The sequence below is a fragment of the Microcoleus sp. K4-B3 genome, assembly GCF_036704615.1.
Taxonomy (GTDB): domain Bacteria; phylum Cyanobacteriota; class Cyanobacteriia; order Cyanobacteriales; family Microcoleaceae; genus Microcoleus.
This window is the reverse complement of sequence record NZ_JAUBSF010000001.1, coordinates 57,672-173,014: the sequence shown is the minus strand read 5'-3', so window position 1 is coordinate 173,014 and position 115,343 is coordinate 57,672. Positions and strand designations below refer to the sequence as shown.

Annotated in this window: 67 protein-coding genes, 1 tRNA gene and 1 pseudogene (1 of these 69 only partly in view); 32 read left to right on the top strand and 37 right to left on the bottom strand. The window is 46.5% G+C overall.

What is annotated here, in order from left to right; genetic code table 11:
• Positions 1-294: 294 nt before the first annotated feature.
• Positions 295-1,012: pseudogene (locus QUA78_RS00615) on the bottom strand (IS1 family transposase).
• A gap of 247 nt (positions 1,013-1,259) precedes the next feature.
• Between QUA78_RS00615 and QUA78_RS00610 the strand changes: the two are divergent.
• The gene (locus QUA78_RS00610; protein ID WP_333305161.1) at positions 1,260-1,490 is read left to right on the top strand and encodes a hypothetical protein; all 231 of its coding nucleotides are present in this window, start codon (positions 1,260-1,262) and stop codon (positions 1,488-1,490) included.
• A gap of 269 nt (positions 1,491-1,759) precedes the next feature.
• On the opposite strand, the gene QUA78_RS00605 is transcribed toward QUA78_RS00610, so the two are convergent.
• The 10 genes from QUA78_RS00605 to QUA78_RS00560 form a co-directional block, all read right to left on the bottom strand.
• Positions 1,760-3,151: an aspartate aminotransferase family protein gene (locus tag QUA78_RS00605; RefSeq protein ID WP_333305163.1), complete on the bottom strand. Its 1,392-nt coding sequence runs from the start codon at positions 3,149-3,151 to the stop codon at positions 1,760-1,762.
• 59 nt (positions 3,152-3,210) lie between these two features.
• Positions 3,211-7,551, bottom strand: a complete 4,341-nt coding sequence (locus tag QUA78_RS00600; RefSeq protein WP_333305165.1) for an amino acid adenylation domain-containing protein — start codon at positions 7,549-7,551, stop codon at positions 3,211-3,213.
• Between the two features lie 68 nt (positions 7,552-7,619).
• Entirely contained in the window at positions 7,620-13,379 is a 5,760-nt protein-coding gene (locus QUA78_RS00595) for an amino acid adenylation domain-containing protein (RefSeq protein WP_333398496.1), read from the bottom strand.
• Entirely contained in the window at positions 13,376-16,615 is a 3,240-nt protein-coding gene (locus tag QUA78_RS00590; RefSeq protein ID WP_333398495.1) for an amino acid adenylation domain-containing protein, read from the bottom strand. The genes QUA78_RS00595 and QUA78_RS00590 overlap by 4 nt, the downstream gene beginning before the upstream one ends.
• Positions 16,616-16,640: 25 nt before the next feature.
• On the bottom strand, positions 16,641-17,690 hold the full coding sequence (locus QUA78_RS00585) for a TauD/TfdA family dioxygenase (RefSeq protein WP_333398494.1): 1,050 nt from the start codon (positions 17,688-17,690) through the stop codon (positions 16,641-16,643).
• 173 nt (positions 17,691-17,863) lie between these two features.
• Positions 17,864-19,408: a condensation domain-containing protein gene (locus QUA78_RS00580; RefSeq protein ID WP_333299699.1), complete on the bottom strand. Its 1,545-nt coding sequence runs from the start codon at positions 19,406-19,408 to the stop codon at positions 17,864-17,866.
• Positions 19,395-21,083, bottom strand: a complete 1,689-nt coding sequence (panP, locus tag QUA78_RS00575) for a pyridoxal-dependent aspartate 1-decarboxylase PanP (protein ID WP_333299698.1) — start codon at positions 21,081-21,083, stop codon at positions 19,395-19,397. The genes QUA78_RS00580 and panP overlap by 14 nt, the downstream gene beginning before the upstream one ends.
• 204 nt (positions 21,084-21,287) lie before the next feature.
• Positions 21,288-24,560: an amino acid adenylation domain-containing protein gene (locus QUA78_RS00570; protein ID WP_333299697.1), complete on the bottom strand. Its 3,273-nt coding sequence runs from the start codon at positions 24,558-24,560 to the stop codon at positions 21,288-21,290.
• A gap of 1 nt (position 24,561) precedes the next feature.
• Complete coding sequence (locus tag QUA78_RS00565; RefSeq protein WP_445302322.1) at positions 24,562-29,250, bottom strand: amino acid adenylation domain-containing protein; 4,689 nt, start codon at positions 29,248-29,250, stop codon at positions 24,562-24,564.
• Positions 29,251-29,351: 101 nt separating this feature from the next.
• Positions 29,352-37,928, bottom strand: a complete 8,577-nt coding sequence (locus QUA78_RS00560; protein ID WP_333299695.1) for an amino acid adenylation domain-containing protein — start codon at positions 37,926-37,928, stop codon at positions 29,352-29,354.
• 917 nt (positions 37,929-38,845) lie between these two features.
• On the opposite strand from QUA78_RS00560, the gene QUA78_RS00555 reads away from it, so the two are divergent.
• The 3 genes from QUA78_RS00555 to QUA78_RS00545 all read left to right on the top strand — a co-directional run bounded on the left by QUA78_RS00555 (position 38,846) and on the right by QUA78_RS00545 (position 44,589).
• Positions 38,846-41,641 carry a TonB-dependent receptor domain-containing protein gene (locus QUA78_RS00555; RefSeq protein ID WP_333398493.1) on the top strand — a complete coding sequence of 932 codons (2,796 nt, stop codon included), beginning with the start codon at positions 38,846-38,848 and terminating at the stop codon, positions 41,639-41,641.
• Positions 41,642-41,910: 269 nt separating this feature from the next.
• Positions 41,911-43,095, top strand: a complete 1,185-nt coding sequence (locus QUA78_RS00550) for a PepSY-associated TM helix domain-containing protein (protein ID WP_333299693.1) — start codon at positions 41,911-41,913, stop codon at positions 43,093-43,095.
• 231 nt (positions 43,096-43,326) lie between these two features.
• Positions 43,327-44,589, top strand: coding sequence for an MFS transporter (locus QUA78_RS00545; RefSeq protein ID WP_333299692.1), 1,263 nt, complete (start codon positions 43,327-43,329; stop codon positions 44,587-44,589).
• Between the two features lie 183 nt (positions 44,590-44,772).
• Here the strand turns inward: QUA78_RS00545 and QUA78_RS00540 are convergent, their stop codons facing one another.
• The 3 genes from QUA78_RS00540 to QUA78_RS00530 all read right to left on the bottom strand — a co-directional run bounded on the left by QUA78_RS00540 (position 44,773) and on the right by QUA78_RS00530 (position 50,068).
• Complete coding sequence (locus QUA78_RS00540; RefSeq protein WP_333299691.1) at positions 44,773-46,812, bottom strand: acylase; 2,040 nt, start codon at positions 46,810-46,812, stop codon at positions 44,773-44,775.
• A gap of 505 nt (positions 46,813-47,317) precedes the next feature.
• Positions 47,318-48,391 carry a hypothetical protein gene (locus QUA78_RS00535; RefSeq protein WP_333398492.1) on the bottom strand — a complete coding sequence of 358 codons (1,074 nt, stop codon included), beginning with the start codon at positions 48,389-48,391 and terminating at the stop codon, positions 47,318-47,320.
• Positions 48,392-48,493: 102 nt separating this feature from the next.
• Positions 48,494-50,068 (bottom strand): TonB family protein, encoded by a 1,575-nt coding sequence (locus QUA78_RS00530; protein WP_333299689.1) that lies wholly within the window; start codon positions 50,066-50,068, stop codon positions 48,494-48,496.
• Positions 50,069-50,819: 751 nt separating this feature from the next.
• Here QUA78_RS00530 and QUA78_RS00525 point away from each other — a divergent pair.
• Both QUA78_RS00525 and QUA78_RS00520 read left to right on the top strand, forming a co-directional pair.
• The gene (locus tag QUA78_RS00525) at positions 50,820-51,479 is read left to right on the top strand and encodes a MotA/TolQ/ExbB proton channel family protein (protein WP_333299688.1); all 660 of its coding nucleotides are present in this window, start codon (positions 50,820-50,822) and stop codon (positions 51,477-51,479) included.
• A complete protein-coding gene (locus QUA78_RS00520) occupies positions 51,463-51,864 on the top strand; it encodes a biopolymer transporter ExbD (RefSeq protein WP_333299687.1) in 402 nt (133 codons plus the stop codon). The genes QUA78_RS00525 and QUA78_RS00520 overlap by 17 nt, the downstream gene beginning before the upstream one ends.
• Before the next feature lie 311 nt (positions 51,865-52,175).
• On the opposite strand, the gene QUA78_RS00515 is transcribed toward QUA78_RS00520, so the two are convergent.
• The 6 genes from QUA78_RS00515 to QUA78_RS00490 all read right to left on the bottom strand — a co-directional run bounded on the left by QUA78_RS00515 (position 52,176) and on the right by QUA78_RS00490 (position 54,938).
• Positions 52,176-52,403 (bottom strand): hypothetical protein, encoded by a 228-nt coding sequence (locus QUA78_RS00515; RefSeq protein WP_333299686.1) that lies wholly within the window; start codon positions 52,401-52,403, stop codon positions 52,176-52,178.
• 245 nt (positions 52,404-52,648) lie between these two features.
• Entirely contained in the window at positions 52,649-53,056 is a 408-nt protein-coding gene (locus tag QUA78_RS00510; protein WP_333299685.1) for a hypothetical protein, read from the bottom strand.
• A 139-nt stretch (positions 53,057-53,195) separates the two neighbouring features.
• A tRNA-Pro gene (locus tag QUA78_RS00505) sits at positions 53,196-53,269 on the bottom strand.
• 37 nt (positions 53,270-53,306) lie between these two features.
• Positions 53,307-53,675, bottom strand: a complete 369-nt coding sequence (locus QUA78_RS00500; protein ID WP_333299684.1) for a DUF1818 family protein — start codon at positions 53,673-53,675, stop codon at positions 53,307-53,309.
• Positions 53,676-53,816: 141 nt separating this feature from the next.
• Positions 53,817-54,461 (bottom strand): hypothetical protein, encoded by a 645-nt coding sequence (locus QUA78_RS00495; protein WP_333299683.1) that lies wholly within the window; start codon positions 54,459-54,461, stop codon positions 53,817-53,819.
• Positions 54,462-54,707: 246 nt separating this feature from the next.
• The gene (locus QUA78_RS00490; protein WP_172188796.1) at positions 54,708-54,938 is read right to left on the bottom strand and encodes a DNA-directed RNA polymerase subunit omega; all 231 of its coding nucleotides are present in this window, start codon (positions 54,936-54,938) and stop codon (positions 54,708-54,710) included.
• A gap of 80 nt (positions 54,939-55,018) precedes the next feature.
• Between QUA78_RS00490 and QUA78_RS00485 the strand changes: the two genes are divergently transcribed.
• The 3 genes from QUA78_RS00485 (at position 55,019) to QUA78_RS00475 (ending at position 59,085) form a co-directional block, all read left to right on the top strand.
• Positions 55,019-55,711, top strand: a complete 693-nt coding sequence (locus tag QUA78_RS00485) for a GDSL-type esterase/lipase family protein (RefSeq protein WP_333299682.1) — start codon at positions 55,019-55,021, stop codon at positions 55,709-55,711.
• A gap of 149 nt (positions 55,712-55,860) precedes the next feature.
• A complete protein-coding gene (locus QUA78_RS00480; protein ID WP_333299681.1) occupies positions 55,861-57,426 on the top strand; it encodes a GmrSD restriction endonuclease domain-containing protein in 1,566 nt (521 codons plus the stop codon).
• 405 nt (positions 57,427-57,831) lie between these two features.
• Positions 57,832-59,085: an S-layer homology domain-containing protein gene (locus QUA78_RS00475; RefSeq protein ID WP_333299680.1), complete on the top strand. Its 1,254-nt coding sequence runs from the start codon at positions 57,832-57,834 to the stop codon at positions 59,083-59,085.
• Between the two features lie 128 nt (positions 59,086-59,213).
• On the opposite strand, the gene QUA78_RS00470 is transcribed toward QUA78_RS00475, so the two are convergent.
• The 7 genes from QUA78_RS00470 to QUA78_RS00440 form a co-directional block, all read right to left on the bottom strand.
• Positions 59,214-59,723, bottom strand: a complete 510-nt coding sequence (locus QUA78_RS00470; RefSeq protein WP_333299679.1) for a pentapeptide repeat-containing protein — start codon at positions 59,721-59,723, stop codon at positions 59,214-59,216.
• A 141-nt stretch (positions 59,724-59,864) separates the two neighbouring features.
• The gene (locus tag QUA78_RS00465; protein ID WP_333299678.1) at positions 59,865-61,211 is read right to left on the bottom strand and encodes an LCP family protein; all 1,347 of its coding nucleotides are present in this window, start codon (positions 61,209-61,211) and stop codon (positions 59,865-59,867) included.
• Positions 61,212-61,225: 14 nt separating this feature from the next.
• Entirely contained in the window at positions 61,226-61,573 is a 348-nt protein-coding gene (locus tag QUA78_RS00460; protein ID WP_333299677.1) for a DUF6717 family protein, read from the bottom strand.
• Between the two features lie 526 nt (positions 61,574-62,099).
• Positions 62,100-63,275: an aminotransferase class V-fold PLP-dependent enzyme gene (locus tag QUA78_RS00455; protein WP_333299676.1), complete on the bottom strand. Its 1,176-nt coding sequence runs from the start codon at positions 63,273-63,275 to the stop codon at positions 62,100-62,102.
• 91 nt (positions 63,276-63,366) lie between these two features.
• Positions 63,367-63,972: a molybdenum cofactor guanylyltransferase gene (locus tag QUA78_RS00450; RefSeq protein WP_333299675.1), complete on the bottom strand. Its 606-nt coding sequence runs from the start codon at positions 63,970-63,972 to the stop codon at positions 63,367-63,369.
• An 84-nt stretch (positions 63,973-64,056) separates the two neighbouring features.
• Positions 64,057-65,121 carry an anthranilate phosphoribosyltransferase family protein gene (locus QUA78_RS00445; RefSeq protein ID WP_333299674.1) on the bottom strand — a complete coding sequence of 355 codons (1,065 nt, stop codon included), beginning with the start codon at positions 65,119-65,121 and terminating at the stop codon, positions 64,057-64,059.
• 114 nt (positions 65,122-65,235) lie between these two features.
• Positions 65,236-66,210, bottom strand: coding sequence for a LysR family transcriptional regulator (locus tag QUA78_RS00440; protein WP_333299673.1), 975 nt, complete (start codon positions 66,208-66,210; stop codon positions 65,236-65,238).
• A 591-nt stretch (positions 66,211-66,801) separates the two neighbouring features.
• Here QUA78_RS00440 and QUA78_RS00435 point away from each other — a divergent pair.
• On the top strand, positions 66,802-70,227 hold the full coding sequence (locus QUA78_RS00435; RefSeq protein WP_333299672.1) for a PAS domain S-box protein: 3,426 nt from the start codon (positions 66,802-66,804) through the stop codon (positions 70,225-70,227).
• Positions 70,228-70,247: 20 nt separating this feature from the next.
• Here the strand turns inward: QUA78_RS00435 and QUA78_RS00430 are convergent, their stop codons facing one another.
• Entirely contained in the window at positions 70,248-72,464 is a 2,217-nt protein-coding gene (locus QUA78_RS00430) for a polysaccharide biosynthesis tyrosine autokinase (RefSeq protein ID WP_333299671.1), read from the bottom strand.
• A 431-nt stretch (positions 72,465-72,895) separates the two neighbouring features.
• Here QUA78_RS00430 and QUA78_RS00425 point away from each other — a divergent pair, with 431 nt between their 5' ends.
• The 14 genes from QUA78_RS00425 to QUA78_RS00360 all read left to right on the top strand — a co-directional run bounded on the left by QUA78_RS00425 (position 72,896) and on the right by QUA78_RS00360 (position 90,622).
• On the top strand, positions 72,896-75,682 hold the full coding sequence (locus QUA78_RS00425; protein ID WP_333299670.1) for a polysaccharide biosynthesis protein: 2,787 nt from the start codon (positions 72,896-72,898) through the stop codon (positions 75,680-75,682).
• A gap of 150 nt (positions 75,683-75,832) precedes the next feature.
• Positions 75,833-77,212 (top strand): DUF4832 domain-containing protein, encoded by a 1,380-nt coding sequence (locus tag QUA78_RS00420; protein WP_333398491.1) that lies wholly within the window; start codon positions 75,833-75,835, stop codon positions 77,210-77,212.
• Positions 77,213-77,265: 53 nt separating this feature from the next.
• Positions 77,266-78,624 (top strand): lipid II flippase MurJ, encoded by a 1,359-nt coding sequence (gene murJ, locus QUA78_RS00415; RefSeq protein ID WP_333299668.1) that lies wholly within the window; start codon positions 77,266-77,268, stop codon positions 78,622-78,624.
• A 35-nt stretch (positions 78,625-78,659) separates the two neighbouring features.
• A complete protein-coding gene (locus tag QUA78_RS00410) occupies positions 78,660-79,811 on the top strand; it encodes a glycosyltransferase (protein ID WP_333299667.1) in 1,152 nt (383 codons plus the stop codon).
• A 57-nt stretch (positions 79,812-79,868) separates the two neighbouring features.
• The gene (locus tag QUA78_RS00405; RefSeq protein WP_333299666.1) at positions 79,869-81,242 is read left to right on the top strand and encodes an O-antigen polymerase; all 1,374 of its coding nucleotides are present in this window, start codon (positions 79,869-79,871) and stop codon (positions 81,240-81,242) included.
• Positions 81,232-82,407 carry a glycosyltransferase gene (locus tag QUA78_RS00400; RefSeq protein WP_333299665.1) on the top strand — a complete coding sequence of 392 codons (1,176 nt, stop codon included), beginning with the start codon at positions 81,232-81,234 and terminating at the stop codon, positions 82,405-82,407. The genes QUA78_RS00405 and QUA78_RS00400 overlap by 11 nt, the downstream gene beginning before the upstream one ends.
• 8 nt (positions 82,408-82,415) lie before the next feature.
• Positions 82,416-83,564, top strand: coding sequence for a glycosyltransferase (locus tag QUA78_RS00395; RefSeq protein WP_333299664.1), 1,149 nt, complete (start codon positions 82,416-82,418; stop codon positions 83,562-83,564).
• Positions 83,561-84,700 (top strand): DegT/DnrJ/EryC1/StrS family aminotransferase, encoded by a 1,140-nt coding sequence (locus tag QUA78_RS00390; RefSeq protein ID WP_333299663.1) that lies wholly within the window; start codon positions 83,561-83,563, stop codon positions 84,698-84,700. The genes QUA78_RS00395 and QUA78_RS00390 overlap by 4 nt, the downstream gene beginning before the upstream one ends.
• A 66-nt stretch (positions 84,701-84,766) precedes the next feature.
• Complete coding sequence (locus QUA78_RS00385; protein WP_333299662.1) at positions 84,767-85,966, top strand: ATP-grasp domain-containing protein; 1,200 nt, start codon at positions 84,767-84,769, stop codon at positions 85,964-85,966.
• A gap of 61 nt (positions 85,967-86,027) precedes the next feature.
• A complete protein-coding gene (locus QUA78_RS00380; protein ID WP_333299661.1) occupies positions 86,028-86,639 on the top strand; it encodes a sugar transferase in 612 nt (203 codons plus the stop codon).
• Positions 86,640-86,735: 96 nt separating this feature from the next.
• Positions 86,736-87,407 carry a sugar transferase gene (locus tag QUA78_RS00375; RefSeq protein ID WP_333299660.1) on the top strand — a complete coding sequence of 224 codons (672 nt, stop codon included), beginning with the start codon at positions 86,736-86,738 and terminating at the stop codon, positions 87,405-87,407.
• Positions 87,408-87,526: 119 nt separating this feature from the next.
• Positions 87,527-88,417 (top strand): phytanoyl-CoA dioxygenase family protein, encoded by an 891-nt coding sequence (locus QUA78_RS00370; RefSeq protein WP_333299659.1) that lies wholly within the window; start codon positions 87,527-87,529, stop codon positions 88,415-88,417.
• Positions 88,414-89,493 (top strand): FemAB family protein, encoded by a 1,080-nt coding sequence (locus QUA78_RS00365; RefSeq protein WP_333299658.1) that lies wholly within the window; start codon positions 88,414-88,416, stop codon positions 89,491-89,493. Before QUA78_RS00370 ends, QUA78_RS00365 begins: the two co-directional genes overlap by 4 nt.
• 1 nt (position 89,494) lies before the next feature.
• Positions 89,495-90,622 (top strand): aminotransferase class I/II-fold pyridoxal phosphate-dependent enzyme, encoded by a 1,128-nt coding sequence (locus QUA78_RS00360; protein WP_333299657.1) that lies wholly within the window; start codon positions 89,495-89,497, stop codon positions 90,620-90,622.
• Positions 90,623-90,770: 148 nt separating this feature from the next.
• Here the strand turns inward: QUA78_RS00360 and QUA78_RS00355 are convergent, their stop codons facing one another.
• Positions 90,771-92,060, bottom strand: a complete 1,290-nt coding sequence (locus QUA78_RS00355) for a HEAT repeat domain-containing protein (RefSeq protein WP_333299656.1) — start codon at positions 92,058-92,060, stop codon at positions 90,771-90,773.
• A gap of 219 nt (positions 92,061-92,279) precedes the next feature.
• Between QUA78_RS00355 and QUA78_RS00350 the strand changes: the two genes are divergently transcribed.
• Complete coding sequence (locus tag QUA78_RS00350) at positions 92,280-93,149, top strand: lipid kinase (RefSeq protein ID WP_333299655.1); 870 nt, start codon at positions 92,280-92,282, stop codon at positions 93,147-93,149.
• Between the two features lie 90 nt (positions 93,150-93,239).
• Here QUA78_RS00350 and QUA78_RS00345 read toward each other — a convergent pair whose 3' ends face one another.
• The 4 genes from QUA78_RS00345 to hemW all read right to left on the bottom strand — a co-directional run bounded on the left by QUA78_RS00345 (position 93,240) and on the right by hemW (position 97,303).
• Positions 93,240-94,805 carry an FAD-binding oxidoreductase gene (locus QUA78_RS00345; RefSeq protein ID WP_333299654.1) on the bottom strand — a complete coding sequence of 522 codons (1,566 nt, stop codon included), beginning with the start codon at positions 94,803-94,805 and terminating at the stop codon, positions 93,240-93,242.
• A gap of 267 nt (positions 94,806-95,072) precedes the next feature.
• Positions 95,073-95,345, bottom strand: a complete 273-nt coding sequence (locus tag QUA78_RS00340; RefSeq protein ID WP_333299653.1) for a DUF1830 domain-containing protein — start codon at positions 95,343-95,345, stop codon at positions 95,073-95,075.
• 102 nt (positions 95,346-95,447) lie between these two features.
• The gene (locus tag QUA78_RS00335; RefSeq protein ID WP_333299652.1) at positions 95,448-95,708 is read right to left on the bottom strand and encodes a hypothetical protein; all 261 of its coding nucleotides are present in this window, start codon (positions 95,706-95,708) and stop codon (positions 95,448-95,450) included.
• Positions 95,709-95,935: 227 nt separating this feature from the next.
• Positions 95,936-97,303 (bottom strand): radical SAM family heme chaperone HemW, encoded by a 1,368-nt coding sequence (gene hemW, locus QUA78_RS00330; RefSeq protein ID WP_333299651.1) that lies wholly within the window; start codon positions 97,301-97,303, stop codon positions 95,936-95,938.
• A gap of 375 nt (positions 97,304-97,678) precedes the next feature.
• Between hemW and QUA78_RS00325 the strand changes: the two genes are divergently transcribed.
• Entirely contained in the window at positions 97,679-98,758 is a 1,080-nt protein-coding gene (locus QUA78_RS00325; RefSeq protein WP_333299650.1) for a PIN/TRAM domain-containing protein, read from the top strand.
• A 293-nt stretch (positions 98,759-99,051) separates the two neighbouring features.
• Here the strand turns inward: QUA78_RS00325 and QUA78_RS00320 are convergent, their stop codons facing one another.
• Both QUA78_RS00320 and QUA78_RS00315 read right to left on the bottom strand, forming a co-directional pair.
• Entirely contained in the window at positions 99,052-99,624 is a 573-nt protein-coding gene (locus QUA78_RS00320) for a Uma2 family endonuclease (protein WP_333299649.1), read from the bottom strand.
• A gap of 90 nt (positions 99,625-99,714) precedes the next feature.
• Positions 99,715-101,925 carry a Tex family protein gene (locus tag QUA78_RS00315; RefSeq protein ID WP_333299648.1) on the bottom strand — a complete coding sequence of 737 codons (2,211 nt, stop codon included), beginning with the start codon at positions 101,923-101,925 and terminating at the stop codon, positions 99,715-99,717.
• A 162-nt stretch (positions 101,926-102,087) separates the two neighbouring features.
• On the opposite strand from QUA78_RS00315, the gene QUA78_RS00310 reads away from it, so the two are divergent.
• The gene (locus QUA78_RS00310) at positions 102,088-102,948 is read left to right on the top strand and encodes a Uma2 family endonuclease (protein ID WP_333299647.1); all 861 of its coding nucleotides are present in this window, start codon (positions 102,088-102,090) and stop codon (positions 102,946-102,948) included.
• Positions 102,949-103,003: 55 nt separating this feature from the next.
• Here QUA78_RS00310 and QUA78_RS00305 read toward each other — a convergent pair whose 3' ends face one another.
• Together QUA78_RS00305 and QUA78_RS00300 are read right to left on the bottom strand one after the other, a co-directional pair.
• Positions 103,004-103,981 (bottom strand): class II fructose-bisphosphate aldolase, encoded by a 978-nt coding sequence (locus tag QUA78_RS00305; protein ID WP_333299646.1) that lies wholly within the window; start codon positions 103,979-103,981, stop codon positions 103,004-103,006.
• 203 nt (positions 103,982-104,184) lie between these two features.
• Positions 104,185-104,922, bottom strand: a complete 738-nt coding sequence (locus QUA78_RS00300) for a phosphoadenylyl-sulfate reductase (protein ID WP_333299645.1) — start codon at positions 104,920-104,922, stop codon at positions 104,185-104,187.
• Between the two features lie 1,020 nt (positions 104,923-105,942).
• Between QUA78_RS00300 and QUA78_RS00295 the strand changes: the two genes are divergently transcribed.
• The 5 genes from QUA78_RS00295 to QUA78_RS00275 all read left to right on the top strand — a co-directional run.
• The gene (locus QUA78_RS00295) at positions 105,943-106,329 is read left to right on the top strand and encodes a hypothetical protein (protein ID WP_333299644.1); all 387 of its coding nucleotides are present in this window, start codon (positions 105,943-105,945) and stop codon (positions 106,327-106,329) included.
• A gap of 583 nt (positions 106,330-106,912) precedes the next feature.
• Positions 106,913-107,278, top strand: coding sequence for a response regulator (locus tag QUA78_RS00290; RefSeq protein ID WP_333299643.1), 366 nt, complete (start codon positions 106,913-106,915; stop codon positions 107,276-107,278).
• 258 nt (positions 107,279-107,536) lie between these two features.
• Complete coding sequence (locus tag QUA78_RS00285; RefSeq protein WP_333299642.1) at positions 107,537-108,034, top strand: chemotaxis protein CheW; 498 nt, start codon at positions 107,537-107,539, stop codon at positions 108,032-108,034.
• A 90-nt stretch (positions 108,035-108,124) separates the two neighbouring features.
• The gene (locus QUA78_RS00280) at positions 108,125-113,917 is read left to right on the top strand and encodes a PAS domain S-box protein (RefSeq protein ID WP_333299641.1); all 5,793 of its coding nucleotides are present in this window, start codon (positions 108,125-108,127) and stop codon (positions 113,915-113,917) included.
• 231 nt (positions 113,918-114,148) lie between these two features.
• Positions 114,149-115,343, top strand: the start of a protein-coding gene (locus QUA78_RS00275; protein ID WP_333299640.1) for a hybrid sensor histidine kinase/response regulator. It continues 1,679 nt past the right edge of the window; the window shows 1,195 of its 2,874 coding nt (coding positions 1-1,195); the start codon lies at positions 114,149-114,151; the stop codon falls past the right edge of the window.

Sequence of the window (115,343 nt, the reverse complement as noted above, 5' to 3'; positions counted from 1 at the left end):
GCTCTCTTGACCCAAACCAAACAGGCGTGGCCCAAATGTATCGATATTGGGAGCAATATCCGTCAAAAAAGTTTTAAAATCTGTGAATTTAGTAGGCTCAATAGATGGTATTACTTTCGAGGCTTTTCTTATCAGAAAACTCGTGCCTGTGCTGGGAAAGGCGCTTGTGTGTTAATTCACAACTATGGCATTCACTCATAGAGAAGAAATAGAAAAAGCCCTAAAAAAAGCTGGGGCATCTTTAATATTTGGCGTTGCTGGATTAAGGTATGATAAGCGCGCTCGCTCTTCATCTCACTCGATCGTAATGATTAATTGATAGGGAACGGGAACACTATTAAACTTAAGATAGTGAATTAGTAATCGAATTGAATGTTTAAGCATTTGTTTTGAAGCCCGAATAACAGAGAGTTTTTCTTTTTAAGCGGGCTATCCGGATGTCTGAGTCTGGTATTTTCTCCTTCTACTCGTGTCATGTAAGTTTTGCAAACAATGTGGTCTCCATCTGGAATAAACATTGGGTAAACCTTCCATCCATCAGTCACATAAAAATAGCATTTCCATTTGCTAACTACCTCATCCCATAAAGGTTTAAATGTCTGATCGCTATGATCCCCAACACCCATCCTAAAATACCTACTTGAAAGTGGTTTACTGCCGTCCACAACCAAATTTTATTTTTTTTGACTTAACAAATGTTTCTAGTTCATCTAATTCTCCTACTTCGGGTATTGTCATGCTGAGTGTAATAATCTGGCAGCAGTTCTCCTACTTGTTTAACCCCAGCCATAATTGTTGTATTATGTACGCCTGTAACTCTCTAAATCGCTCGAAATCCCATGCCATTAACATACATCGATAGGCATTGTTGTTTAACTTCTTTTACGTATCCTTTCTGATCTTCATAACAGTTTACAAATTGCCTACTACAGTTAACACAAAGATAATTATGTTTGCCTTTTTTGTGTCCATTCTTGTGAACATGAGTTGACTTACATTCAGGACATTCCATTGATTTTAATTCTCGGTTGATGTTTTTTTGTTACTCTCGCTCGTTCTCTATCATACCTTAATCCAGCAACGCCTGCGCCTGCTTTGAATCAATCATTGATCTTGCTGTTGCGATCGCAGACTTTTTCAGCAAGCCCTACGTGGCGACTTCTGGCTGTGCCGACTGACAGCGACCGGGCGATGAGTGGCAGCCCGGTAAAGGGCTGATACCTGAGGGCGAATATCAAATTCCCAGCGAGCCCTATTACTTGGAAACTCGCGGCGTAGAAGGGGACTTTTTCCACATTACCCACGACCCCGTAGTTTCCGATAAGGGCATCCGGGGTGAATTAGGACTGCACTTTGACGCTAATTATCCCGGCAGCGCTGGATGTGTGGTTTTAAAGAATCAGGAAAGATGGCGGCGGTTTTGCGATCGGCTCGCATCGATCGCCGATGGAGGCGTAAAGAGCTTGCCGCTCACGGTGAAGTATAGCTAGAAGTGTTTGCACCATATGTCTACACTGTTTACACGTCTGTAGACAGCGTAGACCAGTTACTTTTAATCCCTGATAGGGTTTTAGGTGGTTTGCGGTCTAGCGAGGTATGCAGCCGCTGACCGCTCAACCATTCATATATTATCAGACTTGGCGCTTGGTGTTATTTCTGGGGATTCGTTGTACAACCAAGCCAAAGGCTCGTAGTCTGAATAGTAAGTAGTGGATGCGACCATGTGCTTTGTAACTCTTTAATAATTTACTAGCTGGTTTTACTTGCTGGCGATTGAAACAACTTCTGCTTGGGGATGAGAAGAACTCGGGAAAAAGCCTCCTTCGCGCATTTCTTGAATGCTCTCTTTAACTGCCTGAATGATGCGATCGATGTCTTCATTAGTGTGAGCGGTGGAGAGAAAACAGCTACGACCTTCGGATATAAAAATACGCTTTTCGAGTAAGTGAAAAAGTAGCGGATCTATCTCAACCGAGGCAACAGCGCGAAATTGCGAGCCGAAATTTACAAGCCAGACAGAGACTTCATTTTCCTTGAAATAAGCATTCAGGGTTTCAACTAGCTGCGAAGTTCGCTGATTCAACTGCTGCTGAAGGGCTGGGCCTTGACTTTTAAGATAGCGCAGCACAGAACGCGCAGCGGCCAGAGCAAGTGGGTGCTTGCAAAAAGTGCCGGCAAAAATTGTTGTTTTTACGTGGGGGTAGGAATCATCGCCGTAGTTCCAGAAACCGCCGTCAATTTTATCCATATAAGCAGCTTTTCCAGCGATAATTCCAATGGGCATACCGCCCCCGACAATTTTACCGTAAATTGCAATATCTGCCTCAATGCCAAACCACGCCTGCGCCCCGCCTTGATGAATTCGGAAACCGGTGACCATTTCATCAAAAATCAGGGCAATTTCTGATTCTTTTGTTAATTGTCTGAGTTGGTGGAGAAATTCTTTAGGTTGCAAATCGAGACGGCGGCTTTGCACCGGCTCCACGAGAACCGCGGCTAATTCGTGCTGGTGAGCTTTGATAATTTCCAGGGAATGAGGGCTTCCGTAATCCAAAACTAAAACATCTTCAACAAAATTAGCAGGAATTCCTGGCGCTTTTGGAATGGTGCGTAAATCGCCATTTATCTTTTTTACAACTGCGAGAGTGGGGTCAAAATGACCGTGATAAGAACCCGAAAACAAAGCAATTTTATTGCGTTTAGTTGCCGCTCTAGCTAATCGTAGGGCTGCCATCACCGCTTCTGTGCCGGTATTAGAAAAAGCGACGCGCTCTATTCCCGTTAGTTCGCAGATTAATTCCGCAACTTCTCCGGCAAGGTCTGCTTGTGGGCCAATTTGTACGCCGCGATCGAGTTGCTCTAATAGGGCTTCTTTAATAAAGGGCGGATTATGACCGAAAAGATTGATGCCAAATCCCATCGTGATATCGATGTATTCGTTGCCATCAACATCCCACATTTTAGAGCCAAGCGATCGCTCGGCGACAATGGGATAAAACATCTCCTTGACGGGAAAGCGAAACCCATCTGAAGCCCGATTGTCAGCGAGAACCCGACGGTATTTTTGCGCGAAATTCTTAGAGGTCTTTGTGCGCTCGGTGTAGCGCTCTATCAGCGCTTTCATGTGTCTTTGCTGCAATTGTTCGTTCATTTTGAATTCTCCAGAGATTGAGCTAGGTAGGGGCGCAATGCTTTGCGCTCTTACAGGTTTTAATTGCGGCTACCTATCAAGCCAGAATCGGCGAGATAGGAAAAGTAAGTGCGAAACAGATTCGCATCCGCTTGCGGACAGGTGATGTCAGTGGTAGCAAGTCCATCTAGCGTATTTTGGCAATCGAAATGTAGCGTTCCTGATTGTGGCATTTCCGCTTCAGAAACTTTTTCGGAAAAAAGACCGACAAGCGGGTACAAAGCATGATCGGGAGAATTTCCAGCGCGATTCACAATTTCTGCTTGCCAAGTCTCATAAGAAACCCGCTCGATTGGATAGCCGATTGAGCGAATCCAGTCCACCAATTCACTTAGGTAGAAAGAATGAGGGTTGACTAAGTGAAAATTTTTCCCGATCGATTCTTTTTGCCTGGACAAGTGAACGATCGCTCGGCTCACATAGTCCACTGGCGCTACATTCATCATCCAATTTCCGTCTGGCACGCATCCTAATTGCACGCAACCGGCAAGCAATCGGTACAGTGAATCGCTGGAATTGCAAGCACCCGTTTGGCTGTGTCCTGAAATACGTCCGGGTCGGTAAATGCTGATAGGAATTTTGCGTTCGCGCCCGATTTCGATTAACTTTTCTGCTACCCATTTACTCTGCGGGTAAGCGCCTTTGAGAAATTCTCCCGGTGTTAGTTCGTCTTGCTCTCCCACAGCCTTCACCCCAGATTCCCCCGCTGAGGAGAAAACAGATATAGTAGAAACAAAATGCACGGGTTTGACTTTAATTTGACTCGCCAATCGCATAATTTCTTGAGTTCCCAGAACATTAGAAAGCTTGAGAACCGAATAGGGATAAGTGAACTTGACAAACGCGCCATTGTGATAAATGACATCAATTTGGCTTGCCATTTCTCGAAACTGCTCCTCTGAAAGCCCCAAAAGTGGCTGAGCTAAATCTCCTGCAATCGGGATAATTCGGTAGCTAAGATGCTCGTCCCAAATCGAATAATATTCGAGGCTACTTTGGATGCGCTTCTTGGCTGATTCAGCATCGTCCGAGCGTACCAAGCAATAAATTTCTGCTTGAGTTTGCAGCAGCAATTCGCTGAGTAAAAAGGCTCCCAGAAAGCCTGTTGCTCCTGTTAATAAGATGCGAGTGGGTTCAGCCATCGGCTCAAAAATTGCAGTTTCAGGGCGGATGGCTGGGTCTAGGATAGCTTCAGCATTAATATCGAAATTCGAGGGGCGATAGCCCGCTGTGTTGCCCTCTTGTTGCATTTGGATTTTTTCAGCTAAACCAGCTACAGTAGGAGCTTCAAACAAAACGCGCAAAGGCAATTCCACCTGAAAAGATTCTCGCACTTTGGCTAACAACTGAGTAATCAGTAATGAGTGTCCCCCCAAGTCAAAGAAATTGTCGTGAATTCCTACCTTTTTAAGGTTGAGAAGCTGGCTCCAAATTCCGGCAAGAATCTCCTCACCGGGAGTGCGAGGGCCTACAAACGTATCTGTAAAATTGGCTGCTATGGACGGTGCAGGAAGCGCTTGACGGTCTATTTTGCCATTGGGAGTCAGTGGCAGCGCTTTCAGAACCACAAAAGCAGAAGGTATCATGTATTCGGGCAGCTTTTCTTTGAGGAACGAACGCAGGCTTTCAATCAGTTGTGAGTCCTGAACGCTGAGTTTTGAGTCAGAAACTATATAGGCGACTAAACGCTGATTTCCCGGTTCATTTTCCTGAAGTAAAACGGCGGCCTCGCGTACAGAGGGATGATGAGACAGACCAGCCTCAATTTCCCCTAATTCAATGCGGAAACCTCGCAGCTTTACTTGGCGATCGACGCGACCGATAAATTCTATATTTCCGTCTGGCAAATAGCGAGCTAAGTCGCCAGTTTTGTAAAGTCGAGTTTCCGCTTCCTGAGTCAATGACTTGCTAATAAATTTTTCTGCGGTGAGTTCTGGTTGGTTTAGATAGCCGCGAGCCAATCCCGCCCCAGCAATATATAATTCACCGGCTACCCCTACAGGAACTGGCTGCAAGTGCGAATCGAGCAAATAAATCTGCGTGTTGGGTAGCGGGCGACCTAAAGGAACTGTCTGGGAAATGCGATCGCCTTGCATTTTTACCTGATAAGTCAGCACGCCTACAGTTGTTTCTGTCGGCCCGTAATGGTTGAATACCGAGCAGTCTGGATTGTATTTCTGAATTGTTTCAATTAAATTCCACATCAAAGGCTCACCGCCGAGAATTAATCGCTTTTTCGGTAAGATTTGGGTGGCGTTAGAAGCGCTCAACAAAGCTTTTAAGTGAGAGGGAACAATTTTCAGACAATCGATAGAATGTTGCTGAAAATAAGCGGCAATTGCTTGAGGATCTGTTGCGCGTTCTTGAGAGATGATGTGCAGGCATCCACCAGAACACAAAGCCGGAAAAATAACGGTGTTTCCCAAGTCGGCGGCGAAGGTAGAAACGGTGGCATAATTTGCACCTGATGGCAGGTTTAATTTTTCCTGAATTCCGTGCAGGTAATTGAGCAGTTGTCGGTGTTCGATCGCGACTCCTTTGGGGGTGCCGGTGGAACCGGAGGTATAGATAATGTAAGCTAAATTTTCACCAGAAGCAGAGACGAAAGTAGTAGGAGAAAAAGAGGGAATGTCTGTATCTAAGCAGACGATATATGCCTTAGTTTCAGGCAATTTTTTGATGAGATGCTGTTGCGTTAACAGCACTGGAGTCTGAGCATTTTGCAACATCAATGCTAGGCGCTCTTTGGGCATGGCTGGGTCGAGCGGTAGGTAGGCGCCACCTGCTTTGAGGATGCCTAGAATTCCAGCGATCGCCTCTAAAGAGCGATCGACGCAAATGCCGACAATCACCTCTGGTTTTATGCCTAATTGTTGCAAGTAATGGGCGATTTGGTTAGCGCGGGCGTTGAGTTCGCTGTAGGTAATTTGCTGATTTTCACAAACAGCAGCTATACGGTTGGGCGATCGCTCTGCTTGTTCTTCAAAGAGCTGGTGAACGCACTTATCGAGCTCGTAATCTGCTTTTGTGCTGTTAAATTCTACTAATAATTGATTTCGGGCGCGATCGCTCAGCATTTCGAGCTTGCCGATTGCGGTTTCTGGGTTGGTGGCTACACTTTGCACTAAGGCATAAAATTGCTCTGCCAAGCACCGGATACTGTTGTCTGCAAGGAAGATAGGATCGTAATGAAACTCAGCGGCGAGCGAGTCATTTTGGCGGTGGCAAGAGAGTTTAACTTTGAAGCGATCGCAGCACGCATACTGCTTGTAAATCGAAAAACATACGCCACTAGCCGAATGCTTTTCGAGCTGTTCCTCGAACTCGAAACCAAATGGAAAGCCGGAAGAGTTGCCTAGATATTCGTGGGAGAAATATTCTTGATATTTGTATGCCTCGCGTTCTTCCTGCTGAATTTGCTGCAAGGTTTCCGCGAAGGAAAAGTTTTCTGTTAGTTGGCTGCACAGGGGTAAAAATTTGGCAAACAGTCCAAACGCTGGCTCTAGTTCTTCGTATTTTCGACCGTCGAATGCCACGCCAACAGCGAGATCTGATTGACCAATCAGCCGCCAGAGCAAAATTTTCCAGCAAGCGAGCAAGAATGTAGAAAGTGAGGTGTTGTACTGGCGGGCGATCTCTTCCACTTTTCCCAGCAAAGCTAACTCTAATTTGACCTCAAAAGCTTGGGGAGTAAATTGAGCTTGCGCGTTAATTAATCTATTTTCAAACGGCAACCTTAAACTCGCTAGCGCTGAAAAATTATGCCCAGTCCAGTATTCTTTGCCCTCCGCCGCTTCCTCATCTTCGAGCAATTCATTTTGCCATTCGGAAAATTGAACGTATTGTACAACTTCATCGGAAAGTTCTTCGCCGCGAAGGCAGGCAGCATAGCACTGGCTGAGTTCTCGAACCAGATTTTTCAGTGTCCGGGTATCGGCGCACAGTGCCGGCAAACTGACCAGCAAAATATGCTTTTCAGATGAAAGTGTAATTAAAGACAAGCGCCAAACAGGATTGCGCTCGAAGTTAAACAAAGCGCTCTTTTCTTGCTGAAAAATCTCTTCAAGTTTTGCTTCTTGCTCCTGGGGAGTCACTTCACTTAAGTTAACCCAGTTCCACGAAACAGAGCTATGTTCGGAGATAACTTGTATAGGAATTTTTAGCCCTGCCTTTCGCTGAAAGCTTGTGCGGATAATTTCGTGGCGATCGCTGATTTTTTCTAAAGCTTTCTTTAGCCGATCGTTTTGAATAATTCCCTCGATAAAAATAGCGGATTGAATGCGATAAGCAGGGCTGTCTTGCTGCAACAGCCACAGATATTTTTGCTGGGGTGAAAGCCGAAATCCATTAATTGTTTGCATTGTTCCTATTCCTCAAAGCACTACTTTATTCTCGTTACCCGGTTCTGCCTGGAAGAGATGATAGGGAATTAAATTCCTGATTCAGGAATCATTTCGCCCATCGCTACAACAATTTTTCGCGAACCGATAAATGGATTGCGACTGTGAGCGGCAAGCATATTATCTAGCATTAAGATGTCTCCTGCTTGCCAGGGAAAACTAACAGCAGCTTGCGCGTACACTGCCTGAATTTCTTCCATTACCGAGTCTTCAATAGGAGTGCCGTCACCGTAATAGACATTGCGGGGGAGGTTCTCTTCTCCAAAAACAGAGAGCAAGGAAGCGCGGGTTGCCGCATCTAAGCAGGAAATGTGGTGCAAGGGAAGTTGATTGAAAAATACCATCTCTTTGGTTTTTGGGTGCTTGGCAATTGCGGGGCGAATTTTGCGAGTTCTCAAATTATTTCCTGCTTTCCACTCAAATTCCATCCCAGCTTGCCGGCAATATTCCTCAACTACGGATTTGTCTTCTGTTTGGAAAAAATCTTTCCAGCTTACATCCAGTCCGTCTGTGTAGTTACGGACGTACATAATTTGCTTTTGGGCGAATTTTTCTCGGAGTTTCGGGTCTAGCAACTGGTAAATTTTACGGCAGTCAACAATCGGCGTTTCTCCGCCTTGTTGCGCTGGCTGAACGCAGAAAAACCAGATTTTCATCGGCCAGCGGTGCAGGTGCGAACTCTCGCTGTGAAATAAGATAGCTTTATCTGCTGGGTAAGGAGTTGAACCGTAAACTTTTCCGCTAACTCCTTCGCGTGGCAAATCCCCGTACTCCCCAAATAATTCCGAACAAATTGAGAGAGCAAACTGCTCGAATGCGGCAACCACAGGGCCGATGAACCCTCGAAAAAGAATCCCTCCATGCTGTAGCAATTTTGCCTCTATAAATTCGCGGTTATTTTTCGCCCAGTCTGCGAGATCGACATCGGCTACTGCGGGTTTTGCCACTAAAGGAAAGAGTTCGTCGGGGTGCAGGTACTCGGTTTTGATCAATTCGCCTTGCGGCAATGCCACTGGCTTGGGCTTGACGCTTTTGAACTTACTAAAATTGCTTTTTTCACGCTTTAATTCTTGCATGGCTTGTTTCTGCTTCTGGGCTTCTGTGAGTATTTCTAAAGTGTTCAAACGACTGTCAGGCTGCGCCACAATGCTGCCGAGGAGGGTTTCAAAGCGATTTGACATTTGAGCGATCGTCTCCCTGTCAAATAGGTCGGAATTGTACTTCCAACTGCCGGCAATTCCTGTCTCTGTTTCCGACACAAATAGCGCCAAATCAAATTTAGCCGTACCGCTATCAATTGCAACGGGCATTAAAGTTAAACCCGCCATTTCTAAATTCGGCATAGGCGCATTTTGCATGACGAATAAAACTTGAAATAGCGGTGTCTGACTCAGGCTGCGATCGGGACGCAATTCCTCCACCAATTTGTCGAAGGGCAAATCTTGGTGAGCGTAAGCTTTTAATGTCACCTCGCGGACTCGATCGAGCAGTTGGCGAAATGTAGGATTGCCGCGCATATCGGTTCGCAAGACGAGGATATTGACAAAGAAACCAATTAAAGCTTCTGTCTCAACTTGTGTGCGGTTTGCCAGGTCAGTACCGACGACAATATCTTCTTGATTTGTATAGCGATAAAGCAGCGTTTGAAGTGCAGCCAACAATGTCATAAACAAGGTGACATTTTGTTGCCGACTGAGTGCGTTTAGCGCTTCTGAAACTTGCCAATCAAGCTGGAATTTTTGAATCTCAGCTCGATCGCTAGAAACAGCAGAGCGCGGTTGTTTTGCTGGCAATTGCAGCGGGGGCAAAATTTGACCCAACTGCTGCTTCCAGTCAGCGAGTTTTGCTTCGAGAACTTCGCCTTGCAGCCAGTTTATTTGCCAAACAGCATAGTCTGCGTACTGTACGGAAAGTTCGGGTAGGGGAGAAGGTTTGCCACTGCAGAAAGCTTCATAAAGCGCCGCCACTTCCCGCACGAGTACCCCCATCGACCAGCCATCAGCTACGATGTGGTGTACTGTCAGTAACAGCAGGTATTCTGTCTCGTCAAGATGTAACAATGTGACGCGCAGTAACGGCCATTTTGTTAGGTCAAAAGGCTGTCGCGCTTCTTCAGCGGCTAGTCGCATTGCCTCGGCTTCTCGTTCAGCTTGCGATAACTCTCTTAAGTTTACGATCGGCAATGTGAAATTAAAAGATGAAATAATAACCTGAGCGGGTCGTCCTTCCACCGAATTAAAAGTTGTCCGCAATGCTTCGTGTCGCTTGATAATCTCCTGAAAAGTTTGCTCTAGAACGGCTACATTGAGCGCCCCCTTCAAGCGCACGGCTGCTGGGATATTATAGGCAGGATTCCCCGGCTGCAATTGGTCGAGAAACCACAGTCGTTGTTGTGCAAAAGAAAGGGGCAATTCTCCCTGCCTTGACGCCCGCTTGATGGGGGGTGCTTTCAGTTTTTGCTCGGCGCGATATTGCAAGAGGCTTTCGGTGACAGTTGCGACGGTAGGCGATTCAAAAAGAGAGCGCAAGGGTACTTCAACTTGAAAAGCTTCTCGCAGGCGAGAAATCGCCTGAGTAGCCAGCAATGAATGACCTCCCAATTCAAAGAAGTTATCGTGAATTCCCACTCGCTCTAAACCGAGAACTTCCGCCCAAATTTCTGCTATTAATTGCTCGTCGGGAGTTCGAGGTTCGGCAAAATTGCTCTCGAATTCGGCTCGGTTGATTTCAGGTGCTCTTAGCGATCGCTGGTCGATTTTTCCATTGGGTGTTAAAGGCAGCGACTCCAATAAAACAAACGCTGAGGGCATCATGTACTGCGGCAATTTTTGTTTCAGGTAACAGCGCAAATCATTAATAAGTTCTGAGTCTTGAGTTTTGAGTGCTGAGTTAGAAACGATATAAGCGACCAAGCGCTTGTCGCCTGGATTGTCTTCTCGAACCAGCACGACGGTTTCCCGCAAGGCTGGGTGCTGACCGATCGCTGCTTCAATCTCGCCTAATTCGATGCGAAATCCGCGAATTTTAACTTGGTGGTCGCTGCGCCCCATAAATTCAATGTTTCCATCTGGAAGATAGCGAGCCAAGTCCCCGGTTTTATAGATGTGTTCTGAAAGGATGAAGGATGAAGAATTCTGGATTAATGAAAAAGCAGTTCTATTTTCGGCAAAGGGATGGGGAATAAATTTCTCTGCGTTTAGTTCGGGGCGCTTTAGATAGCCTCTGGATAAGCCCGCGCCGCCGATATAAAGTTCGCCCAAAACGCCTACAGGAACGGGCTGCAAATTGGCGTCTAAAATATAAAGCTGGGTGTTGGGAAGGGGGCGACCAATTGGAATGTAAGGGCGCTCGGATTCAATTAATTTTATGGGATGAATGGCTGTCCAGACAGTCGCTTCAGTCGGGCCGTAAAAGTTCCAAAGGGGTATGTTCCACTCAAGTAATTGAGCAGCGAGCTCTGTAGGAAAAGCTTCCCCGCCGCAAACAATTAAGCGGAGGCTCGATTGTTGAAAGTTAGTGGCAGCTTTTTTAGCGTCAATCAGTTGGCGGATTGCTGAAGGAGTTTGATTGAGAATGGTGACTCGCTCGGAGCACAGCAGTTGGTAAAATGCGGCTGGCGATCGCGTCACTTCCACGGGAACGACGATTAGTTTGCAACCGTGAAGAAGTGCTCCCCAAATTTCCCAGACGGAAAAGTCGAAAGCGTAAGAGTGAAAAACCGTCCAAACGTCGCGATCGCTAAAATTAAATAGAGGGTGAGTGGCTGCAAAAAGATGAACGACGCTGCGGTGGTTGACTTGAACGCCCTTGGGTTTTCCGGTCGAGCCTGATGTATAGATTACATAAGCGAGATTGTCAGGGGTTGCCTCACTCGATGGATTTTCTTCGCTTTCGGGCGCGATATTCTCCCAGTCGGAATCTAGGAAAATTTTATGCAATGCGCGGTCAATTTTCTCACCTAAATGCGACTGCGCGATCAGTATTTCAACCCCAGCGTCTTCTAGCATGAAGTTCAAGCGCTCGTTGGAATGCGCCGGATCGAGCGGAACGTAAGCGCCGCCAGCCTTGAGAATGCCGAGCAATCCCACTACCATTTCTAGGGAGCGATCGACAAAAATTCCGATCGGAATTTCCGGTTTAACCCCTAAGTTTTTTAGGTGATGTGCTAGCTGATTTGCTCGCCGATTCAGCTCTCGATAGGTTAGGTGCTCCCCGTCAAAAACGACAGCGATCGCATCCGGCGTCCGCTCTGTCTGCGCTTCAAATAAGCCGTGTACGCACTGATTCTTCGGAAGTTCCGATTGAGTATTGTTCCACTCGAACAGGAGTTGCTGCTGTTCAGGTTTCGTCAATATTGGCAAATTTGAAATGCGCTGTTCGGGATGAGCAGCAACGCTTTCTAGTAAGGTTAGAAAATGTCCGGCTATCCGTCGTGCAGTGCTAGCATCAAACAAATCTTGGCTATACTCAAGCGTTCCATTAATACCCTCTAATCCTTCCTCCAGGTCAAGCGCTAAATCAAATCTCGCCGTTTTCCGTTCTATTTCCAAACTGCTCAACGTCACTCCTGGCAATTTTATTTGCGGCGTCCGAACATTTCGCAGAGAAAACAACACCTGAAATAGCGGATTATGACTTAAATCTCGTTCGGGCTGTAGGATTTCTACCAGTTTCTCGAAGGGCAAATCCTGGTGGTTATACGCGCCGAGAGCTACTTCTCGCACGCGACCCAGTAACTCTTTAAAAGTCGGGTTGCTCGACAGATTGGTGCGGAAAACTAAGGTGTTAGCAAATAAGCCTATTACTTCCTCGATTTCGCGTCGGTTGCGGTTAGCAATGGGGGAACCGACTAAAATATCTTCTTGCCCGGTGTAGCGATAGAGCAACGTTTTAAACGCTGCCAGTAGGGTCATAAATAAAGTAGCTTTTTCCCGCTGGCTTAATTGGGTCATTTCCTCTGCGATTGCTTTGGGAATGGTGAATTTATGCACGGCACCTCGGAAGGTTTGTACTGCCGGTCGGGGGCGATCGGTTGGCAAATTTAGTACAGAGAGATTGCCTCCTAGCTGTTTTTTCCAGTAAGCAAGCTGCGTCTCTAAAACTTCTCCCTGCAACCACTGGCGCTGCCAACTTGCAAAGTCTGCGTACTGTACCGACAGTTCGGGAAGGGGAGAAGGTTTGCCAGTGCAAAAGGCTTGATAAAACGTGGCGAGTTCCTGGATGAATATTCCCATTGACCAGGCATCGGAAATGATGTGGTGCGTACTCAATAGCAGCACCCAGTTTGAATCGCTCAATTGCAGCAATTTGGCACGCAATAAGGGTGCTTGTGACAGGTCGAAAGCAAGCTTTGCTTCTGCGGCGATTAACCGTTCAACTTCGCGATCGCGTTCAGTTTCAGGAAGCGATCGCAAATCTCTTTCTAAAATTTTCAATTCCAGATTTGAAGCGATCGCCTGAACGGGTTGCCCGTTTATTGTCTGAAAAGCCGTTCGCAAAACTTCATGACGCTTGACAAGTTCGTTGAGACTGCGATCGAGGGATCTCGCGTCGAGTGTTCCCGTCAAACGCACGCCGGCGACGATGTGATAGGTAAAGTTGCCTGGAGTTAGTTGCTCAAAAAACCACAACCGCTGTTGAGCAAACGACAGAGGAAAAGTGTTAGACTCTCGACTTTGAGGCAGAATTTTATCTAGCGAAACGCTTTCTTTTTTCTGGTTGAGCCGCTGCAACAGCAACTCGCGCTTTTGGGGAGAAAGAGCCGCCATGCGTTCGATTAAATCACTCATTTGCTGACTCCTTGTTGGGCGAGAATTTCCTGAATTTGTGCTTCTGACAGTTGATCGAGGTCTGCTAAAACTTGAGCTAGCATTTCACTGTCTGTTTGTTCGGCTTGCTTTTGGGCGATCGCTACTGCAAAATCGGCGACTGTGGCCGACTCAAATAAACGGTGCAAAGGCAACTCGACCTGAAATGCTTGGCGCACCCTGGAAATTACTTGAGTTGCTAATAGGGAATGCCCTCCTAATTCAAAAAAGTTGTCGTAAATGCCGACTTTTTCAAGTTTGAGAACTTCAGCCCAGATAGCGGCTAAAACTTCCTCAATATTTGTGCGAGGCGCGACAAAGTTTTCTGTCAACTCCGGTCGCATTTCGTCAGGTGCGGGCAGTGCTCGTCGGTCTACTTTTCCGTTAGAAGTTAAAGGAAAACTTTTGAGTATCACAAAAGCAGAAGGCACCATGTACTCCGGCAATTTTGACGTTAAAAAATTGCGAATTTCCTTGTGGGTAGGTGCTTGTTTCTGCTCGGAAATCAAATAAGCCACGAGGCGCTTTTGTGCCATCTCGTCTTCTGGCGCCACAACTACAGCCTGCGCGATATCTGGATGTTGCCCCAGCACCGCCTCAATTTCTCCCAATTCAATGCGGAAACCGCGAATTTTTACTTGGCCGTCAATTCGCCCGATAAATTCGATGTTTCCGTCTGGCAAATAGCGAGCCAAGTCGCCGGTTTTGTACAGTCGCGTCTTTGCTTGCGTGTCAAATGGATTGGGAATAAATTTTTCTGCGGTTAATTCAGGGCGGTTAAGATATCCGCGCGCCAAATTATCACCGCCGATGTACAGTTCACCAGGTACGCCTATCGGCACCGGCTGCAAGTAAGAATCCAAGATATAAATCTGAGTGTTGGCAATCGGAAGACCGAGTGGAACTGTGTCAAAATCGCACCCAATTTTATCAAATTCGACTTGATAAGTCAGGACACCTACAGTTGTTTCTGTTGGTCCGTAGTGATTGAATACTGAGCAACTGGGAGCAAGATTGCGAAGTGTTTTAATTAAGCTCCAGTTGGTAGATTCACCTCCTAGAATAAGCCGTTTACCAGGCAAAATTGACTTGGGTTGAGAGGAATTTAAAAGGGCGGCTAGGTGAGAGGGAACTATTTTGAGGCAGTCGATGGGATTGCGACAGAAATATTCACCCAGTGCCTCTGGATCGGTGGCGCGTTGTTGGGAGATAATATGCAGGCAACCGCCGAAACAAAGGGCGGGGAAAATCGCTGTGTTTCCTAAGTCGGCGGCGAAGGTGGAAACGGTAGCAAAACTGGTATCGGCTGGTAGGTTTAATTTTTCCTGAATGCTGTGCAGGTAATTGAGCAGTTGCCGGTGTTCGATCGCGACTCCTTTGGGGATGCCAGTGGAACCGGAAGTATAAATGACGTAAGCTAAATTGTCAGAAGAGGCGCGAGGGGTGTAAGATGCAGAAACAGTGGGAATGTCTGTATCGATGCAAACAATATTTGCCTGAGTTTTCGGCAAGCTTTCGATGAGCCGCTGTTGTACGAGCAAAACCTTCACCTGAGCGTCTTCTAGCATTAGCGCTTTGCGCTCTATTGGGGTCGTTGGATCGATGGGTAAATAGGCACCACCGGCTTTGAGTACGCCCAGCATTCCTACGATTGTTTCTAAGGAGCGATCGAGGCAAATGCCAACAACGACCTCTGGTTCAACTCCCAAGTTTTGCAGGTGATGGGCGAGTTGATTGGCGCGATCGTTGAGTTCTCGGTAGGTGATTTGTTCACTTTCAAAGACGACGGCAATGTTGTCTGGGTTGCGTTCTGCTTGTTCTTCAAAAAGCTGATGAACGCATTTATTTTTCGGGTAATCTTTTTGAGTTTGGTTAAAGTCAATTAGAAGTTGCAGCCGATCGCGATCGCTGAGTATGTCTAGCTGACTGATAGCGACTTCTGGATTTTTGACTGTGCTTTCTAAGAGCGCCTGAAAGTGTTGTGACAAGCGCTTGATATCTGCCGCAGCAAATAAAGCGGAATCGTAGTGAAATTCAGCGCTTAGGGAATTGCACAGGCGGAGGCAGGAGAGCTTGAGTTTGAATGGCTCTAGGCAGGCATCTTGCCGAACAAGGGAAAATGAAACGCCTGAATTATCATAGTTCTTAGGCTCTCCTTGGAACTCAAAGCAGACGGGCCAAAAGCTGCTGCTTTTTTCGTTTTCTAAGATTTCTTCCCAGCTAAAATATTCTTGCCAGTTGTACATCTCGTTGAGATTAAGCTCAACTTGCTGCCTCACTTGTGAGAAATTTAAATCGTCTTGCACTGGGCATCGTAGGGGTAAGTATTTGCACAGCAGCCCCAGAGTGTGTTCTAATTCTTCATATTTTCTGCCGTCAATCGCTACGCCGATTATCGGGTTTTGCTCTCTGGTAAGCCGCCAAATGAGAATTTGCCAGCAAGTCAACAGGAAGACAGAAATATCGCTTTTGTGCTTTGGGGCGATCGCTTCCAAGCTGTTCAACAAATCACCCCGAATTTCCACCCTTTCTACTAGCGGCCCAAATTCCGCTTCTGAATTCTTCTTTTCCCAAGGAAGCGTTAATAAATCCAAAGATTCAAGGTTCAGCTTTCGCCAGTATTCTTGGCCGATTGCCGTTTCTTCTGATTCGAGTAGCTCATTTTGCCACTCAGCAATATCGGCATATTGCATTGGCTCATCGGCTGGTGCTTCTGGCCACGCAGAGGCTGAGTACGAAAGACTGAGTTGGCGGGTAAAATTTTTCAGGGTGACGCTATCTGCAATTAAGGCAGAGAAGTTCGCCAGCAATAGGTGCTTGTCTTGGGCGAGAGTGACTAAAGAGATGTGCCAAAGAGGGCCGCGCTCAAAATCAAAAGGAAGCAGACTTAGTTGCTGAAAAAGCGCTGCGATTTTAGCGTCTTGTTCTTCTGGAGACAAACCGCTCAGATTGTGTTCCGAGATAGGGACTTCACCAGTGCTGGCGATCGCTTGCAGGGGTAGTGTCATCCCAGGCAAGCAGTGAAAGCTAGTCCGCAGGATTTCGTGCCGATTCACGACATTTTGCAGCGCACTTTTAAGAATCTCTCGATCGAGGTTTCCGGTAATTAAAATTGCACCTCGAACGCGATAAGTCTGTTGGCTTTTATTTTGCTGTAACCCCCACAGATGCCGTTGCTGTGGAGAGAGTCTAAACCCTTCGATTGTTTCGTTTTGCATTTCTAAAGTTCCTTTAATAAGCAGCCTAAATATCTTGAGAGCTAAACGCTTCTGCCATACCGACAACAACCCGACGCGAACCAGAAAATGGCGTGCGTCCGTGCGCGGCTAGCATATTATCTAACAGCAAGACATCTCCTTCTTCCCAAGGGAAAACAATCGTTTCTTGCTGGTAGCAGCGACGAATTTCGTCTAATATAAAATCTTCAATGGGCGAGCCATCGCCGTAATAAGCATTGCGGGGTAAATCTTCCTGCTTAAAAGAAGTTAAAAGCTCTTTGCGAACGGCGGGTTCGAGATTGGAAATGTGGAAGAGGTGAGCTTGATTAAACCACACCATTTCCTGCGTTTTTGGGTGCCCAGCGACAGCTTGACATATTTGCCGAGTTCTCAAGCGATCGCCACTTTTCCATTCTAACTCAATTCCCGCTTTTTTGCAATACTCTTCTACCTGAATTTTACTATCAGTATTGAAGACATTTTGCCAGGGTAAATCTACGCCGCCCCCGTAATTCCGCACATACATAACCTTTTTTTGGGCAAACTTTTCTCTAATATTTGAATCCAGGCTTTCAAACACTTTGCGGCTGTTAGCGATCGGAGTTTCTCCTCCCTGTTCAGCTTTCTTGATGCAGAAAAAAGCGATTTTCAGCGGCCAATTTCGAGAATAAGCCATTTCATTGTGTAGTGGGATGAATTGCTCGGCAGGATACTCGGTGGAAGTGTAGATATTTCCGCTCACCAAACTACGCGGAGTCGAGCGAAAAGAATATTCCAACAAGTCGCCAGCAAGAGTTTGAATAAACTGCTCGAAACCATTCACCCCGCCGACTTCAAAGCCTCGAAAAAGTATTCCTCCGTGCTTCCATAACTGCGTTTCAATTGATGAGCGATTGTTCTGTGCCCAACCTGCGAGATTTAATTTTTCTACTGTTGGCTGAACAACTAGAGGTAGAAGGTTTTCGGGCTGGAGGTAGGCGGTTTTGACTAATTCCTCTGAGGACAGGCTGACGGATTTACGCCTAACCGATCCTAACTTTTGGGAATTGAGATTCTTTGTTTCTGTATTTGTCATAGTTTTTGGTTTGGTGAAAAATTTATCTCTTTTTCCCGAAAAAACCTGAGAGATTGATATCAAATCCGTTAGCATCGGAACTATTCATCTCTCTGTTCTCTTCCTCTGCGTTCTCTGCGTACTCTGCGGTTTAATCATTCCAATACAACCGGAATTGATATGAGCCATCATTTTCAACTTTTCATAACTTTGCGTTTAGCCATTTTTAATTTTTGAATTCCCGAAAGATGAATTTGTTTTTCCTGCTCGATTTGGTGCTGCCTTTCTGCTTCGGCAAGAATTTCTGCCAAGTCGTCGATCCTGATATCTGGCTGGATGACTACTTGGTTGAGGAGGGTTTGGAAACCTCTCACCATTCGGGCAACAGTCGCAGCCTCAAATAAGTCTGTTTTGTACTCAAATAAGCCTTGGATTCCTTCTGAAACCTCCCAGAGATTGAGGCTTAAGTCGTGTCTCGACATACCGACATCGAATTCCAGAATGCTCAAGGTCAAACCAGCTAACTCCAGGGGTGGCATGGGCGCATTCTGGAGTACAAACCACACTTGAAACAGCGGGTTATAGCTGAGATTTCGCTCCGGCTGCAATTCCTCCACGAGCTTTTCAAAAGGGACATCCGGGTGAGCGTAAGCTGCTAACGCTACCTCGCGTGTTCGACCGAGTAGTTCGCGGAAAGTTGGATTACCTGCGGTGTCAATTCGCAGCACTAAAGTATTGACAAAAAATCCAATCAGTTCCTCTAATTCAAGGCGGTTGCGATTGGCAATGGGAGAGCCAATAGCGAGGTTATCCTGCTTTATTTGGCAGGATAGCAAGGATTGAAATGCTGCCAACAACGTCATAAATAGGGTGACATCTTGTTGCTGGGCGAGCGTTTTCAGCCTTTCAGTTAACGGAGAGGAAATTACAAAAGATTGCTGCGACCCTCGGAAATTTTGCACGGGAGAGCGCTGCCTATCTGTTGACAGCACAGCTAAACCCCCTCCCAATTGCTGTTTCCAATAAGCGAGCTGTTTTTCTAATTTCTCTCCCTGAAAATGCTGCCTCTGCCAACTGGCGAAGTCGGCATACTGCACGGGAAGTTCAGGCAGCCCAGAGGGTTTGTCATTGGAAAAAGCTTCATAAAGTGCGGCTACTTCTCGCACCAATACCCCCATAGACCAACCATCAGAAATAATGTGGTGTATCGTCAGCAGCAATACATATTCTGCCGGACTAAGTTGCAGCAGAGTACCCCGCAGTAAGGGCGATCGCGTTAAGTCAAAGGGGCGTTGGGCTTCTTCAAGAGTACGCTGCTCTATTTCAGCTTGCTGCTCAGTTTCTGGTAAATGTCGCAAGTTTACCACCGACAAAGCGAAATCCAAGGAAGGAGAAATCAGTTGAACAGGTTGCCCGTCCACTTCTGCAAAAGCAGTCCGTAAAACTTCGTGACGCCGGACAATTTCATTGAGTGTTTGTTGCAGTGCTGACAAATTCAATTGCCCTTGCAAACGCACAGCAGCAGGAAGGTTGTAGCCAGGGTTTTCGGGAGACAATCGATCGAGAAACCACAGCCGTTGCTGGGCAAAAGAAAGGGGAGCAGAATTTTGCTGCGATCGCCTGGGAATACGCTGAGATTGCTCAGCCTGTACTGCCTCTTTGCCCAATGCTTTGAGGAGGAGCGCTCGCTTCTGGGGCGAGAGGTTTTTCAGTCGTTCTGAACGATTAGTAGACAGCATAATTCACTTCCTCGCAGTGGTCGCTGTTTGTGATAGTTAAGGAAAGCTTGGCTGCTATTTTTAGCTGGTCGTTTAAAACAACGTTGATATCTGCTTCAGTGGTGAGGGGGTTGGCAAGGACGACTCGAAAAGCAACAATGGGAATGGTTTTGCCATAACAGGTGTTTTGCACGGTTGTTCGCGATACGAAGGTGTCACCGGCTCGCCGCTGGGCCTCCTGAAGGCGCTCGTTAAATTGATTAATGAAGTGGTTGTCTGCTTCGGCTAGTTGTTTTTTGGCTGCTTTTTCCCTGAAGGTTTCTGGAATGTAGCGGTATAAAAGAATATTAATTTCTGGTTCTAGCAGCAATTCAAATGCTGGATTTTCCCGAATTAAATTGGCCAAGTGCTGCGTTTTATGGATGCCTGCATCTATCAAAAACTCATAGCCTTGATGGCCGATGATATTCAAGGCGGCTTGCAAGAACAAACTCGCACCTGGTCGAGAGCCTTCGAGAGAGCGCTTGCCTAGATCGATGGAGTCTTTTCGCACCGTGTAGGGTGCGTGTTTTTCAATAACTTTGGCGGTTTGGGGATTGCGGAATAAAACCAGACCGATTCCCATTGGCAAATACATTTGTTTGTGTCCATCTATGGTGACGGAATCTGCTAGTTCAATGCCTGCGAATTTGTGCCGATGACGTTCGGAAAAAAGCACGGGGCCGCCCCAAGCGGCATCGACGTGAAAGTGAGCGTTTGCGGATTGCGCGATCGCGGCTATTTCTGGAAGCGGATCGATACTTCCCGAATCGGTGCTGCCTGCAATACCGATAATTGCCAGAATGTGCAGATTGCGATCGCGACATTCGGCTACAGTTTGGCGCAGCGCTGCCAAATCCATGCGGTGATTGGAATCGGTGGGGACTTTTAGGAGACTGCGATCGCCAATGCCTAATAAACCGGCAGCCTTTTCAAAAGAATAGTGCATCAAACTCGAGCCGATTATCACCATTCCCTTGTAGCCGTAAAACTCTAAAGCTGCGTACAAGCCTTCTTTTTCAATGCCGCTAAAGTTATTTTTTGGCCCTAAAGAAGCGTTGCGAGCGCACCACAGGGCTGTGATATTAGCTAGGGTGCCGCCCGTTACCATGATACCGAGCGTGCTATCACTTTTTTGAATGTGCTGGTTATAAAAATCCTCAGAAAAATCGTAAATTAATCGGTGCATCATTGCCAAAGTCTGGCGCTCGCAGGGGCTTAAAACTTTGGCAGTTTCCATCTTGACTAAATTTTGATTCATCGCGGTTACAAGCTTCGCGATCGGGCGCACAAAATAGGGAAGTGCGCTCGTCATGTGACCGATATATCGGGGGGAAGATGTGTGAATGGAATGGGCAACGAGGGTTTGGGTCAAATCATCGATATAATTCCCAACATCTGTAGGAAGGGCGGGAATTTTGTTTTCCCTAAACTCCTGAATAATTAACTCTAAGTCAATATCTGTACTAGCGGTTTTTGCGTACAAAAAGTCTTGAACTAGGGCAGAAATTCGCTCCTCCATTGCTTCTTCTGCCAAAAATGACTTTTCTGAGGCACTGAATAGCTCCATTAACTTTTCTTCAAGTGGGGTAACAGAGGCTTTTAATTGCTGCATTACATCTTGAGAACTTGTGGCTTTTACTGTTAGTTTACTCATGCGAATTTATCCTGTTATATCAAATCCGTTAGCATCGGCATTATTCATCTCTCTCTTCCCTTTCTCTGTATCCTCTGTGTCCTCTGCGGTTTAATCATTCTGATACAACCGGAATGGATATTAAATGGGATTTTAAAATCTTCAATTCCCCACCGAACCCTTAATGAACAAAGGGCTTTTTGTGTTTTTTTAGCCACCCGATGTTTACTCAGCCACCATCACAGTTGGTGCTGACTCTCCATCACTCTTTTCTAAGAGATCGAGCAATTCATCTATCTGGTTAGCATCGGCGTTTGCCAGAATTTCTTCCTCTACCAGTTCAGCTAAATTCTGAATGGTGGGAGCGGCAAAAAAATCGCACAGCGCTAACTCTACCCCAAAGCACGATCGCACTCGCGATATTAACTGTGTTGCCATCAGAGAGTGACCGCCGAGGTCAAAAAAGTTTTGGTTAGTTCCTACTTTTTCTAGCCCTAAAAGAGCAGTCCAAATCTCAGCAATTGCTTCCTCTGTGGACGTTTGTGGCTCAGTGAAGGCTGTTTCATCAGAAACGTAATCGCACCTTTGAGATAAGGCGAGGCGGTCAATTTTTCCGTTGGGCGTTAGTGGCAGCGCATCTAATAGCACAAAAGCTGAAGGCACCATGTAATCGGGCAGTTTGTGCTTCAAGAATGAACGCAGTTCGGAAATAACTTCTGGGTACTGATTTCTGAACCCTGGGTTAGGAACTAAGTAAGCGACTAGGCGCTGACTGCCCGGTGCATTTTCCTGAAGCAAAACAGCAGCGGTGGACACAGAAGAATGTTGAGAAAGTGCTGCCTCTATTTCTCCGAGTTCGATGCGGAAACCGCGAATTTTTACTTGGCAATCGCCACGGCCCAGAAATTCTATATTACCATCCGGCAGGTAACAACCGATATCGCCTGTTTTGAACAAAACTTTTTGATGATAATTACCGAGAAAATCTAATTTTTCTGGCCCAAACGGGTTAGAAATGAATTTCTCCGAGGTTAATTCGGGGCTGTTTAAGTAGCCCTGTGCCAATCCATCACCGCTGACGTAAATCTCGCCGGGAATTCCTATCGGAACGGGTTGCAAATTGCGATCGAGCAGGTAAATTTGCGTGTTGGCGATCGGGCGACCGATTGGCACTTTCTCGACACAGTGAGTTGCATCGTACCACGTCACGTCCGCAGCTACTTCCGAAGAGCCATAAAGATTGATTAATACCCGCTGGGGCATCTGTTCTCGAAATTGCTGGCAAAGTTCCAGCGGCAGAGTTTCTCCGCTGCAAATCCAATATTTTAATTGAGGCAAGCGCCTGTCTAAATCAGGGAAGGAATCTAAGATAGCGCGCAACAAAGAAGGAACCAGCACCAGTCGGGTTACATTTTGCTTTGATAAGGTTTGAAGGAATTGGTTAATATCTTTGACGGCTCGATCGGGAACAATCACAGTGGGCAACCCATGCAGCAAAGGAGCAAAGATTTCCCAAACCGAATCGACAAAATTTAAGGACGTTTTTTGACAGCAAATATCTGCTTCGATAAAAGGGTAGGGGTTCCAAAAACAGCGATTGACTGTGCCTCGGTGGGTGCCGAGTACGCCTTTGGGAGTGCCTGTCGAGCCGGAAGTGTAGAGGACGTAAGCGAGGTTTTCAGCTTCCACTTTAACAGCGGGGTTGCGATCGCTCTCGCGGGAAATTTCCTGCCATTCGGCGTCGATACAGACGACTTTAGCGCTGTGTTCGGGGAGGGTTTCTAAGAGGTTTTTTTGAGTCAAAAGCACCGGAACTTTTGCGTCGGCTAGCATGAAGGAGCGGCGTTCTTGGGGATAAGCAGGATCGAGAGGAACGTAAGCGGCACCGACTTTTAAAATGCCCAAAATAGCCACCAGCATGGACAGCGATCGCTCTAAGCAAATTCCCACCAAAACTGCGGGTTTTACACCTAGAGATTGCAGGTAATGCGCGATTTGGTTGGCTTTGGCATTCAATTCGCGGTAAGTCAATCGTTCATTTTCGCAAATTGCAGCCACTGCATCTGGGGTTCGCTCTGTTTGCGCTGCAAATAATTCGTGAATTGAGGAATTTTTGGGATAATCCGCTTGGGTGTCGTTCCACTGGACAAGTAATTGCTGGCGTTCGGCGGCGCTCAATAGGGGCAATTCTGACAGTTTCCGCTCAGGATTGGCAGTCATTCCCTCTAGTAAAGTTTGCAGGTGTGCGAGCATTCGCGCTATCGCACTTTCCTCAAAGCAGTTACGATCGAAAATAATTTTCAGCGTCAATTCCGCACCCGGCATCGCCATCACCGTTAGAGGATAATTCGTTGTTTCCAAAGAGCGAATATTCTCTACTTTTAAGTTGGGAATTTTCTCCTGCAAAGAAGCATCCAAAGGATAATTTTCAAAAACGACCAAACTCTCAAATAGAGGCAAACTCCGAGGAACTTCGCTCCACCCCTGCACCTCAACGAGGGGGCTGTACTCATACTGTCGCGCCTCAACTTGTTGCGCTTGGAGTTCTTTCAAGCAGGATAAAATAAAATCCTGTGGGTCAATTTTTACGCGCACTGGCAGAGGATTTACGAACAGTCCCACTACCGATTCAGCACCCATTAACTCTGGCGGTCGCCCGGAGACAACCGTACCAAAAACCACATCTTCCTCGCCGCTGTATCGGCTCAAAAGTAGCGCCCAAGCTGCCTGTACGAGGGTATTTAATGTTAGCTGATGCTGCCGCGCGGCAGATTGCAGTGCGGCGGTGGCTGTTGCAGAAAATATCACCTGCTGTTCGCCACTACTTTCTAAACGGTTTCCCGCGACAATATTGCCCCGGGCGATCGCAGTTGGAGCTGCAAAACCTTTGAGAGTTTGCCGCCAAAATGACTCAGCCGCAGATAAATCTTGCTGGTGCAGCCACGCGATGTAATCCCGATAAGGGCGAGGGCGTTTGAGGTGCAATTCCTCGCCCTGGGAGAAGGCTTGATAAAAACCAAAAACTTCCTCAAGAACGATCGCCAGCGACCACCCATCTAAAACTAAGTGGTGGTGGCTCAAAATAAACTGAAAAGTATCTGCTCCTAACTGCGCTAGTGCAATGCGAATTAAGGGAGCTGATGTCAAGTCAAAGCCCTGTTCTCGATTGACTTTTAGGAACGTTTCTAGCTGCTGTTGTTGTTCGGAAGCAGACAGCGATCGCCAGTCCATCTGCTGCCAAGATAATGCAGCCTGCTTACGCACCGCTTGCACGGGTTCTTTCAAATTTTTCCACACGAAACAAGTCCGCAAAATGGGATGCCGCTCTACAACTTTTTGCCAACTATTTCTAAACGCAGAAACATTGAGATCGCCGCGCAAGACGCACAGCAGTTGCCCGAAATATACGCCCGATTCTGGCTGGTAAAGGGAATGAAAGAGAATGCCCTGCTGCGCTGGGGAGAGGGGATAAAAATCTTCGATATTGCCTTTTGTCATATTAAAGCTCTGCCAAAATTGCGGTAATGTTGTCTAAATCGTCCTGGCTCCACTGGCTCCACTTAAACTCTGCAAAGTCAGAAGGAGTGCAGCCGCCGGCGTCCGGGGACTGACAGTATTTAATTAGCGATCGCAGCGATTCTATAAAGCCCGTTGCTAAATTTTCAATGCTTTCTCGTCGGTGAATGCTTTCGCTGTACGTCCAATCTAATTGCAGCTTGCCGCTGGCAATAAATCCGTTAATTTCCAGCAGGTAACGCCGATTTCCGCGCGGGCTGCGAAGGGGGCCACTAGGCTCGGAGGACAGCATTAATAAAGAAGATTTCGGCAGCACTTGGTCAAACTGTCCGAGATAATTAAAGCTTACCTCAGCTTGCGGCAATTTGTGCATTTTTTTAGAAATTTCTGGGTTTAAATATCGTAGAACACCGCAGCCGATACCCCGATTTGGTACTGCGCGTAACTGCTCTTTCACTGATTTGAGGGCAGAGCCGAGATCCGAATGTTTTTCTAAATTTAACAAAACGGGAAAAACTGCTGTAAACCAGCCGATTGTGCGCGACAAATCTACTCTTTCAAATATATCTTCGCGCCCGTGACCTTCTAAGTCAAGTAAAAGTGAGTTGTTGCCTGTCCAGCGTTCAAAGGCTTGAGCTAAACCAGTTAGCAATACATCATTAATTTGAGTGCGGTAAGCGGCAGGTACTTCTTGCAGGAGCAGTTTTGTTTCTTCAACACTCAAAGCAACAGATACTGTCTTTTCACATGCAACTAAATTGGCTGCGTGTGGGAAATCCACCGGCAAGCGAGAAATTGGTTGGTGACAAAGGGCGAACCAGTAATCGAACTCTCCCTGCAATTCGGGCGATCGCGCCCACTCATGCAAGCGTTCTGCCCACTGCTTAAATGAGGTTGTTTTGGGCGGGAGCGCGACTGTTTCGCCGCGGCTAATCTGCTCATAAGCTGTCTGGAAATCCTCAATTAAAATTCGCCACGAAACCCCATCAACCGCTAAGTGATGAATGGCCAACAACAAGCGATTTGGCTGATGTTTGCCCAAGTCAAATAGGGCAGCGCGAAGTAATGGCCCTTCTGACAAATTCAAACTGGCTTGCAACTGAGTGGCGGCGGTTTGGAAAGCGGCTTCTCGCTGCTCTGGAGGTAGCGACGACAAATCAATGGAGGTAAACGGAGCAACCTCGTCGGGATTGGCGAGCTCCTGCAGCCAGCCAGATTCTCCTCCTGCAAAGCGCAGGCGCAGCGCGTCGTGGTGCTTCAGCAATTCCTGCAAAACTGACTCAATTAATGCAGGTTCGAGAGGTTGCCGCAACTCTAAAAGCACCGCCTGATTCCAGTGGTGCGGATCGGAGAGATTTTGCTCGAAAAACCAGTGCTGAATCGGCGTCAGAGGAACTTCGCCAGTGATTAATCCCTGTTCCGATTGTTGGGTCTGATATGTATCGGCGACGGTGGCTAACTGTGCAATGGTTTGGTGTTGAAACAGTTGTTTAGGAGTGAGCCGCAACCCCGCTTTATTGGCTTTAGAAATGACTTGAATGCTGAGGATAGAATCGCCGCCCAATTCAAAGAAATTGTCGTCAATTCCCACTTGTTCTAACCCCAATACTTGCGCCCAAATTTCCGCTAGAATTTTTTCAATAGCTGTGCTTGGCGCGGCGAATGCCTCTTCGAGTTCTGGACGATCGCGATCGGGTGCGGGAAGCGCTTTGCGATCGACTTTGCCGTTGTTTGTTAAAGGCAGCGCTTCCAGCGTCACGAAAGCAGCAGGCACCATGTATTCCGGCAATTTTTCTTTCAGAAAGCAGCGCAGTTCGTGAATCAGTATTGAATGCTTATTTTGTGCTGCTGAGTTAGCAATGATATAAGCTACCAAGCGCTTATCTCCCGGTACATCTTCTCGCACTATAACTACAGCCTGCGCCACATCGAGATGTTGTCCTAGCGCTGCTTCAATTTCTCCCAATTCGATGCGAAAACCGCGCACTTTTACTTGGTAGTCAATTCGTCCCAAGTATTCAATATCGCCATTTGGCAGATAGCGAGCTAAGTCTCCCGATTTGTACAACCGCGCTGTCAAACTGTCATTAAAGGGGTTTGGAATAAACCGATCGGCCGTTAATTCTGGCTGATTGAGATAGCCCCGCGCGACGCCAGCACCACCAACGTAAATTTCCCCAGGGATGCCGATCGGAACGGGTTGGCAGTTGCGATCTAGCAGGTAAACTTGCAAGTCAGGAATTGGACGGCCAATAAGGCTGGCATTTTTACTTAAATCAGCGGCCGTCAGCGGCCGATACGTGACGTGGACAGTTGTTTCTGTAATGCCATACATATTGACAAGTTGGGGGTGCCGATCGCCGTGCCGATCGAACCAAGGTTTTAAGCTTTGCAAGTCTAAAGCTTCCCCGCCAAAAATTACTAAGCGCAGGCTTAAATCTTCGCCAATTCCGGCAGATTCTTCTGTCTTTATCAATTGGTAAAATGCAGAAGGAGTTTGGTTGAGAACTGTGACTCGTTCTTTGCATAGCAAGCTGTAAAAATCTTGGGGCGATCGGCTGACTGAATAAGGTACGATCGCGAGTCGCCCGCCGTAGAGTAAAGCGCCCCAAATTTCCCAGACTGAGAAGTCAAAGGCATAAGAGTGAAACAGCGTCCACACATCTTGCTCGTTGAAGTTGTACCGCGACTGGGTAGCAGCAAACAGGCGGACGACGTTTGAGTGAGGAACTAAAACGCCTTTGGGGATGCCAGTTGAGCCAGAAGTGTAGATGATATAGGCGAGATTTTCGGCAGTGGTGCCGCTGGCGGGATTTTCTTTGCTGTGTTGGGAGAAAGCACTTTTATCCGCATCGAGGCAAACGATTTTGGCGCTGCATTTGGGAAGGGTTTGCAACAATTTTTCCTCAGTCAGCAGCACATTTACCTGCGCGTCTTCGAGTATAAAAGCAAGGCGATCGCGAGGGTTGGCTGGATCGAGCGGAACGTAAGCGCCCCCGGCTTTTAAAGTTCCGAGAATACCGACAATTGTATCGAGCGATCGCTCCGTACAAATTCCCACCAAAACTTCTGGTTTTACACCGAGTTGTTGCAGGTAATGCGCGAGTTGATTCGCTCGTTCATTCAGCTCGCGGTAGGTGAGTTTTTGCTCTTCAAATACGACTGCAATGGCATCGGGAGTTCGCTCGACCTGCGCTTCAAACAATTGGTGAATACAGCGATCGCTCGAATAATCGGCGCGGGTGTCATTCCACTCTACTAATAACTGATGCCGCTCTTTTTCTCCCAGCAACGGTAGCTCTTCAATCCGCCGTTCTGGGTGGGCAGCTATGCCCTCCAGCAACGTGAGAAAATGCCCCGCCATCCGCCTAATAGTTACCGCATCAAATAAATCGGTACTGTATTCAAACTGACCGCTAATTTCTTCCTGCTTTTCTTCTAAATACAGCGTTAAGTCCACTTTTGCTGTCTGATTTTCAACAGCTAAAAGAGTGAGATTGAGTCCGGCTATTGATTCTGCCGCAACAGGTGGAGTTTGCAAAACAAAAGCAACTTGGAACAGTGGATTGTAGCTCAAATTTCGCTCGGGTTGCAACTCTTCAACCAGTTTCTCAAACGGCAAATCCTGGTGAGCGTAAGCTTCTAAATTCACCTCCCGAATGCGAGCGAGCAACTGCCGAAAAGTGGGCTCACCTGACAAATCAGTTCGCAATACCAAAGTATTGACAAAAAACCCGATTAGCCCTTGAATTTCGGCTCGGTTGCGGTTGGCGATGGGAGAGCCAACGGGGATATCTGCCTGTCCTGTATAGCGATAGAGCAACGTTTTAAAGGCTGCTAGCAGCGTCATAAACAGGGTGACATTTTCCTGGCGGCTGAGCTTTTTGAGGGCTGACCCTAGCGTTCTGGGGATGAGCAATGATTCTTTCGCACCCCGATAGGTTTGCACGGGGGGACGGGGGCGATCGGCTGGCAATTCCAGCAAGGGGGGAGCGCCACTGAGCTGCTTTTTCCAGTAGTTAAGTTGAGTTTGCAAGCGATCGCCCGCAAGCCATTCCCGCTGCCAAATAGCAAAATCGGCGTACTGTATGGAAAGTTCGGGAAGTGGGGATGGTTTGCCAATCGCAAACGCTTCGTAAAGTGCTGCTAATTCTTGCAGAAAGACTCCGATTGACCAGCCATCAAAAATAATGTGGTGTAGCGTCAGCAGCAAGACAGATTCCTCAGCATCTAACTGTAGCAAACTAGCTCGCAACAGCGGTCCTTTGGTTAAATCAAAAGGTTTGCTAGCTTCTTCTGCAGCCAGTTGTTTTACTTTTTCTTCTCGCTCAGTTTCCGCCAATTGTTGCAGGTCTAAAACTTGCAGCCCGAAATTAAAATTCTCACCAACCACCTGCACGGGTTGACCGTCTACAGTGGCAAATGTCGTCCGTAAAGCTTCGTGACGGCGCACAATTTCCTTAAAACTTAGCTCTAGCACTACTACATTTAGCCTGCCTTTTAGTAACACAGCCGCCGGAAGGTTGTAAAAAGGGTTTCCCGGTTCAAATTGGTCAATAAACCACAGTCTTTGCTGGGCAAAAGAGGTGGGAAATGCAAATACTTCTTCTTCCGAAGTATTTGCCGAGTCGCGAGTATCTGTTGGAGGTTTTTCGGAAAAATGCACCGTCATTGGATTAGTAACTGGTAATTGGTAATTGGGATTGCCGCCGATATTTAGGGATTGGTTATGAGTTATTGGCGGCAATCCCATGACTCATCACTGATTTGTGCTTAGCGCAAAGATGACAGTTTCATGCGGTACGCCGATCGCGAAACAGGCGCGATCGCGGGTTCTTCAACAGCCGCATTTTGGTTTTTGGCTTCAGAAATCTTTTCTGCAAGTACGGCGAGCGATCGTCCTGCAAAAATATCGCACAAAGGCAATTCTAGGTGACTATATTCTCGTACCTTTGCTGCTAATTGAATTGCCAGCAGCGAATTTCCTCCTAGTTCAAAAAAGTTATCGGCAATGCTTAACTGTTCGATGCCGAGAACCTCACAGCAAATTCTCGCTAACATTGCCTCAATAGGGGTGCGCGGTGCCACAAAAATCTTTGCTTCTGGAATTGTGGCATCCGGTTCGGGCAGAGCCTTGCGGTTAACTTTGCCGTTCGCCGAAAGCGGCAGCGCGTCCAGAATTATAAATGCAGAAGGCACCATATAATCTGGCAGTTTTTCACTCAGAAATTGGCGCAATTCTTCAAGCGCAAGGATAGCATTTTGTTGGGGAACAATATATGCTACTAAGCGCTTTTGACTGTGATTTTCTCCGAATGCGGTGACAATGGATGCTTTGACTGCTGGGTGCTCGTTCAAAGCAGCTTCAATTTCTCCTGCTTCGATGCGGAATCCTCGAATTTTAAGGCGGAAATCTTCTCGCCCTAAAAATTCGATATTGCCGTCAGGGAGGAAGCGCCCTAAATCTCCCGTTCGGTACAAGCGATCGCCCGTGACGGGGTGCGTGAGGCAACTGGCGCGAGTTTTTTCTTCATTCCGCCAGTATCCTTTTGTCAGTCCAACTCCGGCACAGCACATTTCGCCGGCAACCCAGACGGGACAGTCTTCTAGCCTTTCATTCAAAATGTAATAGCGTGTATTGGCGATCGGCGATCCGTAGGGAATGCTCTTCCAAGAAGGGTCAACCGTTTCTACCGGATACCAAATATTCCAAAGGGTAGTTTCGGTTGGCCCGCCGACGCTGACAACTCGGCATCCTTTGACGATCGCCCTTAACCTCTCAGGCAGTGTGACTGGTATCCAGTCTCCGCCGAGAAACGCCCAGCGCAAGCACTCCGGCAACACCTCTGAACGTCCGGCAGCGTAATCGAGCAGCATTTCCATCATCGGGGGAACCGAGTTCCAAATGGTGACGCGCTCTTTTACCATCAATTGAACCCAGTGAGCGGGGTCTAGCCGTTGTGCGGCATCGGGAATGACGATCGCTCCTCCGGCTGCTAGGATGCCGAAGATATCGTAAACCGACATATCGTGGTGCAGTGCGGTGACTGCGATCGCGCGATCGCACTCGGCCACATTAAACACTTGGTTGGTCTGAGCGATCGCATTGACTGCACCGCGGTGCGCGATCGCCACGCCTTTCGGCAAGCCAGTTGAGCCGGAAGTATAAATCACATACGCTAAATCTTCCGGTTCCTGCACCGACTCCAAAGCTTCGCTGCTTTCGGCAGCCAATTCGTCAGTATCAAGACAAATTCGCAGCACATTTTCCGGCCATTCCAATCGTTGATTTAACTGAGATTGTGTCAAAACAATCTCAACTTCGCCATTTTCCAGCAAATACCAAATCCGCTCTTTTGGCAGCGCCGCATCGATAGGCAAATAAGCAGATCCAGAGGCTAGAATTCCCAGGACAGCGACGATTTGCTCCCATCCTTTTTCCATGACGACGGCAACCAACTGGTTAGGGCGAGCTCCCAGCTTCCGCAAGCGATGACCGACTTGATTCGATCGCAGATATAGTTCCTCGTAGGTGAGGGTGCGCGTTGAAGTAATCACGGCGGGTTCGTGCGATCGCGACGCGACTTTCTCAGCAAACAATTCGTGCAGCAATACATCGGGAATGGATGCCTCAATGCTATTAGTAAAGGCTTGCTGAAACTGCACCGTTTTCTGCCAAGTTTCCTCTTCATTGGCGAGGCTTTGCAATAGGCGGCAATAGGCGTCAAACATATCGTCAATCATCCCTGGCGGGAAGAGTTCTTCCACCGCATCCCAGCTAAAAGAAAGGCCGTCAGCAGTTTCGGTAAATTGCGCGTCGATCCAAACTTGCGGAGTTTGACCGATGATGTGAACCAATTCTCCCAATTCTTGAATGAGAGAGAAGATAGAGGAATCTTCCCCAGGCGCGTTTTGCGGATCGATCGTAAATACGACCGGCATCAGCGCGGCGGTTGTCCCTTGTGCTTGAGCGAGTTCTCGCAAAACGCGCACGCCGCTGACATATTGGTGTTCTAAATCTTGCCAAAGTTGTTCTTGCAATCGCTTGGCTCGTACTTCAAAACTTTCTTGCTTTGAGTTATCTATTTCTAGCAGAGTAAATGAGGCAAATTCTCCAATAATCTCCTCAACTTGAGGATGCAAAGGCAACCGATTAAAGCGCGGCACGTTGAGGGTAAACCGAGGCGTTTTGCTCCACAGAGACAGAACCTCCGCATAGGCAGCGAGCAATAAACCCGTAGGAGTGAGGCTGGCGCGAGCTGTGCGCGTTTTGAGTCGCTGCCAGGTTGGCAAGTCTAGGCGATCGCTCCAGCGTTTAAATCGCGGCTGCGTTAAGGAATTCGGGTGTTTGGCGAGGGGCAATTCCGGCGCTGGTGGCAGGGTTTTGAGGCGAGTTCGCCAGTAATCTAAGGATTGCTGGTAAAATTGGGAGTTTTCTAAGGCGATCGTTGCTAAAACGCAATCGCGGAAAGATAGTAGCAAGGGCGCGATCGCAGTATTGGGATTGCGGTAAAACTTTACCAAATCGCCAAACAAAATTTGAAAACTCCAGCCGTCTATGCACAAGGCGTCAATGCTGATGTGGAGCCGGGTGCGGCGCTTATTAATTTTGGAAGCGCAAATCTCGAACAGCGGCCAGCGATCGAGCGGCAGCACTTGGTGGGAAAGGCGATCGCGGATTGCTTCGAGTTGTTCGCCGGCAACCTCTGGAGCGAGCGATCGCAAATCCAAAACCTCAATTTTATAAGCGGGCACGTTTTCCAGAATTTGCTGCTGTCCGTTCGGCAGTACGATCGCCCGCAGCATATCGTGACGCTGTACAACTCGCTGCCACGCGAGGCTAAACCGCTCTAAATCTAACTCGTCGCTCTCAATTTCTACATAGCCGTGAATGGCAACATTGCCCATTTCAAAGAAGCTATTTCTCCCGATCCAGTACGCCTGCTGCATTTCATTGAGCGGAAATGGTTGGTAGCGATTTTGAGGATCGGGGGCGATCGCGGGCAGTGAAATCAGGGGTTCGGGCGACTGCTGGCTCTTAGCTTGTGCGATCGCAAGTGTCAGACTAGCGACTGTGGGGGATTGAAACAGACTGCGCAGCGATAGCTCAACTTGAAAGCGATCGCGCACCTTGGCAATCAGTTGAGTTGCCAGCAAAGAGTGACCTCCCAACTCAAAGAAATTGTCATTAATTCCCACCTGTTTTAAGCCGAGAACCTCAGCCCAAATCTCAGCTAATACTTGTTCTTCTAAAGTCTCAGGAGCGATAAAATCTGCCTCTGAACTGTTGGTGTCCGGCGCGGGAAAAGCTTTGAAATCTACCTTGCCGTTTGGCGTCAGTGGCATCGATTCCAAACACACAAAGCTAGCAGGAACCATATAATCGGGCAGTTGTCCCCGGAGAAAAGAGCGCAGATTTTTAATCAGTGCAGAGTTCCCAATGCTGAGTGCTGAGTTTAAAACAAGGTAGGCGATTAAGCGCTTTCCGCCTGAATCTTGATCACGCGCGAGAATTACTGCTTCTTGCACGTCTGGATGTTGGCTGAGTGCGGATTCGATTTCTCCTAACTCAATGCGGAAACCGCGAATTTTCACTTGGCGATCTGTGCGATCGAGAAATTCTAATTTGCCGTCGGGGAGATAGCGGACTAAATCGCCTGTTTTGTAAAGGCGATCGCCTTGGACGTTGCTAAAAAGATCGGGAATAAATTTTTCTCGATTCTGATCCGAACGGTTGATATATCCTCTGGCAACCCCCGCACCTCCGATATACAGTTCGCCGGGGACTCCGATCGGAACGGGTTGCAAATTAGCATCAAGTACATAGGTGCGGGCATTTGGAATTGGACGACCAATCGGGAAGGTTTTTGCGGAGTTTTTAACCGCAGAGGGCGCAGAGGGCGCAGAGGGGAGAGAAGAGGAGGAGGAAGAGGGGAGAGTGTCGCACCACGTGGCGACAATGGTTGTTTCTGTGGGGCCGTAAGTATTGACAAGTCGTACTTTTTCTGAAACGCACTTTTGCCACTGATTCAGGGATGCTGAAAGTGCGGTTTCTCCGCCAATAATTGTCAAGCGCACTGACGGGGGAAATTCTGATTTTTCGGCGCTGAGTCTGGCAGTTAATTCGCGCCAGTAAGCTGTCGGCAAATCTAAGACGGTGATTTGCCATTCCCGGCATTTTTGCAGGAAGGAAGAAATGCTGTCTAACATGGAATTTCCGCGCAGTACCAAAGTTGCGCCTCGCGTTAAACAGGGATAGATTTCTTCGGCGCTGGCGTCGAAGCTGAGGGAAGCAAATTGGAGAATGCGATCGCCTGCTTTAATGCCATATTCGACACTTGCAGCTTGGGTATAATTTGCCAAAGATGCGTGTTGAACCATCACTCCTTTTGGCTTGCCGGTAGACCCGGATGTATAGATGATATAAGCGAGGTTTTCTGGCAAAACGGCGCTCTCAGGATTTGACTTATTTTGTTGAGCGATCGTCTGCCATTCTGCATCCAAGCAAATCACAGAAATATTATTTTGGGCTGGCGTTTCTGCTTTTAATTCTGCTTGGGTCAGCAATACCCTAACTCCGGCATCTTCTAACATGAATGCGAGGCGTTCTTTAGCATATATGGGGTCGAGGGGCAAATAAGCGCCGCCTGCTTTTAATACGCCTAAAATCCCGACGATCGCATTGAGCGATCGCTCCATATAAATGCCGACTATCGCATCTGGTTTTAGGCCGAAAGAGTGCAGGTAATGTGCGAGTTGATTCGCGCGATCGTTCAGTTCTCGGTAGGTAAAACTTCGGCATTCAAGTTGCACGGCAACCGCATCAGGTGTTTTCATCACTTGCGATTCAAATAAGCGATGAATACAGGCATTTTGAAAGTTATTTGTTTTAGTATTATTCCACTCAAATAGAAGTTGCTCGCGTTCTGCTTCTGCAAGCATGGGCAAATCTGACAGTCGTGCGGAAGAGTTGGCAACAATGCTTTCTAATAAGTTCTGAAAGTGTCCTGCCATTCGCGCAATTGTGGTCGGTTTAAATAAGTCCAGGCTATATTCAAACCACCCTCTAATACCTGTTGCTGTGGCTTCTAAATCCAGGGTTAAATCGAAATTAGCTGTCCCGCTGTGAATCTGTTGGCAGTTCAGGCTTAAACCAGGCAATTCTAAGGCGAATTCAGAGGCATTTTGAAATGCAAACATCACCTGAAATAAAGGCGAGTGACTTAAATCTCGATTCGGCTGCAATTCTTCTACCAACTTCTCAAACGGTACATCTTGATGCGCGTAAGCGCCTAATGCAACCTCTCGCACTCGACTCAGCAACTCTCGAAAAGTGGGATTTCCGGTTAAGTCAGATCGCAGGACTAAAGTATTGACAAAAAATCCAATTAATGATTCGGTTTCGCTGCTGTTGCGGCTGGCAATTGGTGAACCGACGAGGATATCTTCTTGCCCCGTGTAGCGGTAAAGCAGCGTATTGAATGCGGCCAGCAAAGTCATAAATACAGTGGTTTTTTCGCGGCGACTCAATTGCCTAATTGCCTCGGTTAAGTGCTCTGGCAATTCAAATAATTGCCGACCTCCCTTGTAACTTTGAACAGCGGGACGAGAAAAGTCTGTTGGTAAATTTAGAACCGCTGCGCTGCCACTTAACTGCTGCTTCCAGTAAGTAAGTTGAGTTTCTAATATTTCTCCCTGCATTTGTTGGCGCTGCCAAGTTGCAAAGTCTGCATACTGAATTGGCAGCGGTGGAAGCGAGGCTAAATCCTTATTAATAAAGCCTTCATAAAATGCCACTATTTCCCCTAAAAATACGCCCAAAGACCACCCATCGAAAATGATATGGTGGGCGGATAAAAGCAGGGTATGTTCTGTTTCAGAGAGGCGCAGAAGTTTGGCACGGAGAAGATTTGGTTGAGTTAAATTAAAGGGTAACTGTGCTTCTTCTGCAGACAGTTTTTGCGCTTCTTTCTCGCGTTCGCCAGGGGAAAAATGGCTCAAATTTATCAGCGGTAATGGGAAACTTTTCGACTCAAAAATAACTTGTATCTGTTCTTTTTCCCCACCAGCAAACGCCGTTCTTAAAATCTCGTGTCGCTCGATAATTTTCTCAATACTTTGCCTGAGTGTTTCTGCATTTAGTTGTCCTGCGATCCGAACTGCACCGCAGAGGTTATAGAAGGGGTTTCCCGGTTCCAATTGGTCGAAGAACCACAAGCGCTCTTGGGCAAAAGACAGGGGGATGTTTTGTAGGCGAGAAACTGCCTGAATAGACGCAATTGTCGGCGCTTCTGCCAATCTTTCTAAAATTTTTGTTGTTAGTTGAGCAAGGCTTAATTCCTCGAATAAGTCTTCTATTGATAAAGCTATTTTGAGATCGGTTTCGAGCTGATTTTTTAATTCAAAAACCGCCAATGAATCGAAACCCAAGTTACTAAAAGCCTGTGCCGATGGGATTTGGGAAACGCTGACTTTCAGCACCCTCGCTACCTGCTGTCGCAAATAGATTTCTAACTGTGCCTGCCGTTGTTCTAACTCGGCTGTCAGCAGAATTTCTCGCGTGAGTTGATTCTCGATTTCCACCGCATCAGCTAACTCTAAAACGCTAATGGCGACAACTTCCAAGTTGCCATCTAGAAACTCGGCGCGGGCGGCGCGCCGTTGAATTTTGCCGCTGGTGGTTTTGGGAATGCTTCCGGGCTTAATCAGCACCACTCCATAAACTTGCACTTCATATTCTTCAGCAATGCGGTCGCGGATGGCGCTGATAATTTCCTCGGCATTATCCGGCGCTTTGCGAGATTCTAATTCTGGCACGATAACGAGGTGTTCTTCGCCTGCGACTTCCAGCGAGAATGCCGCGATCGCCCCCGGCCGCAAACTGGGATGGCTGCGCTCTGCTGTTCTTTCTATATCTTGGGGGTAAAGATTGCGACCTCGGATGATAATCATATCTTTTAGTCGCCCTGTAATAAACAGTTCTCGATCGCGTAAAAAGCCTAAATCTCCAGTTCGCAAAAATGGCCCTTCGCTGGTATCTGAAAGATATGCTTGAAAGGTTTTTTCTGTCTCTTCTGGGCGATTCCAATAGCCTCGCGCAACTGTTTCGCCAGCTACCCAAATTTCTCCGACTTCCTGCGGCTGGCACTGCGTCAGAGATTCGGGATTGACGATCGCAACTTTAGTGCCAAATTCAGGGAAACCGCAGCCGACTAAAGTTCTCGCGCCACGATCGCCTTCGACAACTTCTACAATGTGATTATTTTCCAGCGCCCCAGCGTCAACAGGTAAGAAAGTCGGTGTTGTCCCGCTGCGAACCGTGGCAATTTTTAGCGTGCTTTCTGCCATTCCGTAAGCAGGACAAAAGGCATCCGCCTGAAAACCGCAGGGCTCAAAAGCTTTGGTAAATCGCTCTAGGGTTTCTTTGTGGATCGGTTCTGCGCCGTTATAGGCCACGCGCCAACTACTCAAGTCGAGCATTTTTTGCCCATCGCCCAAGATTTTGCTGATTTTGCTAGCGCACAAGTCGTAAGCAAAATTTGGCCCGCCGCTGTGGGTAGCTTTGTAACGCGAAATCGCTTCCAACCAGCACATCGGGTTCTGAATAAACGCCGCTGGCGGCATGAAGTAAGAGGGAATTCCCAGATACAAAGGTTTGAGCAATCCGTCAATTAACCCCATGTCGTGAAACGGGGGAAGCCACGTTACCGCAACGCTTTCGGCATCGTGGTTAAAGCCTTGATGAATGTATTCGATGTTGTACAAAACGTTTGCGTGGCTCACCATTACGCCTTTGGGGGTGGAGGTTGAGCCGGAAGTGTACTGAAGATAAGCCACGGAGTCGGGATGGATGGGTGGCTGCTGCCACTTTTCGCCGTCATCGGAAAGCTCCTCTGCACTCAGCCAGCGCATCGCTTTGAGTTCCGGCGCTTGCTCGCATAGCTGCTCTAAATTTTCCAGGTGTCGCGCGGGAGCGATCGCAACTGTTGCTCCTGCATCTTTGGCGATCGCGCTAATTTTGGCTAAATTCCGCTTCAGCTTCGGCGGATAGAGGGGAACCGCGATCGTTTTGGCGTACAAACATCCAAAAAAGGCGGCGAGATAGTCCAGTCCTGGCGGGAAAAGCAGTAAGGCTCGTTCGCCAGTGAACCCCAAAGTCTGAAGTCGCACGGCGTGCGATCGGGCGATCGCGTCTAACTCTCGATAAGTCAAACTGGCGGTTTCAGTTTTTCCGTCTAACAGAAATGTATATTTCTGCTCTGGTTGGTGTAGCGCTCTGTTTTGTAGGAGTTCTACTAAAGTCGTACAACTTTCGGTGAGTTGGTTTCCCTTAATGCTTGCGTCACTCATCGCTTCTTTTTACCTATAAATCTTGTTTGCAGTACGCCAACCAGTTCCGCCAAATTCTTTCCACATATAGCGGTTCTCAAGCGTGGTGAGGTATGGGGGCGAGTCCTATGCCCGATGCCCGATGCCCGATGCCCTATGCCCTATGAGCACCTCATGTTACTGATAAAGGCTATAGACTTTCTGTGAACAGTTGTCGGGCGTTACGAGTCTCCCATCAGCGCCTTTGAGTCTTCAATTCGGGTATTAGCGCTTGTTTTCACGTTTTTTTGTCGATCGCGCTGTTCGGCAATGGCTCCGGGGCGCTTTTCAGTCCGAGCCAGCTTCGATATCGGCTTCAGGGGCTTTACGGCTATCGACTTTAAGCATACTATGCTAGATGATATTTATTGTCAAGAGTAGTTGAGATAATTTCTTGACTCCTATCATCGCCTATATGACAATTTTTCTAACTCTTGCCATAGGATTTTAGGAGATTTTTTGTCTAGCCCTGACAAGCAACCATAATAGGCAAGTGGTGTCCAACTAGATAGAGGGGTGAGACCCCCTATCTTTAAAATGCAATAAGTTTTCATTAGTTAACTCTTGACAGATGCAAGTGCTCTGTTATCTAATTAAGGCACTTTCTCATTAAGCGCCCAGCGACTACTTCCTTTAACCGAGGAATGTGCCAACCGTGGTCGATCGTCCAGAGCGCCACCGGACTGAGGAATTCGCCCTCACGCGCCTGCTGTGTTCCCAGACAAATGCCACTAGCGACAAGAGAATCGGATCGAACTGCGCCCGACAACTGGGCCGGATCTTCCGCAGGTCAGTTTTAGGAGCCAGAGAAGAGCAGCAACGCTCTCACTCACACATTTTGTTGTGCAAGCAACGCAAACCACATATCCGAAGTTCCATTAATTGTTGATTCAAGAGTAATGAATAGATCGCAGAAATTACTAAGTAGCCTTGGGCTGGCAGGAGTCGTGTCGGCGGTAGTCGCTCAGTCGGCGTGCGCTTCCAACATCGCGCAGGTGACGGCCGTTCGCCTCAACCCCACGTCAGAAGGCATCGAAATCATCCTAGACACTGAAGATGGAAGACCCCTGCAAGTCTTCAGTACCAGCTTTGGCGAAACTTTACAAGCTGATGTCATCACCGCTCAACTGCGACTACCGGGGGGAAATGAGTTTCGTCAAGACAAGCCTGCTGCCGGAATTGCTTCTGTCACCGTTACTCGTTTAGATAACAACAGCATCCGAATCAAAGTCATTGGCGAGAGGGGTCAACCAGTGGCACGGGTGATTCCTAACGCTGCGGGTCTGATTCTCAGCTTAAAACCCACCTCGGAGATGACTGCTCGCCCGCCTGCACCGGCTCCTACAACACAGCGGCCGGGGACACCCGGAGAACCCTTGCCACCGACAGGGCAGCCGGTAGAGATACCCGCAGAACCCTTGCCACCGACAGCGCAGCCACCAGGGACACCCGGAGAACCCTTACCGCCTACAGCGCAGCCACCAGGGACACCCGGAGAACCCTTGCCCCCTACAGCGCAGCCACCAGGAACGCCCGGAGAACCCTTGCCCCCTACAGCGCAGCCACCAGGGACGCCACCGCGGCCACCCGCTATAACGCCACAGGTGGGGAGAGACCCGATTGAAATCGTCGTCACTGCAACACGAACCGCAGAAAGAGTGACAAACGTGCCGCGCTCTATAACGGTGATAGACTCAGAAGAAATTCAGCAGGAGACAGGGGCATCGAGAAATGTCGGGGAAGCTCTGGCAAATCAGGTTCCCGGTTTTGCGCCCCCGACTCAAAGTACTAGCACTTATGGACAAACTTTGCGGGGTCGCGACGTTTCCGTTCTGATTGACGGCGTGCCGCAAACGACCAATCTTCAATCTTTTGGCAGAGAATTTAGAAACATAGATCCCAGCGCGCTCGAACGCATTGAAGTAGTGCGGGGGTCTACCGCCATCTACGGCGCTCAGGCTACAGGTGGCGTGATTAATATCATTACTCGTCGGCCAACTGAGGAAAGGCTAACTGCTGTTACTGAAGTGGGCGTCAGTAGCGCTTTAACAAACACAGAAGATGCTCTAGGCTTTAACGCTCAGCAGACGATTTCTGGCCGAACAGGCAATTTCGATCTGACCGGCACTGTCTCGCTCTCTAGAAGTGGGGCTTTTTACGATGCCAAAGGCGATCGCATTCCCTTTTTTGAACTCGGCGGCGATAGCAGCACCCTCTTCAACGTCATGGGCAAAGTCGGGGTAGATTTGAGCAGCCAACAGCGGCTGCAACTAACTGTCAATCACTATCGGGAAACCCAAGATCCCAATGTGATCCCAGACTTTAGGGTTGACGACCAGGAAGGACGGCAAAAAGCCCGCGCCATCCGAACCGGAAATTTGGATATCGACGGGGAAACACCGGGAAATAAAAGTACACAGGTCAACCTAAGTTACACCAACCAAAACCTTTTTGGCAGCAGCCTTCAAAGTCAAATCTACTATCGAACGAATTCCAATTCAGGCGTTCCTTCAGATTACCGCACGTCCGAGTTCTTTGGTCCGTTTGTCGGCGTTGCTCGTTCGCGAGCCGAGAACGAACAGATAGGAGGCAGACTGGCGATCGCCACTCCTTTATCCCGTGCCGAAAATCTTCGATTAACTTGGGGTTCTGACTATGTTACTGAAGATAGCAGACAGCGTTTCGACTTGTACGACCCGGATAGATTTGACACAAGTGGGGGCAGGGTTTACCGGAAAATCTCCGAGCGTCCTTTCGTTCCTCCTTACACTTACAACAGCCTTGGCCTTTTCGGTCAATTGGAATGGAATATTGACGATATCGTCATTCTAAGTGGCGGGTTACGTCACGAACGCATCGGGTTAGAAGTCAATGATTATACCACTTTTAACGATCGCCAGATCCAAGGAGGCGATCGCAAATTTAACGCCACCCTATTTAATACAGGGGCTGTGTATAAACTAAATGACAACTTCAACATATTTGGCAACTTTTCTCAAGGTTTCTCAGTTCCAGATTTCGGCCGCATTCTCCGCGAACCCCCCGACAATTTTGTCGGAATTGAATCTTCGTTAGAAGTAACTCAACCGCAAAAAGTCAACAACTACGAAATTGGCATTCGAGGAGGGTGGCCATCCGTGCAAATGTCGCTTGCCGCTTTTTACAATACCTCCGATTTAGGAGTGAGTTTTCAACCAGTTGGCAACACAGGCCGCCTGGAACTAAAGCGCGCCCCAGAACGCATTTACGGCTTAGAAGGGACTGTGGATTGGCAACCTGGACGAGCATGGTCGCTCGGCGGTACTGCTACTTATATTCAAGGCGAATCAGAGGAGAATAAGGGCAGTTACATCGCCCTCGATAGCAGCCGAATTCCACCGCTCAAGCTAACAGCTTATGTTCAAAACGAAACTTTGCCGGGATGGAACAATCGGTTACAGTTATTATATTCTGGAAATCGCGATCGGGCTTTCAAAGACGGCTCGGATGGTGGCCCAATTAGCAGCTATCTCACAGTGGATTACATCAGCGCGGTTGAAATTGGCTCTGGGCTGCTACAAGTCAAAGTTGAGAATTTATTGAATAATCAATATTTTCCCGTGATCTCCCAATACTTCGCTGGATTTGGCGCGGACAGCTCTAATTATGCAGGGAGAGGTTTAACTCTCAGCATTAATTACCGCCTTAACTGGTAATTATTTATCGGCTGGGGATTTCATGCTGATGAAAAAGTAGGAACTTGCGAGGAAAGCGGTGGCCGCCTCACTCTCGCTATCAGGTGTTTTTCTGGAAATGATAACAAGGGTGGCTCTCCCTCTAGAGACTCAAGCTGCTAGTTACAAATCTACCCCCAAGCTTCGGGCGTAACTCTAAAAGTCCTCCGCAAATTTGGGAAGAATACTCTAAAATTCCCCGAAATTTGCGGGGTTGAGGGCGTCTAATTATAACTAGAAACTTGGGTTAGATGATGAGAACAGTTAACGGTTTCGAGGAAAATTTCGAGATGAAGTTCCGCAAACTCGCATTCAAACTGCACTTGTATTTGGGGTTGGTGGTAGGAATATTTCTAGCAGCAATTGCTTTAACCGGCAGCTTGCTGGTTTTCGGTCCCGAAATCGAGCGGTTCTTCAATCCCCAACTCCTGCAAGTAATTCCTCAAGCCGAACGGATACCGCTGGAAAATGTCCTGCAAATTGTCGAAAAAGCTTATCCGCCAAATCAAGCTCTTAGTATCTTGCTGCCGCGATCGGCGAAGGAAGTTTGCCAAGTTTCGATGCTTTCAAACAGTGAGGAAGTAGTTAGCGTTTATGTCAATCCTTACAGCGGAGAAATTAAGGGTGCGCGCCTTTGGAAAGAAACTTTTACAGGTTTTATTTTTACGTTACACGCGGAATTAGCTGGAGGAGAATTAGGTCATCTTGTTGTAGGTATTTGCGGTCTAGTAATGCTAGGACTAACTTTTACTGGTTTGGTATTGTGGACTGGTTGGCGCAATTTGGTTCGCGGATTTTCTATTAATTGGCAAGCTCACTGGCAGCGGACTGTATTTGATTTACATAACTTTTATGGTATTGTATCGGTCGCTTTTCTCATACTCATCTCCGCTACAGGGACAGGGATGATTTTTTACACGCCGGTTGAATCGACTTTGTATTGGCTAACGAATGAAAAGCCACAGCCAGCATTGACTTCTCATCCCCTCTCTAGCAGTTCGAGGCAAAAACTTGACGAAATCTTACACCAAGCTAATACCGTTTGGACGGAAGCTAAAACCACTTTTATTTCTCTGCCTTTGACACCTGAAGCAACTTTTAAGGTACGGAAAAAATTTCCCAATGACCCGCACCCAAACGGGATTAGCACCATTTATATCGACCAATACAGTGGCGAAATATTGCAGGCTGACAGTGTAAATTCAGCTTCTGTAGCAAATCGAATTCTCAACTCGCTTTATCCGCTACATATTGGCAGCTATGGCGGAATTTACTTGCGGCTGGTACACGCGATCGCAGGATTAGCAGCGATCGTACTGTTTGTTACGGGCGTATTGATGTGGCGGCACCGGCATTTGGCGAAATTTTACCGCAAGGAGGGGAGACAGCAATATGAAGAATTATCTCCCCTTAGCCAGCAATGGCCTTGGTTTTAATGAGAGCGGCGTGCGGTTTGATGCGGATGTCAATCGATTTTATATTTTAGATTTTAGATTTTAGATTGAAGCATTGACCCCACGGATAAATTCGGGGGCTCCTTTATCGGATACACGTTTTTTATTTCTGGACGGATGAATCCGGGGGCTTGTATCCTGGATGCTTTCGGTCATTCTCCTGCCTAAAAACCCCTATCCTCTGAATTTTAAATCCTATTAATCGTGTATTTCATGCAAAAATTTATTCAACTCTGGCTCGGACAAACGGCTTCGATGATTGGCAGCGCTATGTCCGGGTTTGCGCTGACTATTTGGATTTGGGAGTCCACCCATCAAGCGACAGCTTTGGCTTTATTGATGTTTTTTACTCAATTGCCGCGCATCTTGCTCGCTCCGGTTGCTGGCATTCTCGTCGATCGCTGGAATCGAAAATTTTTGATGGCGATCGGTGATGCGGTTTCAGCTCTGTTAACCCTCGCTATCCTTTTACTTTATATCAGCCAAAACCTGCAACTATGGCATTTATATGTAGCGGCTGCGGTTAACGGAATTTTTGACCAAATTCAGCAGTTAGCTTACTCAGCAGCCATCGCCACAATGATGCCAGAAAAGCATTACAGCCGCGCTAGCAGTTTAAGTTTTTTGGCAAATTACGGTGCGAGTATTATTGCTCCGACGCTGGCGGGGATTCTCTATTCTGCGATCGGGTTGAGCGGGATTTTTACGATCGACCTGGCAACTTTTACAATAGCCATCGCCACGCTAGTATCTGTCAAAATACCCCAGCCCGCGATCGCCTCCAATCGCCAGCCTGCTCGCTTTCACCTATTGCAAGAACTCAGCTTCGGATTCCGCTACATCGTCCAGCGTCCCAGCCTGCTTGCCTTGCTGGTGTCCGTTTCGCTATTCTGGTTCGCTCACGACATCGGCGCGGCCCTCTACTCACCGATGATTCTGGCACGCACCGGCAACAATGCCAGAATCCTCGGTACTATCCTTTCAGCCGCCGGCGCAGGTGGCGTTTTAGGAGCATTGTTCGTCAGTATTTGGGGCGGTCCCAAACGCCGAATCCGGGGCTTTCTGCTCGGCATGGCAGGCGCGGGCTTGAGTAAAATAGTCTTTGCTTTCGGCCAGGCGCTTTCCATCTGGATTCCCGCTCAATTTTGTTCGTCTTTCAATTTCCCCATCCTCGGCAGTTCCAACGAGGCGATGTGGTTGGCGAAAGTCCCACCAGAAGTACAGGGGCGCGTTTTTGCTACCAGAGCAGTTATCGTGCAATTGGCGTCAGCGATCGGTTTATTGATCGCAGGGCCACTTGCCGATCGCGTCTTTGAACCCGCCATGCAACCGGGAGGTTTTTTAGCAGCTATTTTTGGCCCAATTATCGGGACAGGTCCCGGTGCTGGCATGGCTTTGTTATACGCTATCTGCGCGCTGGGCTTATTGCTCGTAGCAGTCGGTGGGTATGCTTGCCGACTGCTGCGCGATGGATAATATCGTTTCCGGTTGTATTGGAATGATTTAACCGCAGAGGGCGCAGAGAACGCAGAGGGAGAGAATACAGAGAGGAATAATTCCAATGCTACCGGATTTGATATCAAGGGGAAACGGCGCAGAGAAGTCTTTTAACTTCTGCCTTCTACCTTCTGCCTTCTGCCTTCTGCCTTCTGCCTTCTGCTATAGTTTCTGCCGCGAACTCAGGTGAGCTTCAATTTCCGACCGCGATCGCCATACAGGGCGCAATTCCTTGCGAGCAAAGAGCTGCAACTGATCGCCGGCGTGGGGCGAACCAGGTTGAGAGGCGTTGCCGTAACTGTTTAGCGCCATCGCTTTCACCGGATTGGAGAACTCAATCGCAGCGACAAAAGAATCGCCCGCAACCGCTTGAAAGCGATCGTCTTTCCCAGGAGCGAACCATACTGAGCGAAATACACCCAAAGCAGTGTCAGCTCCATTTGCAGGCAGATTTGCCACCCCAGGCAATCGGAAGACTTCCCCCCATGCCACATCTAACGCGCCATAAGTTACCTCAACTTTGGTTGCTGCCGCTTCCAGCACCCGCACCGCCTCCGCAGGATTTGCCAACCCGTCTGGCGTCGTTAGCGGCGCATCTTCGCTCCAAGGTTTGGCGAATAACCGATCGGCATCCATCGCTTTTTTCCAAAAGGCAAACAGCACCGCACCGCGACTGTCAGCATCGACTTTGCGATCCCAAGTGGCGAGAACTTCCGCAGCGCGGCGCGCTTTTTCACTGCCTTGCCGTGCGGCGGGAATTAAATCATCCAGGAGGCGATCGGCGAGTTCAACCTGAGTAGAATGTTTGTATTGCATCAATTCATCGAAAGAGATTTTGTCATCTTCTAAGAGCATTTTTGCCGATCGCTGCGATCGCAAGTCCATCGGGCCGCGCGGTGCCATGTAGGCGGGATAATTATCCGGTGCGATCGCGCTGGGAAACGTCGTCGTCCAAGGGGGATCGTTGGTATTTTGCAACCAACCGCTGGGCGGATCGACAACGCGCGGCAAATCCGCATAGGGATGATTTTTGCTCCACAAAGTCTCTGACGTATTGCCTGGGATCGTGCCTGACCAGTATTTAAAATCTCCGTTTTTGCGTATGGGGACTTGACCGTTAAACAAGTGCATGATATGCCCCTCTCGATCGGCATACATGACGGTAAACATCGGAATTTCCAAGCGCTTTAAAGCGGCTTCAAATTCAGAAAAATTCTTCGATCGTGCCATATCCCACCACTGCTGAAGGGCTGCTGGTTTATCGAGTCCGACAACGCGCAGGGCGATCGCTTTGCCCTGTTTTTCTGTGAGAATCGGCCCGTGAACAGAACGTCGCACTACTAGAGATTCCGATCGCAAATTCCCATTCTTTTCTTTGACTTTTAAAACCTTCTCTTCTCTCTCAAATTTTCGGACTTCGCCATCGAAGCGATAGCCATCGTTAGTGAGGGGCAATTCGTAGGCATCCCAGCCATCGTGAGTGTTGACAGTATGAGTCCATCCCAAGTTGTCATTAAAGGCGATCGTTAATACAGGAAATCCGACAAGAGTCGCTCCGTAAGCGTTAATTTCTGGGGCAACCAGTTGTGCTTCGTACCATAAATATAAATCCGACCAAGGAAGGTGAGGATTTGCCAATAGCATGGCATTGCCGCTTTGAGAATGGGAAGGAGCGATCGCCCAACCATTAGAGCCTTTGGGGGTGTCATTTTCAGCGATATCTTCAAGGCGCTCTGGATCGACTACAAAAGTAAAATTGATGACGCGTTGCGCGTGTGCCAATACATCTACTGGTTTGAGGGGCAATGCTACTTTTAATTCTTCGGTGAGCGCGTCTGGGTGTTCTTTTGCATAGGCATTCATTCCGCCAACAAAAGCATCGAGATAGTTGCGGAAAATGGGATTTTGTGATTCATACCACGCATTGGCGCGATTAGGAATTCCCATAGTTTGCACCCAGCGATCGGATTCGAGATAATCTTCGCCCCAAAATTCGGCAGCTTGCCCCCGAGCTTGCCCGTAAAGACGCAAAATCAGATTACCGTGACTTTGCATCTGCGCCCACCCGAAAGCGTAGAAAAGGCTTTTAGTATTCTCTCCGTAAATGTGTGGAATTCCATAGGTATCCCAAAGAATTTGAGTGCCGATTTGAGGGGCGGCTTGAACCCAATTATTGAGGAGCAAAACTAAAAAAAAGCTCATTAATAACGAGACAATCCGCCGGCCTTGTTTTTTTAGTTGTAGAAACACGGTAAATTAATTTGCTAGGGTTAAACTGATTTTCAACAAGCTGCACGAACAAAACGCCAAGGATTTAAATCTCTTTTATGGAGAACAAGAGAGAAAATTATACCAAATCCGATGCCCAAAAACGTAACCTCTCTACGTCTATAGCAATCCTTGCAGGAGTCGTAAATTTTTTACCCCACCCCAACCCTCCCCGAACCCACTGGTAGTCCGTAAGAAATTCACAAATGATGCGAGGATTGCTATACACGTAGATATGCAGTTAAAAAAATAACTCTTCTTCGAGCAATCCAGAAAATCCGAAAAAAGACCTTATCTAAATCGGATGTGAAATTAAAAGCCCTCCCCTACGCTCACCCAATTAAAAAGGCTATAAAACGCCTATGTGTAGGCTGTAAAGCGCATTAATGTCATTGGTGAGGAGGGGGTGTAAACAAGTAGGGGGAGATAGATTATAAGGTTATTTTTGGAGCTGCCCCTGTTGCCAATTGCCCTCTACCTTCGTTCCATCTGCATATAGATAAGAACCTTGACCGTGTTTCTTGCCGTTGAGGAATTCACCTTGATACCGATCGCCATTGGCGTAAATGCAAGTACCTTTACCGTTGAACTGACCCTCGCTAAATTCGCCTTCACAGCGATCGCCATTCTTAAAAACGTAAACTCCTTTCCCGCTCATCTTACCCTTGACAAAAGTGCCTTTATAGCTATTTGTATTGGCGAACTCACGGACACCTTCACCACTAAATTCTCCATTGTCAAACGACCCTTGATAACGTCCCCCTTCTTTAAAAGTAAACAACCCCTGACCTTGAGTGTTGCCCTTCACAAACTCTCCTTCATAGCGGTTGCCGTTCGGATATTCGCGAACCCCTTTACCGTGAAATTGCCCTTCACTAAATTGCCCCTCATAACGGCCTCCTTCAGCAAAGGTATAAATTCCCTGCCCGTGAGGTAGATTATTCAGCAACTCTCCTTCGTAGCGGTTCTTATTAGCATATTGACAGACGCCTTTGCCGTTAACTTTTCCTTCTTTAATATCTCCTTCGCAACGAGTGCCATTACTGAAGGTAAAAGCCCCTCGACCGCTGGGAGAACTATTGGTAAAAGAGCCTTCGTAACGAATCCCGTTAGTTGAGGTAAAAGTGCCTGTACCATCGAATTCACCGTTTTTAAAACTGCCTTCGTAGCGGTTGCCGTTAGGAAATTCGCGGACACCTTGACCGTTGAATTCACCCAAGGCAAATTCTCCTTGGTATCGACCTTCTTCTTTAAAGGTATAGATGCCTTGACCGTGAGGTTTGCCGTTGAGAAATTGACCTTCGTAGCGATCGCCGTTGGCATATTGACAGATGCCAGGGCCGCTGAGTTTTCCCTCACTCAATTCTCCCTCGCAACGTCCGCCATCGGGTAAAGTAATTACTCCTGCCATTGCGCTGTGAGGGTTGGCAAACAACAAAGCCATTCCCAAGTTGGAACCAAGTAATAGAGCGAGTCCAACTCGCTGAAGTTTACTTAATATTGCTGACGACATTCCCAAATTCATAATTCACAAAAAATTCAACTTTTAACTTTGCTATTCCTTGGACGGTGCTATAGAATTCCCAGCCAAATTGTTAGACTCTGAAAAAAATCCCTAGTCATTGAGCCGGAAGGTAATGGATGCTGTTTTTCCTTGAATGCCACTGTCTGATGAGGCAAATTTCCATTTTTCTACTGTTTTAATCGCTGCGCTATCGAAGTCGTTGTGATTGCTCGAAGTCAAGATCGCGATGTTGAATGCCTTACCGTTGGGGTCAACGTCAAACATGACTTCCACTCTGCCTTGCCGCCCTTCTTTTCTGGCTGCGCTCGGATATTCAGGTTTACCGCAGCTAATGCAAGTGCCGGGAGGCGGGCCGGAAGGGCGCGAAGGACTCCCCCCTCTTCTTGGATTTGTCGGTTTTGGCACTGACCCCGAACCGCTGCCATTTCCACCTCCACCGGATGATGAGTTCGACCCACTTCCTCCAGGGCCTCCGCCGACCGGGCCTCCGCCTCCAGGACCTCCGCCGACCGGGCCTCCGCCTCCAGGACCTCCACCGACCGGGCCTCCACCTCCCGGGCCTGCTGAGCCAGCCCTCGACGATCCCCCCAATCGTCCCGAACCATCCCCAAATGGCTCTGAGGAAGGTATGTCGCCATTTTCGCTGGCGCCAGATGATGAGTTCGACCCACTTCCTCCGGGGCCTCCGCCTCCGGGGCCTCCGCCTCCGGGGCCTCCGCCTCCGGGGCCTCCAGAGGCAAGGTTTCCTAAACCTCCGATCGCATTTCCAGAATTGCCGCCGCCTCCTGGCCTAGTAGCTGTGACTGGCGACCCAGCCCCGGGCGATCGCTGTATGGGCCCGGAAGAAGGATTTAATGGCTCTGAGGAAGGTTCCCCGCTACCCGCCGAAGCAGGCGGCTGGTTTTCAGGGCTGTCTGAGGAGTTGGAATTTCCAGCATCTTTTGTAATGTCTGTGGAACTTCCAGCACTCTTGGGGCGGGAGGCGGTAACGGGTGGTTCGCTTTTTGGAGGAGCGGGCGAGGGCTTTTCGGGTTCGTTGGCGATCGGGGTTTTAGGAGTTTCTGGGGAATTGAAATCCTGTTGAGGTGCGGGGGAAGGCTCCCGAGGAGTTGGTGGCGGAGTTTCCGTTAAGGGCAACTCTTTCTTAATCTCTGGTGGTGGCGTTACCGCTACCGGTGGCTCCTTGGGAATCGGCGGGGGCGTTGCAGCTACCGGTGGCTCCTCTGGAATCGGCGGTGGCGTTGCCGCTACCGGTGGCTCATCTGGAATCGGCGGTGGCGTTACCGCTACCGGTGGCTCATCTGGAATCGGCGGGGGCGTTGCCGCTACCAGTGGCTCCTCTGGAATCGGCGGGGGCGTTGCCGCTACCGGTGGCTCCTCTGCGGGAGCTGGCTCTGGTGGTGGTTCTGGTTTGAACGTGTCAGGCGGGGGAGATACCTTTTCTGGAATAGCTAGCTCTGGCTGGGTTTCCTCTACTTTGGGCTCATCAAGCACAACAACTTCAATGGCATCCTCTGCAAATTCAGCAGGTTTGACCAACTTGAGGCTCAACGGTAGCGCGACACCGTGCAGTAAGGTTGAGGCTAACAGACTGAGCGCCAGAACTTTTTTGAGAGCTTCTTCTTGTTGTTGTCTTTGCGTCGCCGAAACATTTGAAAAACTCATGCCTTATGAATCTCCTTGATGGATGGGTTGGCAACGTCCTCGCTGGCTCCCCCACATAACCCGAAACAAGCTACCAAATGCCGGTTGAGCTTGCTATCAATGATGAACCTACCCATCCTATAAGAAGACTGTCACCCTGTTCAAGACTCTTGCAATTAATTTTCATTATTTAATTTTGATAGAGCGAGTAGACGCTACCAATCAGCATTTCCTTTGGGGGCCCCTACCTTGCTCCCATGGGCGCTGTCAATGTTCGGATTCGGGCAGGCTAAGCTTCCAAAATGCCTTAAATGCAATACTCTAGCCCGTAATCTACCAACAAATTTCAACATTCTCAAGCTTTTCTGAGAATATTATATATAAGTAATTTTAGTCAATTTAAGTAAAGTAATAAATAAATTTTATTTAAAAGTGTGGATGATGGCTTGACAAACCCTGAATTTTGTGGAAACCTAGTTGAGAATCTTTTAAATTATTGAAGATTATTGTCAAGTCCTAACGCAAATCTTTAGCAAGCAAGCACTGGGAGAAAAATCTGTCGTGATCGCAGTAGAAGCATTTTGGGTAAAGACGAAAATAGTCACATACAGGTAGTGCGTTTGTGCCATCGCGATCGCGCTTGAGTGAAACAATTCGCAGTCTGAATCACTTATACCGACTTGACGCAGAAACTCTACCAGCCTTCGATCGGGCTAATTGCACCATTAGGCAGCTTGCGATCATTCAACAGAGCTAGCGAGAGTACAAACCAATGGATAGTCTCATTTACATTTTTCAGGCCGCAGGCATTGTTGCTTGGCCGCTGTTTGCCTCGTCAATCGCAGCAGTAGCGCTGATCATAGAGCGTCTTGCCTTTTGGTTTAAGGTAAATCGGCGGCAGCGGCGAGTCGTGCGGGATGTGCTACAGATATACAGTCAAAACCCCGATTCGGCCATCAAAAAGTTACAAGTAAACGGCGATTTGCCCCTAGCCCGGATTTTTTTAGAAGCTTTAGAATTAGACTCGCCCAACATCGAAGAATTTCGTTTGGCCCTAGAGAGTGGCGCTCAGGCAGAAATCCCCATCCTGAAGCGATTCAATACAATATTTGACACCATTATCAGCCTTTCCCCGTTATTTGGGTTGCTCGGAACAGTTTTGGGGTTAATTACTACCTTTGGTGCCCTCAAACTGGGGGATGCCGCTGGCACCAATGCCGCAGGCGTTACCGCTGGGATTAGCGAAGCCCTCATCTCTACGGCACTGGGGTTAGTGGTGGCAATTTTTACGCTCCTATTTGCCAATATGTTTCGCGGGTTTTACTTACAGCAGATAGCTTTTATTCAGGAAGCCGGAGGCCAGTTAGAGTTACTGTACCGTCACCGCTACGAACAACTACTAAGAGAATCTAATTATGCGTCTACCCGATGAACCTGATAATATTCCCCAGATTAACATCGTGCCAATGATTGATGTGGTCTTCGCCATATTGACATTTCTAATTGTTTCCTCTCTGTCTTTATCCAAATCCGAGGGTCTGCCTGTAAATTTACCGAAAGCAGCAACCTCTCAAGTTCAGGAAGCACCTTCTAAAATTACCGTCACCATTGATGCTCAGGGAAAATTAATGGTTGATAAAAAGTCAGTCAACTTAGACCAGATCGAGAGTAGGGTGCGACAGGTGATAGGGTCAAATCCGAACTCATTAATTGTGCTGAATGCGGATAAAAGCGTCTATCACGGAAATGTTGTGGAAGTTATGGATATATTACGCCGAATTAAGGGAGCTAAGTTAGGGATTGCTACCACAAAGTAGAGAGCTACAGCATCTTCCATTTATATGTGGTACACTGAGTTCAGTAGATAAGCGGAAAAAATGAAACCTTATTTGAGGTAGACGAGTGAAAAAATAGTTAAAGCATATCAACAAGGTGATACATCAATTCGGAAAGGAGCCGCTCGTTTTGATGTGAGTAAAGTCTTTGTCCAGAAACTCTTGAAACAAAAACAAATGACTGGTCATCTTCAACCCAAAAAACATGGTGGAAGTATGAAAAGTGTCTTACACTCGCACAAGGCTCAATTGGCTCTTCTCTTATGATGGAAAAGTATCCAGATGGTACTCTTTCAGAATACTGTGAATATTGGCGAGAGCGCCAAAAACAATCTGTGAGTCCTAGTAGGATCGTCTGGTTGAAAATTGCTTGGTCTGCGGTTGATAAGTATTTGCTGAAGTTCGATAGTTAGCGGCACCGTCCGGTCTTTGTTGCGCTTGGCTGCTTTACCCTTGTCCCCTTTAACCGTTTCGTTTCCCCGATCCAAATCCGATCGCACTCTTGTGAGCAATGTCGCCACAGAAGCGCCGCTGCCTCGGAGGTGCGAAGGCCAACTCCAAACTTAAATTCTATGTAATTGGCATAGTGGCTGAGGTCTGGATGGATACGACATTTCTGAACAATTAACTTGATTTCCGCTAATGGAAATGGCTTGGCAGGTTATTTTGGCGGCACCGATATTTTGACTTCAGCCCAAGGATTTTCTATTACCCACTTTTTTTTCTGGGCCCATTCCCAGCAAGCATTAATTATTGCGATACCTTCTCACACAGTAATAGGCTCTAGCTTTAAGGTTTTGGCTAGATGCTCGCAAAAATTCTCAGCCATCCTTTCGGAAATAGAAATAGCTGCCTTGTTTTTGAAAAAATTAGCAATTTGCTTCTGAAAAGCGAGGTATTTGGCAAATGTACCTTCTTCTACTTTGCGGCGCTTGTACTCCATAAATTGATCGAATAATTCGACAACACAGATCGACTCTGCTTGTTTCGGAGCCTTGTATTTTGCCAGCGACGGATCAAAGTTACCGCTGCCCATGTCGAGTTCGATCGTCCGCGCTTTGATTTCTGCCGCTTTGCGACTTGGTGGAGTCTCCGGCAGTCCGATCGACAACCAGAACTGCTTACCGCCACAACCACGCCAACCGCAGCCTGCCTTTGAGATTTTGTATCGCAACCTTGCCAGATGCCATATTTTTGGATCTTAATTCGATCTTACTTGCTGACCGATTGTGACCGATTATCACAAGAGGGAGGACGACTTGACGCGCTTACAAAAAACAATGGAATCCTTGATTTCTCAAGGATTCCATCTATCGGAGCGGCGGGATTTGAACCCACGACCCCTACTACCCCAAAGTAGTGCGCTACCAAGCTGCGCTACGCCCCGACAGCTTTAATAGCTTAGCATGGAATTCTATAGAAAGTCAAAAAACTTTTAAAACTTTTGCGGCCTGCACCAAACTCGGAACCGCAGCCGCTGGCCAAAAACCCTCGCACCTCCGGCCAGCATTTAAGATCAATTGCACGCTGTAAGTTTCGGGATAACCTTCCACCTGCACCCACAGCAAGTCGCTTTCGGCTTCAATGGCGATTTTTTCCTCTTCCATTAACTCAGAGGCAATTTGACTCATGGTGGCCGCCAACTGTCCCAACAATCGGCAAAAATCGTTCAACTCAGCCTCCGTAAGTTCGATCGCCCAACCGTCGCCAGCCACCAAACCCTTAAACTCCTCCGCCTCCGGGTTCCATCCCAAACGCCACCCAACACCAGTCTTAATTACACGTTCCACCATTGAGGAATTTTAGATTTTAGATTTTGGATTTTAGATTTGTAGAACTTACCCATAAATACGAAAGAAACCGGGTTTTTTACCATTGTTAAAGGCCGGGATGCAGTATTTCCCTAAAAAACCCGGTTTTTGCATCCATGAGTATTAAGGTGCCAGCAACTTCGCATCTCCCGGCTGCGGCTGCGGTATCTCCGGGGAATTCGATCGCCCTTGTGGTTTTTCCCCCGCCGGTGTGCGTCCACCCCCGGAACTCTCCGTAAAAACATCAACCAAAGCTTGAACCAAAGCATCCCGCTGCGCTCTATTTAACCTTTGAATAGCAGCACGATCCTGTTCCATTGGATTTGAACGCAAAACGTCCTTTCCCGGATACACGCTTTCCACCAAATAATCGGGAGTCGCCCCCAAATAGTCAGCTAAACTCAACTTCCAATCAAATCGGTAATTGGGCGGGCGTCCTTTGACAAATACGTGATATCTAATCAACCGCCCGACTAAAGTATTGGTAGGATCGACTTTTCCTGTTTCCTTAGAAATGTAGTTATTTTCGATCGGGAAATCCGGCAATTTTTCATACACCAATTTCCACGCATCTTGCACCCTCACTTGCGACGGCGCAGATTGTTGAGCCACCCGCTGCACGGACGCAGACTCAGAACTCCGCAGCAGCGAAGGTTCCAAAGCCGACATACTCAATTCGCCCGATTCCAATACCCAACTCAAAAGCGTGAAAATCGCCACACTCAAAGTAACGAACAGAAAACTTAAGCCCTGCTTTAATTTATTCACGGTTTTGACAATTATTTCAAAAATAGAATAATTTCATAAACTTACCGGCAAGCAGATGTCCTAGTTGATAATTTTAGGATTTACGCTCATCCACCCTCTTAGAAAAATCAGAAGTTTCTTAACCAGAAAGCTAGGAATAAACCGGGTTTCTCGCCCCGCGCGCAAGTCTAGTTTAAGAAAGTTTTGAGTGTTGAGTTTAAAAAAATTGCGAGCAATTCACCACTCAAAACCCAAAACTCCCGAAGTCTAGATATCTCCGATAATTTCCGGCTGAGTCAGTTCGTCCGACATCTCAAATATCGCCCGCATTACAGGTTTCATTTGATGGTCGTCCATATTGTCAAAATCTTCATAGCGACGGCGTTTTGCGCGGTTCGCCACCTGTACCGTAATCCGATAGCGGTTGGATGCAGCACCGATCAACTCTTCCGCCCGACGGGTTAGCTGAGTTGAATCGAAGGTTGGACGCTTAACCATGAGACTACCTACTTTATGTAATGTTACATTCTAGTCTAGTATGTCAAGATTCATAAATTACTAACTGAGTATCATTGCTTATGCAGGCAGCAACAGCCTATTCCTTTGGTCACTTGCATCGGGGAAATTCTCATCCCCTCAAATTGGTTGCTTTCGGTGACAGCTTAATCTACGGTTTCGGCGACGGTGTAGGCGGTGGCTGGGTAGAAAGACTGCGCCGACAGTGGATGTTACCGGAGAGTGCAGGACACGTTTTATACAATTTGGGCGTTCGGGGCGATCGCACCTATCAAGTCTCCCAGCGCCTGGAAAACGAGTTTCGCCACCGTGGCGAACTGAGAAACCGCGTCCCGGATGCGATTATTCTTTCGGTAGGCCTCAACGATTCGGCGAGAGTGCAGTCGCCTACCGGGCGCAACTACACTGAGTTTGAACATTTTAAAACAGTTTTGGATAACTTATTAGACACTTCCAAACAACTTTGTCCGGTGATATTTGTCGGGATGGTACCGGTGGATGAAAGTAAAATGCCTTTTCAAGATTGTTTGTACTACAGTCATGCCGACCAATATCGGTATAAGGAAGCAACGAAATTAGCTTGTCAGTTGCGGGGAATTCCCTATTTAGATATTTTTGATAAATGGATAAATCGGGGCAGTGGTTGGTGGCGATCGCGCCTGATTGCTGACGGGCTGCATCCCAATGCAGCGGGGTATCAATCTTTATTTGAAGATGCGACAAGTTGGGAACCGCTAGCCGCTATTAGTCATTAGTCATCGTGGCTAACTTTGGCGGCACTCTGAACTGGCGATACGCCGCCTGATTCAGCCATCAAAATTGACCTTATTTGCAAGGCTCAAACGGAAGAAGATTATCAAGCGAAAACTCAAGAAATACTAAAAAGTAACAATCGGTACTTAAAATGGCAACCAAAAATTCCCCAGTTAGTCTAGATGCACTTATTCCTCGAGAAGCATTTGAAATTAAAGATCAGTACGAACGCAATATGGGAAGAAGTATCCTCACTATAGGTATTCGCGATCTAGAACAAAGTTCTTTCTTCTATCCGTTTTTACGAAAACCGGATTTTCAAAGAGAAACTAATGAATGGGATGCAGCGAAAATATGCGAGTTTATTGAAAGTTTTTTAGATGGAGATTTAATTCCCGCAGTTATTCTTTGGCGAGGTAGTAGCCACTATTTTGTCGTTGATGGTTCTCATCGACTGAGTTCGTTACTTGCTTGGATTAATGATGATTATGGGGATGGTAAGATTTCTAAACAATTTTATGACGGTAACATCACTGACGAACAGAAAGAGGCGGCAAAAGAAACTCGAAAACTAATTAAAGAGAAAATAGGAGCTTACAAAGATTATCAATCATTGACTTCACAAGCAGGTCAAGTTAATCCTAAAATGCTGGAAAGAACCAGGAACTTAGGGGCTTCAGCGATTTCACTTCAATGGGTTGAAGGTGATGCTAGGAAAGCGGAGGAATCTTTTTTCAAAATCAACCAGAAAGCAGCCCCGATTAGCGAGACTGAGATGAGGTTGCTACTAGCACGTAAAACACCTAATGGTGTGGCTGCGCGTGCGATCGTGAGAAGTGGTAATGGTCATAAATATTGGTCGGAGTTCTCTGAAGAAAAACAGGATGAGATTGAAACAGTAGCGCAAGAAATACACGAACTTATATTTCAGCCCAAACTTTCAAATCCCATTAAAACCTTAGATGTACCAATTGTGGGGAATCTTTCATCTTCGGATAAGCTGGAATTGATTTTAGAATTTATAAATATTGTCAATAACATATCAACCGATAATCAGTTGGGAGAAGATTCAACAGGCGATAAAACTATTGAGCTACTAAAGCAGTGCAAAAAAGTGGCTCAAAGAATCAATAGCAAAGATCCTTCATCTCTGGGTTTACATCCATTGGTATACTTTTATACTCAACAAGGAAAGCCAAAAATTGGTTCCTTTTATGGGGTGGTTAGTTTAATTTTACATTTACAACAAACTAAATCTTGGTCTAAATTGATCGAGGTAAGAAAAGACTTTGAATGGGTAATTTGGAATTATGATATGGTTCCACAACTTGTTGCCAAGAAGAGTGACGCATTACAAGCTAGAGAGCTAGTGAGAGACTTCTACTTAGAAGTCATTAATAAGTTGTCAGGAGGTATAGATAAAAAGAATGTTATCACAGAAATAAGATCCGGCGATAAAAGATTTGCGACTCTGAAAATTCCAAAGAAAGCCGACACTGGGGAAATTCAGAGTAAAGAATTTTCTAGAGAAACCAAAGCATCTGCGTTTATCAGAGAGGCTCTACCAGGCTGGCCAGTTTGTAAAATTTGTAGAGGGTATCTGCCTTGCAGATTTAATAGTATCGATCATATTACAAGAAAAGCTGATGGGGGTTTAGGAACTTTAAAAAACGCACAATTAACTCACCCCTACTGCAATACTACCTATAAAAATTGAAAAAAAATTGTATTCAATTTAATGTAGAGCCAAAATATTGCGATCGCCGATGGTTAAATTTTAGCGACAGGCAATTGCTTTTTTGTTAAATCAATCTCATACAATTTGGTATGCGATCGCGATCGCATATCAAACCGCTTTGTCTCTAAATCCTGTTAATTGCAGAGACAAGGTAGATAAGGGAGATAAGCAACATAAGGATTTTAAGGAATTTAAGCCTTTTATAATCCACACTAAGAATAAAAATATTTATTTTAAAAGACCGTATCTTCCCCCCACAAAAAATAAAAACATTCAACAATGATTACATAAGTGAGGGAAAGAGCAAGTTCGGCACGAATCAATCAGCCTATTAACAGCTTGCTTGTCCTCAATAAAAAACTTGTGTAAATTGGAGAATCAAAAATGTCTGTATTACATCGCATTAAATCCGGTACATCTGTTTTATTAACACTGGGAACTGTTGCCGCAACCGCAGCGCCGATGTTAGCTCCCGCGCCTTCTTTTGCTCAGACAGCTTTTTCGGATGTTAATAATAACTACTGGGCAAAAGACTTTATTCAAGATTTGTCAGAAAGAGGAATTATCAAAGGATTTCCCGATGGCAGTTTTCGCCCGGATGCACCAGTAACGCGGGCTGAATTCGCGGCAATGATCCGTTCTGTGAAAAAGGCAAAAACCCGCGCAGCCGTGGGGTTTGCCGATGTTCCGTCTAATTTTTGGGCAAGCGGGGCGATCGCAGAAGCTTACGAAATGGGATGGATGTCTGGCTATCCCGGCAATGTTTTCAGACCGGCACAGCAGATTCCTCGCGTTCAAGTTGTAGTCGCTTTAAATAACGGCATGGGCTATGAGCCTACCTGCAATTTTCAAGATGTTCTCAGCTACTATAATGATGCGGGTGAGATTCAAAGTTATGCTGTCAAAAGCGTTGCTGCTGCTACTGAAAAACAGTTAGTTGTCAGCTATCCCAATCCTAAATCTCTCAAACCGAACAAATCAGCAACGCGAGCTGAAGTAGCTGCTTTTATCTATCAAACATTAGTGAGTACCAATCAAGCAAGAGCAATTAATTCTCCTTACATTGCCAAGATTGATGTTAGCGAGTCTGTTGCTGTGAAAATTCCCAGCGGGGCGACTATTCCAGTCGAGTATGCAAAAGGCAAGATTTTGCTCGGCCCCAATGACAAGTCTCCGATTACGCTGACTGTAGCTGCGGATATCACGGGTAGTAATAGCCAAGTGCTGATACCCGAAGGCTCGAAAATTAGCGGCGAATTGCGATCGACTGCTTCGGGCGTTCAGTTTGTGGCTCAAGAATTAAGTATCATCAACGGCAGCAGAGTGCCTCTCAATGCCACTTCGCAACTGATTACGAGGAAAGAAACTGTTACCAAGGGCGTTAATGTTGGTAATCTGGTTAAGAATACGGCGTTGGGTGCTGCAGCAGCGGCGGCGATCGCAGGTGTTACGGGCGATCGGGCGATCGCGACTGAAGAGGTGCTGGGGGGTGCGGGAATCGGGACTTTGATCGGGGTGTTTTTGGGGAGAGATAAAGTCGATTTGTATGCTGTTAATCCCGACACCGATTTAGATTTGCAGTTAGATTCCGAGTTGATAGTTGGTACTACCACCACAGGCATTTGTAGCGCTCGATAGAGCCGAGACTTGGAAATTTCCTCAAACCCCTCGCCTTGCAGGAGAGGGGCTTTAATGTGTGTATTTTACCTCGCTACAGGTGCATCTAATCAAATAATTAGCCAGGGATTTTCTTTAAGTGTGAATTCCTACGGACATCCCAAACTTTCGCGGGTAGAAACTCCCGTCACGGGATTGACACCATCTGCTTTCTCGCACAGGATATTCACTTGATAAGCGTCGATTATCGCGTCACTAAAATCAGCGCCGGAAATTGCAGCATCATAAAATCGAGTTCGAGTCATAATTGCCTCGGAAAAATTAGCATTCGTTAAATTAGCGCCGTCGAATGTAACTCTATCTGCCAAAGCACCGGAGAGGTTGGCACCTGACAAGTTAGCATTCAGCAAAACTCCCTTAGTCAAAATCGCATTAGTTAAATCAGCACCTTGAAAATTTGTTCCCCGCATTTCAGCAGCCACAAATGTTCCCCCTGCTAAATCAGAGTTGGAAAAATCGCGATCGGACAAACTAATATTTGTGTAATTAATATTTGTTTTAGGCAGGGCAAATGCCGGAGTAGCACTCAGCAGCACCCACCCAAAAGCCAACACTAAACTTAAAATCAGGCTGAGGAAAATTCGGAAAACACTTTTCATGATGATGGGAATGGGGAATGGGGAATGGGGAATGGGGCATTGGGCATTGGGAATTGGGAACTGGGCATTGTTGACTGTTGACTGTTGACTGTTGACAACTAACAACTAACAACTGACAACTGACAACTGACAACTGACTAATTAAAATCGCTTTACCCAATCTTCGCCAACGCGAAGTGTCAAGTCAGAATTGATTTCACCCGTAGAAGATGCTTCAATTTTACCGCCGCCTAACTCTTTTTGCAGTAGATTCGCTGCCTCTAAATCGCCTTGCTGAACAATAATTTGACTTTGACGCTGCTTCTCGGGCGAATCCTGCACTACAGATACATTAAAAAACCCCTTGTTTGTGAGAAATTCACCAACGGTTTTGGCTGCTGTCGGTTTGCTAGAAGCATTTTGGACAGCTATTTTGAGGTTTTTGGGCAAAACGGACTCGCTGGGATTGGGAATTCGTCCTTGTGCAAAATCTGGCACGCCCGGGTTTAAATATTGTGTCATAATGCGATCGACCCCGATCGCATCTAAAATCCAATAACTCGTCAAATCCCCTTGTTGTGAACTAGAACTTCCAGGCAACATTACCATTTTAAAAGTATCTCGCTCTAATTGCAAACCGAAATTGGCCAGCGTCAATATTTCCTCATAATTTAGGTTTGTATCGACATATTTTTGCATCAATCGAATAATTTGTGGCAAGCGCACAAGTACTGATGGACTTGCGAGGCGGTTCCGAATAGCTTGAATTAAAGATTGCTGCCGCTGAATGCGGCCGATATCTCCTAAACCGTCATTGCGAAATCGAGCAAATTGTTCTGCTTGTTCTCCGCTGAGAGTTTGCCATCCCTTGGCTAAGTTTATTTTTAACTTTTGGGCAGTATCTGTATAGGACATCGCGCGAGGTACAAACACCTCAACTCCGCCCAACAAATCGACTAATTCCCGAAACGCATTGCTGCTGACTCGCACGTATCGTTCAATTCTCGTATTGTTCAGCATACTGCTAACCAATCGCGTCGCCAAAGCTGCTCCTCCCGTGGCATTGGCTTCGCTAATTTTGCTGAAGCTAATTCCGGGAACTTCGACTTGAGTATCTCGCGGAACTGAAAGCAAACTAATAGATTTATCTCTAGGATCGAGGTGCAATAAGAGTATTGTATCGCTGCGACCCTCAAAAATCTTAGGGCCATTGGCTGCAGCTTCCGGCACGCGGTCAATTCCCAATATCAAGATATTAACTGGGCGCGATAGGCGGTATCCAGAGTTGGATGATGTATAGTTAAAGCCGGTAGCCTCTAAGACTCTACTGATAATTGGCGGTTCCACGGGAGCTAACAGGGCGCTAATTGCCCCGATTGCGGCGGAGATGGCGGCTGTGAAAACCAGGAAAAAGAGCCCCACTATGTACAGGAATAATTTAGGCTTTTTTCGAGATTCTCGATCGACTGGTTTAACAAAGTTTCTTTTAAAGATTGACAAGTTTTTCATTGACTTGCTGTTGATTATTGCATTTTTTCAGCTTTGCAGTAAAACTTGGGCGGTGCTTCTCGAAAATATTTGAACATAGCCGGACACAGCCAGCCTTCGAGATTTTTCGATTCCCACCGATACCAGTTACCGCCGTATTCTGCTTTCAACCACAGCATTTCTGCTTGATATCCGGGAAATGGATTGGCTGAAAATAAGAGTCGGAAACCTTGAGCGGCATTGGGAATGTCTGCGACAAGCACGTTAATCATTTCCGGGACGCCCTGAACAAATGGTTCTCGGACAAGTCCGACTCGCTCGTCGTCAAAAACCCAGGTGTAGTGTTCGCGATAGGGGTAAATTACCATCATGGCATTGGACATGGTATTTTCCTCTTTTCATTTCATTTCTTTTCTCTGCGAAAATGCAAGTCTTGATACATTATATTCTGTTGCGAGGAAGTTGTGCACTATCGGATTTGACCACCCTATTTTAAATTAAGAAATCTCGCTGGTTATTTACCAACTTTCTTCGGCTGGGGCGGATGAGCTAACTCTAGGGTAATCGGGCTTTATAGCTGTTTTTTTTTTACGTGTTTATGCTAGGTAAATAATCACAAAAATAAAGAGGGTTAAAGGTGATTTTTTGCAGATTTTTTTATCTAATTGTGCCTATTTTTATAACCAATATTACCTTTGGAGTAATCAGGAATACTCTTTATTCACCCAAACTATAATAACCGAAACCAAACTACAAACCTACAGCGTATCCCAGGTTGATTAAGCACTAGGGACACGGCAGTGCCGTTTCCCTACGGGAATTAATCGATAGGCGGGTGTACTTCATAAAGCTGCAATCTGCTGTATAACTGTTGGTAGTTTGGTGTTAGGTTTTTTTTGAAGCTCCTGCTCAAATTCTTGTCAGCTCAACCAGCGCCTTAGCTAAATATTGATACTGCGGCAAAGTATTGTATAACTGAGCCGAAATCCTCACCAACTGCTTACTAGCATCCGGCCAAGGAATCACCGGAACTTCAATTTTAAAAATTTCCCACAGCGCCTCTTGCAAAGGTGGAATTCCTCCCTTTGCAACCGCATCAGACTGGGAGTCTGCGAGTGGCACAACTGCCATCGAACCCACCATTTCATCGGGACAGGGCAGTGGCAAACCTAATTTCTCCGCCAATATTTTTCTCCCCGCCAATGCTAAAGCATGATTTTTTGCCCTCAATTCCGGCCAGCCGCCGCTCAACAAAGAACCCATAAAATCAATAGCTACAGGCACGCACAAATAGGGGCTAGGATCGACTGTTCCCATCCAGTCAAATTCTAGTTGAAAGCGCGATTTATCAGCGCGCGGCGAGTTAGCACCGTGACTGATCGTAGTTGGGCGAATGGCATCTTGCTTGTCGCGCCGCACGTACAGAAAGCCCGCACCTTTCGGGGCGCACAGCCATTTGTGGCAATTTCCCGTATAGTAAGCCGCGCCAATTGCATCTAAATTCAGCGCTACCATTCCCGGGGCGTGAGCTCCGTCTACTAATACATCCACGCCACGGTTAGCTAACTCGCCTACTAACTGTTTGATGGGAAAGATTAAACCTGTTTGGCTGACAACGTGGTCTAATAAAGCTAACTTTGTTTGCGGTGAAACGCACTTAATTATTGCTTCAATAATTTGTTCGGGCGACTCAATTGGAAACGGAACTTCTGCTACTATTACTTTAGCGCCTGTACGCTCGGCTACAAAATTAAGTGTGTTGCGGCAAGCGTTGTATTCCTGATTTGTAGTTAGCAATTCGTCTCCCGGAGAAAAACAGAGCGATCGCAAAACTGCATTTACTCCCGTCGTCGCATTCGGGACAAAAGCCAATTCATCCTCACTCGCACCGATAAATGCGGCTAACTGATTTCTCGCATTATCCAACAAGGGTTCAAATTCCCGCATTAAAAAGCGCAAAGGTTCTCTTTCCAGTTGTTCCCGAAAAGCGGTTTGCGCTTCCAGTACGGGAATCGGACAGGCCCCAAAAGAGCCGTGATTGAGGAAAGTTATATGGCGATCGAGCAACCAATATTCGTTAATCATTAGTAATTAGTCAGTAGTCAGTAGTCAGTAGTCATTAGTCATTAGTCAGTAGTCATTAGTCAGTTAACTGTTAACTGTCAACTGTCAACTGTCAACCGTTACTCATTTTACCTTTTAACTGCTCAAACTCTTCTAATGTATTGCAATTCGATAACATTACTGCTTCTCGTTCCCCGACAGGTAGAGGGATGGCGGGGATTTGATTTAACCACATTTGAAAAGAACGTCCCCCTTGGTCAATAAAACTTTGCAAACTGGGCAGAGATTGTTGGCGGTAGAAGCCGCACAAAGGCTCCCAGCGCGAATTTTGATAAGGCACAACTGCTAAAGTTGATGGGGGAAACTCTGTTAACTGACTCGCCCACTTCTGAATAATCTGGGCATCCAACAAAGGCAAATCGCAAGCTAACAGTAAAATCCACTCGGCGGCAATTTCTGTCAATCCCTGAGTCAATGCAACCAAGGGCCCGGAGCCCGGATTGTACTCTACCAGAAATTGGGATGTTTCGGTTAAGGTCGATCGATAGCGATCGGGCCAAGCAGTCAGAACATAAACTGCTGGCGTTACAACTGCCGCCACTTCCAACGCCCGCTGCAATAGGGATTTGCCCTCAATTTCCAGCAGAGCTTTATCCCTACCCATCCGCGAACTTTGACCGCCTGCAAGCACAATTACAGCAATTTGATGATTAGTCATTAGTTATTAGTCATTAGTCATTAGTAACAAGAAAAAAATATAAATGTAGGTTGCGCATTGCGCACAAAACCCGATTAATCATTTTCAACTCAAAACACTAACGGCTTGGCTAACTTCCTCAAGTTTTTGCACGACTTGACCACTGCTCAATAAAGTTTCTGCCTCAATCAAACCCGAACTCATATCCAAACAAACTCCGCTGCGCCACAGATAAAATCCGCCGTTCCAGATAGCAGACTGCATCAATTCCGAGGGTTTACCCAGCAACACTTCCTGCATTTGTTTTAATAACTCAGATCCTGATTGAAAGGCAGGATTTGTGCTGCTAAAACCGTAATCTCCGTGAGCTAAAAGCACTCGCTCAAACTCAGTGTCCGGCTTAGCAATGCCGATAATCGCAGTACGATCGCGCGGCAAATCGCAGCTTCCCTCTAATCCTTTGACTGTGGTATAATTTTTGATTCCCCGCAGCTCAAAGGCTTTTTGAAACATACCTTCTGTGGGGGGGTGGACGTAGCCGGAGATGACGTTAACGTCGCCAGCACAGGGACACCACATCAACTCCATTGTCGAAAAAGGCGGCCGTTTGCCGATTTCGCGGCGGTAGGGCACTAAAGCGGCGGCTTGAGGAAAATGCTTGGGAAGGTAAACAAAACCTAAACCCGTACTGTCAAAAACTTGCTGAATTTTTTCTAAACGGAGTTTGCTCCAGTCTACTCCCAAACCGCGCCAAATTTCAATCAAGGGAATGCCTTCCTTGGTTGGCATGGTATCGCCCCCGTGCATGATGGTTGGGACTCCAGAGGCGGCTAAAATTAGGGCTGTTAAAGGGCTAATAGGAGCTGTGCGCGATCGCCCGTCGTAAGCAACGCCAAACACGGCCACGGTAGAGACGGAAAACCCTTTTTCTCGGTTTGGGGGGGCAAGCACAGGCCCCAATTCTTCATAAGCATCCAGCATTCCGGCTAATTCTTCGCCGGTGGGCCGTTTAATGCGGTGGGCAATCATAAAAGCTCCGATTTGAGCCGGTGTTGCTTCTCCCAGCAGCATCATCCGCGTGGCTGCTGCTGCTTCGGAGCGAGTTAAGTTTTCTCCTGTGTGTATTCCGCTGCCAATTTTTCGCAGCAATTCTCTAAATGCGTCACTCATAACTTTTGAAGTTGGTAATTGGTAGTTGGTAGTTAGTAATTGGTAGTTAGTAATTGGTAATATTTGACCCTTTTTAAATTTAAAATTCCGAACTATCAATTCAAAATTATCGAATTAACTGCCTGATTTTTCTAGCTTGATTACATCAAAAGGCGGCACAAATTCGCGTACCAGATTCCAGAAATGGGCGATCGGCGGAATTTGCATTCGATCGTGAGTTGTCACCAACACCACTTCGCGAGTCCAAGTCGGATCGATCGCCGATTGGCCGATCGCCGAAACCTTGGAATTTGACCGCTCTTGGGCGATCGACCGAATTGCTAAAGTGCGATCGCCCAAGGCCTCCACCAAAGCTGAATGCGGCAGCAAAGCAATCAATTCTCCCTGTCGCACCACACCCCGAAAAGCATCAAGAGTGTTGAGTTCCAAAACAGCATGAAGTTTAGCACCGATGCGTCCAAATTGTTCTTGCACCATCCGCTGCATTCCGTACCCGTCCTTAAACACCACTTGCGGGTAACAAATCAATTCCGGCCAAGGTACTCGTTCGTACTGGGCCAGGGGATGACCCGCCGCCATCAACACCTCGATCGGCTCATTGTAGAGCACCTCAACCAACATTTCCGGGGCTTGAGTAAAATAGCGGTTGTTCATCACCACCGCTATGTCCACCAAACCGTCTTTGAGGACTTTCAGAGCTCGATCGCTCCCCAGGGAAGTCACCCGCAACTGCACGTTAGGATAGTCGTGGCAAAACTTTTGCAGCACAGGCGGCAAATAAGCAGCGCAAACCGAGTGAATCGCAGCCACGCACAGTTCCGGCTGCTTTCCCGCCAACAAGTCTCCCAATTCTTCAGCAGCATTTCGCCAAGTCTGACAGATTTTGCGAGCGTGAGGTAGCAGGCGTTCCCCTCCCACTGTCAGCTTCGCGTGAGCCGTGCGGTGAAACAGCGACAAACCGACTTCCGCTTCTAATCCCTGCACTTGGCGGCTAATAGTCGATTGGGTAACGCCGCACTTCCGGGCCGCTTGCTGAAAGCTACCGGTTTCAGCAACTGAAAGAAATGCTTGAAGCTGCTCTAAGCGCATGGAGGTTTAATTCGAGATGGTTTCAGAAATTTTACTGGAAGATAATCTGTGACATTAACCGATTTAGTAGAAGAATTTAGTAGACTTTGATACAGGTACAGATTAGTTTTGATTCCGGGGCCAGACGCGGGGATGCTTGGCTCTACTAATCAATTTCCTCGGGTAGGATTTATGAACCCCTAAGTAGAGGTCGATTCTCCAATATTGAAGGGATTTCTGAATCAGAAAAATCATCAAAAAATGGATTCAATACAGATAAATTCATCGAGTTTTGCAAGCTTGTAGCTCAACGTTTTGAATGAAATCCACAGTCACAATCGGTTCATCAATTGCGCTAAATTGCTTGGTTTCTCCCTATGCTTTGGACTTTAAAACTCGCCTTGAATTTCTTACCTCCTTGGGCATTATAATACCTGACTGTCCCTAAATCTCTCAATAAATGTACGAATATTGCAGGCCGGTTAAAACCAGCAGTGAACTTTCATCCCCGGACTAAAGCCACTGTTGTTTTCTGTTTTTTTTTGTATAAACTAGGAATTAGCGGGTCAGCAACACAAGTGCAAGTAGGATCGATCGCACAGGAAAGCCGAAATGCTGCAATTTCTTAAGATTATGTTATTTAACCACAATTTTATTCTGCAAGGTGGATGTTGCCAGTGGCAGCCCCAGTTGATGGGACTGCACGCGGTCAGCGATTTGTTAATTGCCTTGGCTTTTTATTCAATTCCAGCAATTCTGACATACTACTTTGCCCGGAACCAGCGGGACGTGCCTTTGAGCAAGGGGTTACTCCTATTGGGAGCCTGGTTTTTCTGCGGCGGGACAACTCATTTGATGCAAGTTTGGATGCTGGTGCATCCCAGCTACTGGCTGTCAAGTTCGATCGCGGCCGTTACCGCTATCATCTCTCTGTGGGCTGTAGCGTCCCTGATACCCTGGATTCCTCAAATGTTGGCTTTGGCTGGGGCGGCCTCTTTAGCAGGAAATACGGTGCTGGGAACTGAAAAGGTCGATCGGCGGCAAGCCGACTCTGCCATTAAAAATTCCGTCGCATTCCCCACAACCGAACTCCAGCAAATTAACGAGCAATTGCTCGCAGAAATAACGCAGCGCGAGCGAGTCGAGGAACTCCTGCTTGACGCTTTAGGCAAGCTGCAAGAAAGCGAAGAACGCTTCCGCGTTTTTCAGGAATTATCTCTAGACGGATTTAACGTGTTTCGCAGTATTCGTGACGAATCCACAATTGTGGATTTTGAATGGGAATACGTCAATCCCGCAGCCGCAAAAATTCAACACAGTACACCAGAAGAATTAATCGGCAAGCGATTGCTAGAAGTGCGGCCCGGTCATAAAGATAGCGGTTTGTTCGATCGTTTCGTGCAAGTTGTAGAAACAGGAATTACCCTGGATACCGAGATTTATTACAACAGCGAAGGCATTGTCGGCTGGTTTCGGATGATGACTGTTAAATTGGGCGACGGCATTGCTATTTCTTTTAGCGATATTACTGGGCGCAAGCAAGTAGAAGCATCCCTGCGCAACGCGCTGCAAAAACTCACTTCTCATTTTGAAAATACGCCCCTAGCGGTGATTGAGTGGGATGAAAACTTTCGTCTCAGCGGGTGGTCGCCGGCAGCCCAGAAGATTTTTGGGTGGAAGGAAACAGAAGTTTTAGGCAAGCATTTTAGCGAATGGAAATTTATTTATCAGGGTGATTTTGAAGAGGTTCAATCAGAATTTTATAGTTTAAAAAACCCCGAGCGTCGCTGCAATATAGTTCGCAACAGCAATTATAATAAGGGTGGTTCGTTGGTGCATTGCGAGTGGTACAATTCGGCTTTTTACAGCGAGTCTGGACAGTTAATATCGGTGCTGTCTCTGGTTTTGGACGTGACGGAACGCTTTAAATTTATGGAAGTGCTGCGACAGTCTGAAGAGCGGTTTCGGATTGCGGCAGAAAGTGCCAGCGATTTGATTTACGAATGGGATATCGAGACGGGCATCGTGCTGTGGTTCGGTCACGTAGACCAACATTTGGAGTACGAAAAAGGCGGATTTCCGAGGACAAGAGCAGCTTGGAATAATATCTTGCACCCGATCGACCGCGATCGAGTGCTGGCCGCGGTCGATCGGTATTTGAGTGCGCCAGACAGTTCTGCCGCCCCATTTTTTCAGGAATACCGCGTTCAGTCCCAGGGGGGCGGAGTGCTCCACTGGATCGATCGGGGCAAAGCAGTGCTTGACAAACAAGGCAATCCCTGCAAATGGATCGGCGTGATTAGCGACATCAGCGATCGCAAAGAGGCCGAAGAACAGCGGAATCTAGCCTTGGCGCGGGAACAGGCCGCCCGCCGCGAAGCCGAAGCCAGCGAACAGTTGTACCGCGTCCTCGCTGAAGCTATCCCGCAAATAGTTTGGACTGCCAGACCCGACGGCTGGCTAGACTACTACAACCAGCGCTGGTTTGAATATACTGGCTTGACGCTGGAGGAAACTCAAGGCTGGGGGTGGCAGCTAGCCCTGCATCCAGATGACGTGGAAGATGCCGTAGAAAGCTGGAAGACCTCGGTGCAGACGGGGAAAACTTACGAGGTGGAATACCGCTTTAAACGGGCATCTGACGGGGCTTACCGCTGGCATCTGGGTCGGGCATTGCCCGTGCGGGACGCTGAGGGGAAAATTCTCAAATGGTTCGGGACTTGTACGGATATTGACGATCGCCAGCGATCGGCCCAAACAGCCTATTTTCGCGCTCAAGCTTTGGCTTTGCTGTCGTCGGCTTCCCTGGATTACGAAGAGGCGCTGCAAGGTTTGGCAGATTTAGCAGTACCGGCGCTGGGGGATTGGTGCTGCGTGCATTTGGTCGAGGCAGACGGCTCGATCCGCTTGCAAGCAGTTGCTCACTCAGATCCGATCAAAGTCGCTCTGCTGTGGCAAATCGAGCAGCGCGTGCCGCTAGACCCCCAGGGACGGCACGGAGTCGCAAAGGTGCTGCGGACTGGGGAGCCGAAGCTCTACCCAGAAATACCGGACTGGGTGATCGAGGCGGTTGTGCCGGACAGGGAACTGCTGTTCGTGCTGCGATCCCAGGCGCTGTCGGCAATCTGCGTGCCGCTGATGGCTCGCGGGCGGACGCTGGGAGCGATTTCGCTGCTGTGCGGGGAGTCCGGCCGCCGCTGCCGGGAGGGCGATTTGGTTTTGCTGGAGGATTTGGCGCGGGATGCGGCGGTGGCGATCGACAATGCGCGGCTTTACCGGGAAGCAGCGGAGGCCAACCGGATTAAAGACCAGTTTTTGGGAACGCTTTCTCACGAGTTGCGGACGCCTCTGAACGCGATTTTGGGCTGGGCCCAGATGCTGCGGCAGCGCCAGATGAGTGCCGAAAAAACGGCTGTGGGTTTGGAGACTATTGAGCGAAACGCGCGGTTGCAGACTCAGATGATTGAGGATTTGCTGGACGTTTCCCGGATTGTGAGCGGCAAAGTGTGTTTGAAGCTGTTCCCGGTGGATTTGGTGCGGATTGTAGAAACAGCCGTGAAGGCGCTGAGCCTTGATGCTGAAGCTCGGGGAATTGAATTGGTGAGTTTTTGCGGCGAAGGGGTGAGCTTGGTGAGGGGCGATGCTACTCGTTTGCAGCAGGTGGTGTGGAATTTGCTCTCGAATGCGATTAAGTTTACGCCGCCGTCCGGTCGCGTGGAAATAAGGCTCTCGGAGGATGGGGAACCGGGAGCAGCGGGTGGCGCCATCTTGTCTGGGCCGTCTCCGGTTCACTCTGTTTCGATCGTTGTCAGCGATACGGGAATTGGCATTAGCAAGGAGTTTTTGCCGTTTGTGTTCGATCGCTTCCGCCAAGCTGACAGCACTTCTACGCGCAATTACGGCGGGCTGGGACTGGGATTGGCGATCGTCCGCCATCTCGTGGAACTCCACGGCGGCAGTGTCTGGGCCGAAAGTCCTGGGGAAGGACTCGGCTCGACTTTCGGAGTGCGGCTGCCAATAACCAATAACAACAGTTAACAGTTAAGTGTTGTTATTGGTTACTGGTTATTCGTTATTTTATTGATACCAGGACTCTGCTCTTGAGCGTAAGATTCATTGGTAAAATAGTAATGGCTGTGCGGTTCGTTTTTAGGACTTACTCCATTTACCACTAAGCCCAGAACGTGCTGGCTTGATTTCTTCAATAGCTCCTTCGCAAAAGCCACAGTACCCGAATTAAGAACACCAGGCCGCACTACCAATAAAATTCCATCTGCTTTATTCCCCAGAATCAGAGCATCAGCAGCAACATTCAGAGAAGGAGCATCAATAATCACTGCATCATAACTAGCCGAAAATTGCTTAATTAATAAAGTGATCCGCTGCGAATCCAAGAGAGCCATTGGATTAGGCGGAATCACCCCGCAAGTGAGCACATCTAAATTATCCATGACTTGTGCGATCGCATCCCCAAACCCAGCTTGTCCAACTATCACATTGCTCAAACCTACTTGATTGGGAAGCTCCCAAATCCGATGTTGAACAGGACAGTGCATATCCGCATCTACCAGCAAAACCTTCCGTCCTAATTGAGCTATAGCTACAGCCAAATTAGCCGATACAGTAGACTTGCCTTCTTGCGGTAGCGAACTACTGACAACAATCACTTTCAGCTCTTTATCCGAACTCAGAAACCTCAGATTTGCCTGAAGCATTCGGTAAGCAGCACTGCTTGAAGTATGAGGAGTATCCCTAACAACAATCTGTCGGGGAGATGGCTCTAAATCCAGGGAAGTAGATTTAAGCGGCCAGGAATTGCGCCGAGGATTTTTTTCAGACTTTCTATGGAAAGGAATCACCCCCAACAAAGTAAACCCAAATAATTCCCTCGCCTCTTCAATAGTTTTCACGGACTTATCTTGAGACTCTAAAAGCAGCGCCGCAGCTATAGCAAGCAGAGTTCCCAACAAGCTGCCCGATACCAGCAATAAAGACTTGCGAGAACGCACTGGTTCCTCCGGAACACTCGGCTTTTGGATAATCCGAGCATTCCCCACTTGCTGATTTTCAGTAATCCGAATTTGCTGGAGTTTTTTTTGCAATTCCTGATAATCCGCTTCGGCTTCTTGGAGTTTTCTTTCTAGTTCCCGCTTTTCCTTCTCTAGCTTCGGCAAAAGTTTTACCCGCTGCTTGTAGCCAGCTAGAGCATTTGATAGAATAGTAACTCGCTGAGCCAAACCCTGGCGTTCTACATCTACCTTGATAAATTCTTCGATCAGTTTTGGTTTCACCTCTCCTATCTGTAAACTTTGATTTTGCAACGGCTGTTGCCCGCCTAAAACTTGTTGTATTTGTTGGTCTAGTAAAGCTTTCATAGTAGCTTTCTTAGTTTCTAACCTAGTTATTATAGGCGAATTATCCAGGTAGCGATTTTGCTCAATTGCTAACTGCCGCTCTATTTGTTTGTATTCTTTGAGAGCTTCCTGCACAGTGCTAGATTGGCTGAGAGTGCTGGCGGTCAATGCTTGCTGAGGATTCATTTGTAATTCGTCTTCAAATGCTTTAGACTGAGCACTGGCCTTGAGCCAATCAGACTTAGCTTGGTCGATTTGACTTTCTAGTTGCGCCATAACTGCCACTGCTGATTTAGCTTCTTCTTCAAGATTGACAACTTTATTATCTTCTTTAAATTTGCTCAATTCTGCCGCTGCTTTCCGCATAGCTTGGTCTGAATTAGGCAGTTTTTTTTCAATAAACTGTCGAACAGACACAGCTTCTAGACGATTCACTTTTTGATTGTTATCTATATAAAAATTCATCAGGGTTTTTACGACATCGGCTGCTATTTTTGGGTTTTTGTCTTTGTATGAAACCGTTAGGATATCAGCTCCCCGAATAGTAGCTACTGTCAGTTTTTTTAATAAATCTTTTGTTTTCATATGATTATTTGTTTCGTCTTTTAACTGAAGCCTATTTATAGTTTTTTCCACATTTTCTAGAGAACGAATCAGTTCTATCTCGGTAGTCAGAGGGTTACTTTGCTCCGCCGCAGGAGTCAACTGTCCGATTTCTTTTCCCAATTCTGTTAAAGCAGAACCAGGAGTTGTTTTCTTAAATAACAGCTTTCCTTCTGCTTCATAAACTGCTTTTTCCTTCAGCGTGCTGTAGGTGGTGAGTGCAACAACCGAGGCGAATACAGCTAAGGCTGGCAGCCACCTGCGCTTCAGAATCTGCCAGTATTCCTGAAATCCGATACCACTTTCAGTTGATTCCATCAGTTACTCCGAAAAATGATTTTTTGTAAACAGTAACACCCTAGGCTTTTAAACTCCTTGTTAAAGATATCTATTGTATCACTTAAGTCAAGCACTGTCATGGTTTTAACAAATATGTTTGCGCTCCCCATAACGAAAAAGTTATATATTTTTGTTAAAAGTAAGTAAAGAATTATAAATTTACGAGCGATGCAACCAGTAATAGGAGAAGATAAACGCAGCAATAACATCTAAAAATTTAATCTCAAAAAATAAAAAATTAGGAGACTGGACATATTCTTGATAATAGCCTTAATGATATCACTTGAGTGATGCCCGATTAAAAGAAAGGCTGATTAATTGCAGCGGGCAGGGTGGTATAAAAAAATACCTCAGCATTAGGTACTAGATATAGTTTTAGTAAAGTTTTTGTGTAATAGGGTGTGATGAATATGATCGTAAAAAAACTCAGTAAAGTGTTGGTGGGATTAAGAACCCGTCATTTTTTGATAATCGATGCAATTTGTTTTGCGATCGCACCGTTATTGGCCCTGGCAATTCGTGTAGATGATACATTGACTCTGGCTCCCTACCTACACAGCCTAGGGGTAGTTACAGTATTATTTGTAGCGGTCAAACTAGCAGTATTTTATGCGGGGGGCTTCTACAAGCGTTACTGGCAGTATGCGGGTCTGGAAGAAATGGCACAAATAACGATGCTAATAGGTATATCCCTAGCAGTGGAAATTATCTTGTTCCAACAACTATACCACCTAAATAATTCGCCGATCGGCACTCTGCCACGATCGCTGCCGCTACTAGACGCTATCATCAGCTTTTTGTTAGTTGCGGCCATTCGTTTCAGCATTCCAGCCCTCGAAAGATGGAACCAAAAACCCTGGAAAGTTCAGCAACGCAATCGGGTTCTGATAGTCGGTGCGGGCAGTGCAGGCGCATCTCTGATGCAAACGATGCAAAGGAGCCCGGAGGTAGGACTCGATCCAATCGCTTTCGTTGACGACGACCCCAAAAAAATCAGCAAGCAGATTCGCAAACTAACTGTAGTCGGCAATCGTTATAACATTCCCGAAGTAGTGCAATCGCTAAATATCGGCAAAGTCATGATTGCCATCCCCTCAGCTTCGGGAAAAGAGATTAGGGAAATCGTAGAGATTTGCCAGTCAATTGGAATTCCAACCAGCATCCTCCCCGGCCTCAATGAAATCATCAAAGGTCGCGTCAGTTTAGGTAGCCTCAGAGAAGTACAGATTGAGGACTTGCTCCGCCGCGCCCCCATCCAAACCGATATCCACAAAGTCTTGAAATTGATTGGAGGCAAGAAAGTTCTAATTACTGGTGCGGGCGGCTCCATCGGCAGCGAACTTTGTCGGCAAATATTAAAGTGCGCTCCTGCGGAAATCATCATCGTCGGACACGGAGAAAATTCTGTATTCAACATTCAACAAGAATTAGGAAAAGTCCTGTCAGAACTCAAAAAAAACAGCAAAACCCAAACAGATATTACTCGCGTGACAGCCTTTATGGCCGATATTCGTTTGCTGGAGCGATTAGAGTACGTTTTTGAAACAATCAGACCAGACATCATTTTTCATGCGGCGGCTCACAAACACGTACCCATGATGGAATTAAACCCGCCGGAAGCGATTACTAACAATGTGCGGGGGACGAAAAATCTGCTGGATCTGGCGTTGAAATACAATGTGGAACACTTTGTGATGATTTCCACCGACAAAGCGGTGAATCCAACTAGCATTATGGGAGCTAGCAAAAGAGTAGCCGAAATGCTGGTGCTGCAAGCAGCAAAAAAAAGCAAAAATCCCTTTGTAGTGGTTCGTTTCGGTAATGTTCTTGGCAGCCGCGGTAGCGTCGTACCCACTTTCAAGCGACAAATTGCTGAGGGCGGGCCGATCACAATTACCCACCCAGATATCTGTCGATATTTCATGACAATTCCCGAAGCAGTTCAACTCGTTTTGCAGGCAGCAGTCATCGGCGGCGGCGGGGAAGTATTCATGCTCGAGATGGGGGAACCAGTCAGAATTTTCGATTTAGCAAAGGATTTGATTCGGCTCTCAGGATATGAAGTGGGTAAAGACATAGAAATTGCGTTTACAGGGCTGCGCCCGGGAGAAAAATTGTTTGAAGAACTGTTTATTCCAGGCGAGAAATACAACCGCACGAAACACGAAAAAATTCTCAGTTTGGGCAATGCCAGCCGCATAGTGAAAGAAAATATCGATCGGGAAGTAGAAGCTCTTTGTCAAGCAGGCGATCGCAATGATGCGAATTTAATTGTCTCAATCCTACAGCAGTTAGTGCCTGAGTATGTACCAGGGTATTCAACCGCCAATTTGTACGCCAATACAGCCCAAAAAAGAACCGCTGTGGCAAAGATTAGCAGTGCAGCATCTATTCAGTTAGAGAATGATTTGCGGGTGGCTCTGGCAAATGAGGAGTTTCGGATTCACTATCAGTCGATCGTCTGCCTGGAAACCGATCAAATTAGTGGTTTTGAAGCGCTGTTGCGCTGGCAGCACCCGAATCGAGGTTTGCTGTGGCCAGACGAATTCCTAACACTGGCAGAAGAAACGGGCTTGATTGTTCCTATTGGCGAGTGGGTACTGCGGCAAGCTTGCAACCAGATGCGGATTTGGCAGTCGCAATTAGGCCTTAATACTCCCCTAACAGTCAGCGTGAATCTGACTAGCAAACAATTTTTCCAAGCTGACTTAATCGAGACGATTGCCAAAATATTGAAAGAAACAAATCTCGATGCTTCTAGTTTGAGGTTAGAAATTCCTGAATATGTTGTGACGGAAAATTCCGAGTTGGCTGGGTCTGTTTTTCTCAAACTTAAAACTTTAGGGTTGCAAGTACAAATAGACCACTGCGGTCTCAGTGATGTATCATTAACTCACCTCTACCAATTGACGCGGCTGAAGTATGGGAAATTCGATTGTTTGAAGCTAGATTGTTCTTTAGTCAGCGGGCTTGATGCTAGCAAGCCGAACTTAGAAATTCTTCACAAAATTATTGCGATAACTCAGGAGTTAGGTATGGGAATGATTGCCACAGGAGTTGAAACGAGATGGCAAATAGCTGAACTCAAAGCTCTGAAGTGCGTCTACGGACAGGGATACTTTTTTTCCAAGCCTGTAGAATGCGCGGCGGTAGGAAGATTGATTGGGGCTGGTAACAGTTCACAAAAAATTACATAATAATTTTAAAACTTACTCATTTTCTCCCATAAAATATGTTGATGAGTAAGTTGATCCGAGTCGGATGACTTAGCGAGCGCAAAATCAACAGCGGCAGGCAGGGAAATCATGAATTTAGGACAATATATAGAGTTTCCTTTGGCGTCAATCTTGTTGTTTGCGATCGCTTCATGCCAACCGACTGTTGCTACTGTTCCTTCCAATCAAACCGCATTAACCTATGAAAGTAGTTCCGAGAATTTCCCCAATCCTGAAAGAGGTTTCTTCGTAGCAGTTGACCCTATTGGTAATAACCCAGTTTCTCCATTACAACTCTCTGACTTGCAAAAAATAAAAGAGCGGAATATAACTTTGGTGCGCCGGATTTACCTGCTTTCTGAATTTAAAGAAAAACCACTATCACCATCTTTCTTAGAGATGATTTCGCAGGACTGCGAAACAGCCCGCCAAGCTGGGGTGAAGTTGATTGTCAGATTTTCTTACAATTGGCTAGGAGGAGGTGCTGATGCTCCGCGCGAGAAAATTATCTCACACTTGCATCAGTTGCAGCCAATTTTGGCAGAGAACTACGATGCGATCGCATACATGGATGCAGGTTTTGTTGGGTATTGGGGAGAGTGGCATAGTTCAACTAACAAACTTGTAGATAATTGGACTCTAGATGTTACGGATGATGCTAGAGCAATTTTCCTAAAAATACTGTCTGTGCTACCCACTGAACGGATGGTTACAATACGTTACTCCAAACAAAAAAAACAGATATTTAATAACATAAATACCCTCTCTATTGAAGAGGCATTTAATGGTTCTGTTAGAGCTAGAACTGGTCATCACAATGATGCTTTTAGAGCTGGTATAGATGATGCTGGAACCTATGGCAGTACCAATCCAACTCTCGTAGAGCAAGAGAAAACGTGGCTAAATCTTGATACAAAATATGTAGTGCAGGGAGGTGAACCTGCATGGCCAAGTAAGCCCCCAGAATACGATGACTGTCCAGGGGTCTTAACTGACTTGGCTAGGATGCACTGGAGCAGTCTGTCAACAAATCAATCTGATGCAACAGAAATTTATCAGGGATGGAGCCAGCAAGGCTGCATGGAGGAAATTAAGCGTCGTTTGGGATATCGCTTCCGTCTTGTCTCTTCAAAACTCCCAAAAATTGTCAAACCCAATGGTACTTTTTCAATGAGTTTTGAAATTATCAATGAAGGATGGGCTAGCCCTTACAATCGTCGTAAAGTAGAAGTAGTCCTACGCAACCGCGAAACAAAAAGAGAATACCATTGGGTTGTTAATGCAGATCCGCGCCTGTGGATGGCTGGTACGACCAGACGAATAAACTTTGCAGAAAATATCCCAGCAAATATGCCATACGGAGAATACGATGTATTGTTAAATTTACCCGATCCAACTCCCAAGCTATACAAGCGCCCAGAATATTCAATCAGGCTTGCTAATCAAGATATCTGGGAAGTGTCCACGGGCTATAACTCTTTGTTGCAAAGCATTATTGTCGCCCCTATGTAAAAAAAATCACACAGCTCATAAATGAATGGCCCTCCTATTTTATCCTAATTAAAATGCGTCAATTGCAGAAGTTGATTGATATCTGGAAAAATCTAACAAGTGGATCTCTCAGTCGTAAAATCTTTGGTGCCGCTACGACAGTTGCTTTATTGACAGCAATGGTTAAAATTGTGTCTGTGTTCAAAGAGTTATTCATTGCATGGAGATTTGGTACAGGAGATGATTTAGAGGCATTTTTGATTGCCTTGCTGGTTCCGGCTTTTATTATTAATGTGATAGCTAATTCGTTTAATTCTGCCCTAGTACCCACCTATATTCAGGTGCGAGAGCAAGAGGGCATAAAAGCTGCTCAAAAACTTTTTTCGGGAGCAACTATCTGGAGTGCAGGAATACTGGCGCTCACAATAGCTATAGTATTATCTACCGCGCCATTTTACTTACCATTAATTGCATCAGGATTCAGCTCACAAAAGTTGAGTCTTACATTCTCTCTACTCTGCATTACTGCACCGATTATTCTACTCAGTGGTATCGCCAGCACTTGGGCTGCGGTTTTGAATGCAGGAGAACGTTTTGCTTTAGCATCCGTGGTTCCTGTTACTAGCCATGTTGTTGGCATATTATTTCTGTTAATCTTCAAGAGTTGGGGAATATATGCCTTGGCAGGAGCGCTACTCTGTGGAGCCGGAATAGAGATGGTTGTGATAGGAGCAGCATTGAAACGCCAGGGTATATCATTGCGCCCCAGGTGGTATGGATTTGACACTTACCTGAAGCAGGTAGCTGGTCAGTATAGTCCTATGATTGTAGCCGCATTTATAATTTGTAGCGCTGGTGTAGTAGATCAATCTATGGCAGCAATTTTATTGCCTGGAAGTGTCGCAGCACTCAACTATGGTAACAGGTTGATTGCCTCGCCAATTAGCCTGATGAGTATTGCCTTGAGTACTGTTTTGGTTCCTTACTTTTCAAAGATGGTTGCTAATAAAGATTGGAGCAATTTGCATCGGACTCTTAGGCAATGGATAGGAATCATTTTAGTTGTTACTGTGCCAATGACAATCTTCTTTATTGTATTTTCTGAGCCAATAGTTCACATCCTATTTGAAAGAGGAGAATTCACTACGCAAAATACACACTTAGTTGCTGAAATTCAATCTTTATATGCTTTGCAGATCCCTTTTTATACTATCAATATTTTGGCGATTAGGTTAATAACCTCTATGCAGCTTAATCATTTATTGATCTGGTTCTTTGGCTGTAGCTTACTCATAAATATTAGCTTAGATTATCTGTTTATGCAATGGATAGGAATTAAAGGAATTGCCTTGTCTACGAGTTGTGTATACTTGTTTTCTTCCTTCTCGCTGCTTTGGTTCGCTCATAGAAAAATTAAAAATAACTTATTGTAAAAACACATTGCCATTTATTAGGGGAAAATTAAAGAATGAAGCACCTGCCCGGTTTCAACTTAACAACTAAACTAGAGATACTAGAACCAAGAAGTACAAGACGTATAGCTTTCTTTCTTCCTAATTTGCATGGTGGAGGTGCTGAGCGGGTTGCCGTCAACTTGCTCAAAGGTATGTCAAGCCAGAATATTCCATTAGATCTAGTATTGGCTACTGCTGAGGGCCCCTATTTAAACCAAGTTCCTGATGGGGTTCGCGTTGTGAATCTCTCAGCAGGACGTGTCATCAAGGCTATCCTGCCTTTGTCGAAATATCTACGCCAAAATCAGCCACTTGCCCTCCTGTCGCACCTCAGTCATGCAAACATAGTGGCATTGTTAGCCGGAAAGCTGGCTCGCACAGAAACCAAATTAGTGGTAGTAGAACACAACACCATGTCATCAAATAAGTCGAAATTAATTCAGGCTAAATTGGTTGCACCGCTGATGAACTTACTTTATCCCAGCGCTGATGCCATTGTAGGGGTTTCCACTGGCGTATCGCGCGATTTAGAACTACAGCTCGGACTTTCAGAAGGGAAAGTGATTACTGTTTATAACCCCGTCGTTGATAATGAATTGATTGCTAAGTCGAAAGCCGATCTCAACCATCCGTGGTTTCAAGATGGAGAGGTACCTGTATTTTTGGCGGTAGGGCGATTAACACAGCAGAAAGATTTCTCAACTCTGCTCGAAGCTTTTGCCCTGCTCAGAAAGCAGAAACACGCTCGCTTGATGGTTTTAGGCGAAGGAGAGTGTCGAAGTGAACTAGAAGCAGCGATTGCTTGTCTAGGAATTTCTGAAGATGTTTCTTTACCTGGGTTTGTCGAAAATCCTTATGCGTATCTAAACAGAGCTAGTGCTTTTATACTTTCCTCTCGTTGGGAAGGATTGCCAACAGTGTTAATTGAAGCTATGGCCTGTGGTTGCCCTGTAATTGCCACAGATTGTCCGAGTGGTCCTGATGAAATTTTAGAAGCAGGAAAATACGGACATTTAGTGCCAGTCGGCGATGAAGTAGCAATGTCTGAAGCTATGTTGCAGGTACTTGAAATTCCAGTCGATCGGAATATGCTCGTGCAACGAGGGATGTCTTTTGGTGTAGACAAAGCGATATCTGAATATCTGGCATTATTGAACCAGGTCTGAATATTGATATGGAATACTATAATAAAGAGAGGATTCTTTAAAATAAGAGAACTATATATGGTAGCATTAACTTACGTGGGATTATTAGGTTTCATGCTTTTTATAGAAATAATACGAAAAAAAACTGGAAAGTTGGATTTTCTTAGTTTAGGTCATTTTATGTTCTCTCTATCCTATGCTATACCAGGTTTTTTGTTAGAAGCTAATTGGGGAAACTCAAGCTATGAAATGACTCTAAATGGACTAAATTATACGAGTAATATACAAACTATTTTTGCTGTTTTTACAGGATATTTAGTTGTGCTGATTGGCTTCTATACAAAATCAGCGATTAGCTGTGGAAAAAATGTCACTATTAAAAATAGTAATAATAAGTATGTTCTTTGGTATTCATTTTTATTACTAATTATATCTTGTCTGGCAATTTATATATATGGGGCTCAGTATGGTGGTGTTTTAAATGCCATGGCTAACATAACTTTGATTCGATCGAATGCTGGAGTTGACAGCGGTCCGCTTGTATTCGTTAAACACTTTATGTATTGTTCATTATTTGCATCCTATTTGCTGTGTTCTTTTGCTTTTGGAGAAATCAAAAGTAAACTATTTAAAATATTTTTGCGCGTCGGATTTTTTAGCTCTGTAATTGTTGCTTTTATTGCCTCAACTTTGTCAGGTGGTCGTGCCATACTCATATATTACTTTTTTGGATTTTATTTAATTTATGTCTTGAAGGGAGGCAAGACTTTTACCTGGAAGACTATCCCTATATTTGGTTTTGGTGCTTTATTTTTGTTGTATGGAAAAGAATTTTTTTGGAGCCTAAGCGCCATCGATAGTGGTTTTGATGCCGTAGTGGATAAATTCATAGAGGCTAAAAATAGTCATTCCTCTGATGAAGAGTTTAGTATTTATAAGTTGATGGCTAACTTTGCCTTTCCCATCCAGTCCCTAGATACAGCTTTCGATCAATATTATAGTTTTCGTTTTTTTGTTGACTGGATATATGGATTTTTATATTTTATACCAGAAAAAATATTTAATATAAATAAACCTGAAACAATTTCTATTATTAATACGCGATATATTCTTTCTGCTAAAGGAAATCTCAGCTATGAAATTCCGACTGGTTTTTTGGCCTTCGCTGTTTATAGTTTATCTTGGCCGGGACTTCTAATAGTTTCCTATTGTTATGGATGGATTGGCCGCTACTTACAAAGTATTTTAATTAAAAATATGGCTGATAACCCTTGGATAATATATCTTTACGCTTTAACAATGCAAGTATGGGTTGACTATCAGCAGTCTGGAGATCCAAGAGTATTTTTGGTTGCCAATTTTTGGTATATTATGTCAACTTTAGCTTTATTGATTTTAGTTAATCAAGAGTTGTTAACCCCCAAAAGGAAAAGGAAAAGTCATGTTTATTGACCGTATTTCATCTAAAAAAATTGTAGTGCTACATATTATCACTGGACTCTCAACGGGTGGAGCTGAAATGATGCTTTACAAACTTATGTCTAAAACTAATCGGCTGAGGTTTGATCCTATTGTAGTTTCTTTGATCGATCGGGGAACTTTTGGCGATCGCATTGAATCTTTAGGCATCCCGGTCTATACTATGGGCATGAAAGCAGGAATAGCTACACCAGCAGCAATATGGAAATTAGTTAGCCTAGTGCGAAAACTCCAGCCCGACTTAATTCAAGGTTGGATGTATCACGCCAATTTAGCAGCACAATTAGCGAGTGGGCTGTCCCTATTGAAAACACCAGTTTTGTGGAGCATTCATCATTCAATTAGTTCATTGGCATCAGAAAAAAGCTTAACGATTAAGATTATTAAATGGTGTGCTTATCTATCTCGATTAACTGCTCGGGTGGTTTATGTATCTCAAGCTAGCAAGCTGCAACATGAAGCGTTAGGTTATAACCGTAACAATAATTGCGTCATTCCCAACGGGTTTGATACTTCCTTATTGCTGCCATCACTAGAAGACAAATTAGAGGTGAAAGCTGAGCTAGAATTACCAGAAAAAACGACGCTGATTGGCGCGATAGGTCGCTATCATCCGATGAAAGACCATGCTAACTTTCTGCAAGCTGCTGCTTTGCTTTTAAAAACCTATCCAGATGTACATTTTTTGTTGATTGGCACTAAAGTAGATCGACAAAATATGTCTCTCATAAAATTAATTGAAGAGTTGAACATTGGCGATCGCGTTCACCTGTTGGGAGAGCGCACCGACATCCCTCGTTTAACTGCTGCATTAGATATTTCTACTGTCGCTTCTGCTTACGGTGAAGCATTTCCTTTGGTTGTAGGAGAGGCGATGTCCTGCGGGGTGCCTTGCGTCGTTACAGATGTAGGCGATTCAGCTTGGATTGTCTCCAATACCGGAAAAGTAGTACCTCCAAAAAATCCTCAAGCGCTGGCAAATGCCTGGAAAGAGTTAATCGCTCTAGATGGGGAGGAAAGGGAAACTTTAGGAAAATCAGCTCGCTTTAGAATTGTTGAATTATTTTCCTTAGACTCTGTGGTAACTCAGTACGAAAATTTGTATGAAAGTGCCTTAACTGCTAACAAACGCAAATAACTCCTAATATGAATCGCCTTCTAATTATCACTACTATCCCAGGAACTATCCATGCTTTTTTGCTGCCTTTTGCCGATCACTTCCGCGCTGCGGGTTGGCGAGTGGATGCAATGGCTTGCGGAATTTCAGACGATGCTGAATGTTTGCAGGCATTCGATCGCGTCTGGGATGTAGAATGGTCGCGCAATCCTCTAGATCCGAGAAATTTTTTGGCTGCTCCGCAAGTGGTTAGAGAGGTTGTCAAAACAGAAAAATACGATATAATTCACGTACATACGCCGGTTGCTGCTTTTGTTACTAGATACGCCCTCAAAGATTTAAAAAAACAGCAAAAATGTCAGGTAATCTATACAGCTCATGGCTTTCATTTCCATCCTCTAGGCAAACCGTTAAAGAATGCTATTTTTCAGGCTTTGGAACAACTGGCTGGGCCTTGGACTGATTATTTAGTGACGATCAATCGCGAGGATGAAGCAGCAGCAAAAAAACACCATCTCTTGCCATCAGATCGCATTTGTTATATGCCAGGAATAGGTGTGAATCTGGATTATTACAATCCTCATTTGGTTTCGGAAGCTGAAGTAGCACGGGTGCGTCAAGACTTGGGAATAACTACAGAAAGTTTTTTGTTTCTAACAGTGGCAGAATTGATCCCCCGCAAGCGTCCTCGCGATATAATCCAGGCATTTGCTGCATTGAATCGACCAGGAGTACATTTAGCTTTAGCTGGTCCGGGCGAAAGCCAGATTGTACAAGAAATGCGGCAGTTAGCATCAGATTTAAAAGTAAAAAACCAAGTACATTTTTTAGGAAAGCGAAGTGATATCCCCACTCTTATAAAAGCTTCTATCGCCACCATATTAGCTTCGGAACAGGAGGGATTAGCTAGATGCGTGTTGGAGTCTTTATCGATGGAAATTACTGTGATTGGAACCAAAATTAGGGGCATTCAGGATATCCTTGAAGACGAATGTGGTATCCTTGTAGAACCAGGAGATATTCCGGGAATTACACAAGCAATGGATTGGGTTTTAAATCATTCAGAAGAAGTACAAACAATGGGAAAAAAGGGACGACAGAAAATGGAGAATTATCAGATAGATCACATCATCAAACTTCATGAAAACCTTTATGCCGAAGCCCTGAGTCATAGATGAAAAAACACATTCGCATCAATATACCGGACTGGGGTGCGTCGGAACTGGCGAATGCTGCGTTAGCCTTAGTGGGGCGGAGCTACGCAGACACGCTCACTCAAGAATTGCAGGCATTTGCACCATCAGGCTGGAGACCTCATTTACTGGCGTCGGCGCGTTACGGACTGGCGTTGGCAGTTGAGGCGCTGCGCGTGCGGCGCGTGGCTGTGCCAGGTTACATCTGTCCGGCGGCTTTGACAGGTCTACGGGCAGGCAGCGCGGAAATTGTTGCGGTTGATTGTGCTACGTCGTCCTTGCGGTTCAATGCGGAAAAATTGACGCAAATGGTTCGTGCTGGGTGTGTGGATGCAATTTTGGCCGCAAACACTTACGGACTAGACCAAGACTACGCGCTGCTTAACAGCTTGGGCTTGCCAGTGATTGAGGACGCGGCTTATCAAGCAGGGTACGACGCCTGTGGCTTCCGTGGCATGACGGGTGTGTGGAGCTTTAACTTCAAAGCGCTAACGGCAGTTGGCGGAGGAGTCTTATGGCTCAAGTCGGGCAATTTGAAACCAAATTTCCCAGACCTAAAATCAAAAGCCAAAGACCAATTACCGCTTTTGGCTAATTATGCTTTGCGGGCTATTGTGCGTGAGTATTTACCAAAAGCTTTGGGGGGGGCTACGTCACCATCGCTGGAGAAGGAGAAGGAAGTACGGGCTGTTTTGCAGGAAATGCGTGCCGGACAGATGTCGGAATTGCAAGCAGCGATCGTGCTGACGCAGTGGCGACGGCGCGATAAACTGGCCGCGCAGCAGCAGGCAAACACGGGCATTTTGGACGAAGTTTTGGCAGGTTGTAAGACGCTTAAGCCATTGGCAGACACGGCAGGTCAGACGAAAGTACATTTGTTTCCCCTGCTAGTCAACTGCGGGCCGGAACAAGCGCAGGAGTATGTGTATCGCGTGCGCTGTTCTCTGTACGAACGTGGCGTGCAAACCGAAACACCCTACCCCCTATTGCTGGGCGGGCCAAATGAACTCCCCAACGCGCACGCACTGGCAGAGCGGTTGGTGCTTGTGCCGTGTCATACAAGTTTGGGGAAAATGTCGATAGAATACATTGCTGCTGCTTTAAGGAGCGTAACCATGTAAAGCTACCTCAAGAACTATGTGCTGAAGCTTTGTCTGAGTAAAAGATTAACTAATTAAAGGATGATTATGCGAATTTTAGTTACTTACGGATGGTGTCGCACAGCTTATATCGCCGCAGAAAGCCTCTGCCGCGCTGGATTTGAAGTCTATGCCTGCGGTTCTACTGCTTTGAGCATGGTGCGGGTTTCAAGATTTGTTCGCGGGTTCGATCGCGTTCCCGATCCGTTTAAAGAACCAGAGCAATATGTAACAGCCATATCGGCAATTGTCAAGCGGCGAAAAATCGATGTTTTGCTGCCAGTCCACGAGGATGCTGTAGCCATACAAACTTATCGCGCTCTCCTCCCAGAAAATTTGCTAATTGCTTGTCCTCCTCGCAGCGATCTCGTTAGAGTTTTGGACAAATACGAAATTATTAAAATCGCTTTGGAAGCAAAAGTTGCTGTCCCCAAAACTCTCGCTCCTACCAATCTCATAGAACTAGAATCATGCGCGCAAGAGTTGGGGTTTCCGCTAATTATCAAAACGCGGCGCGGCAATAGCGGCAAAGGTGTATTTCGCGTCAACTCTCTGGAAGAAACTCGCTCGAAATATCGCGAAATAGTCGAAAATTTTGGTTTGGCAAATAATCAGTTGCCAATTCTACAAGAATATGCAGAAGGCAGCGTATTTGGCAGTTGCTTCCTTGCCAAGAATGGTGAAGTCAAAGCCTGTTTTGTCGAACGCTACTTGCGCTGCAAAGAAGGAGGATTTGGCACTAGCGTGCTGCGCGAACCGTGCGAACTTCCGCTGCTGCACGACTATACCCAAAGGATGGCAAAAGCACTGAATTGGACAGGAATTGGACATTTTGACTTTATTGTCGATTCTCAGCTTTCCTCTGCCTATCTAATCGAAATGAATCCCCGCTTTTGGGGAGCGCTGAATTTGGCTGTTCAGAATGGCTTTGATTTTCCGAGAGGGCTGGTAACTATGTTAACTAATGGCGAGCCAGATGCGGATTGTTTTAAACCTTTGTTACAACCAGTTGCCAGTTTGTGGATAGTAGGTGAAATTATAGCAGGGGTAGCTGAATTTCGCACAGGAAAAGGTCTGGCTCCGCTGGCTTCGGCGGGACGGATCGTGTTTGGCGATCGCCCGCGCACATACGATGACTTTCGCTGGCACGATCCTTTGCCTTTGTTGATGGAATTAACACACTATGGCAGCTCTTTCCTAGCATCGGGGGGAAATCTGAATCCTGTGGCAGCAGAAATGATGCAATAAATTATGAGGTTGTGGATACTTATGTTATTTCAAAGACAATATTATCCGGGAGTATTTTAGTATGTACCTGCAATTTGGCAAACGAATTTTTGACTTTACAGTGGCGTTTGTAGGTTTAATAATTCTAGCCGTACCAATGGCAATAATAGCTATATCGATCTGGATTACATCGGGTATTCCTATCCTTTTTATCCAACAAAGAGTTGGTAAAGGTGGAGAAATTTTTGCTGTTAAAAAATTTCGGACTATGAGCGTGCGAACCGTGAAAGATAGCTCCATTACTGTTGCAGGGGATTCGCGGGTGACACCAATTGGCCGTTATTTGCGACGCTGGAAGTTAGACGAGTTGCCACAACTGTGGAACGTACTCGTTGGCGAAATGAGTTTGGTTGGGCCCAGACCCGATGTTCCGGGTTATGCAGACAAATTGCAAGGTGACGATCGCAAATTGCTTCTGCTGCGACCTGGAATTACTGGCCCTGCAACTCTCGCTTACAGAAATGAAGAAGAAATACTCGCAAAAGTTAGCGATCCAGTGCAGTATAACAACGAAATAATTTACCCAGATAAAGTGCGAATCAATTTGGACTACATGGAAAAGTGTTCTTTGATGCAAGATTTAAAGTATATTTTAGAAACGATGGGTGGTCGGTCTAATCATGGGGCTGATTAGAATCAATATTACTGTCAAATATCTCATTAATTCTCGCTCGGTGAAGTTCAGGTAAATTTACAAAATTTTCAATAGTCAATAAACCGGAGTGTGCTCATGAATTCAGAAGTTGCTTCTACCAAGAGTTTCAGTAAATACAGCCAATTGGTCAAGGCAGTATTAGATAGATTAGTCGCCTCGATCGCGCTGGCAGTTTTCTCTCCCGTAATATTAATGGTTGCGATCGCCATTTACATCCGCATGGGCGGGCCCATCTTTTTCTGCCAACTCCGTCCCGGTAAAAACGGTCGGGTTTTCAATTTCTACAAGTTTCGCACTATGACAAGCGATCGCGATGCTGATGGCAATTTGCTACCCGACGAACAGCGTCTCATACCCCTCGGTCAATTTCTTCGCAAAACCAGTCTGGACGAACTTCCTCAACTCTGGAACGTTCTTAAAGGTGACATGAGTTTTGTTGGCCCTCGTCCTTTACTCGTCAGATACCTCGATCGCTATACTCCAGAACAAGCACGTCGCCACGAAGTTATGCCTGGAATTACGGGTTGGGCTCAAGTCAATGGTCGCAATACTATTAGCTGGGATGCTAAATTCAAACTTGATGTTTACTACGTCGATAATTGGACTCTGTGGTTTGACTTAAAAATTCTGTTTCTGACAGTATTGAAAGTCTTGAAAAGAGACGGAATTAACCAAGAAGGCTATACTACAGCCCCAGAATTCACAGGTCTGCTTGACGATCGCAAAACTAGCAGCGAGCTCCGGTAGAGGTTCGTTTATTAAAACAGACTAAAGATTTTTGAGAGTCCTCTAAAAACGACTTAAGCTATGAGCCAGGGGATTTAATCGCTGGCTTTTCTTACTGCCCAATCTAGAAGAAACTAAAAATGGAGAGTTTTACCTACAGTCTTTCGGAGGAACAGCTAGCACTTTTACCTACGGAAGATGATATCGCTTTTTACGAAGAACACGGCTGGTATATCTCAAAAAAGGTACTCCCAGATGAGCTTATTGACGAGGCAATTTCAGGCATCGAAAGGTTCTACCGAGGAGAACGAGACACACAACTTCCCGTCAGCAAAGGATATAGCGACTGGAAACCAGAAGATGGCTGGGATATTGTTCGCAATAACGAATTTGTTTCTTTGCAAAATAAGCAACTTAGCAAATTGGGGCTTCACCCAATAATTGGCGCGATCGCGGCGCGTCTGGCCAGAACAAAACAGATTCGATTATTGGACGATCAGCTAGTTTACAAACCACCAACAAAAGATCGTAAAAGTGCAGTCGGCTGGCACGCAGATGGTGCTTACTGGGCCACTTGCAGTTCCCACAACTTGCTAACAGCTTGGATTCCGTTTCACGACTTCGACGAAGCTAGGGGGCCACTGGTTGTACTCGATCGCAGTCACAAGTGGTCTGGTCTCGAAGATGTGCGGTTTTTCAATCACACAAACCTGGAGGATTTTGAAGAAAAATTTCGCCAAGAAGGAAAGCAAGTGGTAAAAATAGCTATGACATTAAAAAAAGGTCAAGTAAGCTTTCACCATCGTTGGACGATTCACGGCAGCTACCCGAATAACAGCGATTCTTTCCGCTTAGCAATGGGAGTTCACCTCCAGGATCGGGCCAACCACTATCAGCCTTTTTGGAACAAGCAAGGAAAGCAGATTCATATCTTTGACGAAGTTTTGTGTAGAAAATTGCCCGACGGCGACCCGGATTTCAGCGATCCGGCAGTGTTTCCCGTCTTGTGGTCGGAAGAAGATAGACTATGAATGTTCAAATCATCGATCTACAAAATACTTTGTGGCTGAAAACTCTGGAAAAACTGCGCCACGACGTTTATGATTTGCCTGAGTACGCTGTTTTGGAATCTAGCAGAACCAATACAACTCCTGAAGCTGTTGTGATAGTTGACGGCGACAAAATTTTCTTTGTACCTTATTTGCTGCGTCGGTGTGATGACATCCTGCCTCCCGAATCAAAATCCGAGGCAATTTTTGATGCTGTCTCACCCTATGGATACCCGGGAATTTTATTAAGTGAAGCCGCAGCTAACACTCCTGGTTTTCCTGATTTGGCCATGAATGAACTGACAGGTGCGTTAAAAAGCAAAAGTGTATGTTCAGCTTTTTTTCGACTGCATCCAATCCTTAACTGCAAGTTTAATGAAATTTTTAATCCTGGAACTTTCACGGTCAGCGGAGAAACTGTCTCAGTTAATTTAAAACTTTCTGAGGCTGAACTCTGGGCTCATACTAGAAGAGGTCATCAAAGTACAATTAATAAGTGCAAGCGACTTGGTTTTACTGCCAGAATGGTTCCTTTGGAGCAATATATGAATGAATTAAAAAAAATCTATGAAGAGACAATGAATCGCGTAGAATCGAGCCAATCTTATTATTATAAACCGGATTACTTTGCACAACTTTTCAATTTCGGCGAAGCCATTCACTTATGTATTGTAGAATGGGAAGAGCAAGTTGCGGCTGCTTGTGTGTTTTTTGAATGCTGCGGGATAGTTCAAGCTCATTTGGGCGGAACGAAAAATCAGTTTTTGCACGATTCTCCTTTTAATTTATTGTTAGATCATGTCCGATACTGGGCAAAAGAACGGGGCAATGAATTTTTACATTTAGGAGGGGGTGTAGGAGGCTCTAAAGATAGGCTGTACACTTTCAAGGCAGGTTTCTCCCGACAAAGACACAATTTTCTTACAGGGCGGCTGATTGCAGACCAAGAAAAATATAATTATTTAGTGGGAGTGCGGGCAAAATTTTTAAACATTCAGCCTGAAGAACTCCTCAAGTCAAACTTTTTTCCTGCCTATCGAGATCCCAACAGAAGATAAAATGAACAAACAAATCCTCCTCTCAACACCTCACATGGGTTCCCTCGAACAGGAGTTCGTCAAAGAAGCCTTTGATACCAACTGGATCGCTCCTGTTGGCCCCCATGTGGATGCTTTCGAGCAAGAATTCTGCGAAGTAGTTGGCGCTAAACACGCAGCGGCTGTTAGTTCCGGTACCGCAGCTTTGCATTTGGCTTTACAATTAATTGGCGTCGGTTCGGGAGATGAAGTTTTTTGCTCGACTCTGACTTTTATTGCGACTGCGACGCCGATTACTTATCTTGGCGCCAAACCAGTTTTTATTGATAGCGATCGCACTTCTTGGAACCTCAACCCCGACTTGTTGAGAGAAGCACTTGACAAACGAGCAAAAATTGGTAAATTACCCAAAGCTGTTGTTATCGTACACCTCTACGGTCAAAGTTGCGATATCGACCCAATTCTGGAAGCTTGCAATGCTTATGAAATTCCGCTAATAGAAGATGCGGCAGAATCTCTAGGGGCTAGCTATAAAAACCGATCGCCTGGAAGCTTTGGTAAAATCGGCATTTTCTCATTCAACGGCAATAAAATTATCACCACTTCCGGCGGAGGAATGTTAGTTTCCGATGACCAAAAACTGGTAGAAAAAGCTCGTTTTTTGGCAACACAAGCCCGTGACCCCGCTCCTCATTACCAACATTCAGAAATTGGCTACAATTATCGTCTCAGCAATGTTTTGGCGGGAATTGGTCGCGGTCAATTACGGGTTTTGGATGAGCGAGTTGAAGCGAGACGACGCAATTTTGACTTTTACAAACAAGCTTTAGGAAATTTGCCGGGAATTGAATTTATGCCGGAAGCTGCTTTTGGAAAAGCTACTCGCTGGCTGACTTGTTTGACGATCGATCCTGCCGCTTTCGGTGCAGATAGAGAACAAGTTCGCCTAGCGCTTGCTCAAGAGAAAATAGAAGCGCGTCCGGTTTGGAAACCTTTACACTTACAACCAGTATTTGCTGATTGCGAATGTATTGAAGGTGCCGTGGCCCAAGAGTTATTTGAGTACGGGCTTTGCTTGCCTTCTGGTTCTAATTTAACTGATGAAGATTTAGAGCGGGTGACAAGTGCGATCGCCCAAATTCACAAATAAAATCGATGATATAGCCGAAGGAAGTTCGGCTACGGATTTTGTAAAGGATGTAACGGAGGCCAGGAAGAAGAAAGATGCGATCGCTATTATATCCCCGACTTCTTCAAAAAGTTGGGGATTTGGGTATTCTGTCTTTTGATTAATTTTCCTACCATTCCTGTAATGCGATCGCAATTCCTTGTTTTAATCTTGGTTCGAGACTCTCTTGCTTAACTAAACTTTCTAATTGCTGCCTCGCCCTGGCCGCACCTAGCTTTTTGAGCGCAGCCGTACAGTGCAGCCGGATGCTGTTATCGGCATCTGCTAACAGTTGAATCAGCACATCTAGCGCTCTAATATCTCCTAATTGCCCTAACCCTAAAGCTAAAGATTGTTTGATTGCCGCGGACTGCACGGCGGGATGATTGCTTTCGAGTAAATCGAGCATAATTTCAGCAGCTTTGGCTTTTAATTCCGGCTTTTCCACTCGGCCTAAAACAGTGATAATTTCTTGACAAATAGGAGAGTTTGTGTTATTTAATTCGGCAATTAAGGTTTGCTGCAAATATTCTAAAGCGACTGCGGTTTCGCTCCAGCTTAGGGCGCGCACAGTTTCGATTTGCAATTCAACCGGAGTTGTGGGCGATCGCAGCAATTCAAATAAAGCAGCCGCAGCAGCATCGGTTTTCACTCGCCCGATCGCGATCGCCGCTTGCTGACAAACTTCTAATCGGATGTCCGAAAGCAAAGGTTTGAGCAAGTTCACTAAATCCAACTCTGCGTCTAAATAGGCGCGCGCGCCGAGAGCTCGCACGGCTTCTTTTCTAACTGCTGTCGCCGGATCTTTGAGTGCTGCTACCAGTACCGGCGGGATGCGGGAGTCGTGAAAGCTGCTCAGGGCCTCGATTGCGGCTGCCCGCACCGCAACTTGAGAGTCTCCGACTACGCTCAACAGCGGTGCGATGGTTTCGGTGCGCCGAATTTGGGCGAGTGCTGCTGTTGCAAACTGTCGCGAGTCTTCTTGGAGTAGGAGAGTTGCGAGGGATTCTATGGCTGTCGGGCCGAAATTCCCTAGGGTTTCGGCGGCGATTGGGCTCAATTCTTCGTCGGAATTTTTGACCAATTCAACTAAAGCTTGAATCACTTCTGGGCGATCGAACTTTCCGAGAATGCGGGCGGCGAACCACCGGGATTCCGTGTCAGCGTCTTCGTCTTCGAGCACGGCAATTAAAGGTGCGATCGCGCCATTTCCCAGATTCGGCAATACTTTAGCAATTTCCCAGCGGTCTTGAAAATCGCCCCATTCCAAAGCTTGTATTGCTAAACTGACAGCTTGCTCTAAAATGTGTTGTTCCTGCGGCTTGCTGCCCTTGGCTGTCAGTTGCTGCAAGCATTCGACTAGCCCAGGCCAGTTTTGGCGATCGGCAGCGACTTGCCCTTGTTCTAAAAAATTAGACATAATTTTAGTTTTACTTTGATCCAGAAGCGAGATTGTTTGCTGCTAGCCCAGAGCCGGAGGTACTTTTTAGGAATCTTTGGCTACAATTATCCCTTTTTTGACATTTTTGTCAATCCATCATAATCGGTAAAATGAAACTAAAGCATTAATTTCATAAAGTTAAGCCATCAAGCTATACTTTTTGTAATTAAAAATACTCAACCAATTAAAAATTAACAAATGAAGAAAGCTCTACTTTTAGTAAACCAGCACTCCAGAAAAGGGCAAAAGTTATTATCTCAAGCCACTGTAGAATTGCAAGAACTGGGTTTTGAGTTAATTGTAGAATCTACCGACCACGCCCGCGAACTTCCCGACACAATTCGGCGCTACCAAAATCAAGTCGAATTAGTAATAATCGGCGGCGGCGACGGCACTCTCAACGCCGCCATAGAAGGTTTGATAGACACCAAGTTACCCTTGGGTATTTTGCCGATGGGAACTGCTAACGACCTAGCTCGCACTCTGGGAATTCCTACAGATTTATCCGCAGCTTGTCAAGTAATTGCCAGCCGTCAAGTTCGGCTAATAGACTTGGGTTGGGTGAACGGTCAGCATTTTTTCAATGTGGCGAGTTTGGGATTGAGCGTGCAAATTTGCCAGCGCTTGACTAAAGACGTGAAGCAGCGCTGGGGAGTTTTAGCGTATGCTTTTACTGCTTTGCAGACAATTTTGTCAGCGCGACCATTCAGAGCAGAAATTAAGGTAAACGACCAATGTTTTAATGTTAAAACTATTCAAATTGCCATTGGAAATGGTCGCTATTACGGCGGCGGCATGACAGTTGCCGAAGATGCCACAATCGACGACAGGCGACTGGATTTGTACAGTTTGGAAACAAAAAAATGGTGGGAAATCATTGCTTTGCTGCCGGCTATGAGGCAAGGAAATCATACGAGTTGGCCTAACGTTCGTGCCTTGCACGCTCAAGAATTTGAGGTTAATACTAGCAAACGCCGTCCGATTAATACCGACGGTGAAATCACCACTCACACGCCTGCAAAATTCCGAGTGATTCCCCAAGCTTTAGCAGTTATAGCTCCTTCATAACTCATAAATAATATATCAGTTAACTGGTTCCCAGGCTCCAGCCTGGTAACGAGTAATTTTCTTGTGCAACAGGCCGGAGAGCCTGTTCACTTAATAATCGCCTCCAGCGCCGTATTGCCACCCTTCAACTAATCGGTGAAAATAGTATTGCTGTTCCGGTGCTAAATTTTTCACCTGCGGTTCTACGGCTTTCCCCAAAGGCTGCAATCCCGTATAAATTCCTAAATTTACATAATGAACCATCCAATCGAGCAAATTAGCTATTCCTACCTGCGGGATAATTTTCATAACTAATCCGGGATGGCTAATTGCTGTTTTAAACAGGGTTTGGGACAAAGCCGGAAACAGCACGATATCTTGAAGAAACGGTTTGAGTACCGGTTCTCCCAACTCTTCCATTACCTGAAAGACGGTAGCCAAAAGTTGATTGATTTGATTGGGGTCTATTTTTTGATTCATCGCAGCACTCATCGAACGCTGAAACAACCAGGTAACTGATAGATTCGGCTGGTAGGGTTGCAAAAGTGCTAGGGAATTTTTGCTGAGACTATCGCTTGTTAAAGCTTCGTCAATTCCTAGAGTCAAGCGTTTGAGGTGGCGCACCATTGCGCCGAAACCGCCGAAGCTGAGGGGAGATTGGCTACCGCTGCTGTCTCCGACTGGGAGTATGCGATTCCAAGGCGTTTTTAGAGGACTTTGGCGATAGCAGGGGAAGAATCCGTAGAGTGCTCTTTGGAATTTTAATTGTTCGAGTTCGACGTTTTGATATTGGGGAAGCAAGCGTAAATACTCTTCAAATAATGTTTCTAAACTGAATCTTTCTGGGTCGGCGTCTATGTAGGTAAATAAGTAGGTGGTGCGGCCATCTCTGGCTGGAAATGCTTCCCAAAAATATTGGCACTGATTTTGCATTGGGGTGAAGGATGCAAATATGTCGCCGGTTTCGTTTTGGGGAAATCCTTGAGCGCAACTGCCGACTACTAAACATACGGCGTCGGGTTTTTTGCCTTGTCTTGCTTGGCGGACAATGGGCGAAAAATGTCCCATTGCGTCTAATAATAATCGGGTTTTAAATAAATTTTTAGTAAGTTGTAAATCGCTATTTTTCGATTCTACAAGGACTCCATTTGGGTGAATTGTGGCTGTTTTCAATGGTGTATTTTCAAATAAATTGCCTCCAGCTTCTATGAATCGCTGCTTGAGAATTTCTAGGAGGTAAACTGGGTCTATGCCGATGTTGAGTACGTCGCGCACCCAAATGTCTGGGGTGTTGGCAAAGCTGATGCGGGCTGGGTTGTATTCGGTGGCGATCGCCTTTTCAATCTCTTCAACAGATAGCAGATTTAGTTCTAAGAATGCGTCTAATTCTTTGCGAGAAATGTTCCATTCTTGCTCGCGGCCTCGCAGGGTGGCGCGTTCGAGCAAGGCTACTCGCCAACCCCGCACGGCTAAGGCTGTACCGATTAATATTCCTAGGGTTCCGCCGCCGATAACTATGTCGAAGTCGATGGTTTCGAGGGGTTGTTGGCTGTGTTTGACTGCTTGGGGTGCTGGTGCGGTGTTTTGTTTGAGGTTTTCCCAAAGTCGATCGACTTTTCTCAGGCCTCCAAGGGCGTCTGCTGGCAGTTGGGAGAGGATTTGTTCGGTGAGGGACATCGGGTTTTAGTATTAGACAGTGGTTGATTTTTTATAATTTAGCTTATATCAACGTTTCCGACAGTTTCAGGGCTTACGCATGAGGTGGCGAGAAACCCGGTTTCTAACAATTTTGGGCTTAGTAACGAGAAATCTACGAAGAAATCGGGTTTCTGATGTCGCAAGTGCGATCGCGAACGGAGTTTTTTTTATCATCACACAGAGAAACCCGGTTTCTGAAAATAAACCGGGTTTCTACCCCTCGTCGGTAAGTCTGGGGAATTATCTTTAATCAGCCATGCTTAACTCTTCAACTCGCAGCCGATCGCACAAAATTCCTTCGCACACAATAGCACCGCTTTCCGCACTCCTACAAACTTCTAACTGAGCTTCCGGCAGCGCTTCAAACAAAAAACGTTCCCCGGGAAACACCGTCCGCTCAAAATACCAATTAGGAATATTTGTAATCCGAGCGATTTGCACTTGACTGGTAGTATTCAGATACCAACACAAAATGCGCGCATGACGGTCGGAAATTACCTCATTCAGTGTCAAATTCATCTTTTTAACTTGTTTGTGAAACTGTGTGACCCATCGGCGACTGGCTTAAACTTAATATACCATATCACCCGTGAAAACAAAAATTTTTCAACATTTCTTAGGTTAATTAATAAAGACCCCAGGGGAAACTTTGGCGCATTCCACGTGTTCCCAAGAAGGTGCAAAAGCTGGCATTGCTAAAGCGCAAGATTTCCATCCTCCCCGAACAGGTGCGTTCAACAATTGACAGTAGCCCACGGAACCTCTTTGCAGTTTATAGTGACCGCAAAAATTACATTTAGAAGTGGGATTGCAGCCGCGCTCGCTAATTACCTGATTGGGATTGCTGTGGATGTTGTTGCGTTCTAAAGTCAGAGTTTCCATTAAGGTATTTTTTAAATGTTGTCTCTTAAGTATGACAGCCGGATTTCAGTCGTTGCGTCTATCTCAAGGCTGAGTTCCCATCTTAAGTTTTGTTTAGGGATCGATATAAAATAAGTCATTTTTGACAGGATAAAGCTAGGGAGCAATTTAATTTCCTTCCTGTCGAATTTGCATACCGGGCTTTACTGCCGAGCGGCTTGCGTGGGGATGTACTTCCTCAGACAGAGCTAATTATCCTCGCCTAGCTTGCTGAACAAATCGGCTAAAATCGTATTAGAAAATAAAAAACCTTCGGGATCGCTCAACCTCAAATTTCCCGAAAACGGCAGTTTCGCGCCCTCGCCTAAAGTTGCGTGAAGCGAAGCTATCCCGTAGGGAATCGCCCTATCCTCCGTCATAATTTCCACCCATCCTTGCCGCCAGTATGGTTGCAAACAATGCCAAATTTTATCAACCGTTTGCTGCGTAAACTTTTCAGTCAGCGCCGACAGGCTAACTCCTTCTGCTAAACGCAAACCTAGCATCAGCGTTTCTAACAAAACGTCATTTTCTGATACTTGAAAATTTTGCTCAATTTCTCGATCCATCTCTGGCTGGGTTTCCCCTCCAAGTTTTGGGGTAGCAGGGGAATTGAGGCCAGACATCGATCGCACCCACTGATAATATTCTTGAGTTTTGCGAGGCCTTGTTAGCCTCCGGCCTTCCACGTAACTCGCCGCCCCCATTCCCAAGCCGTAATAAGGGCGATTTTCCCAATAAACGCGGTTGTGGCGACACTGATAGCCCGATCGAGCGTAATTAGAAATTTCGTAATGTTCGTATCCAGCACCGGTCAGAATTTCCCGCGCTAAACGGTACATTTGAGCAGCGGTTTCATCTGCTGGTAGCGGCTGCGCGCCTGCTTCAAAGTAGCGCCCGAAAGCAGTCCCCTGCTCAACAATTAAGTCGTAACTCGACAGGTGAGTCGGGCTAATTTCCACCGCCGATTTCAGGGAAGCTTCCCACTGTTCTAAAGTTTGGTGCGGCAGTCCCGAAATCAGGTCTAAACTGAAATTGACAATACCAGCCGATCGCACTATTTCTACTGCTTCAAAAATATCAGCGACAGAGTGCGATCGTCCGCAAGCTTGCAGCACTTCATCCTGAAAAGCTTGCACTCCCAAACTAACTCGATTTACTCCCGCCGCTGCATATCCCCGCAACTGTTCTAAAGTAAACGTACCCGGGTCTATTTCTATAGAAATTTCCGCCCCAGCAGCAATCCCAAATTTGCCGTCGAGAGTCTCTAAAATATTGCTCAACTGACTGACAGAAAGCAGCGAAGGCGTGCCGCCACCAAAAAAAACTGTTTCTAGAGATGCCCCTAAATTTGGAGTTTCTTGAATTTCTTGACACAGTACGGCAACGTATTGCACGATTGTGCCGGAATTCTCGCCATTTTTGCGATCGCCCACCACAAAAACCGGAAAATCGCAGTAGTAACAGCGGCGGCGACAAAAAGGTACGTGCAGGTAAGCCGAACTGGGAATGCCGGAATTTGCCACTTGCGCACTTTTTTTAAATTCAAATGTTAAATAATCTGTGGCAGGGTTCATTACATCTCAAGCCGAAAGCGCAACTTCAAATCTAAAGTTTTAATTAAACTATCATGAATAATTATGTATATTATGACATTTTATTACCAAAAAAGCGCTGCGAACGATCTGCTCTTTTAATTTAACCTAGTACCAGTTTCGATCGGCCACAATTCCCGAACAGCTCGCAGGGCGGTCTATTCGCACTTCGTGCCTGCTTTCGGCGGGGCGTGGTAAATGCCGACCAACTCCCTGGCCGAGCCCCCAAAGGGTACAAGCGCGAAATATAAGTTTATGAAAATCCCTCAGTAAATATAGCGATATCCGACCAAAGCATGAAAACAAGTATCAACACTGGAAAGATATAATGTGAATAAATTCATTAACCTAGAACTAATGCTAGACGCAATCATAATTATCTCATTCATAATCGCAGGCGGAGGCATCGGCTATTACGGAGTCGAACTGCTGCCGAGCAACCTGCTGGAGCAAGTTACAAATATACAAGGTTTAAGCTCCGTACTAGGCTCGTTTGGAGCATTAATCGGCTTCGTGTTGGGATTAGTGGCTCAAACAACCTATAGGCGCCTGGAAAAACAAGTCGGCGATATGCCGGTGGAGATGTTACTGACGCGGGCGATCGGCTTAATCATCGGACTGCTAGTAGCGAACTTAATGCTGGCTCCGCTGTTCCTGCTGCCAATTCCCCGCGAGTTCGGCTTCATCAAACCTCTAGTCGCAGTCTTGGGAAGCGTCATGTTCGGCTTCACAGGCGTCAGTTTGACCGAAACCCACGGCCGCGCTTTCTTGCGTCTGATCAACCCCAAAAGCTTAGACACGGTGTTGGTAGCCGAAGGTACTTTCAAACCAGCAAGTGCTAAAGTTGTCGATACTAGCTGCATTATTGACGGCAGGATTGAAAACCTGCTAGAAACAGGTTTCCTCGAAGGTCAAATTATCGTGCCGCAATTCGTGCTCCAAGAACTGCAACTGGTAGCTGATTCCGCCAACGATCAAAAGCGAGTGCGCGGGCGCCGCGGCTTAGATGTACTCAACCGCATCAAAGAAACATATCCAGAACGAATTCAAATTCACTCGGCTGACTACGAAGATCTTGCCACAGTCGATGCGAAATTAGTCCGCTTCGCTTTGGATATCGACGGCATTTTGCTCACTAACGATTACAACTTGTCGAAAGTAGCTACCGTCCAAAAACTGCCGGTTTTGAATATCAACGATTTGACTCATGCGGTGCGCCCCACTTATTTGCCGGGAGATACGATCGAACTAAAAATCCGCAAAGAAGGCAAAGAACCCTCTCAGGGAATCGGTTACTTGGATGACGGCACAATGGTTGTCGTGGAAGCCGGTAGCAGCTATGTCGGCGGCGAAGCCCGAGTCGTAGTCACCAGCGCCCTGCAAACTAGCGCCGGCCGCATGATTTTCGCCCGCCCTCAAGAGTCCGTTATTGTTTGAAACTGAGTAACAATGGCCAGGGCAATCAGAATCAAATATTGCGATCGCTGTTCCCAATCTGCCCCGACTCTCTACCGCGCCCGGTATGACGAGTCGGGGCAGTGGTTTTTTTTGTGTCTTAAATGTTGGGAATCGGTAAGTAAAAACAATCCTTTTTACTTCTACGGCGGCACTTGGAAAGCCAGCAAGAAAAAATAGCAATTACCAGCTTCTTCTTCTTTTCTCTTCCTTCGTGTCCTTAGCGTCTTCGCGGTTCGATCATATCAATATCAGTGATTCAGGAGTAATTAAAATCAACCAATCTCGATCGCATCTTCATACAATGTCTCGATCGCACAGCTAAAATTAACGCTAGCAAACTGAACTTCTTGTCCTTGACTGTAAGGATAAAGCACCCACAAACCCTCGGCATTCCGGCGAAAACACTCTACACTAACTCTTTCTTGATTGATTAACACATACTCTTGCAAACTTTCTGAAGTTCGGTAATCAGCAAATTTATCGCCTCTGTCAAAAGCCGCTGTTGTCGGCGATAAAACTTCCACAATTAAGCAGGGGTAGATAATGAAATCTTCATCAGCATTTTTGTCTCGTTCATCACAACTAACCGCTACATCGGGATAGTAATAGAAATTTGATGCCTCAATCCGAACTTTCATATCTGCCATGTAAGTTATGCAGCCACTCCCCCGAAGATGATTTCTCAACAGTGCAAACGCATTTCCCGAAATGATAACATGAGCTTTGCTTGCACCTGCCATTGCATAGACTTCACCTTGTCTGTACTCGTGTTTGATCGGACTGACTTTCTCTGCTGCTAAATAATCTTCAGGAGAGACGTAGGTATCGCTTTTACTTGCAACCATATAATTTGGAGGTTGGTGAGGATTACACAATTATAGCCGTAGCTTGCGGGGCGGGACGCCATCGCCCTTTTTCACCTTTCCCCCAAACTTTTAACGTCGGCGCGGGGCCGGAAGCCTCGCACTATTGCCATTTTGCGGTTGCGGTTTTTCTTGCAGCTTCATCGTCAAACTAACCCGCTTTAACTTCTCATTTACCTCCAAAACTCGGACTTTCACAACTTGTCCGACTTTGACAATCTGTTTGGGATCATCTACGAAGCGATCGGCTAATTGAGAAACGTGAACCAAACCGTCTTGGTGCACTCCCACATCAACAAAGGCTCCAAAGTTAGCTACATTCGTGATTATGCCTTCTAATTCCATGCCAACTTGCAAGTCGGAGATTTCTTTGATTCCTGCTTGGAAAGTGGCATATTTAAACTCGGCTCGCGGGTCTCTTCCCGGTTTTTCTAGTTCGGAAATAATGTCTCGGAGTGTTGGTTCTCCGACTTTTTCGGTGACATATTTCTTGATGTTTACAGTCTTGATTTTTTCCGATATTTGTGTTATTCCTGTCAGCGGCAACTCTAAATCTTTGGCGATCGCCTGCACGACAGGATAACTTTCGGGATGAACTGCGGTATTGTCCAGGGGGTTTTCGCCGCCGCGAATGCGGAGAAACCCGGCTGCTTGTTCAAAAGCTTTTGGCCCGAGTTTGGGAACTTTCAGGAGTTGGCGGCGATTTTTAAATGCGCCGTTTTCGTTGCGGTAATTAACGATATTTTTGGCAACTGTTGCCGTCATTCCTGACACAAACGTCAGCAGTTCTTTGGAGGCTGTGTTTAAGTCAACTCCGACATAATTAACGCAGCTTTCTACAGTTTCATCGAGTTTCTTTTTGAGCAATTTTTGGTCAACATCGTGCTGGTATTGGCCGACTCCTATTGATTTCGGGTCGATCTTCACGAGTTCGGCGAGGGGGTCTTGCAAGCGCCGTCCGATGCTGACTGCGCCGCGGACGGTGATGTCGAGGTCTGGAAATTCGGCGATCGCCACTTCGCTTGCTGAATAAATCGATGCACCGGATTCATTCACCATGACTTTAATCGGTTTCCTGTCCATTTCTGCCAAAACTTCCGAAACAAATTCGTCTGTTTCGCGAGAAGCTGTACCGTTGCCGATCGCGATTAATTCAATTTTATACTTTTCAATTAAATGCTTGACAATTTTACCAGCTTGTTGTCGCTGAGCGGCCGCTTGGTGGGGAAAAATTGCTTGATATTCTAAAAATTGCCCGGTTTCATCGAGGGCGGAAACTTTGCAGCCCGTGCGAAATCCCGGATCGATCGCCAGTGTCGGTTTCATCCCCGCCGGCGCCGACAGCAGCAACTCGCGGAGGTTGGTTTCAAAAGTGGCGATCGACTCGATATCAGCGACGGCTTTGTTGTGCGATCGCACTTCTGTAATTAACGAAGTCTTCATCAGTCGGTTGAAGGCATCCTTCAAAGTCGATCGATAAAACTCTTTAACTTCCGGTATCCTAGTTCTAATTTCCTGACCTTCCAAATAAGCCATCACTGCGGATTCATCAAACGCTAGTTCCAAATCTAAAACCCCTTCCGTTTCCCCCCGAAACAGCGCTAACATATTGTGCGACTGAACGCTTCTCGCCGCAACTTGGTAATTGCGGTACATTTCAAATTTAGTGCTTCCTTCCGGGAAATCATCTTTAATTTTCGAGACAAAAACTCCTGATTTCATCAAAAACTCTCGCAAATAAGCCCGCAATTCTGCTTTTTCCGAAACCGCTTCCGCCAAAATATCCGCAGCACCTTTGAGAGCTTCTTCTGCTGTTTTTACTCCCTTTTCTTCCGAAATGTATTTAGCTGCTTCCGCCTCAAAATCTGCTGGTTTAGCCGTCGGTAAGTTCAGAGACTTGATAAATTCGGCCAGGGGTTCCAAACCTTTTTCTCTAGCAATTGTCGCTCGCGTCCGCCGCTTGGGTTTGTAAGGCAGATAAAGGTCTTCGAGTTCGTTTTTTTGCAAACACGATTCGATTTTAGCTTGCAATTCTTCAGTGAGTTTCCCCTGAGAGCTAATCGTATCTAAAATCGACTTTTTGCGGTCTTCGATTTCCGTCAGATAGGTGAAGCGATCGGAGATGTCCCGCAACTGAATTTCATTCAGCAAATCCGTGCGTTCTTTGCGGTAGCGGGCAATAAACGGAATAGTTGCTCCCTCGGCGAAAAGTTCCAGAGCATTATTGACTTGAGACAGATTGATGGAAAGTTCTTGAGCAATCAGTTGAGGAATGTCGATCATAGTGCAGAAGTTCGGGTCAGTCGATTTTAGATTTTAGATTTTAGATTTACTTCACGGAATAGAGGAAAAAAAGCTTGAGAGAAAAGTTTTACAGGGTTTTGGCGCTCGTCCTGTAAGTGTTAAAGTGATGTTAGCATAAATGCAGTCATTTCTCAATATTATATGTTGCCTTTTAAATATCCTGTGCCGCAAACCGATCCGCCGCGATCGCCCAGAGAAACACTGCCGACGATGTACGATTTACCGAGCGAAGACCCGGAGGAACCTGGTTTGCCTGACGAATTTCACGATTTACAGCCGCAGTTGTTGAGCCTGACATTTCGCCCTCGGAATTATCCAGCTTCTGAGATATTTAGCGGCACCGACATGAACCTTTATTATGACGTGCATCACACTTTGTGGCACAAGCGGCCGGATTGGTTTGGAGTTGTGGGAGTTCCCCGACTTTACGATCGCTCGGAACTGCGGATGAGTTATGTTACTTGGCAGGAAGGCGTGAATCCTTTTGTAATTGTAGAACTGCTTTCGCCGGGAACGGAAAAAGAAGATTTAGGCGACAATACCGATGAGGAAAAATTGCCACCTCAGTCGGGAAACACTGCGGGTAACGGGCAAGTTTTGGAGCCGGAGACGAAGGAGGAACCGCCTAGAAAATGGGAGGTTTACGAGCAAATTTTGCGGGTTCCTGTTTATGCAGTTTTCAGTCGCTATACTAACAAATTGCGAGTGTTTGAATGGAAGGGTGGACACTATCAAGAATTAGAATTGCCCGATTCGCGAGTGTGGATTGCTGACCTAAGTTTGGGCTTGGGTTTGTGGCAAGGGGAGTTTCAGGGAATCGATCGACTGTGGCTGCGCTGGTATGATGTTGATGGCAATTGGATTTTCACTGAAGCGGAACAGCAACGGCAGCGGGCGGAGTCAGCGGAATCTAGGGCTCAACAAGCGGAAGCTCAATTGCAGTCTTTAATTCGGCGGCTGCGGGAATCTGGCATCGAGCCCGATCGATTTTTAAACGGTTAGAGAGGACTGAAGTCCTGGCTAAAAATTGGTTCGCAGTCAGGACTTTAGTTTTTTTTTACTTCACAAGAAGACTGAAGGCCTCACTATACACAGGCTTTAACATTTGATCGAAACTTGATTGGTTGCCGCTTGTTTGTTTCTTGCTGGTACTCTTTTTGGTCAAGTCATCCCTGTCGAGAGAGTGATGCAAATAAGCTTTACCGACCGAACCGAAAAGTTGCAGTTTGTCAGAAATGACCCATCGCATGGCATCGATAGCTTTTTCCATTATTTCCAACAAATCCGGATGTGCCTCAGAAATGCTACTTTTTAACACGTCCATATAAGCTTCGCGAACTTCCGTATTCACATTAAATTTAGATACTCCGAATTTAATACATTGATGAATCATTGAGTCCGGCAAACCCCTAGAACCGTGCAGCACTAACGGCACTGAAACAGCAGCCCGAATTTTTGCCAGACGCGGAAAATCGAGTTTCGGTTCGCTGAAATATTTGCCGTGAACGTTGCCAATTGTTACGGCTAAAAAATCCACCTTAGTTTCTTTGATAAACTCTACTGCTGCTACTGGATCGGTCATTTTTGCAGCTTTCTCATCGATTGTCAAACCGTCTTCCCTGCCACTAATTCTGCCGATTTCTGCTTCAACTGCCGCACCGTTAGCGTGGGATAATTTAGTCATTTCCCGGCTAAATATTAAGTTTTGTTCGTAGGGCAAAAAAGAACCGTCTGCCATAATTGATTTGATACCGGCGGCTAGGGCGAGGTGAATGTCTTTTTCTGAGGTGCTGCGATCTAAGTGTACTGCGATCGGCACTAAAGATTTGCGCGCGGCTTCCATGGAAAGCGCGACTAAAGGCGATTTTCCGTATTGGAGGACGCTGGGGTGAAGTTGCAGTATAGCAGGACTGTGCAGCCCTTCGGCGGCATTGATGACGGCTTTTATTCCTTCGAGGTTGTAGACGTTAAAAGCGCCGATCGCATAACCATTTCTCAAAGCCGTGTTCAGCAATTCGCTAGTCGAGGCGAGCATAAAGTACCTACTTTAAAAACTTTTCTGAATGTCGATCATTCTATCCAAGTTTAAGGGCAAGCTCAGCTTAATTTGTGTTTATTTTAATTGCGAATTCTTCGGCTACTATTTATGTGAAGTGAATTTATTCTTGGGTAAGGTGCGCTTAGCGCACCCTAATATTTGTAAGGTGCGCTTAGCGCACCTTACGACTAAGTGATTTACTATTTTTGTGCGTTACCAGCGTGCAAACCGCACTCTTTTACGGTCGCTTCTTCCCACCACCAGCGACCTTCGCGTTCGTGTTGGTTCGGCAATACCGGCTTGGTACAAGGTTCGCAACCAATGCTTACAAAACCGCGTTCGTGCAACTTGTTGTAAGGCACATCCAAAGCGCGAATGTAGTCCCAAACCTCTGCCGAAGACCAGTTTGCTAAGGGGTTGAATTTAATTAATTCACGATCTGGAGTTGAGAATGCAGTGTCAACTTCAATAACCGGAATACCGTTGCGGGTACTGGGACTTTGGTCTTTCCGCTGACCCGTAATCCAAGCATCGAGAGTATTCAGTTTGCGGCGCAGCGGCTTGACTTTCCGCACGCCGCAGCATTCTTTGTGACCGTCTTGATAAAAACTAAACAATCCCTTTTCATCTACTAGGGCTTGTACTTCTGCTGCATCGGGAAACATTACTTCTAATTTAATGCCGTAATGTTTTCTGACTTGCTCCAAAAACTGATAAGTTTCTGAGTGCAATCGTCCGGTGTCTAGGGTAAAAACGCGGAAGTTTTTGGTAATCTTTGAGGCTATATCGATCAGAACTACGTCCTCGGCACCGCTGAAAGAAATTGAGATGTTTTCAAAGTTTTCTATGGCAAATTTGAGAATTTCTCGCGGTGTTTTTTGACTGTATTCTGCTTCTAGGGCCGCAATGTTGAGATTGTTCTGCTGGATGGCAACCATATTTTCGGGTTTTCAGTGTTCTTTTCCTCTAGCCCTTTATTATAGCCGATCGCCGTCTCTCTATCACCGATAAATTTGACTGCATTTGGCAGCAGTCTTTTCGGCTGAACCCACAATCGAGATCGAGGATGGCGATCGCCCGCTTGTCCCAGTTTTGGTGAACCCAACACTCCTCTACTGGATAAAATTGGACTGCTGCGCGGTCAATTGAATTTGCCCCCCAATTATAAATTACAGAAAATAAAATTATTTAAATGCCATTGTTAAAATCCCTAAAATTTGACTCGCCTCATTAATAAAATAATCTCGCTTATCGAGCGATATGGTGCTGTCTTTTAACTGGAAAAACTTTTCATCAGTACCAGTAGTAACAGCGCCCTAGATATTTCCAATTTGCTCTACTTTGCGCTGATGAAATAATTGAGCTAGCACCATTGCCGCAATGCAGTGACAGAGTTATAAATCCACAGCAGATAGCTGCGGGCTCGCAAATTAAACGCAGGGCGAGTTTACCGATCCAAAACTTATACACAACACTCAATAAACCCGCTTATTTTACGCAAACACCCGGTTTATGCCTGAGTCCTATTATCGTTTTAGCTGGGGTATAGCAGGTGTTGAAGGAAAAAGGAACGAAGAACAAGGAAGTTGCAATCTTCAGCTCATGTTTCAGCAATTAAGAACCTCCTCACTGTTTGGGCGGTTACTATATTAGTTTGGTCAATATTATTCTGATTTTTTCCCCACCGTTTCACGTTTTTTGCCTTTTTTAAGAAAAGTTAAGTTGCTTTCATGAATTTAACTGTTAGTTGGCAGTCGGCTGAAAAAAATGATATGATGCAAAGAAGGAAGCATTACATCAAGGCGCTCGACATCAAAATTTAATGTCAAAGTCGAGAGTCAAAAAATCAAGAAAATTAAACTTTTGAAAAAAGGGGAAGCCACTCTTAGTAATAATGGTAGATACTGTTTAACTAGAGAAAAAACATTTGTAGCCACTGCGGAGTCACCTGTAACCGAGTGGCAGATCGCGATCGCCGACTCGGCGTTTGGGGAATTGGCACCCTATCCTCAAAATCTCCCGCCTACAATCTCATAGGCTATTACACAGGCTCAGTCTGGTCACAGGACAACGTTTTGACAGCTTTGGGATGGCGATCGCTCCGCCACATCGAATCAGCTTTAGAAGTAGCTCAAGGCTTATTTGACATGACATTGCTGCAACCCTACGAGCCTCCCCCCGAACTTTTCGGGGGCTACGAGCGCAACAGCCAGAGCGATCGCTCCGTGCAGTATTTTTCAACTGCTGCAAATGATGTTAAATTTAGTATCATCTGCTACCAAAAAATAGTGATAAATTATCGACTATACCACATTATAATCGATTTAAAAACTGTCGATAAATAATTTCAGAGTATGATCAACTTGGCTCGATTTGCAATTCGATCTATCCGGTTCGTCAACTGCTTGTCGGCTTACTAAAAAGCGAGGCAATTTGCGAGTAATTCTTGAAGCTTGAATTTTGGGAATTGGGAATTGCGAATGGGGAATTGCTAATTGCTAATTGATGAGGTCATTGTTCGCTGTGCGTTAACTTTCGCGAACCGAAGGAAAGCAATCGCAAGGTTGGAGGTTGTTTCGCTCATCGTGAGCAATGACAAATAGATCGGTCGGCAGAAAGCTAAAACCCTATCCTAGAAAATCCGGTTTTTCTATCCAGATCGATCGTTATAGTAATAGCTGTTGGTTTCAGAAAAGCCAATTACCAATTACTACTTACAGATTAATTTATTCAGAGTAATTCCGTGAGCGAAGTAAATTTTTATCGCTTTTTATCGCTGACAGCCAACCTTCAGCCATGCGATCGGCTATATTGTATTTAGAAGTACATTAATTTGTTCGCAAAGCGGAATAGTCTCACCGCCGCCGATCGCGCCAGCTTCTGAATAAACATCATCCGCTGTCAAGAACAGCAAGGAAGTGTGGAATCATGTCAAAAGTTTTAGTAGTGGACGACGTAAAGACCGAACTAGAAATCATTTGCCGCATTCTTCAAGATGCCGGACTGGAGGTGATCCGCGCTGGCGACGGCGAAGAGGCACTCGCCCTGATCCGAAAAAAGTGTCCTGCTCTGGTCGTTTTAGACGTAGTGATGCCGCGAATGAACGGGTTTGAATTGATCAGAGAATTGCGGGGCCATCGCGCAACTGCAAACTTGCCCGTAGTATTTTGTACTCATAAAAACACCGAGATCGATAAAGCTTGGGGAACCGATTTAGGCGCCGACGCTTACGTCAGCAAACCCTTTGAACCTCAGCAACTCGTCAACATCGTGCAGCGCCTGCTTTCCGCGTAAACAAAATATAAAGTGATCGGCAGCTTCTCAAAAAACATTATACCGAAAAATCCCGTTTATTTTAAGAAACTGGGTTTTTGAAACCCCTAAAAGTTTTATGTTTAATGATAGCGACCTGCTTATTTGGTTAACTCGCGATTTATTTACCAAAAACATTTTATGCACCAAAACTGCTCCTGAAAAACTCGATCGGCGGTCGGTTTTCAGGCCAAAGCAAAACTCTAATTTGTAAGCTACACTAGAAAAAAAAAATAAGCAATGAAAACAACTGCTCTTCCGGCGGGCAATCAGACAAGTGGAACAAAGCAATTTCTCCTGTTCGGTCAAGGAGGCAGTCTCTTCGCCATAGAATTAGAGGCAGTGCGGGAAGTCCTTTCGCTCAAGGAACAACCGATTTCCCCGGTTCCCAACACCCTGCCATTTTTGCTGGGATTAACCAACTTGCGGGGCGAAATCTTAGCAGCAGCAGACTTCGGACGGTTTGCAGGCATCGAGCCGGTTGACACCTACCACCCAAGCAGCCGCATTTTAGTGGTGGAAGCGCCCGATCCGCGAGACGTGAGATTGTCGACAATGCGCGTGGGATTAGCCGTCTCCCGTGTCGAAGGAGTTTTATCTTTAAATCCCGATCGCACTGTCTCAGCGATAGATGTCAGTCCCGACTTAGCACCCTTTTTAAAAGGTCTGTACAATTCCGAAGGACGCTTGCTAATGATTGTCGATGTAGAAGCGATCGCCCATTCCGAACGCTGGTAAAAATCAAGAATACAGATAAATCAGCAACCGCTTTCCATCAATAATTTTAACTAACGATCGCCGGCATCCGATTTGCCCCTCCTTAATTTTATGATCGAACTTCTCTATACCTGGATCGCAACGACTTTCACCCTGACATTGCCTGACTTCTCCCCATCGGTGGTAGCTGGGGCTGCTAATTGCATCATTTGTGCGTGTTACTTTGCCATCGCCTGGCTGATCACCTTAGGTTTGTGGCGAAACCGTCAATTCGGGTTCGACATCTTCGCCACAGTCACAGCCGGCATATTTTGGAGCTGCGCTTTCGGTCACAGCGGCCACGCCGCCGAATACCTGGGACTGCCGCACTCTCCGGTGGTGCAAACAGTGTGGGATTGGATAACTGTAATTCCGGCGATCGCTTTTTTGAGTTTGTCGAACCGCTACGACTTCTTAGTAGGTTCCACCCAAATCCTTAACTCTAAAAAAGAAACAGAACAAGCACTTAGCGAAACTAACCAGCGATTTCACGCAATCTTCGACCAAGCTTTTCAAGTGATCGCATTATTGGAGCCAGACGGTACTCTGATCGAAGCAAATCAGACAGCGCTAAAATTGGGCGATTTCCAAGCATCAGAAGTGCTGGGGCTAAAATTTTGGCTCACACCTTGGTGGGCATCATCTCCAACCAACCAGCAGCGCCTAAAAACGAACATTAAACAAGTCTCGATCGGCAATTTAGTCCGGGAAGAATACGAAATCACCGGCCCCAACAACGATGTGACAGTAATGGACGTGTCGTTTAAGCCACTGTTCAATAAGACAGGAGAAGTATTTCAAATCCTCGCCGAAGGCCGCGACATTACCCACCGCAAACAGACAGAAGTGGCCTTGCAGCAGCTAACCGCAAAACTAGAGCAGCGAGTCAATGAAAGAACCGAGCAGATCCTGCAAACTAACGCACAATTGGAACAGGAAATTCGCGATCGCACCGCAGTCCAAGAGCAATTAAAAGCCTCTGAACAATTCTTAAATAACATCCTCAACAGCATCCCAGACCCGATTTACGTCAAAGACGAACAGCACCGCTGGATAACATTAAACGATGCCTTTTGTCAATACATAGGTCACCGCAGATCGGAACTAATTGGCAAATCCTACGACGACTTCTTGCCCAAAGAGCAAGCAGACACATATAGAGAAACAGACGAATTAGTTTTCTTGACAAATACCAGCAGAGAAATCCAAAAAATCATCACAGACTCAGCAGGAAACACCTGCTATTTCTCCGCCAAAAAATCTACTTTTGTAGATGCCGACGGCAGAAAATTTCTCGTTTCCGCAATTAGAGATATCACCAAGCGCGTGCAAATGGAAGAACAACTGCGGCACACACTCGCAGAAGCAGAAAGCTCCCAAAACTTGCTGCGGACAGTCATTGACGCTACGCCAGACTGCATTTTCGTCAAAGATCGAAACTTGCGCTACACCCTAGTTAATGCAGGTTTCGCCGCCGCCTTCGGCAAAACTCAAGCAGAAATTATCGGCAAAGACGACGCCGAAATCGGCATATCGGTCGATCGAATCTTCGGCAACTTCCAGGCCCAAACCGATTCCCAGAACCAAATCCAAAACTTCCGGGCCGGCCACCAGGTGGCGTCGGGTTCCAACGACTTAGCCACCTTAGCCGACGGCAAAGTACACAGCTTCGACACGCTGAAATTGCCTCTCAAAGACGCAGAAGGCAACATTTTAGGAATGCTCGGCTTCGCGCGCGACATCACAGAGAGTCGTAAATCCCAACAAGAACTATTGCGGTTCAAAGCAATTTTAGAAACCACAACAGACTGGGTAGGCATAGCCGACTCCCAACAGCGCGCCATTTATCTCAACCGCGCAGCCAGAGAAATCTTGGGAGTTGGCGAGGACGCAGATTTAGCCGGAATCAGCATTTCTGACGTGACATCCCCCAAAAGTATCGACACTATTGTGAACGTCGGCATCCCCGCAGCTTGCCGGGACGGGGCGTGGAGTGGCGAGACAGTTTGGCAGAGTTTAGACGGCGAAGAAATACCAGTTTCTCAAGTAATTGTTGCCCACAAATCCGAGAATTCAGAAGTTGAATTTATCTCAACGATCGCCCGCAACATTAAAGAACGCAAGCGCGTAGAAGAAGCCTTGCAGCAGAACTTGCAAATGCTCGATCTTGCCAGCGACGCCTTGATAGTCCGGGATATTGACGGCACGATTAATTATTGGAGTCAGGGAGCCGAACGGATGTACGGCTGGACAAAAAAAGAAGCCTTGGGGAAACTCACTCATACTGTATTGCACACCATTTTTACCCAACCTTTAGCAGCTATCTCGGCACAGTTAGAAGAGCAGGATTATTGGGAAGGAGAACTAATTCACACCACAAATTACGACACCAAAATCACTGTATTCAGCCGCTGGAATTTGCAGCGAGACGAACAGGGAAAACCTAAAGCTATTTTAGAAACTAACAACGACATCACGGGGCGCAAACAAGCCGAAATCGAAAAGCAAAGATTGATTTCTATCGTAGAAAGCAGCTCGGATTTTATTGGCACGGCTACCCTGGATGGAGACGCAACATACCTGAATGCCGCTGGTATTAAACTAGCCGGATTGCAAAATATTGAAGAAGTCAAAACAAAAACTATATATGACTTCCTAACAGCAGAAGATGCTAAAAGCTTAAAAGAAGAAATCCTGCCGACTACTATGCGAGACGGTGTTTGGGAGGGCGAATTCCGCTTGAGGAACTTTCAAACCGGCGAAAACTTTCCCATTGATTTCACCCTATTTACAGTCAAACACCCAGAAACCGGCGAGCCTATGGGGTTGGCAACAGTTACTCGCGACATCAGCGATCGCAAACGCGCAGAAGAGATGCTGCGCGAGCGCGAAAGACTGTTCCGAGCCATTTTTGACCAATCGTTCCAATTAGTGGGGCTGCTCAAACCAGACGGAACCGTTTTGGAAGCCAACCAAACAGCCCTTGCCGTCGCCGGACTGGAGCGCGAAGACTTCGTAGGCACGCAGTTTGCAGATAATCTGTGGTGGCAAATTTCCCCAGAAGCCAAGCAAAAAGTGCAAGCTGCGATCGCCAAAGCCGCCGCCGGCGAGGTAGTCCGCTACGAAGCCGACGTGCTGGTTGCTGGGGGTGCTGTGATAACTGTGGACTTCTCCCTCAAGCCGATCGTAGACGACAGCGGCAAAGTCGTGCTGCTGATTCCCGAAGCTCGCGACATCAGCGATCGCAAAGCCCTAGAACGAGAATTAGTTTTGCGTCAAACCCGCTTTGACGCATTTTTCGCAGCCGCCCCGGCCTCCATGTTTATCTTTGACGACCAGTTGCGCTTCGTGCAAGTCAACGAGAAATTAGCGGAAACCACCGGTGCCTCAGTTGCCGAACACCTCGGCAAGACGGTGAGGGAAGTTGTACCAGAAAGGGTCGATTCCCTAGAGCCGATGTTGCAGCAGATTCTCGCCACCAACCAACCAATTTTGAATATCGAACTATCCTGTTCAACTTCCAAACAGCCCGGTATCGTGGGGGATTGGCTGGCTTCTTACTTTCCTTTACCAGGATCTGACGGCAAACCCATCGGTGTCGGCGGTGTGGCGATCGAAATTACCGATCGCAAAAAAGCAGAAGTAGAGCGCGATCGATTTTTTACCCTTTCCCTAGACTTGGTTTGTATTGTAGATTTTGAAGGGAAATTCAAGCGCCTCAATCCCGCTTGGGAAACAACCCTAGGCTACACCCTAGAAGAAGTGGAAAACCAACCTTTTATCAATTTCGTCCATCCAGACGATCGCCAAGAAACCACAGCCGAAGCGGCAAAAGTATACGATGGCACCGAAGTACAGTTCTTTGAAAATCGCTACCGCTGCAAAGACGGTTCCTACAGGTGGCTGTCGTGGAAAGTGCGACCTGAAACCGAACAAAAGCTCATGTATGCAGTCGCTCGCGACATTACCGAAAGCAAACAGGCGATGGTGCAACTGCAACAAACAACAGCCCAATTAGCCAGTTCCGAAGACCAATTTCGGCAGCAAAGCAATCTCTTGCAACTGCTAATAAACAGCATTGGCGACGGCATAATTGCTGCCGACGAAAATAGTAATTTTATTTTGTTCAACCCCGCCGCCGAAGATATCTTTGGCCTGGATGCGACAGATGCTATTCTCAACGAATGGTCGGCAAGATACGGTTTATTCTTGCCCGATACCGTCACTCCCTATCCCCCAGCGGACATACCTTTAGCGCGCACGGTTCGAGGAGAAGCCTTTGACGAAGTAGAGCTGTTCACCCGCCACGCAGGCAAGCCGGAGGGCCTGTGGGTGAAAATTAACGGCCGGCCGCTCAAAGACGAAACGGGGGCGCTCAAAGGCGGCGTAATAGTTTGCCGCAACGTCACCCAGGAAAGAGCTTCCCAGCAGCGAATGCAGCAGTTGGCCGAGGCACAGGAACGCTTGGTGCAAGAACTCAAAACGCGGCAAAATGCTCTCGACGAATCGGCGATCGTCAGCGAAACTGACCCCAAAGGAACGATTACCTACGTCAACGACAGATTCATTGAAATATCCGGTTACAGCATGGGAGAACTCCTGCACCGCAACCACCGCCTGATCAATTCCGGCTACCATCCCAAATCATTTTTTCCAGAAATGTGGGTGACAATTTCTCGCGGTTTGGTGTGGAAAGGGGAAATCAAAAACCGACGCAAAGATGGCTCGTTTTACTGGGTAGATTCGACGATCTCCCCCATCTTTGATACCAGCGGCACAATCATCAAATATATCGCCATTCGCTTTGACATCACCGAGCGCAAAGAGGCAGAAGAACGACTGGAAAAATTGGCAGCAGAACGCAAAGCTGAAGCTGATTCTCTGACGCAGCAAGTCCTCAAATTGTTGGGAGAAATTAAAGGCGCTGCTCAAGGCGACTTGACAGTCAGGGCGGAAGTGACTAACGACGTTTTAGGTGCTGTCGCCGACTCTTTCAACTTCTTAATCGGTTCTCTGCGGAAGGTGGTAACGGGAATTCAAACTTTAGCCGAAGAGGTAACATCTGCCACCGGCGAGTCAATTAACAATACCAGCCAACTCACCCAACAGGCGGAAGTTCAAGCCACAAAAATATCTGCCATCATGCGGGAAATCGAGCGGATTGTGAATTCGATCCGCGACGTGCGAGATGTTTCGGTGCGCGCCGAAACAGTTGCCCAGCAGTCTTCTCACACGGCTGAAGCAGGCGGTGTGGCGGTCGATCGAGCTGTCGAAGGCATTAACGGGCTCCGGGTGACGATCGCCTCTACCTCAAAAATGATGAAGCGTTTGGGCGAATCTTCGCAGCAAATTGGCAAAATTGTGACTTCGATTTCTCAACTTGCTTCGCAAACTAATTTATTAGCTCTGAATGCTACTATTGAGGCGGCGCGAGCCGGCGAACAAGGTTTAGGCTTTGCAGTTGTCGCCGAAGAAGTGCGGAAATTAGCAGAAAGATCTGCCGGCGCTACTGAGGAAATCTCCGAAATTGTCGGTACAATTCAAGAAGAAATCAGCCGGGTGATGAAGGCAATGGAATCGGGGACGCTAGAGGTAGTGGAAGGCACTAAGCTGGCAAGCGAAGCTAAAACTCACCTCAATGCCATCATCGAAGTTAGTCGAGAAATGAATGCTTTGGTGGAGAATATTACTCGCGCATCTGCTAAGCAAACTGTTTCGGCTGAGGAAGTTTCTAGTAGTATGCAGCAAGTCAATGAGATTGCTAATACGACAGCACAAAAAAGTGCGGATGTCAAGGCTTCTTTGGACGATCTGTCTGGTTCTGTCAGCAAATTGCAAAAGTCGGTGGCGAATTTCCGCAGTTAGTCAGTTGACTGGTGACTGTTGACTGGTGACTGTTGACTGTTATACGAATCACTAATAACTATCGTTGTTGTCGGGGCGGGTTGACAAATATCCTGAATGCGAATTTATAGATAATCGTGAACCCACCCTGGCAACAATTACAGTTAAATAACGGGACATCATATATAAAAAAACTGCCAACAGACAACAGACAACAGTTAACTGTCAACAGACAACAGACAACAGACTAATATGAATGATGACGATTTAAACGAATTAATAGATGCTTATACCGCAGAATGCGAAGAGTTTCTCCAGTTAATGGAGACGAACCTGCTGGCGATGGAAGCTGCGGGGTTGAAAGAGCGACAAGCGGCAGTTAAAGAAATGTTTCGGGCGGCTCACTCGATTAAAGGTGCGGGTTCGATGTTGGGCTTTAAAAAGGTATCGGCGGCGGCTCACACGCTGGAGGACTGTTTTGTTATTTTGCGCGATCGCACAGACTTGTCGGCCCTGGAACCGACTACTGTTAGTGTTTTGCTGCAAGGGGTGGATGCTCTCAAAAAGATTGCGCTCGAATCAATTCAACACTCCGATGTCACAACTCCCGATCAAACTGACAACTTGGAGGCGATCGCCCAAATTTTCGCTCAGTTTGAAGCCAAGTACGGCAAGTCAGAAGACTCGCCAGTCCCCGCAGCCAGCCAATCGCCCGCCCCGGAAACCCTGAAACTGATTTTTGAACACGAAGTGCCGCCACTCTTCAATCGCCTAGAAACCGAGCTTTCCCAAGCTTCCGAGGCGGATTTGGCAAAAAGCGTCACCGCCCTCCATCAGGTTTACTACCAACTCTCCGGTTTGGCTGGAATGCTACAATTGCCGGATTTTGGGAAAGTCGCCGCACCCCTGAGAGATTTGATCGACTCTCCAGACTTGACTCTAGAACGGTTGCAATCCGAGGGTTGGGCGATCGCCCAAAACTTGCAAACCGCACGCCAACAAATATTGGAAGGAAGGGCGATCGAAATCCCCGAAATCTCCCCCTCCCCCACTCCCCCCCACTCCCCCATTCCGCCACTCCCCCCCACACTCTCACACTCCCACACTCCCCCTCACTCACCCACACTCCCCCTCTCCCCGTCCCCCACTCCCGCCGAAATCATCCCCTCCCCCACACTCCCTGCATCCCCCTCTTCCCCAGTCCCCAACGCGCAAAGGCCGACAATCCGCGTAGACTTAGAACGGTTAACTGAATTGGTGAATCTAGTCGGAGAATTAGTCATCAACCGTACAAATTTAGAACTTCAAGAATCCGAACTGCGCGGCGAAGTCAAGCGCATCCGCCGCAGTATCGTAGATTTGAACCTATTCGGCGGTCAGTTGCGAGAAGAATACGACAGACTGAGTTTTGCAGACTGGAGAGGCGGAAACGGGAAGTCTGGATTGG

What these genes read in the sequence shown, in the direction of transcription:
- QUA78_RS00500 (WP_333299684.1), bottom strand. Translation starts at nt 53,675, where the DNA reads ATGGTGGAACGTGTAATTAAGACTGGTGTTGGGTGGCGTTTGGGATGG.
- QUA78_RS00490 (WP_172188796.1), bottom strand. Translation starts at nt 54,938, where the DNA reads ATGGTTAAGCGTCCAACCTTCGATTCAACTCAGCTAACCCGTCGGGCG.
- QUA78_RS00600 (WP_333305165.1), bottom strand. Translation starts at nt 7,551, where the DNA reads ATGCAAACAATTAATGGATTTCGGCTTTCACCCCAGCAAAAATATCTG.
- QUA78_RS00325 (WP_333299650.1), top strand. Translation starts at nt 97,679, where the DNA reads ATGCTAGACGCAATCATAATTATCTCATTCATAATCGCAGGCGGAGGC.
- QUA78_RS00435 (WP_333299672.1), top strand. Translation starts at nt 66,802, where the DNA reads ATGCTGCAATTTCTTAAGATTATGTTATTTAACCACAATTTTATTCTG.
- QUA78_RS00465 (WP_333299678.1), bottom strand. Translation starts at nt 61,211, where the DNA reads ATGAAAAACTTGTCAATCTTTAAAAGAAACTTTGTTAAACCAGTCGAT.
- murJ (WP_333299668.1), top strand. Translation starts at nt 77,266, where the DNA reads ATGCGTCAATTGCAGAAGTTGATTGATATCTGGAAAAATCTAACAAGT.
- QUA78_RS00565 (WP_445302322.1), bottom strand. Translation starts at nt 29,250, where the DNA reads ATGACGGTGCATTTTTCCGAAAAACCTCCAACAGATACTCGCGACTCG.
- QUA78_RS00590 (WP_333398495.1), bottom strand. Translation starts at nt 16,615, where the DNA reads ATGCAAAACGAAACAATCGAAGGGTTTAGACTCTCTCCACAGCAACGG.
- QUA78_RS00445 (WP_333299674.1), bottom strand. Translation starts at nt 65,121, where the DNA reads ATGAGTGACGCATTTAGAGAATTGCTGCGAAAAATTGGCAGCGGAATA.
- QUA78_RS00455 (WP_333299676.1), bottom strand. Translation starts at nt 63,275, where the DNA reads ATGATTAACGAATATTGGTTGCTCGATCGCCATATAACTTTCCTCAAT.
- QUA78_RS00290 (WP_333299643.1), top strand. Translation starts at nt 106,913, where the DNA reads ATGTCAAAAGTTTTAGTAGTGGACGACGTAAAGACCGAACTAGAAATC.
- QUA78_RS00400 (WP_333299665.1), top strand. Translation starts at nt 81,232, where the DNA reads ATGTTTATTGACCGTATTTCATCTAAAAAAATTGTAGTGCTACATATT.
- QUA78_RS00545 (WP_333299692.1), top strand. Translation starts at nt 43,327, where the DNA reads ATGCAAAAATTTATTCAACTCTGGCTCGGACAAACGGCTTCGATGATT.
- QUA78_RS00530 (WP_333299689.1), bottom strand. Translation starts at nt 50,068, where the DNA reads ATGAGTTTTTCAAATGTTTCGGCGACGCAAAGACAACAACAAGAAGAA.
- QUA78_RS00470 (WP_333299679.1), bottom strand. Translation starts at nt 59,723, where the DNA reads ATGAAAAGTGTTTTCCGAATTTTCCTCAGCCTGATTTTAAGTTTAGTG.
- QUA78_RS00280 (WP_333299641.1), top strand. Translation starts at nt 108,125, where the DNA reads ATGATCGAACTTCTCTATACCTGGATCGCAACGACTTTCACCCTGACA.
- QUA78_RS00550 (WP_333299693.1), top strand. Translation starts at nt 41,911, where the DNA reads ATGATGAGAACAGTTAACGGTTTCGAGGAAAATTTCGAGATGAAGTTC.
- QUA78_RS00365 (WP_333299658.1), top strand. Translation starts at nt 88,414, where the DNA reads ATGAATGTTCAAATCATCGATCTACAAAATACTTTGTGGCTGAAAACT.
- QUA78_RS00350 (WP_333299655.1), top strand. Translation starts at nt 92,280, where the DNA reads ATGAAGAAAGCTCTACTTTTAGTAAACCAGCACTCCAGAAAAGGGCAA.
- QUA78_RS00380 (WP_333299661.1), top strand. Translation starts at nt 86,028, where the DNA reads ATGTACCTGCAATTTGGCAAACGAATTTTTGACTTTACAGTGGCGTTT.
- QUA78_RS00585 (WP_333398494.1), bottom strand. Translation starts at nt 17,690, where the DNA reads ATGACAAATACAGAAACAAAGAATCTCAATTCCCAAAAGTTAGGATCG.
- QUA78_RS00520 (WP_333299687.1), top strand. Translation starts at nt 51,463, where the DNA reads ATGCGTCTACCCGATGAACCTGATAATATTCCCCAGATTAACATCGTG.
- QUA78_RS00525 (WP_333299688.1), top strand. Translation starts at nt 50,820, where the DNA reads ATGGATAGTCTCATTTACATTTTTCAGGCCGCAGGCATTGTTGCTTGG.
- QUA78_RS00485 (WP_333299682.1), top strand. Translation starts at nt 55,019, where the DNA reads ATGCAGGCAGCAACAGCCTATTCCTTTGGTCACTTGCATCGGGGAAAT.
- QUA78_RS00310 (WP_333299647.1), top strand. Translation starts at nt 102,088, where the DNA reads ATGTTGCCTTTTAAATATCCTGTGCCGCAAACCGATCCGCCGCGATCG.
- QUA78_RS00555 (WP_333398493.1), top strand. Translation starts at nt 38,846, where the DNA reads ATGAATAGATCGCAGAAATTACTAAGTAGCCTTGGGCTGGCAGGAGTC.
- QUA78_RS00595 (WP_333398496.1), bottom strand. Translation starts at nt 13,379, where the DNA reads ATGAGTGATTTAATCGAACGCATGGCGGCTCTTTCTCCCCAAAAGCGC.
- QUA78_RS00335 (WP_333299652.1), bottom strand. Translation starts at nt 95,708, where the DNA reads ATGGAAACTCTGACTTTAGAACGCAACAACATCCACAGCAATCCCAAT.
- QUA78_RS00440 (WP_333299673.1), bottom strand. Translation starts at nt 66,210, where the DNA reads ATGCGCTTAGAGCAGCTTCAAGCATTTCTTTCAGTTGCTGAAACCGGT.
- QUA78_RS00580 (WP_333299699.1), bottom strand. Translation starts at nt 19,408, where the DNA reads ATGCTGTCTACTAATCGTTCAGAACGACTGAAAAACCTCTCGCCCCAG.
- QUA78_RS00375 (WP_333299660.1), top strand. Translation starts at nt 86,736, where the DNA reads ATGAATTCAGAAGTTGCTTCTACCAAGAGTTTCAGTAAATACAGCCAA.
- QUA78_RS00405 (WP_333299666.1), top strand. Translation starts at nt 79,869, where the DNA reads ATGGTAGCATTAACTTACGTGGGATTATTAGGTTTCATGCTTTTTATA.
- QUA78_RS00345 (WP_333299654.1), bottom strand. Translation starts at nt 94,805, where the DNA reads ATGTCCCTCACCGAACAAATCCTCTCCCAACTGCCAGCAGACGCCCTT.
- hemW (WP_333299651.1), bottom strand. Translation starts at nt 97,303, where the DNA reads ATGAACCCTGCCACAGATTATTTAACATTTGAATTTAAAAAAAGTGCG.
- QUA78_RS00360 (WP_333299657.1), top strand. Translation starts at nt 89,495, where the DNA reads ATGAACAAACAAATCCTCCTCTCAACACCTCACATGGGTTCCCTCGAA.
- QUA78_RS00285 (WP_333299642.1), top strand. Translation starts at nt 107,537, where the DNA reads ATGAAAACAACTGCTCTTCCGGCGGGCAATCAGACAAGTGGAACAAAG.
- QUA78_RS00315 (WP_333299648.1), bottom strand. Translation starts at nt 101,925, where the DNA reads ATGATCGACATTCCTCAACTGATTGCTCAAGAACTTTCCATCAATCTG.
- QUA78_RS00385 (WP_333299662.1), top strand. Translation starts at nt 84,767, where the DNA reads ATGCGAATTTTAGTTACTTACGGATGGTGTCGCACAGCTTATATCGCC.
- QUA78_RS00480 (WP_333299681.1), top strand. Translation starts at nt 55,861, where the DNA reads ATGGCAACCAAAAATTCCCCAGTTAGTCTAGATGCACTTATTCCTCGA.
- QUA78_RS00300 (WP_333299645.1), bottom strand. Translation starts at nt 104,922, where the DNA reads ATGGTTGCCATCCAGCAGAACAATCTCAACATTGCGGCCCTAGAAGCA.
- QUA78_RS00395 (WP_333299664.1), top strand. Translation starts at nt 82,416, where the DNA reads ATGAATCGCCTTCTAATTATCACTACTATCCCAGGAACTATCCATGCT.
- QUA78_RS00460 (WP_333299677.1), bottom strand. Translation starts at nt 61,573, where the DNA reads ATGTCCAATGCCATGATGGTAATTTACCCCTATCGCGAACACTACACC.
- QUA78_RS00370 (WP_333299659.1), top strand. Translation starts at nt 87,527, where the DNA reads ATGGAGAGTTTTACCTACAGTCTTTCGGAGGAACAGCTAGCACTTTTA.
- QUA78_RS00340 (WP_333299653.1), bottom strand. Translation starts at nt 95,345, where the DNA reads ATGAATTTGACACTGAATGAGGTAATTTCCGACCGTCATGCGCGCATT.
- QUA78_RS00320 (WP_333299649.1), bottom strand. Translation starts at nt 99,624, where the DNA reads ATGGTTGCAAGTAAAAGCGATACCTACGTCTCTCCTGAAGATTATTTA.
- QUA78_RS00540 (WP_333299691.1), bottom strand. Translation starts at nt 46,812, where the DNA reads ATGAGCTTTTTTTTAGTTTTGCTCCTCAATAATTGGGTTCAAGCCGCC.
- QUA78_RS00390 (WP_333299663.1), top strand. Translation starts at nt 83,561, where the DNA reads ATGAAAAAACACATTCGCATCAATATACCGGACTGGGGTGCGTCGGAA.
- QUA78_RS00570 (WP_333299697.1), bottom strand. Translation starts at nt 24,560, where the DNA reads ATGACAAAAGGCAATATCGAAGATTTTTATCCCCTCTCCCCAGCGCAG.
- QUA78_RS00410 (WP_333299667.1), top strand. Translation starts at nt 78,660, where the DNA reads ATGAAGCACCTGCCCGGTTTCAACTTAACAACTAAACTAGAGATACTA.
- QUA78_RS00535 (WP_333398492.1), bottom strand. Translation starts at nt 48,391, where the DNA reads ATGTCGTCAGCAATATTAAGTAAACTTCAGCGAGTTGGACTCGCTCTA.
- QUA78_RS00305 (WP_333299646.1), bottom strand. Translation starts at nt 103,981, where the DNA reads ATGCTCGCCTCGACTAGCGAATTGCTGAACACGGCTTTGAGAAATGGT.
- QUA78_RS00605 (WP_333305163.1), bottom strand. Translation starts at nt 3,151, where the DNA reads ATGAACGAACAATTGCAGCAAAGACACATGAAAGCGCTGATAGAGCGC.
- QUA78_RS00560 (WP_333299695.1), bottom strand. Translation starts at nt 37,928, where the DNA reads ATGAGTGACGCAAGCATTAAGGGAAACCAACTCACCGAAAGTTGTACG.
- QUA78_RS00430 (WP_333299671.1), bottom strand. Translation starts at nt 72,464, where the DNA reads ATGGAATCAACTGAAAGTGGTATCGGATTTCAGGAATACTGGCAGATT.
- QUA78_RS00475 (WP_333299680.1), top strand. Translation starts at nt 57,832, where the DNA reads ATGTCTGTATTACATCGCATTAAATCCGGTACATCTGTTTTATTAACA.
- QUA78_RS00425 (WP_333299670.1), top strand. Translation starts at nt 72,896, where the DNA reads ATGATCGTAAAAAAACTCAGTAAAGTGTTGGTGGGATTAAGAACCCGT.
- QUA78_RS00450 (WP_333299675.1), bottom strand. Translation starts at nt 63,972, where the DNA reads ATGACTAATCATCAAATTGCTGTAATTGTGCTTGCAGGCGGTCAAAGT.
- panP (WP_333299698.1), bottom strand. Translation starts at nt 21,083, where the DNA reads ATGAGTAAACTAACAGTAAAAGCCACAAGTTCTCAAGATGTAATGCAG.
- QUA78_RS00355 (WP_333299656.1), bottom strand. Translation starts at nt 92,060, where the DNA reads ATGTCTAATTTTTTAGAACAAGGGCAAGTCGCTGCCGATCGCCAAAAC.